The sequence below is a fragment of the Mesorhizobium sp. C432A genome, from assembly GCF_030323145.1.
Lineage (GTDB): Bacteria > Pseudomonadota > Alphaproteobacteria > Rhizobiales > Rhizobiaceae > Mesorhizobium.
Map to the genome: position 1 here is coordinate 3,034,529 of NZ_CP100470.1, position 112,989 is coordinate 3,147,517.

General features: G+C 63.2%; 104 protein-coding genes and 5 pseudogenes (2 of these 109 only partly in view). 64 read left to right on the forward strand and 45 right to left on the reverse strand.

The genetic code is table 11. The features are described 5' to 3' along the window. Positions 1–205, forward strand: the 3' end of a protein-coding gene (locus NLY33_RS14700; protein WP_023681185.1) for a DUF930 domain-containing protein. Its footprint begins 866 nt before the window's first position; only the last 205 of its 1,071 coding nucleotides appear in the window; the start codon falls outside the window, past its left edge; it ends in the stop codon at positions 203–205. Between the two features lie 87 nt (positions 206–292). On the opposite strand, the pseudogene NLY33_RS14705 reads toward NLY33_RS14700, so the two are convergent. The 6 genes and pseudogenes from NLY33_RS14705 to NLY33_RS14730 form a co-directional block, all read right to left on the reverse strand. After that, positions 293–1,035: pseudogene (locus NLY33_RS14705) on the reverse strand (ribonuclease activity regulator RraA). Between the two features lie 23 nt (positions 1,036–1,058). Then, positions 1,059–2,222, reverse strand: a complete 1,164-nt coding sequence (locus NLY33_RS14710; RefSeq protein ID WP_023704646.1) for a mandelate racemase/muconate lactonizing enzyme family protein — start codon at positions 2,220–2,222, stop codon at positions 1,059–1,061. Positions 2,223–2,253: 31 nt separating this feature from the next. After that, on the reverse strand, positions 2,254–3,351 hold the full coding sequence (locus NLY33_RS14715; protein WP_023704647.1) for an ABC transporter ATP-binding protein: 1,098 nt from the start codon (positions 3,349–3,351) through the stop codon (positions 2,254–2,256). Positions 3,352–3,475: 124 nt separating this feature from the next. After that, entirely contained in the window at positions 3,476–4,366 is an 891-nt protein-coding gene (locus NLY33_RS14720; RefSeq protein ID WP_023681190.1) for a carbohydrate ABC transporter permease, read from the reverse strand. Next, positions 4,363–5,322 carry a carbohydrate ABC transporter permease gene (locus NLY33_RS14725; protein ID WP_023704648.1) on the reverse strand — a complete coding sequence of 320 codons (960 nt, stop codon included), beginning with the start codon at positions 5,320–5,322 and terminating at the stop codon, positions 4,363–4,365. Before NLY33_RS14725 ends, NLY33_RS14720 begins: the two co-directional genes overlap by 4 nt. An 81-nt stretch (positions 5,323–5,403) precedes the next feature. Beyond that, the gene (locus tag NLY33_RS14730) at positions 5,404–6,882 is read right to left on the reverse strand and encodes an ABC transporter substrate-binding protein (RefSeq protein ID WP_023712166.1); all 1,479 of its coding nucleotides are present in this window, start codon (positions 6,880–6,882) and stop codon (positions 5,404–5,406) included. 204 nt (positions 6,883–7,086) lie between these two features. Between NLY33_RS14730 and NLY33_RS14735 the strand changes: the two genes are divergently transcribed. From NLY33_RS14735 to NLY33_RS14755, 5 genes are read left to right on the forward strand one after another with little or no spacing between them, the layout of a single operon-like run. Next, on the forward strand, positions 7,087–7,797 hold the full coding sequence (locus tag NLY33_RS14735) for a GntR family transcriptional regulator (protein WP_023681193.1): 711 nt from the start codon (positions 7,087–7,089) through the stop codon (positions 7,795–7,797). A 54-nt stretch (positions 7,798–7,851) separates the two neighbouring features. After that, entirely contained in the window at positions 7,852–9,018 is a 1,167-nt protein-coding gene (locus tag NLY33_RS14740) for a mandelate racemase/muconate lactonizing enzyme family protein (RefSeq protein WP_023681194.1), read from the forward strand. Between the two features lie 56 nt (positions 9,019–9,074). Beyond that, positions 9,075–10,433 (forward strand): mandelate racemase/muconate lactonizing enzyme family protein, encoded by a 1,359-nt coding sequence (locus NLY33_RS14745; protein ID WP_023704649.1) that lies wholly within the window; start codon positions 9,075–9,077, stop codon positions 10,431–10,433. 47 nt (positions 10,434–10,480) lie between these two features. Continuing rightward, on the forward strand, positions 10,481–10,807 hold the full coding sequence (locus NLY33_RS14750) for an NIPSNAP family protein (protein WP_023704650.1): 327 nt from the start codon (positions 10,481–10,483) through the stop codon (positions 10,805–10,807). An 8-nt stretch (positions 10,808–10,815) separates the two neighbouring features. Then, positions 10,816–12,018, forward strand: coding sequence for a mandelate racemase/muconate lactonizing enzyme family protein (locus NLY33_RS14755; RefSeq protein WP_023704651.1), 1,203 nt, complete (start codon positions 10,816–10,818; stop codon positions 12,016–12,018). A 74-nt stretch (positions 12,019–12,092) separates the two neighbouring features. Here the strand turns inward: NLY33_RS14755 and NLY33_RS14760 are convergent, their stop codons facing one another. After that, complete coding sequence (locus NLY33_RS14760; RefSeq protein WP_023704652.1) at positions 12,093–12,731, reverse strand: MarR family winged helix-turn-helix transcriptional regulator; 639 nt, start codon at positions 12,729–12,731, stop codon at positions 12,093–12,095. Positions 12,732–12,848: 117 nt separating this feature from the next. On the opposite strand from NLY33_RS14760, the gene NLY33_RS14765 reads away from it, so the two are divergent. Continuing rightward, complete coding sequence (locus NLY33_RS14765; RefSeq protein ID WP_050587667.1) at positions 12,849–14,378, forward strand: MDR family MFS transporter; 1,530 nt, start codon at positions 12,849–12,851, stop codon at positions 14,376–14,378. A gap of 68 nt (positions 14,379–14,446) precedes the next feature. Continuing rightward, complete coding sequence (locus tag NLY33_RS14770; protein ID WP_023681200.1) at positions 14,447–15,283, forward strand: amidohydrolase family protein; 837 nt, start codon at positions 14,447–14,449, stop codon at positions 15,281–15,283. A gap of 49 nt (positions 15,284–15,332) precedes the next feature. On the opposite strand, the gene NLY33_RS14775 is transcribed toward NLY33_RS14770, so the two are convergent. Further along, positions 15,333–16,118 (reverse strand): SDR family NAD(P)-dependent oxidoreductase, encoded by a 786-nt coding sequence (locus tag NLY33_RS14775; RefSeq protein ID WP_023681201.1) that lies wholly within the window; start codon positions 16,116–16,118, stop codon positions 15,333–15,335. An 83-nt stretch (positions 16,119–16,201) separates the two neighbouring features. Between NLY33_RS14775 and uxuA the strand changes: the two genes are divergently transcribed. From uxuA to NLY33_RS14800, 5 genes are all read left to right on the forward strand, one after another. Beyond that, on the forward strand, positions 16,202–17,386 hold the full coding sequence (gene uxuA / locus NLY33_RS14780) for a mannonate dehydratase (protein WP_023704654.1): 1,185 nt from the start codon (positions 16,202–16,204) through the stop codon (positions 17,384–17,386). Positions 17,387–17,587: 201 nt separating this feature from the next. After that, positions 17,588–18,877 (forward strand): D-arabinono-1,4-lactone oxidase, encoded by a 1,290-nt coding sequence (locus NLY33_RS14785; protein WP_023704655.1) that lies wholly within the window; start codon positions 17,588–17,590, stop codon positions 18,875–18,877. Then, positions 18,874–20,046: an alanine racemase gene (locus NLY33_RS14790; protein ID WP_031195786.1), complete on the forward strand. Its 1,173-nt coding sequence runs from the start codon at positions 18,874–18,876 to the stop codon at positions 20,044–20,046. Before NLY33_RS14785 ends, NLY33_RS14790 begins: the two co-directional genes overlap by 4 nt. Before the next feature lie 79 nt (positions 20,047–20,125). Continuing rightward, positions 20,126–21,838, forward strand: a complete 1,713-nt coding sequence (locus tag NLY33_RS14795; protein WP_023707703.1) for an aldehyde dehydrogenase family protein — start codon at positions 20,126–20,128, stop codon at positions 21,836–21,838. 48 nt (positions 21,839–21,886) lie between these two features. Continuing rightward, on the forward strand, positions 21,887–23,539 hold the full coding sequence (locus NLY33_RS14800) for an FAD-binding dehydrogenase (protein ID WP_023691361.1): 1,653 nt from the start codon (positions 21,887–21,889) through the stop codon (positions 23,537–23,539). Between the two features lie 239 nt (positions 23,540–23,778). On the opposite strand, the gene dgoD is transcribed toward NLY33_RS14800, so the two are convergent. Both dgoD and NLY33_RS14810 read right to left on the reverse strand, forming a co-directional pair. Further along, complete coding sequence (gene dgoD, locus NLY33_RS14805; RefSeq protein ID WP_023685304.1) at positions 23,779–24,927, reverse strand: galactonate dehydratase; 1,149 nt, start codon at positions 24,925–24,927, stop codon at positions 23,779–23,781. 7 nt (positions 24,928–24,934) lie between these two features. Beyond that, positions 24,935–25,675 carry a FadR/GntR family transcriptional regulator gene (locus NLY33_RS14810; RefSeq protein WP_023687899.1) on the reverse strand — a complete coding sequence of 247 codons (741 nt, stop codon included), beginning with the start codon at positions 25,673–25,675 and terminating at the stop codon, positions 24,935–24,937. A gap of 194 nt (positions 25,676–25,869) precedes the next feature. Here NLY33_RS14810 and NLY33_RS14815 point away from each other — a divergent pair, with 194 nt between their 5' ends. From NLY33_RS14815 to NLY33_RS14830, 4 genes are all read left to right on the forward strand, one after another. After that, positions 25,870–26,859: an arabinose ABC transporter substrate-binding protein gene (locus NLY33_RS14815; protein ID WP_023668118.1), complete on the forward strand. Its 990-nt coding sequence runs from the start codon at positions 25,870–25,872 to the stop codon at positions 26,857–26,859. A gap of 70 nt (positions 26,860–26,929) precedes the next feature. Continuing rightward, the gene (gene araG / locus NLY33_RS14820; protein ID WP_023704659.1) at positions 26,930–28,441 is read left to right on the forward strand and encodes an L-arabinose ABC transporter ATP-binding protein AraG; all 1,512 of its coding nucleotides are present in this window, start codon (positions 26,930–26,932) and stop codon (positions 28,439–28,441) included. An 11-nt stretch (positions 28,442–28,452) separates the two neighbouring features. Continuing rightward, positions 28,453–29,403, forward strand: a complete 951-nt coding sequence (gene araH / locus NLY33_RS14825) for an L-arabinose ABC transporter permease AraH (protein WP_023687901.1) — start codon at positions 28,453–28,455, stop codon at positions 29,401–29,403. Between the two features lie 24 nt (positions 29,404–29,427). Next, the gene (locus tag NLY33_RS14830) at positions 29,428–30,207 is read left to right on the forward strand and encodes an SDR family oxidoreductase (protein ID WP_023704660.1); all 780 of its coding nucleotides are present in this window, start codon (positions 29,428–29,430) and stop codon (positions 30,205–30,207) included. A 62-nt stretch (positions 30,208–30,269) separates the two neighbouring features. Here the strand turns inward: NLY33_RS14830 and NLY33_RS14835 are convergent, their stop codons facing one another. After that, complete coding sequence (locus NLY33_RS14835) at positions 30,270–31,217, reverse strand: GlxA family transcriptional regulator (protein WP_023685300.1); 948 nt, start codon at positions 31,215–31,217, stop codon at positions 30,270–30,272. Between the two features lie 86 nt (positions 31,218–31,303). Here NLY33_RS14835 and NLY33_RS14840 point away from each other — a divergent pair, with 86 nt between their 5' ends. From NLY33_RS14840 to NLY33_RS14870, 7 genes are all read left to right on the forward strand, one after another. Continuing rightward, positions 31,304–32,011: a DJ-1/PfpI family protein gene (locus tag NLY33_RS14840; RefSeq protein WP_023691357.1), complete on the forward strand. Its 708-nt coding sequence runs from the start codon at positions 31,304–31,306 to the stop codon at positions 32,009–32,011. 121 nt (positions 32,012–32,132) lie between these two features. After that, positions 32,133–32,867 carry a FadR/GntR family transcriptional regulator gene (locus tag NLY33_RS14845; RefSeq protein ID WP_023691356.1) on the forward strand — a complete coding sequence of 245 codons (735 nt, stop codon included), beginning with the start codon at positions 32,133–32,135 and terminating at the stop codon, positions 32,865–32,867. After that, on the forward strand, positions 32,864–34,060 hold the full coding sequence (locus NLY33_RS14850; RefSeq protein ID WP_023691355.1) for a PLP-dependent transferase: 1,197 nt from the start codon (positions 32,864–32,866) through the stop codon (positions 34,058–34,060). The genes NLY33_RS14845 and NLY33_RS14850 overlap by 4 nt, the downstream gene beginning before the upstream one ends. A gap of 26 nt (positions 34,061–34,086) precedes the next feature. Continuing rightward, complete coding sequence (locus NLY33_RS14855) at positions 34,087–35,364, forward strand: ABC transporter substrate-binding protein (RefSeq protein WP_023687906.1); 1,278 nt, start codon at positions 34,087–34,089, stop codon at positions 35,362–35,364. A 268-nt stretch (positions 35,365–35,632) separates the two neighbouring features. After that, positions 35,633–36,556, forward strand: coding sequence for a carbohydrate ABC transporter permease (locus NLY33_RS14860; protein ID WP_023687907.1), 924 nt, complete (start codon positions 35,633–35,635; stop codon positions 36,554–36,556). Next, a complete protein-coding gene (locus NLY33_RS14865; protein ID WP_023687908.1) occupies positions 36,556–37,404 on the forward strand; it encodes a carbohydrate ABC transporter permease in 849 nt (282 codons plus the stop codon). Before NLY33_RS14860 ends, NLY33_RS14865 begins: the two co-directional genes overlap by 1 nt. A gap of 3 nt (positions 37,405–37,407) precedes the next feature. After that, positions 37,408–38,475 carry an ABC transporter ATP-binding protein gene (locus tag NLY33_RS14870; RefSeq protein ID WP_023687909.1) on the forward strand — a complete coding sequence of 356 codons (1,068 nt, stop codon included), beginning with the start codon at positions 37,408–37,410 and terminating at the stop codon, positions 38,473–38,475. Positions 38,476–38,477: 2 nt separating this feature from the next. Here NLY33_RS14870 and NLY33_RS14875 read toward each other — a convergent pair whose 3' ends face one another. Further along, positions 38,478–39,320, reverse strand: a complete 843-nt coding sequence (locus NLY33_RS14875; RefSeq protein WP_081725414.1) for an AraC family ligand binding domain-containing protein — start codon at positions 39,318–39,320, stop codon at positions 38,478–38,480. A gap of 247 nt (positions 39,321–39,567) precedes the next feature. On the opposite strand from NLY33_RS14875, the gene NLY33_RS14880 reads away from it, so the two are divergent. From NLY33_RS14880 to NLY33_RS14905, 6 genes are all read left to right on the forward strand, one after another. Then, on the forward strand, positions 39,568–41,034 hold the full coding sequence (locus NLY33_RS14880) for an alpha-glucosidase/alpha-galactosidase (RefSeq protein ID WP_023687911.1): 1,467 nt from the start codon (positions 39,568–39,570) through the stop codon (positions 41,032–41,034). 97 nt (positions 41,035–41,131) lie between these two features. Further along, the gene (locus NLY33_RS14885; RefSeq protein ID WP_050587669.1) at positions 41,132–43,267 is read left to right on the forward strand and encodes an ABC transporter substrate-binding protein; all 2,136 of its coding nucleotides are present in this window, start codon (positions 41,132–41,134) and stop codon (positions 43,265–43,267) included. Between the two features lie 99 nt (positions 43,268–43,366). Then, on the forward strand, positions 43,367–44,374 hold the full coding sequence (locus tag NLY33_RS14890) for an ABC transporter permease (RefSeq protein ID WP_023668135.1): 1,008 nt from the start codon (positions 43,367–43,369) through the stop codon (positions 44,372–44,374). Beyond that, positions 44,375–45,511, forward strand: a complete 1,137-nt coding sequence (locus NLY33_RS14895) for an ABC transporter permease (RefSeq protein ID WP_023687914.1) — start codon at positions 44,375–44,377, stop codon at positions 45,509–45,511. A 10-nt stretch (positions 45,512–45,521) separates the two neighbouring features. After that, positions 45,522–47,189, forward strand: a complete 1,668-nt coding sequence (locus NLY33_RS14900) for an ABC transporter ATP-binding protein (protein ID WP_023704663.1) — start codon at positions 45,522–45,524, stop codon at positions 47,187–47,189. Positions 47,190–47,210: 21 nt separating this feature from the next. Then, positions 47,211–48,581, forward strand: coding sequence for an alpha-glucosidase/alpha-galactosidase (locus NLY33_RS14905; RefSeq protein WP_023704664.1), 1,371 nt, complete (start codon positions 47,211–47,213; stop codon positions 48,579–48,581). 29 nt (positions 48,582–48,610) lie between these two features. Here the strand turns inward: NLY33_RS14905 and NLY33_RS14910 are convergent, their stop codons facing one another. Next, positions 48,611–50,257: an acetolactate synthase large subunit gene (locus tag NLY33_RS14910; protein ID WP_023704665.1), complete on the reverse strand. Its 1,647-nt coding sequence runs from the start codon at positions 50,255–50,257 to the stop codon at positions 48,611–48,613. A 107-nt stretch (positions 50,258–50,364) separates the two neighbouring features. Beyond that, positions 50,365–51,273: an AraC family transcriptional regulator gene (locus NLY33_RS14915; RefSeq protein ID WP_196813859.1), complete on the reverse strand. Its 909-nt coding sequence runs from the start codon at positions 51,271–51,273 to the stop codon at positions 50,365–50,367. Between the two features lie 127 nt (positions 51,274–51,400). On the opposite strand from NLY33_RS14915, the gene NLY33_RS14920 reads away from it, so the two are divergent. After that, the gene (locus NLY33_RS14920) at positions 51,401–52,057 is read left to right on the forward strand and encodes a glutathione S-transferase family protein (RefSeq protein WP_023704667.1); all 657 of its coding nucleotides are present in this window, start codon (positions 51,401–51,403) and stop codon (positions 52,055–52,057) included. Positions 52,058–52,189: 132 nt separating this feature from the next. Beyond that, positions 52,190–52,749, forward strand: a pseudogene (gene msuE, locus NLY33_RS14925) (FMN reductase). Positions 52,750–52,909: 160 nt separating this feature from the next. Here the strand turns inward: msuE and NLY33_RS14930 are convergent. The 9 genes from NLY33_RS14930 to pcaQ form a co-directional block, all read right to left on the reverse strand. Beyond that, positions 52,910–53,941 (reverse strand): hydroxyacid dehydrogenase, encoded by a 1,032-nt coding sequence (locus tag NLY33_RS14930; protein ID WP_023707704.1) that lies wholly within the window; start codon positions 53,939–53,941, stop codon positions 52,910–52,912. 253 nt (positions 53,942–54,194) lie between these two features. After that, positions 54,195–55,640 (reverse strand): aldehyde dehydrogenase, encoded by a 1,446-nt coding sequence (locus NLY33_RS14935; protein WP_023704670.1) that lies wholly within the window; start codon positions 55,638–55,640, stop codon positions 54,195–54,197. Between the two features lie 89 nt (positions 55,641–55,729). Next, entirely contained in the window at positions 55,730–56,515 is a 786-nt protein-coding gene (locus NLY33_RS14940; RefSeq protein ID WP_023704671.1) for a coniferyl-alcohol dehydrogenase, read from the reverse strand. A 2-nt stretch (positions 56,516–56,517) separates the two neighbouring features. Continuing rightward, complete coding sequence (locus NLY33_RS14945; protein ID WP_023704672.1) at positions 56,518–57,582, reverse strand: branched-chain amino acid ABC transporter permease; 1,065 nt, start codon at positions 57,580–57,582, stop codon at positions 56,518–56,520. Further along, positions 57,579–58,475 carry a branched-chain amino acid ABC transporter permease gene (locus NLY33_RS14950; protein ID WP_023685279.1) on the reverse strand — a complete coding sequence of 299 codons (897 nt, stop codon included), beginning with the start codon at positions 58,473–58,475 and terminating at the stop codon, positions 57,579–57,581. The genes NLY33_RS14945 and NLY33_RS14950 overlap by 4 nt, the downstream gene beginning before the upstream one ends. Continuing rightward, entirely contained in the window at positions 58,472–59,200 is a 729-nt protein-coding gene (locus tag NLY33_RS14955; RefSeq protein WP_023704673.1) for an ABC transporter ATP-binding protein, read from the reverse strand. Before NLY33_RS14955 ends, NLY33_RS14950 begins: the two co-directional genes overlap by 4 nt. Then, the gene (locus tag NLY33_RS14960; protein ID WP_023691339.1) at positions 59,197–59,937 is read right to left on the reverse strand and encodes an ABC transporter ATP-binding protein; all 741 of its coding nucleotides are present in this window, start codon (positions 59,935–59,937) and stop codon (positions 59,197–59,199) included. Before NLY33_RS14960 ends, NLY33_RS14955 begins: the two co-directional genes overlap by 4 nt. A gap of 23 nt (positions 59,938–59,960) precedes the next feature. Next, positions 59,961–61,259, reverse strand: a complete 1,299-nt coding sequence (locus NLY33_RS14965) for an ABC transporter substrate-binding protein (protein ID WP_023704674.1) — start codon at positions 61,257–61,259, stop codon at positions 59,961–59,963. A gap of 276 nt (positions 61,260–61,535) precedes the next feature. Continuing rightward, positions 61,536–62,453, reverse strand: a complete 918-nt coding sequence (gene pcaQ, locus NLY33_RS14970; RefSeq protein WP_023685275.1) for a pca operon transcription factor PcaQ — start codon at positions 62,451–62,453, stop codon at positions 61,536–61,538. A gap of 92 nt (positions 62,454–62,545) precedes the next feature. Here pcaQ and pcaD point away from each other — a divergent pair, with 92 nt between their 5' ends. The 6 genes from pcaD to pobA are packed head-to-tail and all read left to right on the forward strand — an operon-like array spanning position 62,546 to position 67,361. Further along, on the forward strand, positions 62,546–63,355 hold the full coding sequence (gene pcaD, locus NLY33_RS14975; RefSeq protein ID WP_023704675.1) for a 3-oxoadipate enol-lactonase: 810 nt from the start codon (positions 62,546–62,548) through the stop codon (positions 63,353–63,355). Then, the gene (gene pcaC, locus NLY33_RS14980) at positions 63,348–63,761 is read left to right on the forward strand and encodes a 4-carboxymuconolactone decarboxylase (RefSeq protein ID WP_023668153.1); all 414 of its coding nucleotides are present in this window, start codon (positions 63,348–63,350) and stop codon (positions 63,759–63,761) included. The genes pcaD and pcaC overlap by 8 nt, the downstream gene beginning before the upstream one ends. Next, positions 63,751–64,506, forward strand: a complete 756-nt coding sequence (pcaH, locus tag NLY33_RS14985; protein ID WP_023704676.1) for a protocatechuate 3,4-dioxygenase subunit beta — start codon at positions 63,751–63,753, stop codon at positions 64,504–64,506. The genes pcaC and pcaH overlap by 11 nt, the downstream gene beginning before the upstream one ends. Continuing rightward, entirely contained in the window at positions 64,506–65,120 is a 615-nt protein-coding gene (pcaG, locus tag NLY33_RS14990) for a protocatechuate 3,4-dioxygenase subunit alpha (RefSeq protein ID WP_023668155.1), read from the forward strand. Before pcaH ends, pcaG begins: the two co-directional genes overlap by 1 nt. A 16-nt stretch (positions 65,121–65,136) precedes the next feature. After that, a complete protein-coding gene (locus tag NLY33_RS14995; RefSeq protein WP_023704677.1) occupies positions 65,137–66,189 on the forward strand; it encodes a 3-carboxy-cis,cis-muconate cycloisomerase in 1,053 nt (350 codons plus the stop codon). Next, positions 66,189–67,361, forward strand: coding sequence for a 4-hydroxybenzoate 3-monooxygenase (gene pobA / locus NLY33_RS15000; RefSeq protein WP_023704678.1), 1,173 nt, complete (start codon positions 66,189–66,191; stop codon positions 67,359–67,361). The genes NLY33_RS14995 and pobA overlap by 1 nt, the downstream gene beginning before the upstream one ends. Before the next feature lie 13 nt (positions 67,362–67,374). On the opposite strand, the gene pcaF is transcribed toward pobA, so the two are convergent. The 3 genes and pseudogenes from pcaF to NLY33_RS15015 form a co-directional block, all read right to left on the reverse strand. Further along, on the reverse strand, positions 67,375–68,580 hold the full coding sequence (gene pcaF, locus NLY33_RS15005; RefSeq protein ID WP_023704679.1) for a 3-oxoadipyl-CoA thiolase: 1,206 nt from the start codon (positions 68,578–68,580) through the stop codon (positions 67,375–67,377). A gap of 1 nt (position 68,581) precedes the next feature. Then, complete coding sequence (locus tag NLY33_RS15010) at positions 68,582–69,370, reverse strand: CoA-transferase subunit beta (RefSeq protein WP_023690761.1); 789 nt, start codon at positions 69,368–69,370, stop codon at positions 68,582–68,584. After that, positions 69,367–70,223 (reverse strand): annotated as a pseudogene (locus tag NLY33_RS15015) (CoA transferase subunit A). The gene NLY33_RS15010 and the pseudogene NLY33_RS15015 overlap by 4 nt, the downstream one beginning before the upstream one ends. Before the next feature lie 108 nt (positions 70,224–70,331). Between NLY33_RS15015 and NLY33_RS15020 the strand changes: the two are divergent. The 12 genes from NLY33_RS15020 to NLY33_RS15075 all read left to right on the forward strand — a co-directional run bounded on the left by NLY33_RS15020 (position 70,332) and on the right by NLY33_RS15075 (position 82,090). Further along, positions 70,332–71,102 carry an IclR family transcriptional regulator domain-containing protein gene (locus tag NLY33_RS15020; RefSeq protein WP_023704681.1) on the forward strand — a complete coding sequence of 257 codons (771 nt, stop codon included), beginning with the start codon at positions 70,332–70,334 and terminating at the stop codon, positions 71,100–71,102. Between the two features lie 209 nt (positions 71,103–71,311). Next, a complete protein-coding gene (locus tag NLY33_RS15025; protein ID WP_023687928.1) occupies positions 71,312–72,037 on the forward strand; it encodes a GntR family transcriptional regulator in 726 nt (241 codons plus the stop codon). Positions 72,038–72,040: 3 nt separating this feature from the next. Then, positions 72,041–73,075: an ADP-ribosylglycohydrolase family protein gene (locus NLY33_RS15030; protein WP_023696232.1), complete on the forward strand. Its 1,035-nt coding sequence runs from the start codon at positions 72,041–72,043 to the stop codon at positions 73,073–73,075. Further along, complete coding sequence (locus tag NLY33_RS15035) at positions 73,072–74,046, forward strand: PfkB family carbohydrate kinase (protein ID WP_023704682.1); 975 nt, start codon at positions 73,072–73,074, stop codon at positions 74,044–74,046. The genes NLY33_RS15030 and NLY33_RS15035 overlap by 4 nt, the downstream gene beginning before the upstream one ends. Before the next feature lie 33 nt (positions 74,047–74,079). After that, positions 74,080–75,141 carry an ABC transporter substrate-binding protein gene (locus NLY33_RS15040; protein WP_023687931.1) on the forward strand — a complete coding sequence of 354 codons (1,062 nt, stop codon included), beginning with the start codon at positions 74,080–74,082 and terminating at the stop codon, positions 75,139–75,141. A 66-nt stretch (positions 75,142–75,207) separates the two neighbouring features. Next, a complete protein-coding gene (locus NLY33_RS15045; protein WP_023685260.1) occupies positions 75,208–76,077 on the forward strand; it encodes an ABC transporter permease in 870 nt (289 codons plus the stop codon). Next, complete coding sequence (locus tag NLY33_RS15050; protein WP_031194901.1) at positions 76,077–76,865, forward strand: ABC transporter permease; 789 nt, start codon at positions 76,077–76,079, stop codon at positions 76,863–76,865. Before NLY33_RS15045 ends, NLY33_RS15050 begins: the two co-directional genes overlap by 1 nt. After that, positions 76,865–77,929 carry an ABC transporter ATP-binding protein gene (locus tag NLY33_RS15055; protein WP_023707705.1) on the forward strand — a complete coding sequence of 355 codons (1,065 nt, stop codon included), beginning with the start codon at positions 76,865–76,867 and terminating at the stop codon, positions 77,927–77,929. The genes NLY33_RS15050 and NLY33_RS15055 overlap by 1 nt, the downstream gene beginning before the upstream one ends. Positions 77,930–78,032: 103 nt before the next feature. Continuing rightward, positions 78,033–79,121, forward strand: a complete 1,089-nt coding sequence (locus tag NLY33_RS15060) for a Gfo/Idh/MocA family protein (protein WP_023709598.1) — start codon at positions 78,033–78,035, stop codon at positions 79,119–79,121. Positions 79,122–79,175: 54 nt separating this feature from the next. Continuing rightward, positions 79,176–80,090, forward strand: coding sequence for a sugar phosphate isomerase/epimerase family protein (locus tag NLY33_RS15065; RefSeq protein ID WP_023705643.1), 915 nt, complete (start codon positions 79,176–79,178; stop codon positions 80,088–80,090). Positions 80,091–80,106: 16 nt separating this feature from the next. Beyond that, positions 80,107–81,201 (forward strand): fatty acid desaturase family protein, encoded by a 1,095-nt coding sequence (locus tag NLY33_RS15070; protein WP_023753589.1) that lies wholly within the window; start codon positions 80,107–80,109, stop codon positions 81,199–81,201. Between the two features lie 85 nt (positions 81,202–81,286). Continuing rightward, positions 81,287–82,090 (forward strand): 3-methyl-2-oxobutanoate hydroxymethyltransferase, encoded by an 804-nt coding sequence (locus NLY33_RS15075; RefSeq protein WP_023705642.1) that lies wholly within the window; start codon positions 81,287–81,289, stop codon positions 82,088–82,090. On the opposite strand, the gene NLY33_RS15080 is transcribed toward NLY33_RS15075, so the two are convergent. Both NLY33_RS15080 and NLY33_RS15085 read right to left on the reverse strand, forming a co-directional pair. Then, complete coding sequence (locus NLY33_RS15080; protein ID WP_023687937.1) at positions 82,091–83,599, reverse strand: HAL/PAL/TAL family ammonia-lyase; 1,509 nt, start codon at positions 83,597–83,599, stop codon at positions 82,091–82,093. Beyond that, positions 83,596–84,597: an ornithine cyclodeaminase family protein gene (locus NLY33_RS15085; protein ID WP_023687938.1), complete on the reverse strand. Its 1,002-nt coding sequence runs from the start codon at positions 84,595–84,597 to the stop codon at positions 83,596–83,598. Before NLY33_RS15085 ends, NLY33_RS15080 begins: the two co-directional genes overlap by 4 nt. 109 nt (positions 84,598–84,706) lie before the next feature. On the opposite strand from NLY33_RS15085, the pseudogene NLY33_RS15090 reads away from it, so the two are divergent. The 3 genes and pseudogenes from NLY33_RS15090 to NLY33_RS15100 form a co-directional block, all read left to right on the forward strand. Further along, positions 84,707–85,234 (forward strand): annotated as a pseudogene (locus tag NLY33_RS15090) (MFS transporter); the annotation flags it as partial. A 105-nt stretch (positions 85,235–85,339) separates the two neighbouring features. Further along, the gene (locus tag NLY33_RS15095; RefSeq protein WP_245260977.1) at positions 85,340–85,774 is read left to right on the forward strand and encodes a hypothetical protein; all 435 of its coding nucleotides are present in this window, start codon (positions 85,340–85,342) and stop codon (positions 85,772–85,774) included. A gap of 618 nt (positions 85,775–86,392) precedes the next feature. Beyond that, positions 86,393–87,142, forward strand: a complete 750-nt coding sequence (locus tag NLY33_RS15100; protein ID WP_023705639.1) for a hypothetical protein — start codon at positions 86,393–86,395, stop codon at positions 87,140–87,142. Here the strand turns inward: NLY33_RS15100 and NLY33_RS15105 are convergent. Beyond that, on the reverse strand, positions 87,139–88,101 hold the full coding sequence (locus NLY33_RS15105; protein WP_023705638.1) for an IS1595 family transposase: 963 nt from the start codon (positions 88,099–88,101) through the stop codon (positions 87,139–87,141). The two genes, NLY33_RS15100 and NLY33_RS15105, sit on opposite strands and share 4 nt — an antisense overlap. A 99-nt stretch (positions 88,102–88,200) precedes the next feature. On the opposite strand from NLY33_RS15105, the gene NLY33_RS15110 reads away from it, so the two are divergent. Beyond that, positions 88,201–88,437: a DUF6471 domain-containing protein gene (locus tag NLY33_RS15110; protein ID WP_023705637.1), complete on the forward strand. Its 237-nt coding sequence runs from the start codon at positions 88,201–88,203 to the stop codon at positions 88,435–88,437. Between the two features lies 1 nt (position 88,438). Here NLY33_RS15110 and NLY33_RS15115 read toward each other — a convergent pair whose 3' ends face one another. After that, positions 88,439–88,612 (reverse strand): hypothetical protein, encoded by a 174-nt coding sequence (locus NLY33_RS15115; RefSeq protein ID WP_023705636.1) that lies wholly within the window; start codon positions 88,610–88,612, stop codon positions 88,439–88,441. Next, positions 88,605–88,850 (reverse strand): hypothetical protein, encoded by a 246-nt coding sequence (locus NLY33_RS15120; protein WP_156932535.1) that lies wholly within the window; start codon positions 88,848–88,850, stop codon positions 88,605–88,607. The genes NLY33_RS15115 and NLY33_RS15120 overlap by 8 nt, the downstream gene beginning before the upstream one ends. Before the next feature lie 122 nt (positions 88,851–88,972). On the opposite strand from NLY33_RS15120, the gene NLY33_RS15125 reads away from it, so the two are divergent. From NLY33_RS15125 to NLY33_RS15155, 7 genes are all read left to right on the forward strand, one after another. Then, a complete protein-coding gene (locus NLY33_RS15125) occupies positions 88,973–89,911 on the forward strand; it encodes an MFS transporter (RefSeq protein WP_280790634.1) in 939 nt (312 codons plus the stop codon). Positions 89,912–90,182: 271 nt separating this feature from the next. Then, complete coding sequence (locus NLY33_RS15130) at positions 90,183–91,169, forward strand: ABC transporter permease (RefSeq protein ID WP_023668176.1); 987 nt, start codon at positions 90,183–90,185, stop codon at positions 91,167–91,169. A gap of 59 nt (positions 91,170–91,228) precedes the next feature. Continuing rightward, positions 91,229–92,254 (forward strand): sugar ABC transporter substrate-binding protein, encoded by a 1,026-nt coding sequence (locus tag NLY33_RS15135; RefSeq protein ID WP_023668177.1) that lies wholly within the window; start codon positions 91,229–91,231, stop codon positions 92,252–92,254. 78 nt (positions 92,255–92,332) lie between these two features. Next, positions 92,333–94,456: an ABC transporter permease gene (locus tag NLY33_RS15140; RefSeq protein ID WP_023705633.1), complete on the forward strand. Its 2,124-nt coding sequence runs from the start codon at positions 92,333–92,335 to the stop codon at positions 94,454–94,456. Then, the gene (locus NLY33_RS15145) at positions 94,453–95,502 is read left to right on the forward strand and encodes an NHL repeat-containing protein (RefSeq protein ID WP_023705632.1); all 1,050 of its coding nucleotides are present in this window, start codon (positions 94,453–94,455) and stop codon (positions 95,500–95,502) included. Before NLY33_RS15140 ends, NLY33_RS15145 begins: the two co-directional genes overlap by 4 nt. Continuing rightward, a complete protein-coding gene (locus NLY33_RS15150; protein ID WP_023705631.1) occupies positions 95,502–96,998 on the forward strand; it encodes a sugar ABC transporter ATP-binding protein in 1,497 nt (498 codons plus the stop codon). The genes NLY33_RS15145 and NLY33_RS15150 overlap by 1 nt, the downstream gene beginning before the upstream one ends. Before the next feature lie 248 nt (positions 96,999–97,246). Next, positions 97,247–97,654: a carboxymuconolactone decarboxylase family protein gene (locus NLY33_RS15155; protein ID WP_023705630.1), complete on the forward strand. Its 408-nt coding sequence runs from the start codon at positions 97,247–97,249 to the stop codon at positions 97,652–97,654. A 45-nt stretch (positions 97,655–97,699) separates the two neighbouring features. Here the strand turns inward: NLY33_RS15155 and NLY33_RS15160 are convergent, their stop codons facing one another. From NLY33_RS15160 to NLY33_RS15215, 13 genes and pseudogenes are all read right to left on the reverse strand, one after another. After that, a complete protein-coding gene (locus NLY33_RS15160; protein WP_023705629.1) occupies positions 97,700–98,587 on the reverse strand; it encodes an amidohydrolase family protein in 888 nt (295 codons plus the stop codon). Beyond that, positions 98,587–99,723 (reverse strand): vWA domain-containing protein, encoded by a 1,137-nt coding sequence (locus NLY33_RS15165; RefSeq protein WP_023707706.1) that lies wholly within the window; start codon positions 99,721–99,723, stop codon positions 98,587–98,589. The genes NLY33_RS15160 and NLY33_RS15165 overlap by 1 nt, the downstream gene beginning before the upstream one ends. A gap of 2 nt (positions 99,724–99,725) precedes the next feature. Further along, positions 99,726–99,895 (reverse strand): annotated as a pseudogene (locus NLY33_RS29660) (ABC transporter ATP-binding protein); the annotation flags it as partial. 63 nt (positions 99,896–99,958) lie between these two features. Continuing rightward, positions 99,959–100,840 carry an AAA family ATPase gene (locus NLY33_RS15170; protein WP_023705627.1) on the reverse strand — a complete coding sequence of 294 codons (882 nt, stop codon included), beginning with the start codon at positions 100,838–100,840 and terminating at the stop codon, positions 99,959–99,961. A 7-nt stretch (positions 100,841–100,847) separates the two neighbouring features. Continuing rightward, a complete protein-coding gene (locus tag NLY33_RS15175; protein ID WP_023699673.1) occupies positions 100,848–101,852 on the reverse strand; it encodes a xanthine dehydrogenase family protein molybdopterin-binding subunit in 1,005 nt (334 codons plus the stop codon). A gap of 1 nt (position 101,853) precedes the next feature. Further along, positions 101,854–103,221, reverse strand: coding sequence for a xanthine dehydrogenase family protein molybdopterin-binding subunit (locus tag NLY33_RS15180; RefSeq protein WP_023707707.1), 1,368 nt, complete (start codon positions 103,219–103,221; stop codon positions 101,854–101,856). An 11-nt stretch (positions 103,222–103,232) separates the two neighbouring features. Next, positions 103,233–103,715, reverse strand: coding sequence for a (2Fe-2S)-binding protein (locus NLY33_RS15185; RefSeq protein WP_023707708.1), 483 nt, complete (start codon positions 103,713–103,715; stop codon positions 103,233–103,235). Between the two features lie 60 nt (positions 103,716–103,775). Beyond that, positions 103,776–104,570 (reverse strand): FAD binding domain-containing protein, encoded by a 795-nt coding sequence (locus tag NLY33_RS15190; protein WP_023705625.1) that lies wholly within the window; start codon positions 104,568–104,570, stop codon positions 103,776–103,778. 16 nt (positions 104,571–104,586) lie between these two features. Continuing rightward, positions 104,587–105,030 carry an SRPBCC family protein gene (locus NLY33_RS15195; protein ID WP_023696209.1) on the reverse strand — a complete coding sequence of 148 codons (444 nt, stop codon included), beginning with the start codon at positions 105,028–105,030 and terminating at the stop codon, positions 104,587–104,589. A gap of 113 nt (positions 105,031–105,143) precedes the next feature. Continuing rightward, entirely contained in the window at positions 105,144–105,971 is an 828-nt protein-coding gene (locus NLY33_RS15200) for an AraC family transcriptional regulator (RefSeq protein WP_023690785.1), read from the reverse strand. Positions 105,972–106,120: 149 nt separating this feature from the next. Beyond that, a complete protein-coding gene (locus tag NLY33_RS15205) occupies positions 106,121–106,891 on the reverse strand; it encodes an SDR family oxidoreductase (protein WP_031194897.1) in 771 nt (256 codons plus the stop codon). Between the two features lie 38 nt (positions 106,892–106,929). Continuing rightward, positions 106,930–107,928 (reverse strand): ABC transporter permease, encoded by a 999-nt coding sequence (locus NLY33_RS15210; RefSeq protein WP_023673048.1) that lies wholly within the window; start codon positions 107,926–107,928, stop codon positions 106,930–106,932. 41 nt (positions 107,929–107,969) lie between these two features. Then, positions 107,970–108,710, reverse strand: a complete 741-nt coding sequence (locus NLY33_RS15215) for an ATP-binding cassette domain-containing protein (protein ID WP_023682237.1) — start codon at positions 108,708–108,710, stop codon at positions 107,970–107,972. Positions 108,711–109,176: 466 nt separating this feature from the next. On the opposite strand from NLY33_RS15215, the gene NLY33_RS15220 reads away from it, so the two are divergent. Next, positions 109,177–110,166 (forward strand): sugar-binding protein, encoded by a 990-nt coding sequence (locus NLY33_RS15220; protein WP_023673050.1) that lies wholly within the window; start codon positions 109,177–109,179, stop codon positions 110,164–110,166. Positions 110,167–110,346: 180 nt separating this feature from the next. Next, positions 110,347–111,129, forward strand: a complete 783-nt coding sequence (locus tag NLY33_RS15225) for a FadR/GntR family transcriptional regulator (protein ID WP_023690787.1) — start codon at positions 110,347–110,349, stop codon at positions 111,127–111,129. Positions 111,130–111,148: 19 nt separating this feature from the next. On the opposite strand, the gene NLY33_RS15230 is transcribed toward NLY33_RS15225, so the two are convergent. Further along, positions 111,149–112,087 (reverse strand): NAD(P)-dependent oxidoreductase, encoded by a 939-nt coding sequence (locus NLY33_RS15230; RefSeq protein WP_023705623.1) that lies wholly within the window; start codon positions 112,085–112,087, stop codon positions 111,149–111,151. A 117-nt stretch (positions 112,088–112,204) separates the two neighbouring features. Between NLY33_RS15230 and NLY33_RS15235 the strand changes: the two genes are divergently transcribed. After that, on the forward strand, positions 112,205–112,989 hold the 5' portion of the coding sequence (locus tag NLY33_RS15235; protein ID WP_023705622.1) for an NAD-dependent epimerase/dehydratase family protein. Its footprint extends 106 nt past the window's final position; 785 of the gene's 891 nt are visible here — the first part of the coding sequence; it begins with the start codon at positions 112,205–112,207; its stop codon lies off the right edge, out of view.

Consider the following 112,989-nt stretch of genomic DNA (forward strand, 5'->3'; position numbering starts at 1 on the left):
CGGCAATCTTCTGGACGCCCCGGATACCGCTTTTCGTACCGCGACGACTTGGTATCATGTGCGCTTTCACTGTGGGATCGACACCAATGCGACGCATGTGACGTCCTTCACCTTCCGTATCGGAGCCGCCGCTTCACCCGAGGAAAGCGTTTTTCTGGATCGGGAGGCCCGTCGGCAGGGTTTTCGAGTGGGACCAGGCATGTAGCCGAAGGCAAGGGTCTCAAAACCCACGTATTGCGGGCAACAATCACCTCTTGAACGGCTGCATGCCGAATGCCGTTGCTGCCGGGCCTCAGCCCTTCACTGGATTGGCTTTGCGCCACTCCTCATATTCGCCGCGAGCATCGTCGTGCAGCGGATAGTAGCGCTGCAGCGGGGCGCCCTGCATGAGCTTCTCGCGCGAGAACTCCTCCCAATCGTGATGTTTTTTCGATTCTTCAATTACCTTTGCCGCCATTGCGACGGGAAGCACAACCGCCCCGTCGTCGTCTGCGATGATAATGTCGCCCGGGATCACCGTGACACCACCACAGGCTATCGGAACGTTGACGGCGTTCGGATAGATGCTGGTTTGCACATGGTAGTTGGGCGTCCAGCCGCGCAGCCATAGGGGCAGATCGAGCTTCTCGACATTGGGCCGGTCGCGCATGCAGCCGTCGATTACGATGCCCGCGCCGCCTCTGCCCTTGAAATAGGTCGACATCATATCGCCGAAGACGCCCGAGCTCATGTCACCGCGCGCGTCGACGACGACCACATCGCCTTCCTGCGCGTGATAGAGCACGTGCCGGTGCAGTTGCGTTTCCGGGTCGGCGTATTCTCCCTCGCTGAAGAGGTCCGGCCGCTGCGGCAGGAACTGCAGCGTCAGCGCCGGCCCGACGATCGACTTCCATGGTTCTGCGCCACCGGACCGACCATGTGAGGATTGCGGAAACCCATGTGGCCCAGCGTGCCGGCAACCGTCGCGGCGCCGATTTCCCTCAGGGCGTCAATGAGGTCTTTGGACGGTCGCGTGATGTCAGGGATATGCGTCATTGTGGACTCCGGTTGAGATGGAACTACCAGTTCGTAACAGACCCGTCCCGGCGCCTGAGGTGAGGCGCTTCCCAGAAACGAAAAGCCTCCGCCTGGACCGCCGCTTCGTTGACCTCGACGCCGAGGCCCGGCAGGTCGCTGACCGGATAGTCGGCACCGTCGAGCCGTGGCTGCACGGGGAAGAAGTCGGAATTGTCGAAGCCCAGCTTCGTCTCGGGTTCCCTGGTCTCGAGCCACGCGAAGTTGGGTACGGCGGCGGCGAGATGCAGGGTCGCGGCCGTGCACACCGGACCAAGCGGATTGTGCGGCATCAGGTCGACATAGTGCGCCTCGCTCCAGCCGGCGACTTTCATCGCCTCGGTGAGCCCGCCGACATTGCAGACATCGAGACGGTTGAACTGATGGATGCCGCGCTCGATGTAGGGCAGGAACTGCCACTTGCTGGCAAATTCCTCGCCGATGGCAAACGGGATGTCGGTCATCCTGCGCAGGGATTCGTAGGCTTCAGGTGTCTCGTCTCGTATCGGCTCCTCGAGGAAATCCAGCACGCCGCGGCCGAGCTTGTTGCAGAAGCTCGCCGCCTCTGCCACCGACAGCCGATGATGATAGTCGATGCCGAGAACGACGTCGTCGCCAAGCGCCTCGCGCGCCTTGTTCAGCATGCTCGCGGTAGCGCCGATCGACTCGCGGGGTTCGAAGATGTCCCTGCTGCTTTGCCCTGCGGGGAAGAAGCGGATCGCCTGCCACCCCCGTGCGCGCAGCTCCCGGGCTCGTTCGATGGCGACGTCGCCCTCGGCCTCGTCTCCGGTCGAGGCGAAGGTGGGGATGCGGTCGCGCTGCTTGCCGCCCAGCAGTTCGTAGACAGGCACCCCCAGCGCCTTGCCCTTGATGTCGTGCAGGGCGATGTCGATGGCGGAAATCGCCGCCTGCAGAACGCGCCCGCCCTCGAAGTACTGGCTGCGATATGCCTCCTGCCAGATCCGCCCGATCTGCATCGGGTCGCGGCCGATGAGAAACTCGCGATAATGCTCGACCGCGCCGGCAACGGCCTTTTCGCGCCCGCTCAAGCCGCTCTCGCCCCAGCCGAAGACGCCTTGGTCGGTCTCGATCTTGACGAGCATCTGATTACGCGTTCCAACCCATACAGGATAGGGTTTGATCGCGGTGATCTTAAGCTTTTCAGTCATCCCCAACGTTCCCAATGAACCCCGTCTTGTCTCAGCCGGCCTTGAGGGCCAGTTCAGTTTCGCCATCGAACAGATGCAGCCGCTCCTGGTCGAACTCGAGCCAGATCTGCTCGTCAGGTGCGACGACGATGTTGGGGGACACGCTGATGTTGACGATGGCGCCTGACAGCAACGCCTGCACGAAGGTGACGTCTCCGGTCGGCTCCACTGTATAGGCCTTGGCCGGGACGCTGCCTGGCACCGCGCTCTTGTGGAGCCTGATGGTCGAGTGACGTGCGCCGAGCACGACTTTCCTCGACGTTGCCCCCGCAACCTTCCGGGCGTTGAGCGGCGAGAGCTCAAGGCTCCAGCCCTCCGCGCCGGTCAACGCAGTGTTGCCGTTTGCTGTCGATGCCTCCAGTGGAACAAGGCTCATCGCCGGGCTGCCGATGAAGCTGGCGACGAACATGTTCACCGGATGGGCAAAGACCTGCGCCGGAGAATCGTATTGCAACAGGTAGCCGCCGTTCATCACCGCCATCTTGTCGGCCATGGTCACGGCTTCGAGCTGGTCGTGCGTGACATAGATGATGGTCGCCTTGAGGTCCTGGTGGAAGCGCTTGATCTCCGAGCGCATCTGGACGCGCAGTTTGGCGTCGAGGTTGGAGAGCGGCTCGTCCATGAGGAAAACGGCAGGGTCGCGGACGAGGGCGCGCCCCAAGGCGACACGTTGCTGCTGCCCGCCTGAAAGTTCGCGCGGCTTGCGCTCGAGAAGGTGCGTCATGTCGAGCACGCGCGCCGCTTCCTTGACCTTCCTGTCGATCTCGTCCCTGGGCAGCTTGCGCATCTGCAGCGGGAACGCCAGGTTCTTGTAGACCGATTTCTGCGGGTAGAGCGCGTAGTTCTGGAACACCATCGCGATGTCCCGGTCCTTGGGGTCGAGGTCGTTGACCACGCGGTCGCCGATGACGATGTCGCCCGATGTGACCGGGATCAATCCCGCGACAAGATTGAGCGTGGTTGTCTTGCCGCAGCCCGAAGGGCCGACGAGCGCAACGAACTCGCCGTCATTGACCGTCAGCGAAACGTCGTTGACAGCTTTGAAGCCGCCATAGGTCTTGACGAGATCTCTCAGGACCACGTGGGCCATCGGCAACTCCCTACGGCATGATGCCGAAAAGTGTGAAGCGGTTTTCGGACGACATCATGCTCTATCTCTTTGATTTAGAGGCGGATTCAGATTTCAGGTCGAACAGACCTGAAATCATCCGGCTCTAGTGTTTGACCGCGCCTTCTGTAAGGGCGCGTACGAAGTATCGTTGCAGGAGGAGGAACAGCACCACGACGGGCACGCTCATCATGAAGCTGGCCGCCATCAGGCCCGGAAAGTCCGTCGTATTCTCCGAGAAGAAACGCTGTATGCCGACCGGCAGGGTCAACTGCTCGTTCTTGGAAAGGAAGGTGTAGGCATAGATGTACTCGTTCCAGGCGCCAATGAAGGAATAGATCGCGGTGGCGATGATTCCGGGCGTCGAGAGAGGCATCACGATCAGGATGAAGGCCTGGAACCGGGTCGCCCCATCGATCCGCGCCGCCTGCTCGAGCTGCACCGGAATGTTGTCGTAAAAGCCCTTGAGCAGCCAGATCGCCAGCGGCAGGCCGAAGGTGAGATAGGTGAGAATGAGCGAGCCATGCGTGTTCACCAAACCGATCGCGCGCATCAGGATGAAGAGGGGCACGAGAAAGATCACCGCCGGGAACATGTTGCGCAAAAGCACGGTGAAGAACAGGAAGTTTCGACCGGGGAAACGAAAGCGCGAAAACGCGTAGGCAGCAGGAACGGCCACGATCACCGAAAGGATTGTGGTGACCGTCGACACGTAGAGGCTATTCCAGAAAAAACGCAGGAAGTCCTGACCGACGCTGTTTTGCGGATCGAGCAGCTTCTGGTAGCTGGCCAGGGTAGGCTCTTCCGGCCACCATTGCGGCGGGAACTGCATCGCCGCGAACCCGGACTTGATCGATGTGATCAGCATCCAGATCATCGGCAACGCGGTGTAAAGCAGCATGAACACGAGGAAGATGCGCCCGGCCCACCGCCATCCGTCGATGCGCATGCGGCGCCGGGCCGGACCTCGAGGGGCTGTCTCGACGATCGTGCTCATGCGCTCCCCTCTTTGCGCTCGTTGCCGGCCAGCGCACGAACGTAGAAGTAGCCCAGCACCATCAGCATGAGGAACAGGAGTACCGAATAGGCCGATGCGACACCCCATCGCTGCCGGCCGAAGGCGAGCTCATAGATGTGGGTGATCCAGATATGCGACGCGTTCGACGGCCCGCCACCGGTCATGATCCACGGGATGATGAAGGAATTGAAATTGGCCACCGCGAGCAACAGGATCGTCACCGTCGAGACGTTGCGCAGATGCGGGAAGGTGACGTGCCAGAAACGCTGCCATGCATTGGCCCCGTCGACTTCCGCGGCGCGCAGCAACTGGTCGGGGACCGTCTGCAAACCGGCCATCATCATGATCATGGCAAACGGAAACTCGCGCCAGATATTGACGACGATCAAGGAGGGCAGCACCGTGCTGACGTTGTCGATGAAGTTCGGCGGCCGGTCAGCCAATCCGAGGCCGACCAGCACCGCGCCGATGATGCCGAAGTCCGAATGGTAAATCCACTTCCAGATATAGGAGGCGGCAACCGCGCTGATGACCCAGGGAATGATCAGGATAGCGCGCAGGACACCCCGGCCGATAAACTCGCGGTGGAGGGCCAGCGCAGCGGCAAATCCCAAGGCAAAGGCAACGAAGGTGGATGCGATCGTCCAGATCAGGGTGTTCAAGGTGACTTTCCAGAACACCTGACTGGTGAGGATGGCCGTGTAGTTGTCCAATCCGATGAAGGTCTTGTCGCGGAGCTGCAGGCCAGGCGGCGTCTTAAAGAACGACAGCTCGACCGTGTAGTAGATCGGATAGGCGATGACGATGAGCATCACGGCGATCGCTGGAAGCACGTATGCGTAGTCGGCGCGATGCTCCCAGATATTCCGCAGCATGCCGGAGCTACCGGGTTGCAATCTTCGGCGAGCCTCGGCCTTGCCGGTCACGATCGTCACGATGGCGTGCCCTTGTTGTTAGGAGCAAACCGGCTGCACGCACTGTCGGCACAGCCGGTCGGATCGCAGGTCAGGCCCGGACTAGAGTCCGTCCATCAGGTTTTTCACCTTCTCGGCCGCATCGTCGGCAGCCTGGTCGACGGTCATCGCTCCGGTCAGGGCGTTCTGCAGCATGTCCGGGACGATGATATTCATGATCTCGGGCGACTGCGGCAGCGCCGGGAACGGAATGCCGTATGGCAACATCGAGGTGGTGACATCGAGGAACTTGATGTTGTCCAGACGTTCCTTCATCCATTTGGTCTTGAAGCCGTTGAGGTTGCCTGGGTTCGAGCCGGCATACGCCATCTTCAACGACCATTCAGGGCTCGTCCACATGCAGATGATGGCCTTTGCGGCCGGCTCGTCCACCTTGCCGCCCTCGACATATTCGGGCTTCAGGATGTGAATGTTCGAGCCGCCAAACACGACGGCGCGCTTGCCGTCGGGGCCGGTCGGGATCAGGCCGTAGCGCATGTTGTCGATGACGGTCTGCGCCTTCTCCTTGTCGGCGCCCGTTGCCTTCTTCTGCAGGTCGAGCATGACGTTATAGTCGGACGGGTGCGAGACCATCATGCCGAGTTGGCCGGCGACGAACAGGGGCTGGTTATCGGCCTGCTGGTTGGTGAGCGCCGAAACCGGAACCGACTTGTCGCGAACATACATGTCGTAGGAGGCTTGCAACGCCGCCTTGCTTTGCGGGCTATTGAGTTCGACCTCCTTATAGGTCGGGTTCGCGGAGGCTTCGTCGAAGACACCGCCGCCATAGGCCCATAGTTGCGGCATGAAGCGGTACGGCGTGTTGCCGGCGTTCTTTCGCGCCACGAGGCCGTAGCCGGCAATGCCGAGCTTGTCATGGATCTGCTTGGAATATTTGACGACGTCGTCCCAGGTCGCCGGAGCCTTGTCCGGATCGAGGCCCGCACGCTTGAAGATGTCGGCGTTCCAGATGAACGCCATCGTCTCATTGTTGGTGGGAATGCCGTAGGTCACGCCATCCCAGGTTACCGCCTTCATGGCGCCGGGCCAGAAATCCTCCGTGGGATAGCCCACATCTTCCGGCTTGAGCGGCTGCAGATAACCCTTCGAGGCGAACTCGGTTCCACCCAGGATTTGCAGGCGGACCGCCATCGGCGCGGCATTGCCCAGCAGCGCCGTGCGGAACTTGTCGAGAAGGTCGTTGTAGGTGAGGGCCTGATCCTCGAGCTGGATGTTCGGATAGGTCTTGCGGAAGGTCTCGAAGAAATCCTTGTAGTACTGACGCAGCAGGTCGGGGTCGCCCTCGAACACGCCCTGATACCAGAACGTCAGTCGCCCCTTGTAGTCGAGCGGAGTGACCTTGCCGCAATCGGCGGCCGTGTCGAAATCCTGTGTGCCGGCGATGGAGCGCACATATTCCGGCGACCACTTGCTCAAATCGACCGGCGGCGAACCCAGCGCCGATCCCGACATGAGCGACGCCATCAAAGCAGTGGCGACTGTGCCGCGCAGGACGGCACCGCCGAGTGTAATCCTCGTCATAGTATCCTCCCAGATTCTCCCATGCCGCCGTGCGCCAAGGGCTCGTCCGACCGTGCGGGATGTGTCCTTCTGCTCAATGTATCCCTTCGATCATCTGGTACGTTTTCAGATCGTGGATTGCCTGTCAACGCACCCGATCGTACATTGTTTGCAAAACGCGTGTATGATATCGAGCATGTGATGTACTAATCGGGGGAGCCGGCTTTGGCCGAAACAAGCGATTTCAAAGCAGAGCCACCCGTGGGGATTGATCCCATCGGGGCGTCCAGCGAGGGCGCCTCGCTTTATGAGCTGATCCGGGAAGACATCATCGAGGGACGGCTCGCCGCCAACGAACGGCTTGTGGTCACCGATCTCGCCCGGCGTCACGGCACCTCGACCAACCCCGTACGCGAGGCGCTGCAGCTGTTGCGAGGGGAGGGCTTCGTCACCTTTGTCGCCAACCGTGGCGCGCGCGTCCGGCCCATAGACCAGGATTTTGTCCGGGATATCTACGAGATCGGAGTCCTGATCGAGCCGGCCCTGACGCGATGGTTCGTGAACATGGCGACCGGCGAGGACATCGCCGAACTCGAACGCATCCAGGCTCTGATCGAAGAGAACAACTTCACCGACACATTGCGGCACAGTGAACTGGATACCGCCTTCCACACCGTAATGTACCAGCGCCACTACAACCGCCATGCCGCCGAGCTTTGGTGGAAGCATCGCGAAGTGCTGCGAGCCGTGAGCCGGCGTTTCAATTTCACGCTCGCGCGGCGGGCCGCCATCATGCGTGAACACCGCGAGCTCATCGCGCATATCAAAGCCGGAAATGCCGACGAGGCGGCCGAGCTCATTGCCCGCCATGTCGAGGGTTCCGGCCGGCACGTTCTCGAACAGATGCGTGCGCGCAACGCCGCTCGGGCCGGATAGAATTTCCAGCCCAGAAAATCATTGGTCCGGCCATCAGACAGAGGTAGTTGAGAGATGAAAATCACGAGCGTTCGGCCGTGGCTGATCAAGTCCGATGCTTCCTATTGGGGAGAGTTCCTGTTCGTCGAGGTGACGACCGACGAAGGGGTGAGTGGCTGGGGGGAAATCACCACCACCACAAGGCTCGCCAACCGCGCGCTGTGCACGATCCTGCGGCAGATCGGTGTTGCCGTCACAGGTGAGGATCCGGCGCGCATCGAGCATCTCTGGCACAAGATTTTCCGCAGCTTCACCTATATGGGCAGCCGCGGCGCCGCGGTCGAATGCGTGAGCGCTATCGACATAGCGCTCTGGGACATTCGCGGCAAAGTTCTAGGCAAGCCGATCTACGAGCTGCTGGGCGGACCGGTGCGCGATGAAATCGCGCTCTATACCCATCCCAACCAGGCCAAGTTTACCAGCAAGGAGGCTGTGGTCCGCGAAATTCGAGACATCGTCGAATCCGGACACACCGGGCTGAAGTTCGATCCTTTCCCCCACCAGGGCCGCATCGCCGATGGCTTGGCGCGCGAACAGCGGGACGGCTACCTCGATGGCAGCATGACCCGCAAGGACGAGCGCGAGGCTGCCGAACTAACGGCTTTGATCCGTGAAACGGCGGGGCCCGATGTCGACATTCTCATCGACGCGCATGGCCGCTTCGACGTCCCCACCGCCATTCGCCTCTGCCGAAGCCTCGAGGAAGCCGGCCAGATCGACTGGTTCGAGGAGCCATGCCCGCCAGAAAGCCTCAATGCTCTCAAGCAAGTGCGTGAGAAGGTCAGTGCCGCCATCTCGTGGGGCGAGCGCGGCCACACCAAATGGGATTTCGTGCCGGTGCTCGAGAACAGGCTTGCGGACTACATCATGCCGGACGTTACCTGGACCGGCGGCATTACCGAACTGAAGAAGATTTCCGCCCTGTGCGAAGCCTACTACATCCCGGTCTCGCCCCATGACGCCGCGGGACCGATCAATGTGGTTGCGGGAGCGCAGGTGATGATGACGGTTCCCAACTTCTACAAGCTCGAAACGTCGGAGTGGAACCTGGACAAATATAATCACCTCATCGACGAGCCACTCGATGTCTCGAACGGCAGCCTCAAGCTGGCGTCGAAGCCGGGTCTCGGTGTCGAGATGAACCGAGACTACCTGCAGGCCCACGAGATAGAGCTTGGCTAGCAACGCTTATGCAGGCCGGAGGTGCGGGGCGCCACCAATCAGAACGAGGATAAGCCATGGCAAAGACGGGTAGCGCCGGCGAGGCGCTCAATCGGGTAAATACGAACTCCAGGCCGAGCGACCTGCGCATCACCGACCTGCGCGTTGCCGAGATCGTCGGCGCGCCGTTCACCTCCGCCCTGGTCAAGATCTACACCAACCAGGGCATTGTCGGCCTGGGCGAAGTGCGCGACGGCGCCAGCGCGACCTATGCGCTGATGCTGAAGAGCCGGTTGCTGGGCGAGAACCCTTGCGACGTCGACCGGCTGTTCCGCCGCATCAAACAATTTGGCGGCCATGGGCGGCAAGGTGGCGGTGTCTCGGCAATCGAGATCGCGCTTTGGGACCTCGCCGGCAAGGCGTATGGCGTGCCGATCTACCAGATGCTGGGAGGACGGTTTCGCGACAAGGTGCGTGTCTATTGCGACACCGACGCGGACAAGCCCAGCGGCACCGAGACCGGAAAGCGGCTCAAGGCGCGGATGGATCTCGGTTTCACCTTCCTCAAGATGGATCTCGGTCTGGCGCAGATTTCGCACATATCGGGCGCAGTGGTGGCGCCGGCCGGCGTGCTCGACGGTTTCCGCAGCCATGCCGCGCGCGGTCCGGCACGCACGCTGGACGAGCGCCGGGCGCGTAATGCCGCCTATGACGCGCAAAACGTGCCGCATCCCTTCACCGGCCTCCACTTCACCGAAAAGGGCATCGACCTGCTCGACCAATATATCCACGAGGTCCGCGAGGTGATCGGCTACGAGGTTCCGCTCGCCATCGATCATGTCGGCCACATCTCGCTGCAGGACGGCATCCGTCTGGCCCGGCGGATCGAGAAATACGCACCGGCCTGGCTCGAGGACGTGATCCCCTGGCAGTACACCGAGCAGTATCGGCAGTTGCAGCAGGCGACCTCGGTGCCGATCTGCACGGGTGAGGACATCTACCTCAAGGAAGGCTTCGAGCCGCTGCTCAACGCCGGCATCTCGGTCATCCATCCGGATCTGCTGACCACCGGCGGCATTCTCGAGACCAAGAAGATCGGCGACGCGGCGCAGGAGCATGGCGTCGCCATGGCCATTCACATGGCGGAAAGCCCGATCGCGGCAATGGCCGCCGCGCATGTCGCGGTGGCGACGGAAAACTTCATGGCGCTCGAATATCACAGCGTCGAAGTCGACTGGTGGGACGATATCGTCACCGGCCTGCCCAAGCCGCTGGTCAAGGACGGCTTCATCACCGTGCCCGACAAGCCTGGTCTGGGCATCGACGACATCGTCGACGAAGTGATCAGCCAGCACCTGCAGCCCGGCGTCACCGGCATCTGGCAACCGACCGATCACTGGGACGACGAATACTCCTGGGACCGCACCTGGAGCTGACTCTACACTTCTCTCCTCGGAGGGAGAGGTGAACAGAAGGATGGACCATGATCTACGAACTTCGCATTTACGACTGCGTGCCGGGCCGGCTGCCGGCGCTGCTCAAGCGTTTCAACGACCATACCTTGGCGCTGTGGGATAGACACGGCATCCGCCAGGCCGGGTTCTTCACCACGGTGGTCGGCGAAAACAGCAATCGACTGATCTATTTCGTCGCCTGGGAATCCCTTGCCGAGCGCGAAGTGAGATGGAAGGCCTTCACCACCGATCCGGCATGGCTCAAGGCCCGCGACGAGTCCGAGCGCGATGGCCCGATCCTAGCCAATATTTCCAGCCAGTTTCTCGCGCCAACCGCCTTCTCGTCGGTGAAATAGAGGACATCATGAAGATCACCGATCTCAGGTGCGCCGTCATCGGCAGGCACCCCATCGTGCGCATCGTCACCGACGAAGGCCTCCATGGCCTCGGCGAGGTCGAGTACACCAAGCCTTATCTGAAACCCTGGGTGCTGCATTTCCGCGACGCGCTGATCGGCGAGGACCCGACCGATGTCGAACGCGTGATGTTGAAAATCCGCCAGCGCGGCTCGTTCAAGCCCTACGGCGCCGCCGTCAGCGCTATCGAGCATGCTCTGTGGGACATCGCCGGCAAGGCGGCAGGCGTTCCGGTCTACAAGCTGCTCGGCGGCAAGGTGCGCGACAAGGTGCGGGTCTATAACGGTTCCATCCGCAAGAAGCGCACCGGCGACAGGCCGGAGGATTACGCGGCCGACGTCAAATGGATGATGGAGCGGCCGGAAGGTTTCTTCATGGTCAAGCAAGGCATCAGCTTTCATTCCAACATGAAGACCAGCGTCCCCGACTTCCACTACGGCGTGCGTCAGCCGCCGACCTATCACGGCGCGATGGACCAGGGGCAGATCAGCGAGCGCGGCATGGCGCATATGATCGAATGCGTCATCGCCATGAAGGATGTGCTCGGCGACAAGGTCTCGCTGGCGTTGGATTGCGGCCCCGGGTGGTTCCTGCCGGACGCCATCCGCTTCGCTCAGGCGGTGGAAAAATACAATCTGATGTGGCTGGAGGACATGCTGACCGGCGACTACGTGCCATGGGTCAATCCGCAGGCCTACCGCGAACTCACGACATCGACGTCCACCCCCATCCACACCGGCGAGCAGATCTACCTGCGCCATAACTTCAAGGAACTGATCGAGACCCAGGCGGTCCGTGTCATCGGTCCGGACCCCGCCGATATCGGCGGCATCGCCGAGCTCAAATGGGTGGCCGAGCATGCCTATATGCACTCCATCATGATGGCGCCGCACGGCACGGCGAACGGTCTGCTGGGCCTCGGCGCGCTGATCAATGTCTGCGCCACGCTGCCGGCCAACTACATCGCCTTCGAATATCCCAGCGCCTCCGACCCGTGGTGGGAGGACATCGTCATCGGCCTGCCCAAGGGGCAGATCGTGAAGGACTCCATGATCGACCTGCTCGAAGCGCCGGGACTGGGTGTCGACATCGATGCCGAAGCAGCGAAGAAGTACCTTGCGGAAGAGGACGCCGGTTTCTTCGACCGATAACGATCCGACGCGACCTGAGCGGCAAGGGCTATCGAAGGGCTCGCATACATGGGTTAGCGTCCACGCGGTGCCGCCTATTTCGTTTCGGGCAGCATCTCGTCCATCAACTGCTTGACGGCGTCGGCAGATCTTTTCATCCCGGTTTCGTCCATGGTCCAACCGGCGAAGCGTTCCAGCAAGGTGGCGAACGTTACCAGGTCCTGCTCATCCCATTGTGCCAGTGAGCCGGCGAAAATCCGCCATTTGGTCTGGCGCACCGCCGCCACCAAGCGCTCGCCCTTGGCGGTGAGTTTGAGGCAGATGCGCCGGGCATCGCGTTGCGATGCGACACGGCACGCATAGCCGCGCTCGACGAGGTCGGCAGAGATGCGGCTGGCGCGCGACGGGTCGATCTCGAGGCGCTCGGCGATGACGCCAACCGTCACCTCGTCCTGCTGGTTATCGCTGAAAACCGGATTGTTCGCGATGGCGCCGATCGCATCGAGATGGCTCACTTCCAGCGAAGGGTCTACGCGCGCCAGGATCATGCGGCCGAAGTTGCGGCGCTGGATAGAGCGACGCACCTTGCTCATTACCGCATCGATGGCGGCCACGGCCTCGGCCGCCGGTTCGGACAGGCCGCTGCCGCGCGCCAGATCGGCGAGATCCCGGTCGCCGCGCGTCTGGAACAGGGCTGGAAATCGGTCCGGACTGCCGGATGCGTTGCTGCTCATCCCATAGCGCGTTAGCAAGATTATATGTAGATGTCAATTATATGCTACGCGCACATATCTGGTTGACACCTCCTGGTTGCGGGCACATAAATCGCGCCCCAAGTTACGGAGACACCGATGACTGTCGAGCAGACGCTGCCGGATGCGCGGCCCGTGGAGGCCCAAGCCAGGCCCGACCTTACGACCTTGATCGTCTATTTCGGCGCGTTGGTCGCCATGTTCATGGCCACCATCGACATGCAGATCGTCGTCACCGCCTTGCCCACCATTGCCGGCGAACTCGGCAATCTGCATTTGTTTGGCTGGGTCGGTGCCGCCTACCTGCTCTCGACCGCCGCGGTCTCGCCATTCTACGGCAAGCTTGGCGACATGTATGGCCGCAAGAATGTCGTGCTGACGGCGATCGGCTTGTTCCTGGTGGGCTCGCTGGTCTGCGGCATGGCTTGGTCGATGGAGAGCCTGATCGCCGCGCGCGTGCTGCAGGGCATCGGCGGTGGCGGCTTGATGGTCTCGGCCTTCGCCATGATCGGCGAACTGTTTTCGCCGCGCGACCGCGCGAAATACCAGGGCTACAGTTCGGCGGTGTTCGCGCTGTCATCAGTGCTCGGCCCGTTGGCCGGCGGCTACATCACCGGCCTGTTCGGCTGGCGCTGGGTGTTCCTGGTCAATCTGCCGATAGGGATCATCGTGCTGGCTGTGCTGGCCTTCGCCATGCGCAGCCGGTTCAACGAAAAACGGCACCGCATCGACTATCTCGGCGGCGCGCTGCTCGCCACCGGCACGACGGCGATTGTTTATTGGGGCTACCACGTGCTCGACCCCAGCGGACCGGACCTCATCACCTTCGCGCTGCCGCTGCTGGCACTAGGCGCCATCACCTTGTTCGTCATGGTCGAGCGGCGGGCCGAAGAGCCGATCGTACCTCTGCGGCTGTTCGGCAATTCGACGGTCAGCATCGTCTCGGGCGTGTCGCTGGTCGCCGGAACGGTGACGCTGGGCATGTTCTTCTATTTCGCCCTCTACATGCAGACGCTGACGGGTCTCAGCCCGGCCGAAGTCGGCTTCCTGTTCCTGCCGGCGTCGCTGACATCGATGGTCATCTCGATCGTGGCCGGGCGGGTGATCGCGGCAACCGGCCGCTACAAATGGATGCCGGTGGTCGCCATGGGTATTGGCGGGTTTCTGATGCTGGGCTTCGTCCTCACCAACCAGCACACGTCGATCTGGGTGCTGGCGACGATGATGGCAGTGTTCGGCATCAGCATGGGTCTGCAGTTCCAGGTGCTGATCGTGGCGATCCAGGCGGCAGCACCGCTGCAGGATATCGGCGCGGTGACATCGCTGATCACCCAGGCGCGGACGCTCGGAGCATCGCTCGGACTGGCGCTGAACGGCGCGGTGATGATCTGGGCGCTGAACCGGCAGACAGCCGAGCTTCCTGCAGACGCCGCCGCCCTGCTGCCGGGTGGCCTGAACGGGTTGACGCCGCACCTCGCATCGAGCCTGCCGGGCGCGATCCGCGAAGTGGTGCTCGACCATTACTCCAGTGGCTTCAACGTGATGTTCATCTGGGTGGCGGCGCTCTATTTCGTGGCCATGGGGCTGACGCTGCTGCTCGAGGACAAAGAGATCCCGAAGCGGGGCTGAGCCAGAGTATGTCCATGCGCTGGGTTTAGGCATTTGGCGATGATCTGAAATCACCGAGGAGGACAGCCATGATCATCGACACTCATCTGCACCTGATCGACCTGTCGGCGCTGCGCTATCCCTGGCTCAGCCGCGAGCCGGCGCTCAACCGCGATTTCCCGCACGCAGAATATGCGATCCAGGCCCGCCGCGCCGGCATCGAGGCCGCGCTGCATATGGAGGTCGACGTCGATGAAGCCGACATCCAGGCCGAGACCAGCCATGTGAAGGCGCAGTCGCTGGAAAAGGGCACGCTGTTGCGCGGGGCGATCGCCTCCTGCCGTCCGGAGGAGGCCGGCTTCGCCGCCTATCTCGAGCGCCAGCAAGCCGATCCCTTCGTCAAGGGGTTCCGCCGCGTGCTGCATGTCATGCCGGACGAGCTTTCGGACAGCGCGCTGTTTCGCGAAAACATCAAGCGGCTTGCCGGCACAGGCCTGACCTTCGACTTCGTCGTCCTGCCGCATCAGATTCCAAGGGCGGTTGCGCTCGCCGATCTGGCGCCGGATGTGCAGTTCGTGCTCGACCATTGCGGCGTGCCCGACATCAAGGCCAGTGCGGAACATCCGTGGCGCGAGCATATGAGTGAGATCGCGCGGCGTCCCAATGTCATCGGCAAGATCTCCGGCGTCGTCGCCTATGCCGATGCCGGCTCATGGACAGTCGAGACCTTGCGCCCCTATGTCGAGCACACGATCGGCTGCTTCGGCTGGGACCGCGTCGTGTGGGGCAGCGACTGGCCGGTGTGCACGCTTGGCGGTGGCCTTGCGACCTGGGTGGCGGCGACGCATGCGTTGATCGCTGGAGCAAGTCCTGAGGAGAGAACGAAACTGCTGTCGGGCAATGCCAAGCGGATGTGGAAGCTGTAGCGCGGTCGGACACCGATTGCCTGCAAGCGCGCAGAACGCCATGATAGCGCTACTTCACGCCAATACCTGCCGTCAGGCCGCCATCGATCCTGTAGTCCGCGCCGGTGCAGAAACCGGCCTTCGACGAGCACAGGAAGGCGATGAGTTCCGCCACTTCCTCCGGTTCACCGATACGGCCGAGCGGATGCGCCGCGCCGAAGCGCTTGTAGGCCTCTTCGACATCGGCATCGCTGCCGCCGTCACCGCGCGCAGCCTTCTCCAGGATCGGCGTGCGGATCGAGCCCGGGCTGACCGAATTGACGCGGATGCCTGATGCCGCGTAGTCGAGCGCCAGCGAGCGCGTCAGCGTGTGGATGGCGCCCTTGGTCGTGGCATAGGCGGCGACGTTCTGCTGGCAGGCAAAGCCCTGCACCGAGGCGACGTTGACGATGGCGCCGCCTCCGCGCTTGATCATTTCCGGAATGCCGAAATGCGCGGTCAGGTAGATCGAGCCGACATTGACCGTCATCGTTCGGTTCCAGGTTTCCCAGTCGGTGGTCGTCGCCGTGCCATAGGGATGGACGGCGGCTGAATTGACGATGACATCAAGGCCGCCGAACCTTGCGACGCCAGCCGCCACCGCGTCGCGCACCTGGTCGGAGATGGACACATCGGTTTCGATGACCAGCACCGCAGCTCCAGCGCTTTCCAGTTGCGCTTTCATCGCCGCATTGGCGCTGCGGTCGATGCCGCAGGCGATGATTGCGGCGCCACCGGCCGCAAGGCGTCTGGCGGTTGCCAGGCCAATGCCGGTCGTCCCCGTCACCAGGGCGACCTTGCCGTCGAAATCCATCATTTCTAAAAACTCTTCCATTTTCTATCGACTCCCATCGAGGTCCAACAATAAGTTGCCAACCTCTCGCAGAAGGAAAGCCGAAAATGGAACAATGCTGGCGCTGGTATGGGCCCGATGATCCGGTGACGCTCGATCATGTCAAGCAGGCGGGCGCCACCGGCGTGGTCTCGGCGCTCCACCATATCTATGACGGCCGGGCGTGGCCTGAGGCCGAAGTGCTGGAGCGCAAGCGCATTATCCAGGAAGCAGGACTGACCTGGTCGGTCGTCGAGAGCATTCCGGTCCACAATTCCTTCAAGATCGGCGCGCAGGAACGCGAGCGCTATGCCGGCTATTACCGCGATTCGATCCGCGCGCTGGCCAAGGCCGGCATCGCCACGATCTGCTACAATTTCATGCCGGTGGTGGACTGGACCCGCACCGATCTAGCCTGCCGTCTGCCGACGACAGGCTACGCCCTGCGTTTTGATGCCGTTGATTTCGCCGCCTACGATCTGTTCGTGCTGAAGCGCAAGAACGGAGCTGACAGCTACACGCCGGCGCGTATTGCGCAGGCGGAAGCGCGGCTGAAGGAATTGCCGCCCGAGAAGATCGACCAGATCGAGCGCAATCTGATCGCCGGCCTGCCGGCTACAGAGCGCAAGTATGACCGCGACAGTTTTCGCGAGGCGCTTGCGGACTATGACGGGATCGGGCCGAAGGAGTTGCGCGACAACCTCGCGTGGTTCCTGCGCGAGATCATTCCGGTGGCGGAAGAGGAGGGGGTGCGCATGTGTATCCACCCCGACGATCCGCCGTTTTCGCTCTACGGCCTGCCGCGAGTCGTTTCGACCGCCGAGGATGCGCGTTTCATTCTCAATGCCGTCGACAGCCAGGCCAATGGGCTGACGTTCTGCACCGGGTCCTACGGCACGCGCGCCGACAACGACATCGTCGCCATGGTCAAGGAATTCGCCGACCGCATCCACTTCGCCCATTTGCGCAACATCACCATCGAGGATGACGGCTCGTTCTACGAGGCCGAGCATCTCGAAGGCGGCACCGACATGGCGCATGTCATCCTGGCGCTGATGCAGGAGGAGGCGCGCCGCCGCAAGGAGGGCCGCGCCGACTGGCAAATCCCGATGCGGCCGGACCATGGCCACCTGCTCGCCGACGATATCGGCAAGACAAGGATCAATCCCGGCTACTCGCTGATCGGCCGCCTGAAGGGCTTGGCCGAATTGCGCGGCATCATGCGGGCCGTGGAAACGTTTGGGCTGGCTTGAAGGGGCAACGACTGCGTTCAATGCCGACGCCGGCTCAGCGTGCGTCGCTGTAGATAATGCGGCCGGCGCGGACGCAAGACACCTCCGATTGCCAGGTTGACAGAAAGCTGACAATGTATCATATCCGGAAAAGCTGACTATGTATCATATTATCTAGCGCTAGGAGAAAGACCGGCAAAGCCGGCGCCCCAGGGAGGCATCGTGGGAGAGGCTATCAGCCAGTGGAGCAATTGGTCGGGCTATGTCACGGCCACGCCGCAGGCTTTTGCCGAACCGCAGAGTCTCGATGAGCTGAGTGGTGCCATTCGCAACGCGCCGGGACCAGTTCGATTTGTCGGCACGGGCCATTCCTTTACGCCGCTGGTCAAGAATGACGGCACCATCCTGTCGCTCGACCGCTTCGAGGGCCTGAGGTCGCACGATCCCGAAAAACTGACGGCGCGGGTCGGCGCCGGCACCAAGATCGGCGCGCTGGCAAAGCTGTTGCACGGCGTCGGCCAGGCGCTGCCGAACATGGGCGACATCGACAAGCAGGCGTTCGGCGGGGCGCTGGGCACCGCCACCCACGGCTCGGGCATCACGCTCGGCGCTTACCATACCCAGCTCGAGGCGATGCAGATCGTCGACGGGCGTGGCGCCGTGAAAGAGTTCGACCGTGCCAAGAGCCCCGACATGATCGAAGCCATGGGCGCTTCGCTCGGCGCTTTCGGCGCCGTCACCGAAGTGACGATCCGCAACGTGGCGAGTTACCGGATGCGGCACCGCCGCTGGACGGCGCCGATTGCCGATGTGCTTGCGCAATTCGAAAGCACCATGACGGCGCATCGTTCGGCCGAGTTCTACTATGTGCCGTTTTCCGGCCAGGCGCTGCTGATTGCCAGCGACATCACCGAGGCGCCGGCGACGGTGCGTCCGCCGACGGAAGACGACGATGCGGTGACGACGCTGAGAAAACTGCGCGACTATCTCAGCTGGCTCCCTTGGCTGCGCCGCCGTCTCATCGGCTCGGCCTTCGCCAAGGTGCCGGCCGAGGATTATATCGAGGAGTGGCTGAAGGTCTTCACCTCCGAGCGCAACGTCAAGTTCAACGAGATGGAATACCACCTGCCGTTCGAGGAAGGGGCGGCCGCACTCAGCGAAATCATTGCGCTGCTCGAGACGCGGTTTCCAGAGGTCTATTTTCCGATGGAGGTGCGCGTCGTCGCGCCCGACAATGTCTGGCTCAGCCCCTTCTACAAGCGCCCAACCTGTTCCATCGCCATCCATCACGGCGTCGAGCGCGATCCGATGGCGTTCTTCAACGCCGCCGAGCCGATCTTCAGGAGGCGCGGCGGCCGCCCGCATTGGGGCAAGATGCACAGCCTGACATCAAGGGAATTGAGCGCGCTCTATCCGCGCTGGAACGATGCGATGGCGGTCCGCCGCGAGATGGACCCGGACAACCGCTTCGTGTCGCCCTATATTGCCAGGCTGCTCGGCGTCGCGGCATGAGCCTGACCGACACCTATTTCGCGGAAATGTCGGGCGCGCTCAGGGCAGCCGGGATCTTTCAGCCTTGCCTGGTGCTCGATCTCGACCGGCTCGATCACAACATCGCTGCGATCAAGGCGAAGTTCGCCACGGGCCTCGATCTGCGCCTCGTCGACAAGTCGCTGCCATGCCTGCCGCTGATCGACCATATCCGCGCGGCGTTTGCGACCGACAGGCTGATGACCTTTCATCTGCCGATCAGCGCCGAGATGCTGAAAGTGTTTCCCCAAGTCGATCTCCTGTTGGGCAAGCCGATGCCGGTTGCCGGCGCCAGGCACGCGCTGACGAAGGGCGTTCTCGCCGGGCTCGGCGAAGCTACGTCGCGCATCGTCTGGCTGATCGATACCGAGGAGCGGCTGGCCGCCTATGGCTCGCTTGCCGCCGAGCTCGACCGCGAGCTGCGCGTCTGCTTCGAGGTCGATGTCGGCCTTCATCGCGGCGGTATCAGCGATCCCGACTCACTGGCCCGGGCAGTTTCCGCGTTGGCGAATTACCCGCGGCTGAAATGCGAAGGCGTCATGGCCTACGAGGCGCATATCGGCCATATCCCCAAACTGCTGGGAGGACCGGCCAAGGCGCGCGTCAAGGCGATCAGCCTGTTTCGCCAGTATGTCGCTTGCCTTGCCGCCGACCAGCGCAAGATCCTCAATCTTGGCGGCAGCAGCACCGCATTGCTCTATGACAGCTGGGTCGGCGCCAATGAATTGTCCATCGGATCGGCTTTTATGCTGCCGACCGATTTCGATGTGCCGAGCCTCAGCCAATTGCGGCCTGCCGCATTCATCGCGACGCCGATCCTGAAAGTGGTCGATGTCCAGGCGCCGGGCCTCGACCAGCGCTCCTGGCTGCTGCAGAAGCTCGGGCTGTTGCCGCGGCGCGGCTGTTTTCTCTATGGCGGAAAATGGATGGCGAAGCCCGTCCATCCCGTGGGGATGAAGACCGACAAGACGTTCGGCTTTTCGACCAATCAGCAATTCATGGCGCTGCCCGACAACGTCAATGTCGGGCCTGACGACTACGCCTTCCTGCGTCCGACGCAGAGCGAATTCGTGCTACAGCAGTTCGGTTCGATCCAGGTCTATTCCGGCGGGAAATTCGTCGAGCAATGGGCCGCACTGCCGTTTTCGTAGAGCAATTCCAGGAAAAGTGTGAAGCGGTTTTCCCACAGGAATTGCGTCAAACAAAGAGATCGAAGTGGAGGAGGATAGGATGGTTGCCAAGGCAGTCAAAACCCAGCCCGTGCAGCCTGAATGGGCAGCCGAACTCGACCTCGCGCTCACCGATCTCGACGCCAGGAAGGACGACTGGGCGCAGACCTCGAATGGCGAGCGGATCGCCTTGCTGCGGCAGGTCAAGGATCACATCCGCGAGGTCGCCGAGGCGTGGGTCAAAACCGCGACGCGCAAGAAGGGCATCCCGACCGGCTCGCCGCTGGAAGGTGAGGAATGGCTGGCTGGCCCGGCGGCGCTGATGGATGGCTGCAACCAGTTCATCCACACGCTCAGCCTGATGGAGGGCAAGAAGTTCCTCGACAGACTGCCGGTCCGCACCTTGCCTAGCGGACAGGTGGCGGTGACGGTGGTTCCGAATTCGCTCTGGGACAAGGTGTTGTTCACCGGGCTGAAGGCCGAGATCTGGATGCAGCCCGGCGTGACCAAGGCGAACCTGGCCGCAAACACCGCATCGGCCTATGACGCGCCGCGCACCAGCCGCAAGGGCAAGATCGGCCTCGTGCTCGGCGCCGGCAATGTCGCCTCGATCGCGCCGCTCGACTGCCTGCACAAGCTTTTGGTCGAGCACCAGGTGGTTCTGCTCAAGATGAACCCGGTCAACGACTATCTGATCGATTTCCTGCGGCCGGCGCTGCGGCCGCTGATCGAATTCGGTGCGCTGCGCATCGTGCGCGGCGGCGCCGATGTCGGCGCGTATCTGTGCAACCACGATCTCGTCGACGACATCCACATCACCGGTGCCGCCGCTTCGCATGACGCGATCGTCTGGGGGCCTGGCGAGGAGGGCCGCAAGAACAAGGCGGCAGGCACGCCGCGCAACAGCCGGCGTATCACCTCTGAGCTTGGCGGCGTGGCACCGACCATTGTGGTGCCCGGTCCGTGGTCGGATGCCGATATCGCCTACCACGCCGAACTGATCGCCACCCAGAAGCTCAACAATTCCGGCTTCAACTGCATCGCCTGCCAGATGCTGGTTCTGCCCGAAGGCTGGGACAAATCCGACGCGCTTCTGGCGGCCCTCGAAAAGGTGATGCAGAAAGCCCCGTCGCGCCCGGCCTATTATCCCGGCGCGACCGAGCGCCTCGCCGCCTTCGAGGCGCATGCCGACAGCGTACAGAAATTCGAGCGGCCCGGCGGGCCGGCCTGCGTGGTGGTGCCGTTCCGGCCGGGCACGGATACCTATCTCGAAAATGCCGAGGTGTTCGCGCCGGCGCTCAGCGTCATGCGGCTGCCGGCGGGCAATGCGGAATCCTATCTGCGCGCCGCTGTCGCCTACGCCAATGAAAAGCTGCACGGCACGCTTGCCGCCAACATCCTCATCCATCCCAGGACGATCGCCGAGATCGGCCGGCAGCGCTTCGAGGAAATCATTGCCGAACTGCGCTATGGCGGCATCGGCATCAATTCCTGGAGCGGCGTTCTGTTCGCGCTGCTGCGCCCGACCTGGGGTGCTTTCCCTGGCCACACGCTCGACGATGTGCAGAGCGGCATCGGCGTCGTCCATAACACCTATTTGTTCGACAAACCGGAACGCAGCGTGCTCGAAGCGCCGTTCCGCATCATGCCGAAGCCGGCCTGGTTCCTGACCCACAAAAGGGCACACATGGTCGGCCGCCTGATCACCGACTTCAACTACCGGCCGAGCCTCATGAAGCTGCCGCGCATCATCTGGAACGCGCTGCGCGGCTAGCAATGAGCATCCGATATCAAAAACAAAGCCGGGGCAGGAGTTACGACAATGGCTGACGCGGACGCAATCATCGTTGGCGGCGGGCTGGCCGGCCTGGCCGCAGCTGCGGAACTCGGCGATGCCGGCAAGCGCGTCATCATCGTCGAGCAAGAGGGTGGCGGTTTTCTCGGCGGCCAGGCATTCTGGTCGCTCGGCGGCCTGTTTTTGGTCAACACGCCCGAGCAACGCCGCCTGCGCATCAAGGACAGCCGCGACCTCGCCTGGCAGGATTGGCTGGGCTCTGCCCAGTTCGACCGGCCCGAGGACCATTGGCCAAGGAAAGTGGCGGAAGCCTATGTCGATTTCGCCGCCGGCGAGATGCGGCCGTGGCTCTACGCCATGGGCATGCGCTGGTGGCCGGTGGTCGGCTGGGCCGAGCGCGGCGGCGCGCTGGCCAATGGCCACGGCAATTCAGTGCCGCGCTTCCACCTGACATGGGGCACTGGGCCGGGGGTGGTCGCGCCGTTCGAAAGGCGCGTGCGCGAGCACGTCGCCAAAGGGCTGATCACTTTGAAATTCCGTCATCAGGTCAGCCGGCTGATCAAGACCAATGGTGCGGTCACCGGCGTCGCGGGCGAAATCCTGGAGGCATCCGATGTCGAGCGCGGCAAGCAGTCGAGCCGCACGGCCGTCGGCGATTTCGACCTTTCGGCCGGTGTCGTGATCGTCACCTCCGGCGGCATCGGCGGCAATCATGAGTTGGTTCGCAAGGTCTGGCCGGTCCGGCGGCTGGGGCCAGCGCCGAAGCGTATGGTTGCCGGCGTGCCGCACCATGTCGACGGCCGCATGGTGGCGATCACCCAGGACGCCGGCGGGGCCGTCATCAACGCCGACCGCATGTGGCACTATGTCGAGGGGATCAAGAACTGGAATCCGATCTGGCCGAACCACGGCATCCGCATCCTGTCGGCGCCGTCGCCGCTATGGTTCGATGCTCTGGGACAACGCATGGAGGCGCCGTTCTTCCCGAGCTTCGATTCGCTCGGCACCTTGAAGCGTATCCTGTCGACGGGACACGATTATTCCTGGTTCGTGCTGAGCAAGACGATCGCTTCGAAGGAGTTCGTGCTGTCGGGTTCGGAGCAAAACCTAGACTTTACGGCCAAGGATTGGCGGGCCGTGCTGAAGAACCGGCGCGGCGGCAAGGCGCCACCATCGGTGGCAGCGTTCCTGGAAAAGGGCGAGGACTTCGTCGTCCGCGACAACCTGGCCGACTTGGTCGCCGGCATGAACGCGCTGTCAGGCGACAATCTGCTCGACTACGACCGGCTCAAGGCGCAGATCGTGGCGCGCGATCGCGAGGTCGACCATGCCTATACCAAGGATGCGCAGGTCACAGCCGTCCGCGGCGCCCGCAACTACATTGGCGACAAGATCTTCCGGGTGACCAAGCCGCACAAGATACTCGATCCCAGGCACGGGCCGCTGATCGCGGTGCGCCTCAACATCCTGACGCGCAAAACGCTTGGCGGCCTGCACACCAATCTCAATTCGCAGGTTCTCGACGGCAATGGCGAACCCATTGCCGGGCTCTATGCGGCAGGCGAGGTGGCCGGCGGCGGTGGCGGCGGCTATCACGGCTACAATGCGCTGGAAGGGACATTTCTCGGCAGCTGCATCTTCTCCGGCAGGAACGCAGGCCGGCACGCCGCGGGCAGGTGACGCGGCTGGCGGGCCAAGAAAAGGTCGATGAGAACAGGACATCCGCCATGTTCCATGGATAGCGACTGCTTTCGATCGCTTGCGGCAACCCAGGCGGTCAGCGAGTTGCGGCTTGCCGGCGCCGACGGTTCCCATGCGCTGGTGCTCGGCGCTACGGCCCATCAGAGGCCTGCGTTACGCTGGCGCCACCGCGAAATCGAACCCGAGGTCCTGAAGGCCTGGCCGCAAGGTCGGCCGGGCTACCACTCGGCGAAGGAGCCGTCCTTGTGACGCCAGACCGGGTTGCGCCAGCGGTGGCCTTCCTTGGCGCGTTCCTTGACGTAGTCCTCGTCGATTTCGACGCCGAGGCCGGGACCATCGGGGATTGCGACATAGCCATCCTCGTAGCGGAAGACGTCCTTGTTGGCGGCATAGTCGAGCAAATCGTTTGCGGCGTTGTAGTGGATGCCGAGGCTCTGTTCCTGGATGAAGCAGTTGTAGCTGACGGCATCGAGCTGCAGGCAGGCGGCGAGCGCGATCGGGCCGAGCGGGCAGTGCGGCGCGACCGCAATATCATAAGCCTCGGCCATCGCCGCGATCTTGCGGCATTCGGTGATGCCACCGGCATGCGACAGGTCTGGTTGGATGATGTCGACGGCGCCTTGTTCGAACACCGATTTGAAATCCCAGCGGCTGTAGAGCCTCTCGCCGAGTGCGATCGGCGTCGAGCCCAGCGCTGCGATCTCCTTCAGCGCCTCGCGATTTTCGCTCAGCACCGGCTCCTCGATGAACATCAGCCGGTAGGGTTCCAACTCCTTGACCAGCATGCGCGCCATCGGCCGGTGGACGCGGCCGTGGAAATCGACGGCGATGCCAATGTTGGACCCAACGGCCTCGCGCACCATGGCGACCCGTTCGACAGCCGCATCTATTCTGTCATGGTTGTCGACGATCTGCAGTTCCTCGGTGCCATTCATCTTCAGCGCCTGAAAACCGCGCGCCACCACTTCCCTGGCGCCATCAGCCACTTCCGCCGGCCGGTCGCCGCCGATCCAGGAATAGACCTTGATGCTGTCGCGCAGCTTGCCGCCGAGCAGTTCGTGCACAGGCACGCCGAGCGCCTTGCCCTTGATGTCCCACAGCGCCTGGTCGATGCCGGCAATGGCGCTCATCAGGATCGGCCCGCCGCGGTAGAAGCCGCCGCGATGCATCACCGTCCAATGGTCCTCGATCAGGCGCGGGTCCTTGCCGATCAGATAATCGCCAAGTTCCTTGACCGCTGCCTCGACCGTCAGCGCACGGCCTTCGACCACAGGCTCGCCCCAGCCGGTAACGCCGGCATCAGTCTCGATCTTCAGGAACAGCCAGCGCGGCGGGACGATGTAGGTGGTGAGCGAGATGATTTTCATGCTGGTCTCAGTTGTTCTTGAGTTTCTTGGCGCTGACCAGGTCGCGCGCCGCAAGGTCGAGGATCCGGCCTGCCGCCGCACGCGCCGCCGCGGCATCGCGCATGCGCAGTGCCTCCACCACCTCACGGTGCGCCGCCACTGCTTCCATGCGCCGGGCGAGCGAAATGGTCGCCGTTGCTTCAAGCGAGAATTTCAGCCCGGTGTCGATCAGATTGCCGATCTGGCGGAAGATCGGGTTGTGGCTCGCGGCATAGACGATCTGGTGGAAGGTGATGTCCGAGCGCGAGAAGGCGGCGAGATCCTCGCCGGCATTGGCCATGCCGCGCCAGGCGGCTTCGAGATCGGCGATCTCCTGCAGCGTCGCACGAGTCGCCGCCAGTTCAGCTACCAGAGGTTCGATGGCGCGGCGCGTTTCGAGGATGGCGTCGAACAATTTGTCGTCCAGCGCATGCGGCGCGTGCCAGGCCAGCACCTGCGGGTCGATGATGTTCCAGTTGTCCTGTTCACATACAACCGTGCCGATGCGGGGCCGCGACAGCACCAGCCCCTTGGCGGCCAGCACCTTCAAGGCCTCGCGGATGACGGTGCGGCTGACGCCATATTCGACGCCGAGTTCGTTTTCGGTCGGCAGGGACGAGCCGGCGGGATAGCGTCCGGAAAAGATGTCTGAGGCAAGCGCCTTGGTCACATCGGGCATGACGCGCGGGCGGCGGGTGTCGCCTGATGCCTTCTTCGAAGTGTCGGTCACCTCAGCCCTCCTCCAAGGCGGCGAAACCACTGATCTCGCGTCCCCGGCCTTACCGGATGCGGATGATTTGCGCCAGCGATCCCTGGTCAGAGCATGTAGCTCAATTATCATACCAGATCAATTGACGAGTATGATAAAAAGAATTAGAGACTCTGCATCCGGGCTGAGCGCCCGGCCATCGCTGGGAGGTAATCATGCGACTTCTGAAGACCGCGCTCGTCGCGGGCGCCCTTGCCGTGCTGTCCGTCACGACCATCGCTGCATATGCTCAGGACACCAAGATAGGTTTTATCGTCAAACAGCCCGAGGAGCCGTGGTTCCAGGACGAATGGAAGTTCGCCGACCAGGCCGCCAAGGAGAAGGGTTTTACCCTGGTCAAGATCGGCGCCGAGGACGGTGAGAAGCTGATGTCGGCGATCGACAATCTCGGCGCGCAGGGCGCGCAAGGCTTCATCGTCTGCACGCCTGATGTGAAGCTCGGCCCCGGCATCGTCGCCAAGGCCGCCGCCAACAATCTCAAGCTGATGACGGTTGATGACCGTCTGGTCGGCGCAGACGGGAAGGCGCTGGAAGACGTGCCGCATATGGGCATTTCGGCGACCAAGATCGGCGAGGCCGTCGGCCAGGCGATCGTCGACGAAATGAAGGCGCGCGGCTGGAAGGCCGACGAGGTTGGCGCCATCCGCGTCTCCTATGATCAGTTGCCGACCGCCGTCGACCGGGTCGAAGGCGCCATTTCGGTGCTCAAGGCCAACGGCTTCAAGGCCGAAAACATCTTTGACGCGCCGCAGGCCAAGACCGATACCGAGGCTGCGCTCAATGCGGCGACGGTGGTACTCAACGCCCATGCCGACATCAAGAAGTGGGTCTCCTTCGGCCTCAACGACGAAGCCGTTCTCGGCGCCGTGCGCGCTTCCGAAAGCGTCGGCATCCCGGCCGAAAACGTGATCGGCGTCGGCATTGGCGGCGCGGATTCGGCGATCAACGAGTTCAAGAAGCCGACCGCCACCGGCTTCGTCGGCACGGTGATCATCTCGCCGAAGCGTCACGGCTACGAGACTGCGCTCAACATGTATGACTGGGTCGCCAACAACAAGGAACCCGAGAAGCTCATCCTGACCGCCGGTGCGCTGGCCAAGCGCGACGACTACCAGACGGTCCGCAAGGGTCTCGGCATCGAATAATCCTCCCTGTACAAACAGGCGGCGGCTCACAGTCGCCGCCTGTTTGGCATGGCAAAAGGATAGGCGCCCCATGTCCTTTCTCGACTTCTCGGAAATCACCAAGACCTATCCGGGCGTCAAGGCGCTGTCCGGCGTCTCGTTCAGCGTCGACAAGGGCGCCGTGCATGGCTTGATGGGCGAGAACGGCGCCGGCAAATCCACGCTGATCAAGATCCTGTCGGGCGACCAGCATGCCGATGACGGCGAGATCCTCATCGACGGCAAGATGCAAGCCTATGCAACGACGCGAGATGCCTTCGACAATGGCGTCATCGTCATCCACCAGGAGCTACAGCTGGTTCCTGAGCTCACTGTTGCCGAAAACCTCAGCCTTGGCCGCTTCCCCACCAACGCCGGCATCATCGCCCGCGCCAGAATGCTGGAAGACGTCGGCGCCAAGCTGAAATCGGCGGGCATCGACATCGATATCAGCCGCAAGGTCAAGACGCTGTCCATCGGCGAACGGCAGATGGTCGAGATCGCCAAGGCGATCATGCTCGACGCGCGCGTCATCGCTCTGGATGAGCCGACCTCGTCATTGTCGTCGCGCGAAAGCGAAATTCTGTTTGCCCTGATCGACCGCCTGCGCGGCGAGGGCAAGGTCATCATCTATGTCTCGCACCGGCTGGACGAAGTGTTCCGCCTCTGCGACAGCCTGACCGTGCTGCGCGACGGCAAGCTCGCGGCGCACCATGCGTCGCTGAAAAACGTCACACGCGACCAGGTCGTCGCCGAAATGGTCGGCCGCGAAATCTCCGATATCTGGGGGTTTCGCCCACGCCCGGCCGGCGATGTCCGGCTGAAGGTCGACGCTGTTTCCGGAGTAAAACTGACGACGCCTGCCAGCTTCGAGGCGAGGGCCGGCGAGATCGTCGGCTTCTTCGGCCTGATCGGCGCGGGGCGCTCGGAACTGATGCGGCTGGTCTTCGGCGCCGACCGGCGCTCAGGCGGCACCATCAGCGTCGACGGCAAGGTCGTTCATGCCACCGATCCCCATGACGCGATCCGCGCCGGCATCGTTTTGTGCTCGGAAGACCGCAAGCATGACGGCATCATCCAGGGCCGCTCGATCGAGGAGAACATCAACATCTCGTCGCGGCGTCATCACACGCGCTTCGGGATCCTGAACCGCGCCAGCGAGATCGCCACCGCCGAGACCTTCATCAAGAAGCTCAAGGTGCGCACGCCGTCGCGCAAGCAGGACATCATCAACCTCTCCGGTGGCAACCAGCAGAAGGTCATTCTCGGCCGCTGGCTGTCGGAGCAGGGCGTGCGCGTGCTTATCGTCGACGAGCCGACACGCGGTATCGATGTTGGCGCCAAAGCGGAAATCTACGAGTTGCTCTACCAGCTTGCCGAAGACGGCATGGCGATCGTCGTCGTCTCGTCCGAACTGCCGGAAGCGATGGGCATTTGCGACCGCATCCTGGTGATGTGCGGCGGGCGCATCAGCGCCGAACTCGCCCGCGACCAGTTCGCCGAAAAAGCGATCCTGGCCGCTGCTCTTCCCGATCAGAAAACCCCCGACGCGATCGCATCCTGAGGATCTTTACCATGACCGATCAGTTGAAGAAGATCCTGCTCGGCGAACAGGGCCTCGTCGTCATCTTCATCGTCGCCTTCGTGCTGGTGTCGCTGCTGGTGCCGAACTTCCTCACCGACCGCAACATGCTCGGCCTGCTGCAGTCGGTGGTCACCGTCGGCATTGTCGCCTGTACGATGATGTTCTGCCTTGCCGCGCGTGACTTCGACCTCTCGGTCGGCTCCATCGTCGCCTTTGCCGGCATGGTCGCGGTAATGGCGTCGAACTATACCGGTTCGATCCTGCTCGGGCTTCTCGCGGCAATCGCCTGCGGCGCCTTCGTCGGCTTCATCAATGGCGTCGTCATCGCCAAATTCCGCATCAACGCGCTGATCACGACGCTTGCCACCATGCAGATCGTGCGCGGCCTTGCGCTGATCGCATCCGATGGCCGCGCCGTCGGCATCAACAGCCCGGATTTCTACCAGCTGGCGCTATCCAAGCTGTTCGGCATTCCGACGCCGGTCTGGGTCCTGGCCGTGCTGTTCTGCATCTTCGGTTTTGTCCTCAATCGTACCGTCTTCGGCAAGAACACGCTGGCCATCGGCGGCAACCCGGAGGCCTCGCGCCTGGCCGGCGTCAATGTCGACTGGACGCGCATCTGGATCTTTGCTCTGCAAGGCGTGGTCTGTGGCATCGCCGGCATCCTTTTGGCCTCGCGCATCACGTCGGGCCAGCCCAATGCGGCGGTCGGGCTTGAACTCTCGGTCATCTCGGCCTGCGTGCTCGGCGGCGTCTCGCTTGCCGGCGGCCGCGCCACCATGTCGGGCGTCATCGTCGGCGTGCTGATCATGGGCATTGCCGAAAACGCCATGAACCTGCTCAACATCCCAGCCTTCTACCAGTACATTGTGCGCGGCGTGATCCTGCTGCTTGCCGTTTTGCTCGACAATCTGCGTTCGTCGGCACTGGGCCGGCGCTGACCATCTTGCAGTGGAGTGACAGCCATGGCTGAGCGCCTGTCCGGCAAACGCATCTTCCTCACCGGCGCCGCGCAAGGCATCGGGCTTGCCATCGCCGGGGCCTGCCTGGCCGAAGGGGCAAAACTGTTCCTGGTCGATCGCGACGGCGCGCTGCTGGACAAAACGGTCGCCGGCCTTGCCGCACCGCAGGGCCATGTCGGACATACCGCAGCCGACATCAGCGACGGGGCCGCGATTGCCGCTGCCGTCAGCCGGGCGACCGACGCGATCGGGCCGATCAACGCGCTGATCAACAATGCGGGGATGAATGTGTTCTCGACGCCGCTCGAGGCGACCGAGGAGGAGTGGAACCGCAATTTCGACGTCAACGTCAAGGGCGCCTGGAATTGCAGCAAGGCGGTGCTGCCAGGAATGATCGCAAATGGTGGTGGCGCGATCCTCAACATCGCCTCGACGCACAGCTTCACCATCATCCCTCATACCTTCCCCTATCCCGTGGCCAAGCACGCGCTGCTTGGGCTGACCAAATCGCTGGCGCTGGAATATGCCGGGCAGGGCGTGCGCGTGAACGCGCTGGCGCCCGGTTATGTCGAGACGCAGAAGGCGACCGACTATTGGAACAGTTTTGCCGATCCGGTTGCGGCGCGCGCCAGGACGCTGGCGCTGCATCCCGGCGGCCGCATCGCCTCGGCGCGCGAGATCGCGCTGGCCGCTGTGTTCATGATTTCTGAGGAGTGCCCGTTCATGAACGCGGCGACCCTCGTCGTCGATGGCGGGCTCAGCCAGCTACAGCATCCCGCCTGAACGCTAGAGAGGCTCTATTTCTACCGCATCGACCGCCGGCCTAATGGAGCAAGCAGTCGCGATCAGAAACGCTCGCGATAGGCGCGCGGATTGGTGCCCAGCACGCGCAGAAAGCCGCGCCGCATGGTTTCTTCCGAGCCGAAACCGCAGCGGCGGGCCGTCTGGTTGACGGGCTGGCCCCGCTCCAGCATCCGCCGCGCCGCCTCGATCCGGATCTCCTCGATCGCGCGGGCAGGTGTCCGGCCGGTGGCCTCGCGATAGCGCCGCGAGAAGCTGCGCGGGCTCATATTGGCGTGGTCGGCCAACTGCGTGAGCGACAGGTCACCGGCCAGATTTTCGAGGATCCAGCCATGCAGCCGGTCGAAGCGCCCGTCGCCTTGCTGCAGCTTGAGGGTCTGGCTGAATTGCGCCTGGCCACCGGGACGTTTCAGGAAGACCACCAACTCGCGCGCCACGCCGAGCGCCGTGTGCCGGCCAAGGTCGGCCTCGACGAGGGAGAGGGCGAGATCGATCCCCGCCGTTACGCCGGCGGATGTCCAGACATTGCCGTCGCGGATGAAGATCGGATCGGGTTCGAGCCGGACCGCGGGAAAGCGCCGGGCGAACTCCGCGCAGCGTCCCCAATGGGTCACCGCGCGGCGGCCGTCGAGCAGGCCAGCCGTCGCCAGCAGCATGGCGCCGCTGCAGACGGAAGCGGTTCGGGTGGCATCGCGCGAGCGACCGGCGATCCACTGGACCAGCACGGGATCGTCGCAGGCCGCGTTGACGCCCCATCCTCCGGGGACAAGCAGCGTGTCGATCTTACCTCCGTGGGTTGGCAGCACTGCTGCCTCCAGCACGAGACCGGCCGATGTCCGGATGCGCGGTGAGGCGGCGACGACCACGACCTCGTAAGGAGCCGGTTCGCCGGCCTGCCTTTTGAAATCATTGGCGCTGGCAAAGACCTGCAGCGGTCCGCTGACGTCGAGGAGCTGGATGTCGGGATAGGCAAGTACTTCGATACGGCGCATTGGTTTGGCCCGAAGCGAGGGATGAATGGCAATCGTGCCAAACCATGATGCCGTAGATTGCCGGAAGTCAACCCACGGAGATTTCCATGCCCCTTCGTTTCGGCATCCTCGTATTCCCCGACGTCCAACAACTCGACCTCACCGGCCCATACGAAGTCCTGGCATCGGCCAAGGATGCCGAGGTGGAACTGATCTGGAAGGATCGCAACCCGGTGACGTCATCGACGCGCCTCTCGCTGACGCCAACCGCGACCTTTGACGATTGCCGGCCCCTCGACGTGCTGTGCATTCCTGGCGGGGGCGGGGTCAACGCGCTGCTGGAGGACCAGACAGTCCTCGATTTCGTGTGGGAGCGCGCGGGGCAGGTGCGCTACATCACCTCCGTTTGCAGCGGTGCCCTGGTGCTTGGGGCGGCCGGACTGCTGAGGGGCAAGCGCGCGACCACGCACTGGTATGCGCATGATTTCCTTGAGGAGTTCGGAGCGATCCCGGTCGACGAGCGTATCGTCGAAGACGGCAAGCTCATCACCGCCGGCGGCGTCACTTCGGGGATCGACTTCGGCCTGGCGCTGGTTGCGAGGCTGCTTGGACAGGAGGAGGCCGAGATCGTGCAGCTCTCGCTCGAATACGCCCCGGCTCCTCCCTTTCGGTCCGGCACGCCCGCCGAGGCGTCGCCTGCGGTGCTGGCGCAGGCAAAAAAGCGCCTCTCTGGTTCGAGGCGGGTTCGCGAGGCAATCTTCGCTCGCTGGCGCGAGGCTCGCGCCGCCGCTGCGCCGGCGCGCATCCACGGCTGAAGCAGCAAGGCCGAAGGTGCATCCCCTGGCCCTTCGGCCTTGCTGCGTTTCCACTGTTGACAGGTCCCTTCGTCTGTGCAGAAATTGGTTGGACCATTGAACCACTTCGGTAATAGCCCCGGTGACCCAATTCAGCCTTCCGCCGATCCAGACGACGGCCCGCGACGACGCGGTGCTGAAGGCGTTGGCCGGCTTCGTCATGCGCGAGAAGCTGGAACCCGGTGAGAGGCTGCCGACCGAACGCATCCTCGCTGAGCGTCTGAAGGTCAGCCGCAATACGGTGCGCGAGGCGCTGACGCGCTGGGAAGGGCTTGGCCTGGTCGAGCGCCGGCAGGGCTCGGGCACCTATCTCAAGGCCGCCGTCTCGCTCGACATGCTGCACATGCCGCTGACGCTTGCCGGCGGCAATGATTTCACCGGCCTGATGCGCACGCTGGAAATCCGCCGCGCGCTGGAAGCGGAAGCCGCCGCCCTTTGCGCCATTCGTGCCGACAGGGACGACCTCGCCGAGATCGAGCGCAAGCTCGACATCATGGAGGAAGAGTTTCTCAGCCGCGCCGGCATGTCGTCGGAAGAGGACTGGGAATTCCATCAGGCGATCTACCGCGCCTGCGGCAATCCGCTGTTCGAGCAGATTATCGCCGCCATGCACGAACTGTTCCACCGCTTCTGGGAACATCCGCTCGGCGTGCGCGATTTCGGCCACGCAAGCTTTCCCTACCACCGCACCATGTTCGACTGCATCGCCGCGCACGATCCGGAAGGCGCCCGGGCCGAAGCGCTGAAACTGATCGCCACGGTCGAGGACGATTTGAAGCGCGGCGCCGCCAACCTCAAACTTTCGGTCCGCACATGAACGAGCACAGCTTCGACCCAGGCATTTCCGGCAGCGACTATCTCGCCGAGGCGGCGACGCTTCTGGCGCATGACGACCCGTTCCCTGGCAATGCGGTGGTGCCGCCGATCTACCAGACCTCGCTGTTCACCTTCGCCAGCTATGCCGACATGGCCGACACCTTTGCCGGGCGCAGGAAGCAGCCGATCTATTCGCGCGGCGACAACCCGACGGTGATGGAATTCGAGTCACGCGTCGCAGCGCTCGAAGGTGCGGAAGCCGCGCGCGGATTCTCCAGCGGCATGGCGGCGATCAGCGCGACATTGCTTGCCTTTGTCGGCGCCGGCGAGCGCATCGTTGCGGTGCGCAACTGCTATGGTGACGCCTACCGACTGTTCGAGCGGTTGTTCCCGCGCCTGCACATCAAGGTCGACTATGTCGACGGCTCCGATCCGGATGCGGTGGCCGCGGCTCTTCCCGGCGCCAAACTGCTCTACCTGGAAAGCCCGACCTCGATGACGTTCGAGCTGCAGGATCTCGAACATCTGACGCGGCTGGCGAAAGAGCAGGGCATCGTCACCACCATCGACAATTCCTGGGCGACGCCGGTGTTCCAGAAGCCGATCCTGCACGGCGTCGATCTGGTGCTGCATTCCGCCTCGAAATATCTCGGCGGTCACAGCGACACCGTCGCCGGCGTGGTGGCCGGCTCGGCCGCTCACATCAAGCATATCAACGACCAGACCTATTCGCAGCTCGGCGCAAAGCTGTCGCCCTTCGAGGGCTGGCTGCTGTTGCGCGGCCTGCGCACGCTGCCGCTGAGACTGCCGCATCACATGAAGAGTGGGCTCATCATCGCCGAGCGCTTGAAGGCGCATGACAAGGTCGAGCGGGTCAATCATCCCGCCTATTCCAACCATCCCGGCAAGAAGACGCTTGCCGGCTATGCCGGGCTGTTCTCCTTCGAGGTGACGGAGGATGTCGACATTCCCGCTTTCGTCGATGCGCTGAAATTTTTCCGCATCGGCGTCAGCTGGGGCGGTCATGAAAGCCTGGTCGTGCCGGCAAAGGCCTCGCTCGAGCAGACACCGGGTCTCAATTCGATGGCGCGCTTCGGCGTCAGCCCCCGAACCATCCGCTTCAATGTCGGATTGGAAAGCGTCGAAGACCTCTGGGCCGACATCGGCCAGGCCTTCGACAAAGCAAAAAAATGACTGGGTTCAAAATGGGAGTTCTGAACATGAAACGACTGAGCATCATGCTTGCCACCGCTGCCGGCCTGGCGATGTCCGCCAGCGGCGCGCTGGCCGATACCACCCTCAAGCTGGTCGAGGTCATCACCAGCCCGCAGCGCACCGAATTCCTGAAGAAGCAGATCGCCGAGTTCGAGGCCGCCAATGCCGGCGTCAAGGTCGAGGTGGTCTCGCTGCCCTGGGGGCAGGCTTTCGAGAAATTCCTCACCATGGTGCAGGCCGGCGATACGCCCGACATCGTCGAGATGCCGGAGCGCTGGATGGGCCTGTACGCCACCAACGGCCAGCTCGAGGATCTCGGCCCTTACATGGCCAAATGGGACGACGCCAAGACGCTGGGCGACCGCGCCAAGCAATTCGGCTCGACCGTCAACAACACCCAGTTCATGATCCCGTACGGCTACTATGTGAATGCGCTGTTCTGGAACAAGAAGTTGTTCAAGGAGGCCGGTCTCGACGGCCCGCCGGCGACACTCGACGACTTCATCGCCGACTCCAAGAAGATCTCCGCCATTCCAGGCAAGTACGGCTATTGCCTGCGCGGTGGGCCGGGCGCCTTCAACGGCATGCACATGTTCATGAACATCGCCGCTGGCAAGGGCGGCTACTTCAACGAGGACGGCACCTCGACCATCAACGAGGAGGGCTCGGTCAAGGGCCTGCAGATGCTGGCCGACATGTACAAGGACGGGCTGGCGCCCAAGGATGCGGTGAGCTGGGGCTTTAACGAGACCGTCACCGGCTTCTATTCCGGCACCTGCGCCATGCTCAACCAGGATCCGGATGCGCTGATCGGCATTGCCGACAAGATGAGTGCCGACGATTTTGCAGTGGCGCCGCTGCCTGTGGGGCCAAGCGGCAAATCCTATCCGACGCTGGGCTATGCCGGCTGGGCGATGTTCGCCAACTCGCAGCACAAGGACGATGCCTGGAAGCTGATGGCGACGCTGTTGTCGCCCAAGGACAATCTCGAATGGGCCAAGGAAGTCGGCGTCGTGCCGATCCACAATGGCGCCGACCAGGATGCCCACTTCAAGACCGAGCAGTTCAAAGGCTGGTTCACCGAACTCAGCGACGCTTCCAAATATGAAATGGTGACGCCGCCGACACATCTGGAGAACCTCGGCAATTTCGTCGACCAGGTGGCGATCAAGAATTTCCAGGAAGTGCTGCTCGGCCAGAAGTCGGCCAAGGACGTTGCCGATCAATGGGCCGCGTTCCTGACCAAGGAACAGCAGGACTGGCTGGCCAAGAACAAGAAGTAGTTCTTCCACCTTCTCCCCGTTTACGGGGAGAAGGTGGCCCGAATGCATGTCGCCCAAAAGTGCGTAGCGGTTTTGGGACAACGACATGCACAGACAGGCCCGGATGAGGGGCAGCTCGAGCACCCCAAGGCTGGCGCCGCCCCTCATCTGCCTGCCCGTCCTCCGCAGCAGCTGTGCTGCAGCTACGGAGGGTGGACCGGCATCTGTTCCCCAATGAACGGCGACGCTTGTTGCCAATCCGCTCCTCCAGGAGACGATCCAGAAGCCAATGACCTACGCCGTACCCGAAATACGATCCGCAGGCCGACCGCGAAAGAAGCGGCTGACGCATGCAGCAATCGAGCCCTGGCTTTATCTCAGCCCGGCGATCGTTCTGCTGGTCGTGGTGCTGCTGGTGCCGCTGATCATCGGCATCAGCTATTCGTTCCGGAAGTTCTCCGCCTTCAAATCCGAATATGTCGGCCTCGGCCAGTATCAGGCGATGCTGACCGACCAGGTGCTGGGGCAGGCGCTGGTCAACACGCTCTGGTGGACCGTCGCCAGCCTGTTCTTCCAGTTCTTCCTCGGCCTGGGTCTGGCGTTGCTGCTCGACAAACCGTTTGTCGGGCGCAAGTTCGTGCAGGCGGTGGTGTTCCTGCCCTGGGCGGTGCCATCTTTTCTGTCGGGCCTGACCTGGGCGTGGCTGTTCAATCCGATCATCGGACCACTGCCGCATTGGCTCTTCACGCTCGGGCTGAAGGCCGAGCCGACCAATGTGCTGTCCGATCCGGCGACCGCCATGTGGGGGCCGATCATCGCCAACATCTGGTTCGGCATTCCGTTCTTCGCCATCACGCTGCTGGCGGCGCTGAAGTCGATCCCGTCGGAACTGCATGAGGCGGCCGCAATCGACGGCGCTTCGCCTTGGCAGCGCTTCACCAAGGTGACGCTGCCGTTCCTGGCGCCGACCATCGTCATCACCGTCATGCTGCGCACGATCTGGATCGCGACCTTCGCCGATCTGATCTTCGTCATGACCGAGGGCGGGCCGGCAGGCTCGACCAGCACGGTGCCGGTCTACATCTATGTCAGTGCCTTCAAGTCGCTGGACAAGGGCTATGCCTCCGCGGTGGCGGTGCTGCTCTTGATCTTGCTGATCGCCTATGCGATCGCGCTGATCGCCATCCGCCGCTTGCTGGTGAGGCACGTCTGATGATTGCCGGACGCTCCACCTCCTCGCGCATCTTCAGCGGCATCGGCCTCTACGCGGCGATTGCCGCCTATATGATCTTTGCGCTGTTTCCGATCTTCTGGACGCTGAAGATTTCGGTAACGCCGGAGCGGCTGCTCTATTCCGAGGGCATCACGCTGTGGCCGTCGCAGACCTCCTTCCGCAACTTCATCACTGTCCTGGAAGCCTCTGACTTCCCCCGCTATTTCCTCAACAGCGTTATCGTCTCGGTGTCGACGGCGGCCCTGGTGACAGTCATCGCCACGCTCGCCGGCTACGCCATGTCGCGCTTCACCTTTCGCGGCAAGGCAACGCTGGCGATCATGCTTTTGCTGACGCAAACCTTCCCGCTGGTGATGGTCATTCCGCCGATCTACCGCGTCATGGGCGAGCTTGGCCTGACCAACAGTCTGGTTGGTCTGATCATCATCTACACCGCCTTCAACACCGCCTTCGCCACCTTTCTAATGCAGTCCTTCTTCGACGGCATTCCGAAGGATCTGGAGGAAGCGGCGATGATCGACGGCTGCACGCGGGCGCAGGCGATGCGCAAGGTGATCGTGCCGCTGACCTTGCCCGGCATGGGCGCCACGCTCGGCTTCGTCTTCACCGCCGCCTGGAGCGAATTGCTGTTCGCGCTGATGCTGATCTCCAGCGACGACCAGAAGACCTTTGCCGTCGGCCTGCTCACCTATATCGGCAAGTTCGCCGTGGACTGGGGGCAGATGATGGCGGCGTCGATCCTGGCGCTGATCCCGGTCTGCATCTTCTTCGCCTTCCTGCAACGCTATCTCGTCACCGGCCTCACCGCCGGCGCGGTCAAAGGATAATCGATGGCTTCCGTCACGCTGCAAAACGTCGAGAAGGATTACGGTTCGCTGCGCATCCTGCACGGCGTCGACCTCGAGATCGCCGATGGCGAGTTCGTCGTGCTGGTCGGCCCGTCCGGCTGCGGCAAGTCGACCCTTTTGCGCATGATTGCCGGGCTGGAGGAGGTGTCGGGCGGCGAGATCCATATCGGCGATCGGCTGGTCAACGATGTCGCGCCGAAGGACCGCGATATTGCCATGGTGTTCCAGTCCTACGCGCTCTATCCGCACATGGATGTGTCGTCGAATATGGGTTTCAGCCTGCTTTTGAAGAAGGCGGAGAAGACGACGATCGACGGCAGGGTAGGGGCGGCGGCCAAGCGCCTCGGCCTCGACAGTTTCCTCGGCCGTCTGCCCAGGCAACTGTCCGGCGGCCAGCGCCAGCGCGTCGCCATGGGCCGCGCCATCGTGCGCGATCCCAAAGTGTTTCTGTTCGACGAGCCGCTCAGCAATCTCGACGCCAAATTGCGCGTGCATATGCGCGCCGAGATCAAGGCGCTGCACCAGCAGCTCAAGACCACATCGGTCTATGTCACCCACGACCAGATCGAAGCCATGACTATGGCCGACCGCATCGTCGTCATGCATGACGGCTATGTGCAGCAGGTCGGCCATCCGCTCGAACTCTACGATCGGCCGATCAACACCTTCGTCGCCGGCTTCATCGGCTCGCCCGGCATGAACTTTTTTCCGGCGACAGTGGCCAAGGGCGGCAAGGTGGACGCGGTGCTGGCCGACGGCCAGAAGCTGCGGTTGCCTGATGGCTTGCCGTTGAAGGATGGCGATGTGCTTACTGTCGGGCTACGGCCGGAGCACATCCAGCTTGCCGACGATGGTCCGCTCAGGGCAGAGGTCGAGGTGGTCGAGCCGCTCGGCCTGTCGACGCAGTTCTATGTCCGGCTCGCCAACCAGCTGGTTTGTGTCTTCGTCATGGGACGCAGCACTATCCGGCCTGGCGATAAGGTGCGGCTGTCTGCCGATCCGGCGGCGCTGCATCTGTTCGATCCCGCAAGCGGCAACCGCATCGGGTGATCCTATCGAAGGCTGCCCAGGCTGGCATACATGCCGGTGGTGCGGAACTGCGTCGGGTTGATGCCGTAGAGCCGGCGGAAGACTTTCGAGAAATAGTTGGCGTCCTCGAAGCCGCACAGGATGGCGACCTCCTTGACTGGCAGGAAATCGGCTTTGGTTAGCAGCTTCGCCGCCCGCTGCAGCCGCTGCTGCAGCACGAACTCGGCCGGCGGAACGCCTTCGCTCTCGGCGAAGCAGCGCGAGAAATGGGCGCGGCTGAGGCCGCTGATCTGGACGAGCTCGGCCACGGGCAAGGGCTTGTCGAGATTGGCGTTGATATGATCGATGACCGGCTGCATGACGCTCTGTTTCTCAGTGAAGGCGTGCGAGCCGAAGACATCGTCGTAAAGCGCCATCGCCGCCTCATAGGCGATTGCCGAAGCAGCGCCAGGCGAAGCGCCACCCTTGATCAGGCGCAGGCTGCAATCGGCGAGATGATCGATCGTCTCCGGCTGCAGCCGAAACACCGGGCCGGAGACGCTGAGTATGGATTTGTGGACGCGCAGCGCCTCCTCGCCATTCATCGAGATCCAGAAATATTCCCAGCGGTCGCCCTTCTCCAGCCAGTAGCGATGGTTGTGTGGCACCAGCACCAGCAGCGTGTCGTTGGCCTGCAGGCGGTAGTTGCGGTTCTCGTAGCGCAGCTGGCCGGTGCCGCTGATCGTGTGCTGCAGCACGGTGAACGGTGTCTGGCCGCGCTTGCGCCCATCCCAGTCATAGGTCACGCCCTCGCGTACTTCATAGCCGGTGCTGGTTGGCATGGCATGCAGGCGCTGGCGGCCGCGCGGCAGCGAGATGGTGCGCATCAACTGTCCGTTGGCGATCAGATCATGCAGCACAAAATTACCCTCGAAAGCATAATCGTTCTCTGGCCGCGCCCTGGAATAACGGCATAATCCAAATCCTGAGAACGCGAAAGACCCGCGGTCGAGGAGCGGGCGGGGAGGAGAACGAGCCGGAATTCCGGCTCGAATGGCATGCGCGCCGAGGCGAGCCGCCATTCCCTTTCCTGTTGCTCCTTACCCGGCATTTCGAATGCATCGAGGTGAGGTGATGAGTTTCAAAATCGCTATTATCGGCGCCGGCAGCGTCGGCTTCACCAAGAAGCTGTTCACCGATATTTTGTGCGTCCCGGAATTCAGCGACATCGAATTCGCGCTGACCGATCTCAGCGAACACAATCTGCAAATGATCAAGGCGATCCTCGACCGCATCGTCGAGGCCAACAAGCTGCCGACCAGGGTGACGGCGACGACCGACCGCCGCAAGGCGCTGGAAGGCGCGCGCTACGTCATCAGCTGCGTCCGGGTGGGCGGGCTCGAAGCCTATGCCGACGATATCCGCATTCCCTTGAAATACGGCATCGACCAGTGCGTCGGTGACACGATTTGCGCCGGGGGCATCCTCTACGGCCAGCGCAACATCCCGGTCATCCTCGACTTCTGCAAGGATATATTGGAGGTCGCCGAGCCAGGCGCCAAATTCCTCAACTATGCCAACCCGATGGCGATGAACACCTGGGCGGCGATCGAATATGGCAAGGTCGATACGGTCGGCCTCTGCCACGGTGTCCAGCACGGCGCCGAACAGATCGCCGAAGTGCTCGGCGCCAAGTCGCACAGCGAACTCGATTATGTCTGCTCCGGTATCAACCACCAGACCTGGTTCATCGATTTGCGGCTCAACGGCCGCAAGATCGGCAAGGACGAACTGGTGGCTGCCTTCGAGGCGCATCCGGTCTATTCGCAGCAGGAAAAGCTGCGCATCGACGTGCTGAAGCGCTTCGGCGTCTACTCCACCGAAAGCAACGGTCATCTCTCCGAATATCTGCCCTGGTATCGCAAGCGGCCGGACGAAATCACCCGCTGGATCGACATGTCCGATTGGATCCATGGCGAGACCGGCGGCTATCTTCGCTACTCCACGGAAACCCGCAACTGGTTCGAGACGGAATATCCGCAATTCCTCGAAGCGGCGTCGAAGCCGCTCGACGTATCGAAGCGCTCGAACGAGCATGCCAGCCATATTCTCGAAGCGCTGGAGACGAACCGCGTCTATCGCGGCCACTTCAACGTCAAGAACACCGGCATCATCACCAATCTGCCGCAGGACGCGATCATCGAATCGCCCGGTTTCGTCGATCGCTTCGGCATCAACATGGCGTCAGGCATCACGCTGCCGGAAGCCTGCGCGGCCACCTGCATGGCTTCGATCAACGTTCAGCGCATGTCGGTGCATGCGGCTGTTACGGGCGACATTGACCTGCTCAAGCTCGCGGTGCTGCACGATCCGCTGGTGGGTGCGGTGTCGACGCCGGAAGAGGTCTGGCAGATGGTCGACGAGATGGTCGTCGCCCAGGCGCGTTGGCTGCCGCAATACGCCGATGCCGTGCCGGCCGCCAAGGAGCGGCTTTCGAAATCGATGGTGAAAACCCGCGACTGGGCGGGTGCGGCGCGGCGCAAAGTGCGCTCGATCGAGGAACTGCGCGCCGAAAAAACGGCCCTGAAACAGGCCGGCTGAGAATGCTGGCAGGCGGACAGCGGGAGGCCGGTTCGCCAATCAGCCGTCATGAATAGATGCGGCAGCAGCAGACGTCGAAACATCTGGGAGGAACACAATGAGGAACTTTCGTGGAATTGGCATTCTCGCCGGTCGAAGAATTGGCATTCTCGCCGGGCGAAGAATTGGCATTCTCGCCGGGCTGGCGCTGAGCGTCTCGGCATCGGCGCTTGGCAGTGCATACGCGTCCGAGCCGACCACGCCGCCGGCGCCGGCGGCGTTTCCCGCCGAGGGCAAGATCAAATACGTCGCCCGCGATTCCATCCTGGAGTTCAAGGCGCTGCCCGAATATCACGAGCCCGAGTGGGTCACCGAGAAATACGTCAAGACTGGCAAGCTGCCGCCGGTCAAGGATCGCCTGCCGAAGGAGCCGCTGGTGTTCAAGACCGGCAACATGCCGGACGGCATCGGCGTTTATGGCGACACCATGCGCCACGTCATTGGCGGCCGGCCGGAAGGCTGGAATTATGGCGCCGGCCAGACCCAAGGATGGGGCGGCATCGACATCGGCCTTTCGGAATGCCTGACGCGCACCGCGCCTTTGTTCCAGGTCGAGGCCAAGGACACCGAGCCGCTGCCCAACCTCGCCAGGAGCTGGGACTGGTCGAAGGATGGCCACACGCTGACCATGCACCTGGTCGAAGGCGCCAAATGGTCTGACGGCGTTGCCTTCAATGCCGACGATGTCATGTTCTACTGGGACGATGAGGTCGTCGACCCCAATGTCTCGCCGTTGAACGGCGCCACAGCGGAAACCTTCGGTGTCGGCACGACGCTGAAGAAGGTCGACGACTACACCGTCGAGTGGACCTTCAAGGACGCCTTCCCCAAACAGTATCTCTACGCCATGGCCTATGGCACCTTCTGCCCCGGCCCGGCGCATGTCCTCAAGCCGCAGCATCCGAAGTACTCGAAGAATACCTACGAGCAGTTCAAGAACGCGTTCCCGCCGGAATATATGAACATTCCGGTGATGGGCGCCTGGGTGCCGGTGGAATATAGGCCCGACGACATCATCGTCTTGCGTCGCAATCCCTACTACTGGAAGGTCGACGAGAAGGGCAACCAGCTGCCCTATCTCAACGAACTGCACTACAAGCTGTCGACCTGGGCCGACCGCGACGTGCAGGCGGTGGCAGGGGCCGCCGACTTCTCCAACCTCGAGCAGCCGGAGAATTTCGTCGCTTCGCTGAAGCGAGCGGCGGACAAGGACGCGCCGGCCCGGCTCGCCTTTGGCCCGCGCCTGATCGGCTACAATCTGCGCATGAACTTTTCCGCCAATGGCTGGGGCAATCCCGACGAACGCGGCCAGGCGATCCGCGAGCTCAACCGCAATGAGGACTTCCGCAAGGGCATCACCATGGCGCTCGACCGCAAGGCGCTCGGCGACTCGCTGGTCAAGGGGCCGTTCACCGCCATCTACCCCGGTGGCTTTTCCTCGGGCACCAGCTTCTATGACCGCAACTCGACCGTCTACTATCCCTTCGACATCGAGGGCGCCAAGGCGGAACTGGCCAAGGCTGGTCTCAAGGATACGGATGGCGACGGCTTCGTGAACTTCCCGGCCGGGACCGCCGGCGGCAAGAATGTCGAGATCGTGATGCTGGTCAACAATGACTACGGCACCGACAAGAGCCTCGCCGAAGGCGTCGTCGGCCAGATGGAAAAGCTTGGCATCAGGGTCGTGCTCAACGGCCTCAACGGCACCCAGCGTGATGCCTCGCAATATTCCGGCCGCTTCGACTGGCTGATCAGGCGCAACGAGCAGGAGCTGACTTCCGTCGTGCAGAATACCGTGCAACTCGCGCCCGTCGGACCCAAGACCAGCTGGGATCACCGCGCGCCCGAAAGCGGCGTGGTCGACCTGATGCCGTTCGAAAAGGAGCTTGTCGACATCGTCAACAAGTTCGTCTCCTCGTCAGACAATGACGAGCGCGCCAGCCTGATGAAGACGTTCCAGAAGATCTCGACGGAGCATGTCTACAATATTGGACTGACCGAATATCCCGGCGCCCTGATCATCAACAAGCGCTTCTCCAACATCCCGCAGGGAACGCCGATCTTCATGTTCAACTGGGCCGAGGATTCGATCGTGCGCGAACGCGTCTTCGTCGCCGCCGACAAGCAGCAGAAATACGAACTCTTTCCCGACCAGCTTCCCGGCAAGCCCGGCGACAAGGGTCCGACGAACTGAGTTTCCTCCCCTGGCTGACGCCCGGCCGCGCTGCGCGCGCGGCCGGGACGGAGTAAGGTCAGCGGCAACAGATTAGATCCAAGGAGGAGAAACGGTCCGATGCTGCGATTCCTGGCCATGCGCATAGCATCGGCGGTGCCGGTCATGGTCATCCTGAGCCTGGTCACCTTTGCCATCATCCAGGCGCCGCCGGGCGACTATGCCGACTATATCCGTTCGCAGCTCATCAACCAGGGCGGGGCGTCTTTTGCCGAAGCCGACGCGCAGGCGCAGGCCTATCGGGTCGAGCACGGCCTCGATAAACCGCTGCCCGTCCAGTACCTGAACTGGGTCGCCGGCATCATCACCCGCGGCGATTTCGGCTACAGCCTCTATTACAACAAGCCGGTCGCCGCAGTGGTCGGCGAGCGGCTGCCGCGCACGCTGCTGCTGGCATTGGTCTGCCATCTGCTGGCGTCGGTGCTCGGCATCACCTTCGGCATCTGGGCGGCGACCAGGCAATACACATGGATCGACTCGGTGCTGTCGGCCATCTCCTTCCTCGGCATGACGGTGCCGCGCTTCCTGATGGCGCTGATCATCGTCTATCTCCTGGTCTTCCAGTTCAACGTGTCGGAGATCGGCAGCTTCTTCTCGCCGCAATATGGCGGCGCGCCGTGGTCGTGGGCGAAATTCGCCGACCTCGTCAAGCATGTCTGGCCGGTGGTGGCGATCGCCACCTTCGGCGGGCTCGCCTACAATATGCGCGTCATGCGCGGCAATCTGCTCGATACGCTGAACGCGCAATATGTCGAGACGGCCAAGGCCAAGGGCCTGACCGGCAGCGCCGTCGTCATGCGCCATGCCGTGCCCAACGCACTGCACCCGCTCATCATGTATCAGGGCGTGGTGCTGCCCTACATGCTGACCGGCGAGATCGAGACGGCGATCATCTTTGCGCTGCCGACGGTCGGGCCCGCCATCGTCGGCTCGATGGCGGTCGGCGACGTTTATGTCACGGCGACCTTCATGATGGTGCTGTCGGCAACGCTGATCGTCGGCAACATCATCGCCGACATGCTGCTCGCGCTGCTCGATCCGCGCGTACGCCAGTTCAGGGAGAGCTAGATGCTGGCGCGTGACCCATCCCCGCCGCCGCCCCCGGCTGAAGCAACCGCGATTGCGACCCCACGCGGCAATGAGAGCTATATGGCGCTGGTCTGGCGCCGGCTGAGGCGCTCCTGGACCGGCATGGCCGGGCTGATCCTTGTCGTGCTTCTGGTGCTGATGGCGCTGTTTGCCGATTTCTTCGCGCCGATGGACCCCAAGGTGACCGATGTCGCTTTCGCCCCGCCGCAAGTGATGAGTTTTCACGACAGAGACGGGAATTTCGTGCTCCAGCCGCGGGTCTATGCGCTGGCGGATTCTGCAGACCTCGACCCGGTCACCTTCCAGCCGGTCGTCGGGCCGGATTACGAGCATCCGCGCCTGCTCGGCTTCTTCGTCAAGGGCGCCGACTACCGGCTGCTTGGCCTGATCCCCGCCAACCGGCATTTCTTCGCTTCGGCCGACGGCCAGCCGGTGCATTTTCTCGGCACCGACAAATTCGGCCGCGATGTGTTGTCGCGCGCCATCCAGGGCTCGCGCGTCTCGCTGATGATCGCGCTGACGGTGGTGTTCATCATCACCGTCATCGGCACCACAGTCGGCATGGTCTCGGGCTATTTCGGCGGCCGCTTCGACGTCTGGATGCAGCGCTTTGTCGAGCTGGTGCTCGCCTTCCCGCAATTGCCGCTCTATCTTGCGCTGACGACGCTGATCCCGGTGACCGCGCCGACCAACGTCTTCCTCGCCTTCGTCATCATCGTCATGTCGGCGCTGGGCTGGGCGCAGATGTCGCGCGAGGTGCGCGGCAAGACGCTGGCGCTGGCGCGGATCGACTATGTGCGCGCTGCCATGGCGGTTGGCGCCACCGACATGCGTATCATCATGCAGCACATTTTCCCCAATGTGATGAGCCACGTCATCGTCGCCGTGACGATCGCGATCCCGACGGTGGTACTGCTCGAAGCCTTTCTCGGCTTCCTCGGCTTCGCCGTGAAACCGCCGCTGATCTCATGGGGGCTGATGCTGCAGGACACGGCTACCTATTCGGTCATCGGCACCTATCCGTGGATCCTGTCGCCGGTCGGCTTCGTGCTGATCACCGTCTTTGCCTTCAACGCGCTGGGCGACGGCCTGCGCGATGCCGTCGATCCCTATTGAGGTGGCCGGGATGACCGTAGCGCTCGCAGCCACCTTCGCACCAGCCGTCCGGCTCGACCATGCCGGCCGCCACGACCAACCCATCATCGATGCCCGCAACATCGAGGTCGCCTTCAAGGTCGAGCACGGCGTCGTCGACGCGGTGAAGGATGTCTCGTTCCAGCTCTATCGCGGGGAGACGATCGCCATCGTCGGCGAGTCCGGTTCCGGCAAGTCGGTGACGGCGCGCGCCGTCATGGGGCTCTTGTCAAAGCGGGCCACCGTGTCGCCGAAATCCACCATCGACTATTGCGGGCAGGACATACTGAAATTCCCCGAGAGCGCCCGGCGCAAGTTGCGCGGCAATCGCATCTCGATGATCTTCCAGGAGCCGATGAGCTCGCTCAACCCGATCTATACGGTCGGCAGTCAGATCGTCGAGGCGATCAGAGTGCATCGAAAGGTCAGCCGCAAGCAAGCCTGGGCGCGGGCGCTCGAGCTTTTGCGGCATGTCCAGATCCCCGAGCCGGAAGCGCGCATCAAGCAGTATCCGCACCAGATGTCGGGCGGGCAGCGCCAGCGCGTGATGATCGCCATGGCGCTCGCCAACGACCCCGATGTGCTGATCGCCGACGAGCCGACGACAGCGCTCGACGTCACGGTCCAGGCGCAGATCCTCAATTTGATCCGCAATCTGCAAAAAGAACTCAGGATGGCGGTCATCCTGATCACCCACGACCTCACCGTGGTGCGGAAATTCTCGGACTATGTCTATGTCATGCAGCATGGCGAGATGTGCGAGCACAACGTTACCGAGCGGCTGTTCGCCGACCCGCAGCATGCCTATACCAAGCGGCTGCTCGCTTCAGAGCCGCACGGCAAGCCGCAGCCGCTGCCGGAAAACAGCGGCACCATCCTCGAGGCCCGCAATATGCGCGTCTGCTTCATGCTGCGCCATGGCAGCTTCCTGAAGCCGGACTGGCGCGAGCTGGTCGCCGTCGACGATCTCGGCCTGAAGCTTTGCCGCCACGAGACACTGGGGCTGGTCGGCGAATCCGGCTCCGGCAAGACCACGTTCGGTCTCGCCTTGCTCAAGCTCACCGAGGCCAAGCGCGGCGAGGTCAGCTTCGACGGCCAGCCGATCCACGGCCTGTCGCGCGCCGGGATGCGGCCGCTGCGCTCGCGCATGCAGGTCGTTTTTCAGGATCCGTTCTCGTCGCTTAACCCGCGTATGACGATCGGCCAGATCATCGAGGAAGGGCTGGTCGTCAACAGGATCGGCGCGACACGGCGCGAGAGGGTCGGTCGGGTGCGCGACGCCCTGGTCAGCGCCGGCATGCCCGGCGATATCCTGTCGCGGTTCCCGCACGAATTTTCCGGCGGCCAGCGGCAGCGCATCGCCATTGCCCGAGCCATCGCGCTGGAGCCCGAATTCATCCTGCTCGACGAACCGACATCGGCGCTCGACCTTTCGGTGCAGGCGCAGATCATCGACCTGTTGCGCAAGCTGCAGGACGAACGCGGCCTTAGCTATCTCTTCATTTCGCACGACCTCAAGGTCGTGCGCGCGCTCTGCCACCGTGTCATCGTCATGCAGAACGGCAAGATCGTCGAACAGGGGACTGTCGACGAGGTCCTCACCCATCCCAAGACCGCCTACACCGAACGGCTCGTCAGGGCCGCCTTCGACGTGGCGTAGCAAAGTGCCGGAGGTTTAATAGTGGCAAGACATCCCAGGATCACCTTCATTGGCGCGGGTTCGACCGTGTTCATGAAGAACATTGTCGGCGACGTGCTGCAGCGCCCATCGCTGTCAGGCGCGACGATCGCGCTGATGGACATCAATCCGCAGCGGCTGGAAGAGAGCGCCATCGTCGTCAACAAGCTGATCGCGACGCTGGGCGTGAAGGCGAAGGCCGAGACCTATTCCGACCAGCGCAAGGCGCTCGCCGGTGCCGACTTCGTGGTCGTCGCCTTCCAGATCGGCGGCTTTGAGCCCTGCACCGTCACCGATTTCGAGGTGCCGAAGAAATACGGCCTGCGCCAGACCATTGCCGACACGCTCGGCGTCGGCGGCATCATGCGCGGCCTCCGGACCGTGCCGCATCTGTGGAAGATCTGCGAGGACATGCTGGCCGTCTGCCCCGACGCGATCATGCTGCAATACGTCAACCCGATGGCGATCAACACCTGGGCGATCTCAGAGAAATACCCTGAGATCAAACAGGTAGGCCTCTGCCACTCGGTGCAGGGCACGGCGATGGAACTGGCGCACGATCTCGACATTCCCTACGACGAGATACGCTACCGCTCGGCCGGCATCAACCACATGGCCTTCTACCTGAAGTTCGAGCACCGGCAGCCGGATGGCTCTTACCGCAACCTCTATCCGGACCTGGTCCGCGCCTATCGCGAAGGCAGGGCGCCGAAGCCGGGCTGGAACCCGCGCTGCCCCAACAAGGTGCGCTACGAGATGCTCACGCGGCTCGGCTATTTCGTCACCGAAAGCTCCGAGCATTTCGCCGAATACACGCCCTATTTCATCAAGGAAGGCCGCCCCGACCTGATCGACAAGTTCGGCATTCCGCTCGACGAATATCCCAAGCGCTGCATCGAACAGATCGAGCGCTGGAAGGGCCAGGCCGAGGCCTATCGCTCGGCCGACCGCATCGAGGTCGAGCAATCGAAGGAATACGCGTCCTCGATCATGAACTCGGTGTGGACCGGGGAGCCTTCGGTGATCTACGGCAATGTCCGCAACAATGGCTGCATCACCTCGCTGCCGGACAATTGCGCCGCCGAGGTGCCGTGCCTGGTCGACGGCTCCGGCATCCAGCCGACCTATATTGGCGAGCTGCCGCCGCAACTCACCGCGTTGATACGCACCAACATCAATGTGCAGGAATTGACGGTGCAGGCGCTGATGACCGAAAACCGCGAGCACATCTACCACGCGGCGATGATGGATCCGCATACGGCCGCCGAACTCGATCTCGACCAGATCTGGGCGCTGGTCGATGAGTTGCTGGCGACACATGGCGACTGGCTGCCGGCCTGGGCGCGTGGGAGCGCCAAGGTCCGGGCCGCCTGAGCGCTGCTGCGGCGGTATCTACTCCACCGTCAGGCCTCCGGTGGCGCCGGCAACCGGTGGCGCAGTTCCTCGACCAGCACGCGCTCGTTCTCCGAATAGTCGATCGGAACGACGACGAGATGGACGCCACCGCCGGCGAAAGCCTGTTCAAGCGTCGATTGTATTTCTGAGACGGCGCCGACCCTGGTTCCCTTGGCGCCATAGGCCTCGGCATATCTGACGAAATCGGGATTGCCGAAGGTCATGCCGAAATCGGGGAACTGGTCGACCGCCTGCTTCCAGCGGATCATGCCGAAAGCATTGTCCTCGATGATCAGCACGACGAGGTTAAGTTTCAGCCTGACGGCGGTTTCCAGTTCCTGGCTGTTCATCATGAAGCCGCCATCGCCGCAGATCGCCATGACGCGGCGTGCGGGATAGAGCATCGCGGCCGTCATCGCCGACGGCAGGCCGGCGCCCATCGTGGCCAGGGCGTTGTCGAGCAGCAAAGTGTTGGCGACGCGCGTGCGGTAATTGCGCGCGAACCAGATCTTGTACATGCCGTTGTCGAGCGCCAGGATGCCGTCGGCCGGCATCACCGCGCGCACGTCATGCACCAGACGCTGCGGCGTGAAACGGTCTTCGGTGGCGCGGGCGGCAATGCGGCTCAAAATCCCTTCGCGCAGCGGCAGTAGCGCCTGCGCGTTGGGGATCTTGCCCTCGATCCGGTCGGCAAGCAGCCTGAGCGAAGCGCCGATGTCGCCGACCACTTCGGTCTGCGGGAAATAGACCTGCTCGACATTGGCCGGCTGGTAGCCGACATGGATCACCTTCGGTCCCTTGTCGCCCATAATGAAGGGCGGCTTCTCGATCGTGTCGTGGCCGATAGTGATGATGAGGTCGGCCTGTTCGATGGCCTCATGCACATAGTCGCGCTCGGAGAGCGCGGCGGTGCCCATGTAGAGTTCGGTGCCGCCGGGCACCGTGCCCTTGCCCATCTGCGTGGTGAAATAGGGGATGCCGGTCCTGATCACGAACTGGGCGAGGTCGGAGGTCGAGCGCGGCCGCGATGCGGCGGCGCCCAGCATCGCCAGCGGACGTTTCGCCTTGATGATCATCTCAGCGGCACGGTCGAGCGCCAGCGGGCTGGCCAGCGGAAGCTCGACCGGATGCGGCGGGATCAGCGCGACATCGTCGCACTCCTCGGCCGCGATGTCTTCGGGCAGTTCCAGATGCACCGGCCCCGGACGCTCCTCCTCGGCAATCCGAAACGCTTCGCGCACCACGGCGGGAATGGTCTTCGCCGAGATGATCTGGCGTGACAGCTTGGTCAGCGGCTTCATCGCGGCGACGATGTCGACGATCTGGAAGCGGGCCTGGCGCGACGACCGGATGCCCTTCTGCCCGGTGATCATGATCATCGGCATGGCGCCGAGCAGCGCATAGGCGGCACCCGTCGTCAGGTTCAGGGCGCCGGGTCCCAGCGTGGTGATGCACACACCTGGCTTGCCGGTGAGCCTGCCATGGGTGGCGGCCATGAACGCCGCCGCCTGCTCATGACGGGTGAGGATGAGCTGGATCGAGGATTTGCGGATGGATTCGACGACGTCCAGGTTTTCTTCGCCGGGAATGCCGAAGATGCGATCGACGCCCTCATTCTCGAGGGCGGCAACAAGCAGGTCAGAACCTTTGGGCACGAAGCATCTCCTGGGCAAAGCGGCGGCGAACCGCGTCGGGATATGATCAGACATAGTGCTGGCAAAGCCCTAGCGCGAGGCGCGGCCGCCGCCAATATCGCTCTGCCTTACAGATCCTTCCGTTTCCTGAATTGGCCGGGCGAGACGCCGGCGTGGCGCCTGAAGGCGGTGGAGAAGGCGGCTTCCGAGCTGTAGCCGACCGCCTCGGCGACTTGGCCCAGGCTCTTGCCCTCGTGCAGCAGCCGGCTAGCCTGCCGCATGCGGCAGCCGAAGAGATAGGCCATGGGCGCTTCGCCGACGAGATCGCGAAAGCGGGCGGCAAAGGTTGCCCTGGAGAGCCCGACCGCGCGTGCCAGGGTCTCGATCGTCCAGCCGTGGCCATAGGCTTCATGCAGGGTCGCGAGCGCTCTGGCGATCGCGGGGTCCTGCAATCCCCTCAGCCAACCTGGATTGTCCATGCTTTCCAGACCGGAGCGCAAGGCGCGCGTGACGATGGCCCCAGACAGGCGAGCCATTACTACGTCGCTGCCGGGACCTTCGTCGGTCGCTTCCACCAGCAAGGCCTCGACATAGCCACGCAGCCATTTGGGCAGACGGCCATTCGATCCCCGGATGTGAACGATGCGCGGCAGGCCGGCAAGTGCCGGATGGTCGGCGTCGCGAAAGGCGAAGGCGCCGCACAGGATGACGGTCTTTTCGCCTTCGCCGCCGCTGCGAATACGCCCGGCTGCGGTTTGGGTCGCCAGTTCGGCGGCGGGGACGTTCGCGCTTTTGAGCGCGCCGGGCGACCGCAGCACATGCGGATCGGCGCGCGGTGCAATGATCAGGTCGCCGGCATCGAGAGGCTCGACATCTTCCTCACCGAACACCGCCTCGCATCGCCCCTTGATGACGACGTGAATGCCGCGAAGTCCAGCCTGGCTGAACGAGATCGCCCAGGGCGCGGCCAGTTCGAGGCGCCGGTACCCGGCGGCTGCGAAGTGCAATTCGCGCATGAGGGTAGCCAGGAGATCCACGCTTCGCTCCAGAAACAGACGATCGATAAATCAATCCAGACGCTGTCGAATAGCGCGCCGGCCTTACTGGACCTAGCTATGCCCCGACAGGCCGCTTGTCGGCGATAACGAAACTCAGGAGTTATTCATGCCGCCAATCGAGCTTTTTGTCGCGCAGCTTTGTCCCTATGCGCACCGTGTCAGGCTCGCCCTTGCCGAGAAAGGCCTGCAGGCGACGGAAATCGAAATCGATCTGCGCAACAAGCCGGCGTGGTTCCTGAAACTCACGCCGACGGGAAAGGTGCCGCTGCTGCGCCATCAGGGGCAATATGTCAGGGAGTCGGCGATCATCTGCGAATATCTCGATGATGCATTCCCCGAACGGCCGATTTTCCCCAGGGATGCTCATGCCCGCGCTGAGGCGCGCATCTGGATCAGCTTCGCCGACACGCAGCTTTACGCCAGGACGGCAACCATGATGCACAGTTCCGACGCTATGGTTCATGAGCGGATCAAGGCCCAGCTTGCCGACGATCTGCGCTTTGTGGAACAGCATGCCTTCGCCCTGCGAGGGGCGGACGAACGGTTTTTGCTGGGCTCGGAATTCAGCGCCGCCGACATCGCCTTCTATCCCTGGTTCGAACAGCTGTGCGTGCTTGAGAAATATCTGGGCTTCGTCATGCCGACCGAATGCGAGCGCCTGCTGCGGTGGCAGGAAACGGTTGCCGCCAGGGAGGCGGTGCGGACCTGCGCAAGGTCGCCCGGCTTCTACCTGGAATCCTATGGCCCGCTTCTCGCGGCCTGAGACGAGCGGGCAACGGAAAAAAATTCCTCACTATGGTGCTGCAAGGTCAGTCATTTGCTTCTTGCGGCAGGCGCAAGCCTGTAAACATGCGGTATGAAGCGGGCCTGCCCGCCGCGCAAGAGGTGCCAGAATATGCCCAATCCAACCGTCGTCGGGTTTTCCGGCAATTTCACCCGGCCGTCCAAGACGCGCGGCTTCGTCGACCAGGTCGTCAGGGACATTGCGCGCCAGCATGGATTGTCGGCGAGTACCTACGACATCGAAGACCTCGGCCCTCACTTGGCGCTGCCAAATGGGCGCGCGATCTCGACGGTCAGGCGCGGGCAATCTTCGACAGCGTCGTCAATGCCGATGTGCTGGTGGTGGGGTCGCCGACCTACAAGGGCAGCTACACCGGCCTGTTCAAGCACTTCTTCGATCTGTTCGATCCCGCTTCCTTGCGCGGCAAGCCGATGGTGCTGCTTGCCACCGGCGGCAACGATCGCCACGCGTTGATCGTCGAGCACCAGCTGCGGCCGTTGTTCGGCTTCTTCGAGGCGCTGACGCTGCCGACAGGGGTCTATGCCACGGACAAGGACTTTTCCGACGGCGTGCTGCGGGCCGAACCCATCCTGAAGCGCGTCGAGCAGGTTGTCGGCGAGGTCGGGCTGGTGCTGGCCAATCGCGCAGCTGCCGGCGTCGCGGCCGGATAGCACGCAGATTTTTACGTCATCCGCAAATCAATACCCCGCCGGCCAGGCCTGGCGGGGTATCGCCGTGCAAAGGTTCCCGCGCTTGCGGTCATCCTGAGCGACGATGACAACGCGGCTTGGCCAACTCCGAAATCCATTTCAGACGGATTTATCGCGATAACTAGTTCCTGTCCGCCGGCTTCGAACGCATCCTTGACACGGTCTCGCGCTCGGCGCGCTTGGAGCGCAGCGGCGGCAGGCCGCGGTCGATCAGGTCCATGTCTTCCAGAACCATGTCGCCCATGCGCTTGAAGGCGATGTCGAGCGCGCCGGCGCGGTGGGCGGAGCGCAGGAAGCCGGGGATCGCACGGACCGGATGGTCCGCCGCCAGCGGCTCTTCGGGGAAGACATCGCTGGCGGCAAGGATGTGACCACTCTTCACCGCCGCCATCAAGGCCGGAAAATCGACGACGCCGGCGCGGCTGAGCAGGATGAAGGCGGCGCCCTTGCGCATGCTGGTAAAAGCATCGGTGCCGAGAAAACCCTGGTTCTCCGAGGTCACCGAAGCGACGACGAAGACGAAGTCACTGGTCGACAGCACCTCGTCGAGCGAGGCCGGTTCGACGCCATTGTCGATCAGGATCGATGGCGGCAGCCAGGGATCGAAGACCTTGGTGCGGGTACGAAAGCCCGACAGCAGCCGGTTCAGCGCACGGCCCAGATCGCCGAAGCCGATGATGCCGACATCGGCGCCGGACAGAAGCCGCGCCGTCAAATTGCCATCGCCGCCCCACAGCTCCTCGCCTTTGCGGAAAGCGAGGTCGGCATCGACAATATTTCGGGCAAGGTTGAGCGCCATGGCGAGGCCAAGCTCGGCCACCGGCTCGGCGAAGACGAGGCCGGTGGTGACGACATGGATGCCGCGCGCAAACAGCGTCTCATAGGGCATGTTGTTGATGAGGTTGGTCTCGACATTGAAGACGCAACGCAGCGCCTGCATCTGGTCCAAAGTCTCGGGCGAGATCGGCGGCTGGCCGATAATATAGCGGGCTTCGGCCAGCACGTCGGCGGGCAAGTTCGCCACGCCCTCGGCCGTCGTCTCGACGACGCGGTAATGCGCCTTGAGGCGCGCCAGCTGCGGTGGGGTGAAGATCAGGTCGAGCGTGCGTGGTTCCGGCGCGCTGATGACCAGCGGCAAGGCCTTGTTTGGCATGACGATTCCTCCCCGGCGCGATCCGCATCGCGTATTTTGCTTTGCACTTGTGGTAGTCCCAAAACCACTTGCCGCTTTCCGGCGGCATGTGCTTGAGGGGTAAAATACCCACCATCAAACGATTTACAACTCCGGGAGGGGCCGCCGATCGCGCGGCTCGAGCCTTGCCGGGTTTTGATGCGGGAATCCGTTGGCTCGCCAGGCAACGGCCCTGAGGGCTCCTTTCCTTCTCCCCCTGTGGGAGAAGGTGCAGTCAAAACGGATAGTGCTGCCCCGGATCCTCGATGGTTAGCCAGCGCAGGTCGGTGAACTCGGCGATCGAGGCCTTGCCGCCGAAGCGGCCGTAGCCTGAACCCTTGACGCCGCCGAACGGCATTTGCGCCTCATCGCCGACGGTCGGGCCGTTGATGTGGCAGATACCGGCTTCGATGCGCGCGGCGACCGCCATGGCACGGCGGATGTCGCGGCTGAACACGGCTGAAGACAGGCCGTATTCGGTATCGTTGGCGACACGTACCGCTTCGTCCTCGCCCTTGACGCGGATCACCGGCTTGACCGGGCCGAAGGATTCTTCCGAATAGACGCGCATCGCCGGCGTCACGTGGTCGAGCAATGTCGCCTCGACCACGGTTCCGGTGCGCTTGCCGCCGGCCACAAGCCTGGCGCCCTTGGCGACGGCGTCGGCAACCAGTTCTTCCATCTTGTCGGCGGCTTGGTCGCTGATCAGCGAACCGAGCACGACATGGCCGCGCGGGTCGCCGGCAGGCAGCTGCGCGGCGCGGGCGGCGAGCTTGGCGACGAATTCGTCGGCGACCTTTTCATCGACGACCAGACGCTCGGTCGACATGCAGATCTGGCCCTGATGCATGTAGGCGCCGAAGGTCGCGGCATTGACCGCGGCGTCGATGTCGGCATCGTCGAGCACGACCAGCGGCGCCTTGCCGCCGAGTTCGAGCAGCGCCGGCTTCAAGTGACGGCCGGCGAGTTCGGCAATGATCCTGCCGACCTTGGTCGAGCCGGTGAAGTTGACACGCCTGACTGCAGGGTGCGCGACCAGTGCCTCGACGATTGTCGCTGCGTCCTTGGGATCATTGGTGACGACATTGATGACGCCCTTGGGCAGGCCGGCCTCGACCAGCACCTGGCCGATCAGCCGGTGTGTGCCTGGGCACATTTCGGAGGCTTTCAGCACAACCGTGTTGCCGCAGGCGATCGGCATGGCGATGGCACGGGTTCCGAGGATGACCGGTGCATTCCACGGCGCGATGCCGAGGCAGACGCCGGCCGGCTGGCGGATCGCCATGGCCAGCGTGCCGGGCTTGTCGGAGGGAATGACCTCGCCCGAAATCTGCGTCGTCATGGCGGCTGCCTCGCGCAGCATTTTGGCGGCGAGCATGACGTTGAAGCCGGCCCAGGGGCCGGTCGCGCCGGTTTCTTCCATCATCAATTTGGTGAATTCGCCGACCTTGGAGTCCATGACATCGGCCGCCTTGGACAGCAAAGCGCGGCGCTCGCCCGGACCGGTCTTCGACCACGTCTTGAAAGCGGCAGCAGCGGCTTCGACCGCGGCATTGGCGTCGGCGATGCTGGCTGCGGCAGCGCGGGTCGCCAGCTTGCCGGTGAACGGGTCCATGCGCTCGTAAGAGGCTGAGCCGGAGGCATCCCTTTTATCGCCGTCGATCAGAAGTCCGATGTCCATTGTTCTCTCCCTCGCTCGCCGTGGAGCGTCTTTTCTATATTGACCACGATCTTATCCGAACATCGGCTCCCACTTTTCGGGATGATGGTCTAGAAGCCGAGCACCTCGGCATTGATCGATGCTTCAAGCCCACCGTCAACCGGCACATTGGCGCCGTTGACCCAGCGTGCGCCGTCCGAGCACAGGAACAGCACGACAGGCGCGATGTCGCCCGATGTGCCGGCGCGGCCGACACGGGCGATGTCGCTATCGACGCGGGCGTCGCCCAGCACATTGCGGAACTGTTTGAGGATCGGCGTCTCGACCGGGCCGGGGCTCACTGCATTGACGCGGATGCCGCGGCTCCTGAACAGGTCCTGATGCGCGGCGCTCTGCGTCCACAACAGCAGCAGCTCCTTGGAAACGGAATAGCCTTCCTCGTTCTTCACCTGATGGTCGGCGACCACCTCCGCCACATCGGGAAAGCCTTCGATGCCGACCATCGATGCCGCGCGGTTGAGATTGGCGCGCCAGCCATAGCCGGCGATCGAGGCGACGTTGACCACGGCGCCGCCTTCACGAAGTCTGGGTGCGAGGCCTTCCGAGAGCGCGCGCAGGCCGTAGAAGTTGACGGCCAGTGTCGACACCGCACCGGTGTTGCCGGGGAGGCCGGCGACATTGCAGAGCGCATCGATGCGCTGCGGCAGGCGCCCGAGGAGATCGTCGACGCCGGCCTTGGATGAGATGTCAGCCTTGACGAAACTGCCGGCCGATGCTGCCGGTTCACGCACGTCGACGCCGATCACGTCAGCGCCCAGTTGGCCGGCAAGTTCGGCCGTGCGAGCGCCGATACCAGAGGCGACACCGGTGATGAGGATGGTCTTGCCGAACAGCATGGTCACGCCTTTTCACTATGTGTTGCGGTCTGTTGCGGCGAAGGCGTGGCGTCGCTATCGCCGGCGTTTGCCGGCAGCCTGACGCGATAGCCGACCGGTAGCAGGCGCAGGCCAAAGCGCTCCTCCAGCGTTCCCCACAGGCCGCGCGGCAGGAAGAGCGAGAACAGCACCGCCGTGGCGCCGAGACCGATCAGATACCAGACGCCGGTGCCGCCGAACCAGGTCTCGATGAGGAAGAACAGCAGCGCACCCAGAATGGCGCCCTCGAAGGTGCCGATGCCGCCGACCAGGACCATGAAGATCATGTAGGCGGTCCACTGGACGTTGAAGTAGGTTTTCGGCTGGAAGGTGATCGACGTGGCCAACCACAGCGCGCCGGCCATGCCGATGCCGAAGGCGGCGAGCACGAAGAGCAGCCGCTTGGTTCCGGTGACGCGCACGCCGACCGATGCCGCGGCCTCCTCATTGTCCCTGATGGCGCGGATGGCCGCACCCGTGCTGCCACGCAGCAGGCTAAACAGGGTGGCGAGCAGCGCCGTCATCGCGGCCATCGCCAGCCAGTAGATCGTCGCCCGCCTGACGCCGGCGTCATAGACGTTGAGCGAGATCAGCGACGTCCCGGTCTCGCCTTGCACCAGCCGGTCGAGATTGACCAGGAGATGGGTGAGCGCCGCGATCACCCACATGCCGATGGCGAACTCGCCGTTCTTCAGCTTCAGCATGAACAGCGACATTGGCCAGGAGATCGCGCCGACGATGATCGCCGAGACAAACAGAGAAGCGAACGGGTTGAGGCCTGCATCGGCCAGGCGGATAGTGAAATAGGCGCCGAGGCCGAAGAACACTTGCTGTCCCACCGAAACCAGCCCGCCGAAGCCGGCCAGCGCATTCCACATCGCCGCCAGCATCACATAGATGAACAAGGCGGTCATGCGGTCGACGGCGCCGGCCGACAGGAAATGCGGCGCAACAGCGAGCAGCGCGATGATGACGACGACCGCGATCGCCGAGATGCGCGAGGCGGAGGTGCCGCGCTCGATGACGGGGGCGTTTAAAACCGCACTCATGATGCTTTCCTCGCGGGCAGGCGCAGCAGGCCGCGCAGGCCGAGGCCGGAGGTGGAGAGCCGGATGAACAGCACGATCAGGAAGGCGACATGGCCGCCGATCAGAAAACCTTGCGGATGGATCTGCGCGCCGAGGGTCTGGGCGAGCGCCAGCACGATGCCGCCGACCAGCGTGCCCCATAGCGAACCGGCGCCGCCGATCACCGCCGCCTCGAAAGCGAACAGCAATTGAGGTGCGCCGGTATAGGGATCGAAGGTGGCGCGCATGGCGAGGAAGGCGCCGGCCAGCCCAACGGTGACCATGGCGATGGCGGCGGCGAGGGCATTGGCGCGGCGCGCATCGACGCCGACGAGACCGGCCGTGTCGGGATCTTCCGACGTGGCGCGGATCGAGCGGCCAAGCCTGGTGCGGGTGAGGAACAGCTGCAGTCCGCCAAGCAATATGACGGCGGCGGCGAACATGATCACGGCAAGCTTGCCGACATAGATGCTGCCCGGCCATTCCCAGGAATCGTAGGAGAGGCTGCCGATATAGGGCGCCAGCGAACGTGTGTCGGCGCCGAACTGCTCGAACAGCGCATTGTCGATGACGATGGCGAGGCCGAACGTGGTCAGGATCGGCAGGAGCGCGCCGCCGCGGGCGCTGCGCTCGAGCAGGAAGCGCTGCAGCGCCCAGCCGATGGCCGCCATCAGCGGCAGCACGATGAGCAGGCCGACGAAGGGCGAGATATGGAATTGCGAGGCGAGCCACCACAGCGCGTAGGCGGAAAACACGGCCAGGCTGCCATGCGCGAGGTTGATTATGCGCATCACCGAAAACATGAAGGAGAGGCCGCAGGCGATCAGCGCGTAGTAGCCGCCGAGCAGGATGCCCTGGACGATCTGGTTGCTCATGCCGGCACACTCCCGGCGCTTTTCCTGTGCAGGCCGAAATAGGCTTTCGTCACTTCATCGCGGGACATGCCCTTGCTCGGGCCTTCCAGCGCGACGCGTCCTTCGAGCATGCAGATGACCTTGTCCGAGACCGAGAGCGCGCGATTGAGGTCCTGTTCGACCAGGATGATCGTCGTGCCGGAGCTGATCAGCCCTTGCAGCGAAGCGTATACGCGATCGACCACCAGCGGCGACAGGCCGAGCGAGACCTCGTCGAGCAGCAGCAGCTCCGGATTGCTCATCAACGCGCGGCCGATGGCGGTGGCCTGCTGCTCGCCACCGGAGAGATGCCCGGTCTTGGCGTGGCGGCGCGGCTTCAGATTGGGGAACGTGTCGAGCACTCGTTCCACGCTCCAGTCGCCGGGACGGCCGGCGGCCTTGCCAAGCAGGAGGTTCTCCTCGACCGTCATCTGCACGAACAGTTTTCGCCCTTCCGGCACCAGCGCGACGCCCATGCCGACGCGCTTGTGCGAGGGAACGCCGGTGATATCGGCGCCATTCAGCAGCACGCGGCCGGCCGTCGGCTCATGGGCGCCGGCGATCGCCCGCAGCAGCGTCGTCTTGCCGGCGCCGTTGGCGCCGACCAGCGCCAGCGTTTCGCCGCGCTCGATCGAGAAGTTCACGCCGCGCACCGCCTGCAACAGGCCGTGGCGGACGACCAGATTCTCGATTGCGAGCAGGCTCATTTCGGGCCTCCGCCGAGATAGGCCCGCACGACTTCGGGGTCGGCCATCACCGCTTGCGGCTCGCCGTCGGCGATGATCTTGCCGGCGTCCATGCAGATCAGCCGCTCGGCCACCTGCAGCAGGATGTGGACGATGTGCTCGATCCAGACGATGCCGATCTTGCGGCGGCGCAATTCCTTGATGGTATCGACAAGTTCGCTCGCCTCGCCATCGGTCAGTCCGCCGCCGATCTCGTCGAGCAGAAGCAGCGTAGGCCTTGCCGCGAGCGCGCGGGCAAGTTCCAGCCGCTTGCGGTCGAGCAGGCCGAGCGTTTCGGCGCGCCGGTTGGCCACGCCCATCATGCCGCACAGTTTCAGCGACTCCAGCGCCTCTTCATAGGCCTCGTCGCGGGCGAGACCGGCGCCATGCGACGCGGCAACAAAAACGTTCTCGAACGTGGTCATGCCGCTGAACGGCTTGGGCACCTGGTGCGTGCGCACCAGGCCGAGACGACAGCGCGCTGTAGCCGGCATCGCGGTCACATCGCCACCCTTGAAGGCGACCGTGCCGGCGCTCGGCGGGAAGGCGCCTGATAAGATGCTGAGCAGCGTCGTCTTGCCGGCGCCGTTCGGACCGACGATGCCGACGGCCTCATCGGCATTCATGGCGAAGTCGACATCGTCGAGCACCACCAGCGCGCCGAAGCGTTTCTGGATGCCGGCAGCGCGGAGGATCGCGGCGTTTGCTGAACCGTTCACGATGCGATCCCCGTAACCGACCGTCAGCTGTTATACGGCTGGAGCTTGGCCTCGACCGGAACCTTCGGGTCGGTGGCGTTCTCGGTCACGACGTAGTCGAGCGGGAATTTGCCGCCTTCCTTGGCCGCCACCCATTGGGTGCCGATGATCGGGCCGGGAGAGACATTGGCGACCGGGCCGCTGGTGAAGTCGACCTTGCCGATCATGGTCTCGGTGTTGAGCGTGCTCAGCGCCTTGGCGACGGCCGCCTTGTCCTTGGCGTCGGTGCTTGCCTTCAGCGCCTCGAAGCCGGCGTCGAGCAGCGACATCGAGGCGCCGAGCTGCTGCGTCCACTGCTTGCCGCTGGCGGCCTCATAACCGTCGGCCAGTTCGGTCCCCGAAACGCCGGTCAGCGGCGACTTGTAGGGAAAGGCCTTGTGCCAGTAAGCGGCGCTCGAAATCTTGTTGCCGAGATCGCCCAGCGCCTCGATGTCGGACGGGAACAATCCGGTCTTGGCGACCTGGCAGATCTTGATCTGCTTGATCAGGCCTTGCTGTGCAGCCTGACGCCAGAAGGCGGCGAAGTCCGGCGGGATCGGGAAGGAGTTGAAGATCTCGACGCCTTCCTGCTTGAACAGCGCGATCTGCGAGGAATAGTCGGTGGTGCCGGTCTCGTAGGCGCCGGGATCGACGATGGTGAAACCCTGCTTTGCCAGCAACGGCGCCAGATGGGTGCGGATGGCATTGCCGTCGGCGTCGTTGGGATACATGACGCCGACCTTCTTGTTGGTCTCGATCAGGCTCCATTGCGAGATGTAGGTCCGGAAGAACTCGTCGACGCCGAAGCCGAAATGATAGGTCCATTTGAACGGCGAGGGTTCGCCGGGCTTGGCGCCGCGGCCGAAATACCAGGCCTCCCACGGCATGACGGTGGAGAGGCAAGGCACGCCGGCGGCTTCGCAGGCGTCGGCGACCGGGTTGATCACCTCCGGCGTCGACACCGCCAGCATCAGGTCGACGGCCTGGTTGTTGATGAGGTCCTTGGCGAGCTGGCCGGCGCGCGACGGGTCGGATTGCGTGTCCTGGTCGATGATCTCGACACTGTATTTCTTGCCGCCGATGTCGAGGCCGTTGGCGAGCGCCTTGCGGGCGAGATCGAGCACATAGCCGTCGGTCTGGCCGAAGCCGGCGAGCGGCCCGGTGCGCGGGCTGACAAAGCCGACCTTCAGCGTGTCGGCGGCCTGCGCGAATGCCTGGCCGCGGCTGAGCGCAAGTGCCGCGCCGCCGGCGAGCGATGTGGCGATGAACTGGCGCCGCGAGACGCCGGATTTGCTTGAGGTCATGCTGGTATTCCTCCCTTTCCTGACGGCACCTGGAGGTCACCGCCGGCCTGCTCAAAATCGATGCCGCCCGTTCTTAAGATCGGAGATCGCCCCGGCATGCCTTGAGGCGGCAGCGGAACGCCGCCAATGCCGATAACGGCACGATTTCGATCCTCCCATCGTCACAGTGCCCTAGGTGTTTGGTTTGGTAAAATGATATTTTGCGGTGTTTCGTTAACCAACAGGTTATGGAAATACGGCTGAAGGCCCGCTCTGCGCCAGATTGGCGAAAGGTGCTCAGGCGTTCTGGCTGGCCGCCTCGCGAATGGTCTGCAGCAGGATGGTGAAGGCCGGCGAAGGCGCAGTGTCGGTCCGCATCGTCAGGCCGACGGGCCCTTTGGTTTCCTCGGTGTTGACGGGCAAGGCGACGAAGGCGCCGCTGGAGAGTTCGTTGGCGACGACGCCTGTCGATATGATCCAGACCGCATTGCTTTGGCGCAGGAAGGCACGGCCGAAGGAATCCGAGACGGTCTCGATCTCGGTCGCAGGCGCCGTCATGCCGTTGGTGATGAACAGGCGGTCGACGAACGGGCGGATGACCGACTCCCGCGTCGGCATCAGCACCGGGAATTCATCGAGCCGGGCGAAGATGTCCTGGCCCGGCTGCAGCAGCGGATGGCCGGCCCTCACCACGAACAGCACCGGTTCGGAATAGAGATGCTCGAAGAAGAAGCCGGTCATGTTTTCCGGCGCCGCAAGCCGGCCGACGACGAGATCGAGCGCACCGACGCGCAACTGTTCCAGCAGGACCGCGTTCTCGCCGGTGACGATCTTGATCGCAGCACCGGTATTTTCACTCAGGAACAGGCTTATGGCGCGTGGCATCACCTTGGCCGACACTGTCGGGAGCGCGCCGATGCGGATCGGATGCCGGTTGATGGCGCCGTCCTGGCGGACGGAATCGACGCCGCGCTTCAGTGCCGTGATCGCCGTGCCGGCATGGCCGAGAAAGATTTCGCCAAGCCGCGTCACCCTGATGCCGCGGCCGTCGCGTTCGACGACAGCGATGCCAAGCGCCTCCTCCAATTCGCGCAACGTCTTGGTCACGGCCGGTGGGCTGACATGGAGAAAGTCGGCCGCCCTCGCCACGCTGCCTTGCCGCGCTACCTCAAGGAATGCCTGCAGGTGACGGAACCTTATGCGGCTTTCGGACATGTTCTCATAACCTAGCAGTTAATGAAACGGCGTAAAATATCATTTTACCAAACCAAATGCCTTGTGCAATGTGAACACGGAGGATCGAAATCGTGCCATTCGTCAACATTGGCGGCATCACGCTGCACCATCGCCATATCAAGGCGAAGGGAAATGCGCGGCCGATCGTGTTCATCAATTCGCTGGGCACCGACTTCCGCATCTGGGACGAGGTGTTGTCCGAACTGGGTGGCGAAATGCCTGTGTTGGTCTACGACAAGCGCGGCCATGGCCTGTCCGACATTGGTGGCGTCAGCTCGATCGACGAGCATGTCGATGATCTGTCGGGCCTGATCGATCATTTCGAACTGAACAATGCGGTGCTGTGCGGCCTGTCGGTGGGCGGCCTGATTGCGCAAGGGTTTTATGCCCGGCGCCCCGAAATCGTCGACGGCCTCATCCTGTGCGACACCGCCCACAAGATCGGCACGGCCGACAGCTGGAACACCCGCATCGAAACGGTCGAAAGCAAAGGCATCCAGGCCATCGCCGATGCCGTGCTCAAAATGTGGTTTACGCCTGCCTTCCACGCGGACCGTGTCGCCGAGCTCGACGGCTACTGGAACATGATGACCCGGCAAGCCGTCGCCGGCTATGTCGGCACCTGCGCCGCGGTGCGCGATGCCGATTTTACCGAGGCTGCGCAGGCGATCGCGGTGCCCACGCTTTGCGTCGTTGGCGACCAGGACGGCTCGACGCCGCCGGATCTCGTCCGCTGGCTGGCCGATCTGATCCCAGGCGCACATTTCGAAATCATTCGTGACGCCGCGCACATCCCTTGCGTCGAACAGCCCGAGGCGCTGACCACCCTGATCCGCGATTTCGTCGCGGCGCTTCCCATGAGAAAGCAGACCCATGGATGAACTGCCCAAAAACGAAACCAGATACCGAACCGGGCTGACCGTCAGGCGCTCGGTGCTCGGCGACCCTCATGTCGATCGCAGCGAGGATGCCGTCACCGATTTCGACCGGCCGTTCCAGGAGCTGATCACCGAGGCAGCATGGGGCACTGTGTGGGCGCGTCCGGGCTTCAGCAGGCGCGAACGCTCGATCGTGACGCTGGCACTGCTGGCCGCCCTTGGCCATGATGAAGAGGTCGCCATGCATGTGCGCGCCACCGCCAACACCGGTGCGTCGCGCGACGATATCTGCGAAGCGTTCCTGCATGTCGCGATCTATGCCGGCGTGCCGGCGGCCAACCGCGCCTTCAGGATCGCCAAGGAGGTGTTTTCGGAAATGGACGGAAGCAGGGCTGGCCATGCCAGCTGATGCCGGCTCGAACCGCAGGCCCGAGACCGGCGCCTTCTTCCAGCGCGACCGCGGCTGGCACCCGCCGGCGCTGACGCCCGACTACAAGACTTCGGTGCTGCGCTCGCCGCAAAAGGCGCTGCTGGCCTTCGACAACACGGCGTCGGAGATCACCGGTCCGGTGTTCGGCCACGCCGTGCTGGGCGAACTCGACAATGACCTGATCCACAATTTTGCAAAGTCCGGCGAGAGCGCCATCGGCGAGCGTATCATCGTCTATGGCCGCGTGCTCGACGAGCGCGGCCAGGGCGTCTCCGGCGCGCTGCTCGAATTCTGGCAGGCCAATGCGGGCGGCCGCTACCGCCACAAGAAGGACGGCTATCTGGCGCCGCTCGATCCGAATTTCGGCGGCTGCGGCCGCACCATCACCGATGCCGACGGCGGCTATGCCTTTCGCACGGTGAAGCCAGGTCCCTATCCCTGGCCGAACGGGCCCAATGACTGGCGGCCGTCGCACATCCATTTCTCGGTGTTCGGCCACGGCTTCGCACAGCGGCTGATCACCCAGATGTATTTCGAGGGCGACCCGCTGATCTGGCGGTGCCCGATCGTGCGCGGTATCCGCGACAAGGCGGCGATTGAGACGCTGGTTGCCGCGCTCGACATGCAGGCGACGATCCCGTTCGACGCGCGCGCCTACAAGTTCGACATCGTGTTGCGCGGACGCCGCGCCTCGCTGTTCGAAAACCGTCCGGAGGGCAATTGATGGCGCAATCGCTGACCCGGCTGAAGGAGAGCCCGTCGCAGACCGCCGGGCCCTACGTGCATATCGGGCTGACGCCGAATTTCGGCGGTATCGGCGGCGTCTACCCGACAGACCTGGGCGCCACGATGCTCAACGACAACGCCAAGGGCGACCGCATCGGTTTGCGCATTCGCGTGCTCGACGGCACCGGCACGCCGCTCAGGGATGCGTTGATCGAGATCTGGCAGGCGGATGCCAATGGCTTCTACAATTCGCCGGCCGAATTGCGCGGCGATGCCGATCCGGATTTTCAGGGCTGGGGCCGTCAGCCGACCGACATGGAAACCGGCCTGTGCAGTTTTCAGACGATCAAGCCGGGACGCGTGCCGTATGGCGACGGCCGGCTGATGGCGCCGCATATCAGCCTGTGGATCGTCGCCCGCGGCATCAATATCGGCCTCCACACGCGGCTCTATTTCTCCGACGAGGCCAAGGCCAATGCCGAGGATCCGATCCTGGCCCGCATCGAGCACAAGGTGCGCGTGCCGACGCTGATCGCCGAGCGGCAAGGCGACGACTATATTTTCGACGTCCATCTCCAGGGGGAGAAGGAAACGGTCTTCTTCGACAGCTGACGGAGGAAACCAGCACATGACCGTATCGCCCTTCGACCATCCGCTGCTTTCCGGCCTGCTCGGCGACGAGGAGGCGGCTCGGCATTTTTCGGTGGATGGGGAAATCGCCGCCATGCTCGATTTCGAGCGCGCGCTGGCGCAAGCGGAAGCCGAAAGCGGGATTATCGGCACGGATGCCGCCGCGGCGATTATACCTGTCCTGTTGTCATACAAGCCGGACACCGCGCGGCTGCGGGCCGGTGTGGCGAAGGATGGCGTGATCGTGCCCGAACTGGTGCGCCAGTTGAAGGCAGCGGTCGGGGCGCCGCACGACGCCGGCGTGCATTTCGGCGCAACCAGCCAGGACGTCATCGACACTGGCCTGGTGCTTCGGCTGCGCCGGCTCATTGAACATCTCGACCTGCTGCTGACTGAAAACATTCTGCGGCTGGTGGGGCTGGAAGAACGTTTTGGCAGCCGTGCATTGACAGCGATGACGCGCATGCAGCCGGCGATCCCAATTCAGGCGTCGGATCGCGTGGCGGTGTGGCGCACGCCGCTGCAACGGCATCAGCAGAGACTGTCGGAGCAATCCAAGCGTCTGCTCGTGGTGCAGTTTGGCGGCGCCGCCGGCACGCTGGAGAAGCTGGGCGACAAAGGACCTGCGGTGCGCGCGGCCCTTGCCGCAAAGCTCGGCCTTGGCGACGCGCCGCAATGGCACAGCCAGCGGGATGCGCTGGCCGAATTCGCCGGGCTGCTATCGCTCATCACCGGCAGTCTCGGCAAGTTCGGCCAGGACGTTGCGCTGATGGCGCAAGGTGGAACCGACATCAAGCTGTCCGGCGGCGGCGGCTCGTCGGCCATGCCGCACAAGCAGAACCCGGTGAAGGCGGAAGTGCTGGTGACGCTGGCGCGCTTCAACGCCACCCAGCTTTCCGGCATGCACCAGGCGCTGGTGCATGAGCAGGAGCGCTCCGGTGCTGCCTGGACGCTGGAATGGCTGCTCTTGCCGCAAATGGCGATAGCGACCGCGGCTGCGCTACGGCTCGCCGCCGAACTCGCCGGACAGATCGAAAGCCTGGGACACTGATGCGCACAAAGATCGTCATTGTCGGCTCCGGACCGTCCGGGCTGCTGCTTGGCCAGCTTCTCGGCACCATTGGCGTCGAGACGGTGATCCTCGAACGTTCGAGCCGGGAGCATGTGCTTGGCCGGGTGCGGGCAGGGGTGCTCGAACAAGGCACCGTCGAGTTGCTTGAAGAGGCGGGCGCAGCTGTAAGGCTGCATGCCGAAGGCCTGCTGCATGCCGGCATCTCGCTTGCGTTCGGCGGCGGCCTGCACCGGCTCGACCTCACGGCACTGACCGGCGGCAAGCATGTCACCGTCTATGGTCAGACCGAAGTGACGCACGATCTGATGGACAAGCGCGAGGCGGCCGGGCTGACCACCGTCTATGAGGCGGCCAACGTCGCGCTGCATGGTTTCGATGGCGAAGCGCCTTACGTCACCTACGGGAAGGACGGCGTCGGCCATCGCATCGACTGCGACTTCATCGCCGGCTGCGATGGCTATCACGGCGTCAGCCGCAAATCGGCGCCTGGGCAGGCGCTGAAAACCTTCGAGCGGACCTATCCCTTCGGCTGGCTCGGCGTGCTGGCCGAAGTGCCGCCGGCCGATCACGATCTGGTCTACGCCAACCATGAGCGGGGCTTTGCGCTGTGCTCGATGCGTTCGACGCATCGCAGCCGCTACTATGTGCAGGTCGCGGCTGACGAACAGGTCGACGCCTGGAGCGACGGTCGCTTCTGGGACGAGTTGCGCAGTCGCCTGCCGGAACAGACCGCAGCCGCCGTCGTTACCGGCCCGTCCTTCGAAAAATCGATCGCGCCGCTGCGCTCCTTCGTCGCCGAACCGATGCGCTTCGGCCGGCTGTTCCTGGTCGGCGACGCCGCCCATATCGTGCCGCCGACGGGCGCCAAGGGGCTCAACCTCGCCGCCAGCGACGTGCGCTATCTCTTTGCCGGGCTTCGCGAATTCTATCTGGACAAGTCGCCGGCCGGGCTCGACGCCTATTCAGCCAAAGCGCTGGCTCGGGTGTGGAAGGCGGTGCGCTTCTCCTGGTGGATGACGACGATGCTGCACCGCTTTCCCGATACGGGCGAGTTCGGCCAGCGCATCCAGGAAGCCGAGCTCGACTATCTCGTGCATTCGCAGGCGGCGTCGACCGCGCTGGCGGAGAACTATGTCGGTTTGCCCTATTAAGGGCAGTGCGATCTCAAACCCGTTCGAGCGCCACTGCGATGCCCTGGCCGACGCCGATGCACATGGTGGCGAGCGCATAGCGGGCGCCGCGCTCGCGCAGTTCCAGTGCCGCGGTGCCAGTGATACGCGCGCCCGACATGCCCAAGGGATGACCAAGCGCGATGGCGCCGCCATTCGGATTAACGTGCTCCGCGTCCTCGGAGATGCCGAGTTGGCGGAGCACGGCGATGCCTTGGGAGGCGAAAGCTTCGTTGAGCTCGATGACATCGAATTGCTGCGGTGTCAGGCCGAGGCGGGCGCAGAGCTTTTGTGTCGCCGGGGCAGGGCCGATGCCCATGATGCGTGGCGCCACGCCGGCAGCAGCGCCGCCGAGGACGCGGGCGATCGGCGTCAGGCCGTATTTTTTCACAGCCGCTTCGGAGGCGATGATCAGCGCTGCCGCGCCGTCATTGACGCCGGACGCGTTGCCGGCGGTGACGGTGCCGCCCTGGCGGAACGGCGTCGGCAATTTGGCTAGCGACTCGACCGTGGTGCCGGCGCGGGGATGCTCATCCTTCGATACGATAATCGCATCGCCCTTTTTCTGTGGGATCGTCACCGGGGTAATCTCCTTCGCCAGCCGGCCATTGGCCTGTGCCGCGACGGCCTTGTCCTGGCTGCGCACGGCAAAGGCGTCCTGGTCGGCGCGCGACACTGAAAAATCCTCGGCGACGTTCTCGCCGGTCTCCGGCATGGAATCGACGCCATACTGTTTCTTCATCAGCGGGTTGATGAAACGCCAGCCGATGGTGGTGTCGTGGATCTCGGCATGGCGCGAAAAGGCGGTCTCGGCCTTGGGCATGACGAAGGGGGCGCGGCTCATCGATTCGACGCCGCCGGCGATCATCAACTCGGCTTCGCCCGCCTTGATGGCGCGGGCGGCGATGGTGAGCGCGTCCATGCCGGACCCGCAGAGGCGATTGACGGTCGAGCCTGACACTTCCTGCGGCAATCCGGCGAGCAGGAGCGACATGCGCGCGACATTGCGATTGTCCTCGCCGGCCTGGTTGGCGCAGCCATAGACGACGTCGTCGATGGCCTGCCAGTCGATGCCGGAATTGCGCTCGACCAGCGCCTTCAGCGGAATGGCGCCGAGATCGTCGGCCCGCACCGACGACAGCGAGCCGCCGAAACGGCCGATCGGGGTGCGGATGTAATCGCAGATGAATGCCTCGGTCATGTCATGCAGCCTTTTCTTTTCCGCTTCCCTCATGCGCCGCCTTGGTGCGGGCCTGCAGGTCACGCAATGTCGTCAGCTCGAGTTCCGTCGGCGCCGGCGTTTCGTCAAGCGCCTCGGCGAACTTTACGATCCAGCCGCAGCTGTCCTGCACCTGCTGCCGCGTCACGCCGGGATGCAGCGACACCACGGTGAATTCCTTGCTCATCGGGTCGGGCTTCCAGATGGCGAGGTCGGTGATCAGCAGCGTCGGTCCAGCGGTGTCGATGCCTAGGCGCTGGCGGTGATCGCCCCCATCGCCATGGCCGAAGGAGGTGAAGAAGTCGATCTTCTCGACCATGCCGCGCTTGGACTGCGCCATGGTGATGTAGATCTCCTTCGACGAGGTGGCGATCTCCGGCGCGCCGCCGCCGCCGGGCAGGCGGGTCTTGGGATGCGCATAGTCGCCGATGATGGTGGTGTTGATGTTGCCGAACTTGTCGAGCTGGGCGGCACCGAGGAAACCGATCGAAATGCGGCCGCCCTGCAGCCAGTAACGAAACATCTCCGGCACCGAGACGGTCGTGACGGCGGTGTCGCAAAGTTCGCCGTCACCGATCGACAGCGGCAAAACATCGGGCGCGGTGCCGATGGTGCCGCTTTCATAGATCAGCGTGATGTCGGGCGCATGCGTCAGCCGCGCGACGTTGCAGGCGGCTGACGGCGCGCCAATGCCGACGAAGCAGACATCGTCGTTTTTCAGGGCTCGGCTGGCGGCAATCGTCATCATCTCATTGGGAGTAAAGCCGCTCATCCCGCGCTCCTCAGATGCTTTACGCGGCCGGCGAAATCGTCCGCCGTGCGATCGAGGACATTGGCCTGCATCCAGGTCTGGAATTTTTCACGGTCGGCGGCGATGTCGTCCCATTCGAGATAGGCGGCGTTGTCCCTGGCATAGTAGCCGTGCGTGTAGGAGGGATGCGAACCGCCTGATACCACCGAGATCGCAGCGATGGTCCAGCGCGGCAGCACGGTGAGGTTGGGATGCAGGTCGTCGAAATTGTCGACGACTTCCTCTACCGTCACCACGGCGCGCTTGGCCGCGAGCACCGCTTCCTTCTGGATGCCGATAATGCCTTCGACCAGAACATTGCCTTTTTGTCGGCCTTCTGAGCGTGGATGAAGGTCACGTCCGGTCGGATGGAAGGAACGGCGGCAAGCACCTCGCCGGTGAACGGGCAGGTGACCGAGCGGATGTTGGGATTGACTGCCGCCAGCCCGGCGCCGCGATAGCCGCGGAAAACCGCGCAGGGCAGGCCGGCCGCGCCCGCCTCATAGGCGTTGGCCATGCCGGCATGGCTGTGCTCCTCGATCTCGATCGCCCGGGGAAAGCCGTTCTCGATGGCATCGCGGGCGCGGCGCAGCAGGCCGACGCCGGGATTGCCGACATAGGAGAAGATGATCTTCTTCGCCATGCCCATGCCGATCATCTGGTCGTAGATCAGGTCGGGGGTCATTCGGATGAGGGTGAGGTCGCGAAAGCCCTGGCGGATCGCCTCATGCGCCGCCGCCGTCGGGATCAGATGGGTGAAGCCTTCGAAGGCGACCGTGTCGCCATCGTGCAGGTTCTCCGCCACGGCCTGTTTGAGGCGCAGGAATTTGACCATCGCAGAAAACTCCAAAAGTTCGTATTGCGAACATTTGTTTTGTATGAGATATTTTTACATCGCGCCGCCGAGACGAGTCAAGGCGGCGCATTGTCTTGCGGAGGCCGCATGGAGGACGAGGCAACGACGCGCGACCATGTCGGCTCGCTGGAGCGCGGCCTTGCAGTCATGGAGATACTGGCCAGGCATCCGGCGGGCTTGACACTGACCGAAATGGCGGAGGAGGCGGGGCTGACCCGCGCCGGCGCGCGTCGCTTCCTGCTGACGCTGACCGCCACCGGCTATGCCACGCAATCCGGCCGGCAGTTTTCGCTATCGCCGCGCCTGCTCACCATCGTGCGCTCTTGGCTCGGCGGCGCCTCGCTGTGGACATTCGCGGCATCCATCATGCGCGACGTCGCGGGCCAGTTCGACGAGGCCTGTAACGCGGCGGTGCTGTCGGGCGAGGAAGTCGTCTATGTCGCGCGCATTCCTGGCCGCCGCATCCTCAGCGTTTCGCTCGATGTCGGCACCAGGCTGCCGGCGCATTGCACCTCGATGGGGCGCGTCCTGCTTGCGGGGCTGGGCGCGGATGAGCTGAAGGCCTTCCTTGCAGAAGCCAAGATCGAACGGCGGACGCCGAAGACGATCACCAGCCGCGCCGCGCTGGCCAAGGCCATCGACGCGGCGAGGGCGGATGGCTTTGCCGTCGTCGATGAAGAGCTGGAGCTCGGCCTGCGCTCGATCGCCGTGCCGATCTGTGACCGCGCGGGCAAGACCGTCGCGGCGATCAACGTCTCGACCCAGTCGGCGCGGTTCTCCGTCGAGGCGATGGAGCGGGATATCCTGCCGGCGCTGGGGAAGGCCAAGCGACGGATCGAGGAATTTTTCTTCGTGTGAGCGCAAGGCTAATCGCCTGAGGGAAGCGCTGCCCCCGCTCTGTCTCGGAGACGGGACGCCCTGCGCGGTTCGCGTCGCCATGCGAACAAACGATGCCCGGGGCACCTCCTGAGCACAACGCATATGCGTGAATCCAAATATATCGTTGACGTCGCCCTTCAACTCCAATATCGAACAGGACTATACAGGTTTACTGAACAGGTACCCATATGAAGCGGCGCGCGGTTCAACTGTCTCCCGGCACGGGCAAGCCCGAGCAGATCGCCACCGTTCTCGAACATGAGATCCGCTCCGGCGTGCTTGGCTTCGGCGACCGCCTGCAAAGCGAGAACGAACTCGTCCAGCGCTTTTCCGTCAGCCGCAACACGGTCCGCAAGGGCCTCGAGGAGTTGTCCAGCCGTGGGCTGATCACGACCAAGGTCGGCATCGGCTCCTTCGTCACTTTCGACGGCAAGCCGGTCGATGACAGCATTGGCTGGTCGCGGGCGCTGGCCAATGCCGGCGCCAATGCCGAGACGCGGACGCTGCGGCTTGAAGTGATCGAGGATGCCGATCTTGCCGCGCTGCTTGGCATCGAAAGCCCGTTCTTCATCGCCGTCGACCGGGTGCGCACCAATGCTAGCGACGGCCATGCGATCTCCATCGAACGCAGCCGCCTGCCGCTGTCGCCCGAACTGGAGGACGTGCCGCTGCGCGGTCTGCGCGAAGGCTCGCTGCACCAGACGCTGCGCGGCGCCGGCCTCATCCCAGACCATGGCGAGGAATGGGTCGGCATCGAGATGCTGAATGCCGAAGACGCCGCCATTCTCGGCTGCCCGCAAGGCACGCCGTTCCTGCGCGGACGCCGGCTGACGCGTGCGGCCGACGACCGGCCGATCGAATATGTAACCAGCCTGCTCAACCCGGCGCATTTCGCGCTGCATATGAGGTTTTGAGCGATGCCGGACAGAACCAACGACACGCTCGATCGCGCCATGGGCGCGCTTGTCGGTGGGGCGCTCGGTGATGCGCTGGGCATGCCGACGCAGCTTCTGTCGCCAGCGCGGATCGCCGAGCTATACGGCCATGTCGAGGATTTCGTGGCGCCGTTTGCCGATCATCCGGTGTCGAAGGGGCTCGTTGCCGGCACCATCACCGACGATACCGAACAGGCGCTGCTGCTTGGTCGCATTCTGGTCCAGTCCGGCGACCGCTTCGATCATGCGCGCTGGGTGAACGCACTGCTCGACTGGGAGCGCGAGGTCAAGGCGCGCGGTAGCTATGACCTGCTGGGACCATCGACCAAGCGCGCCATCGACGCCATCAATGACGGCGTGCCGGCGGAAGAGGCGGGAAGCCGGGGCGACACCAATGGCGCGGCCATGCGCATCGCGCCGGTCGGCATCATGATGCCGCTGGAACCGCTCGACGCTTTCGTCGCCAAGGTGGCCGAAACTTGCCGTGCCACGCACAACACCTCGATCGCCATCGCTTCGGCCGCAGCAGTTGCCGCCGCCGCCAGCCACGGCGTCGCCGGTGGCGACTGGCGTGCCGCTTCCGACAGCGCGGTAGCAGCCGCGCGGCGAGGCGCCCGGCTCGGACATTGGGTGACTGGTGGCGATATCGCCGCGCGTATCGCCTGGGCGCAGGAGCTCGTGCGCGGCAAGACCATGCGGGATGCGATCGGGCTCATCACCGATCTCGTCGGCACCGGTGTGGCCAGCCAGGAGTCCGTGCCGGCAGCTTTCGCCGTGCTTGAAGTCGCGCAGGGCGATCCCTGGCAAGCGGCAATCATCAGCGCCAATCTCGGCGGCGACACCGACACGATCGGCGCGATTGCCTCAGGCATGGCCGGCGCCTGCGTCGGCTTTTCGCAACTGCCGCAACAACACATTGCCGGGCTCGTCGGCATAGATATGGGGGAGGTGCGCTCGCTTGCCGAAGACCTCGTCGCGGCGCGCACGGCAAAGGCCAGCAAGGATGCCGCGGCATGAGTGGGCGTCTGGTCCATATCGGCAGCGCCGTCGTCGACTATGTCTACCGCATCGACGCCTTGCCGGCGCCGGGCTGCGAGAAGACCGCGTCGAGCTTTGCGCAGGTCGCCGGCGGTGGCTTCAACATGATGGTCGCGGCCAGCCGCACCGGCATGATGGTGGTGTTCGGCGGCCAGCTCGGCAGCGGACCGAATGGCGATTTTTTGCGCGCCGCGTTTGCGGCCGAAGGCATCATAACGCTGACGTCGCCATCGCCGGTCATGGACAGCGGCAATTGCGTCGCCATGATCTCCGGGGATGCCGAGCGCACCTTCGTGTCGTGGCCCGGTGCGGAGAGCATTCTCAGCCTCGAGATGATGAGGCCCGTGGTGGTCGCGCCTGATGATTGGGTGTTCACGTCGGGCTATACGCTGAGCTATTCCGGCAGCCGCGACGCGCTGACCGACTGGATCGAGGCGCTGCCAGAAAACATTCCCTTCGTTTTCGATCCAACGCCGGTCATCGCGGATATCCCACGTCCCATCCTGTCGCGGGTGCTTGCCCGTACGACATGGCTGAGCTGCAACATGACGGAAGCGGTCGAGATCGCTGGGCAAGGCGATGTCGAGGCACTCGCCGCCCGGCTGCTCGCCGACCACTGCCCAAAGGCCGAAGGCGTCGTTATCCGCGCCGGCGCCAAGGGCTGTTTCGTGAGGTTGGTCAATGGCGAGACGCAGACCATTGCCAGCTTCAAGGTCGATGCCATCGACACCAATGGCGCCGGCGACACCCATATCGGCGGTTTCGTCAGTGCACTCTCGCGCGGCGTGCATCCCTTCGAGGCGGCGCGCTATGCCAATGCGGCGGCAGCACTTTCCGTCACCCGCCATGGCGGCTCATCGGCGCCGACCGACAGCGAGATCCAGATTTTCCTGAGCCAGGCCGCCACGGGCGAGCCGGGCCAGAACCAGAAGGCCCATCAGACAGCCTGACCCGCCAAGCGGGCAAACAAGAGAGGAACGAACATGCGCATGCCAAGACTGACTGCCCTGCTGACGGCGACCGCCGTCATCACCTCCGCGCTCACGCTGGCCGCCAGTGCCGCCGAAGTGCATGTGCTCAACTGGAAGGGCTACGGCGCCGACGAGCCGTGGGCGATCGAAGCCTTCGAAAAGGCGACCGGCAACAAGGTCGTCAACGACTTCTTCAATTCCGAACAGGAAATGCTGACCAAGATCCGCACCAATCCGGGCCTCTATGACGTGGTCATGATCAACGCCGCCTTCAACGATCAGGCGATGGCGGAAAAGCTGATCCAGCCGATCGATGTCTCGAAGCTGCCGAACTATGCCGACATCAGCAAGGACAAGGCGCAATCGCCGATGCTCGACCATGACGGCAAGGTCTATGGCGTGCCGTGGGTGTGGGGCCTGACGGCGCTGGCAATCAACGAAAAGTCCTTCGACAAGCCACCGACCTCGATCGCCGAAATGTGGGACCCAGCGCATAAGGGCCGGGTCGTCATTCGCGACGACGCTGTCGAAGCGGTGCAGTTCGGCGCCATCGCCACCGGTCAGAATATCAACGACATCAAGGATATGGAAGCGGTCAAGGCGAAGCTGACCTCGCTGATGCCGCAGATCAAGACGTTCTGGAGCTCGGAGAACGACTGGAACCAGATGGTCGCCTCCAACCAGATCGACATCGGCACCTATTGGAGCGGCTCGGCCGACCGTGCCAAGACGCATTTCAAGCTGCCGGTCTCGCTGGTCGTTCCGCAGGAAGGCGCCGTCGCCTGGCTCGACGCGTTCTCTATTCCCGTGGGCTCGAAGAATGTCGAGGGTGCGCAGGCCTTCATCAACTGGATGATCGATCCGAAATTCTATGTCGAATGGGTCACCAAGGTCGGCGCGCCGGTGTCGGCCAACACCAAGGCGGTGGAAGCGCTGCCTGAAGACTCCTTCAACCGCAAGGTGATGGGCGATCCCGAGGTGGCCAAGCGCATCCAGTTCCAGGCGCCGATCACCGACGCGCAGCGCGAGGCCTATCTGGCGCTGTGGCAGCAGCTCAAAGTCGACGTGAAGTAACGCTCACGTCCGGACCAGCCGGCGGTTGGCGCCGGCTGGCCCTTCAATCCTGGGGAGGAGGGTATCATGGCAGTACAGGGTGCGGTCGCGTCGCGCAGCGGGCTGAGATCGGCCCTGCCGCTGCTGGCGCCGGCCTATCTCTGGCTGACGGTGGCGATCTTCCTGCCGCTCTCGGCCATGGTATTCTTCTCCTTCATGACCGACCTGCCGCTGTCGGGAAAGCCATGGGCGTTCACCCTTGGCAATTACGCCGCCTTCTTCTCGCAGAGCCTGTACCTGACGCTGCTGCTCGCTTCGCTGCGGCTCGGCCTCGAAGTGACTTTGTGGTGCGTCGTCATCGGCTACCCCGCCGCCTATGTGCTGGCCAAGGTGCTGAAGGGGCGCAGCCGCGAGGCGATCTTCCTGCTGGTCATCCTGCCGTTCTGGTCGAACGGGCTGGTGCGCATCTTCTCCTGGGCGATGGTGCTGCGCGAGGGCGGCATCCTCGACACGGCGCTCAACGCCGTGCTGCCGTTCAAGATCAACATCGACCTGATGTATTCCTATCCCGCAATCATCATCGGCCTGGTGCACTCCTACGTGCCCTATATGGTGCTGACCTGCTATCTCACGCTGCAGGCAATCGACGACTCGCTGATCGAGGCCGGGCGCTCGCTCGGCGCCTCGCGGCTGCAGGTGCTGAAGCGGGTGATCATCCCGCTGTCTATGCCCGGCCTGGTGGCAGGTGCGGCACTGATCTTCGTGCCGGTCGTCGGCTCGTTCATGGAGCCGCGCATTCTCGGCGGTCGCACCGGCACCTTCTACGGCACGGTGATCGAAGACCAGTTCGTCGCCGTGTTCAACTGGCCGCTTGGTGCGGCATTGTCGTTCATCCTGCTCGCCGTCGTGCTGGTCATCCTCGCAGTTGCCTCGCCGGTGCTGCGGAGGGCTGCTTGATGATGACGACCCGCATCCTCGAAGGACTAGGCCGCTTCTACATCGGACTGCTGCTCGTCTTCCTCTATCTGCCGATCATCATCATGGCGCTGATGTCGTTCAACGTCTCGCCCTTCTACCAATTGCCGTTCGAATGGACGACGGAATGGTATGCCTCGCTCTGGCAGAACGACCAGCTGATCGCGGCGACCTGGAACAGCCTCGAGATCGCGGTCATCACCACGCTCATCTCAGTGGTGCTTGGCTCGGCCGCTTCGCTGGCGCTCTTCCGCTACGACTTCCGCGGCAAGAAAGTGCTGCAGGCGTTGCTGTTCCCGCCAATCGCCATACCATGGCTGATCACCGGCACGGCGATGCTGATCTTCTTCTTCGGCGTCGGCATCGGCCGCGGCCTGTCCGCCATCCTGCTCGGCCATGTCGCGCTGGCGCTGCCCTATGTCATCGTCGTCGTCTCGGCCCGGCTGCAGACTTTTGCACCGGAGCTGGAAGAGGCGGCGCGCTCGCTCGGCGCCAACCAGTGGCAAGTGACGAGGCGTGTGACGCTGCCGTGGATCATGCCCGGCGTCATTGCCGGCGGCTTGTTCGCATTTGCCGTGTCGTTCGACCAGTTTGTCGTCTCCTACTTCCTGGCGACGCCGGGGCAGACGACGCTGCCGGTGGAAATCTACGCCGCGATCCGCAAGGGGTTCACGCCCGAGATCAACGCGGTCTCGACCATCATCATCGTCGTGTCGATGGCGCTGATGCTGCTCACGGCGCGCTTCTTCAAATTCGGCGGAGAGAAATAATGGCCGGCGTGCAGGTATCGAACGTCTCGCGCAGTTTTGGCGCGCACAAGGCGCTGGACGACGTCTCCATCGATTTTGCCGATGGCGGCTTTTATGGGCTGCTTGGCCCCTCGGGCAGCGGCAAGACCACGCTGCTGCGCCAGATCGCCGGCTTCGACTTTCCCGACTCCGGGCGCATCGCCATTGGCGGCGAGAGCGTCGAACGGGTGCCGGTCGAAAAGCGGCGCATCGGCATGGTGTTCCAGAACTATGCGCTGTTTCCCAATATGAGCGTTGCCGACAATGTCGCCTTCGGCCTGTCGGTGCGCGGCGAAACGAAAGCGACGATCGCCACCGAAGTGCAGCGCGCGCTCGATCTCGTCCAACTCGGGAAGCTCGGCGAGCGCCGGCCGCACCAGCTCTCCGGCGGTCAACGCCAGCGTGTGGCGCTGGCGCGCGCCATCGTCACCAAGCCGCGCGTGCTGCTGCTCGACGAGCCGCTCGGCGCGCTCGACAAGGCGCTGCGTGTCGACATGCAGATCGAGCTGAAGCGCATCCAGCGCGAGATCGGCATCACCACCATCTTCGTCACCCACGACCAGGAAGAGGCGCTGACGATGAGCGACCGCATCGGAATCTTGCGGGACGGCAGGCTCGTGCAGGAAGGGCCGCCGGAGGAGATCTACGACCGGCCGAAGAGCGAGTTCGCCGCCACCTTCCTCGGTGACGCCAACATTTTTCGCGGCGATGCGACCGGCAACGGCATCCGCCTGCCGGACGGCACGGCGATTGCCGCCGGGGTGGGTGATCGGCTTGCCGCCGGTACGAAGGCCAGCTGCGCGGTGCGTCCCGAACGCATTCGCATCGCCACCGATGCCGGGGCATCGAGCGGCAATGCCAACACGCTGAAGGGGCAAGTCTCCAAGCGCATCTTCGCCGGCAACAACAGCACCTATTTCGTCGAGCGCGCCGGCCAGACGTTGAAAGTCATCGTCCAGAATACCGGCAGTGACCGGCTGGCCGAGGGCCAGAATGTAATGCTCAGCTGGTCGCCGGAAAGCACTGTGCTGATTGCCGCAAACTAGTTCGCACCGTCACCCCGGCATGGTTCTGATGGGAATTGATGGAGCGGACCTTGGCTGATGGGCCGGCCATGGCGTTATATCCTGTCGTCCAAGGGAGGAATGGATGGCAGGCCAGGGTTTCGAGCCGGATGTAAGGGTTCGCGCCAGCGAATACCGGATCGGCTGCATCGGCGCCGGCATGATCATGGCCGAATGCCATCTTGCCGCCTATGGGCAGGCCGGTTTCCCAGTCGTTGCCATCGCTTCGCGCACCAAGGCCAGCGCCGAGAAGGTAGCTGCACGCTGGAGCATTCCGACCGTCCACGACACGCCGGAACAACTGATCGAGAATCCCGAGATCGAGATCGTCGACCTTGCCTTTCCACCCGACCAGCAGCCGGCATTGATCCGCCATGCGCTGAAGCAGCCTCACATCAAGGCGATCCTGGCGCAGAAGCCGCTGGCGCTGTCGGTCGATGAAGCCGTGAAACTGCGCGACGAAGCCGCAAAGTCCGGCAAGATCCTCTCGGTCAACCAGAACATGCGCTACGACCAGTCGATGCGCGTCCTGAAGCAGATCATCGACAGCGGCGCACTGGGCGACATCGTCTTTGCGCAGATCGACATGCATGCGATCCCGCACTGGCAGACTTTCCTTCAGGACTACGACCGGCTGACGCTCGCCAATATGAGCGTGCATCATCTCGACGTGCTGCGCTTCCTGTTCGGCGATCCCTCGGAAATCGCCACGCTGACACGCAAGGACCCGCGCACTACATTCGAGCATAGCGACGGCATCACCGTCTCGACGCTGCGCTTTCCCTCCGGCGTGCTCGCCGTGTCGCTGGAGGATGTCTGGTCCGGCCCACGTCAGGAGGGCTATCTGGACGACCAGCACATCAACTGGCGCGTCGACGGCACCAACGGTGTCGCCAAAGGCACGATCGGCTGGCCGAAAGGCGTGGCCTCGACGCTGACCTATGCCTCGACCGAGACGACGGATGGCAAGTGGGTCAGCCCGAGCTGGGACACGATGTGGTTCCCGCATGCCTTCATCGGCGTGATGGAGCAATTGCAGCATGCGGTAAAGACAGGCGCGCCGCCGGCATTATCGGTTGCCGACAACGTCAAGACGATGGCGCTGGTCGAGGCCGGCTACCGCTCGATGGCGCAAGGCCGCACCGTCAAGCTGTCCGAGATATCGATCGACTGAACATGCCGCCGAATAGCGTGGCGGCTGAATCGCTCACAGGGAGGAGTTCACATCATGATGCAGGCAGGTATATTCACCGGCTATTTCCCCTACGAGCTCGCGGAGGCCGCCCGCCGCATCCGCGCACTCGGCTTCAACACAGTGCAGCTCGACATGCATTTCAGGGATGTCGATCTCACAGCCGGGCAGATCACCGGGGACAAGGCGAGGACAGTGCGCGACACGTTTCGCGACCACAATCTGCCGGTCTGCTGCATCTCCGGCTACACCAACATCATTCATCCCGACAAATCCGAGCGCGAGAAGCGCGTCGGCTATCTCAAGGAAATCATCCGCAATGCGCGCGACTTCGGCTCGCCCTACGTGATCTCGGAGACCGGCACCTACAACACCGAATCCGACTGGGTGCATCATCCCAAAAACAAGACCGAGGAAGGCTTCGAGGAATGCCGCAAGGTGATCTCGGACCTTGCCCAGACGGCTTACGACCACGGCGCGGTGTTCCTGCTCGAAACCTATGTCAACAATGTCGTCGGCTCGGTCGAGGAGACGGTCAAAATGTTCGCGCAGGTCGACCATCCAGGCCTCGGCCTGCTGATGGATCCGACCAACTATTTCGAGGCGCACAATATCGACCGCATGGACCAGGTGCTGAACCAGGTGTTCGACACGCTGGCCGACAAGATCCGGATCGCGCATGCCAAGGATGTGAAACGCTCCGGCAGCGACAAGACGGAAAAGCATGCCGATATCGGCGATGCGGATGCGCATGAGGGGCTGACCTTCCGCGGCGTCGGCGAGATCGAATTGCCGGCGCCCGGGCTGGGATCGCTGAATTACGATCTCTATCTGCAGCGGCTCAGTGAGAAGCACCCGAACATCCCTGTTATCATCGAGCATCTGACCGAGGACGACGTGCCGCGGGCGAAAACATTTCTCGACGGGAAGTTCCGCGCCAACGGGCTTTGAGGTAGGCGAGACGGTGATGGCGACGGCGGCCAAGACAAAGCGCGATTACGGCCTGGTCGGCGAAAGCACCCGCCGGGCGATCGAGACCGGGATGGCCTCGGCCGAGTGGTATCACACCGACGTGCCGCGCAAGGCAATGAAGGAAATGATGCAGCGCTCCGACGGGCCGGCGATCCGCGATACAGTGATCTGGATCGCAGCCATCCTGGGCTCGGCCGCCGGCATCGTGTGGTTCTGGGGCACGTGGTGGGTGGTGCCGTTCCTGCTCGTCTATGGCGTGCTCTATGGATCGTCGAGCGATTCGCGCTGGCACGAATGCGGCCATGGCACCGCCTTCCGCACACGCTGGATGAACGATGCGATCTACGAAATCGCCAGCTTCATGGTGGTGCGCAATCCGGTGCAATGGCGCTGGAGCCATGCGCGGCATCACACCGACACGATCATCGTCGGCCGTGACGCCGAGATCGCGGTAATGCGGCCGCCAAATCTGGTCAAGGCGGCGCTTGCCTTCACCGGCATTCTCGATTTCCGTTATTCGCTGCCGATCCTGGCGCGCCAGGCGTTGGGCAAGCTGTCGGACGACGAAAAGAGCTACATTCCTGAGACCGAACAGGGCAAGGCCATCACGGCGGCGCGCTGGCATGTCGCCGTGTACGTTGCGACGATCGCCCTCGCGATCGCGCTGGGTTCATGGCTGCCGCTAGTGCTGATCGGCCTGCCGCGTTTTTATGGCAGCTGGCACATGGTTCTGACCGGCCTGCTGCAGCATATCGGGTTGGCCGACAATGTCGTCGACCACCGGCTGAACACGCGCACCGTCTACATGAACCCGGTCAGCCGCTTCATCTACTGGAACATGAATTACCACGTCGAGCATCACATGTTTCCGATGGTGCCCTACCATGCGCTGCCGAGGCTGCACGAGCTGGTCAAGCACGACCTGCCGGCGGCGAACCCGTCCATGTGGCATGCCTATCGCGAGGTCTGGCCGGTGCTGCTGAAGCAGCTGCGGTACGAGGATTATTTCCTCAAGCGCGAATTGCCGCCGACGGCGCGGCCCTATCGCGGTGAATTTCACGAGCTCGATATGTCGGCGGCGGCCGAGTAGCGAATAAACCACCCGCCTTCTATCCGGCCTGTTACGGGGCCGGTAAGGTGACCGGGAAAAGCAACCAGCCAACAGGGACATCCCGATGAGCCGAAAGAGACCGACCGTCGCCGATCTGCGCGCCATGAAGGGCAAGCGCCAGCTGACCATGCTGCGCGTCCTGACCATGGACGAGGCCGAGGCTGCCGAGCGGGCAGGGGTCGATATCGTCTCGGTGCCGCCCGAGCTGGTGCTCAACCCTGAGTATCGCGATGCGGCGCCCAGCCTGTTCACCATGCCGGGCGAGAATTTTTATGAGATCGGCACGGCGGACGATTTCCTGCACTGGGCGTTCCGGCTCTACAAGGCCGGCGCCGACGCCGTTTATTGCAGCGCCGGTTTCGCCACCGTGAAGCGGCTCGCCGACGACGCGATCCCCGTCATCGGCCATGTCGGCCTCATTCCGTCCCGCGCCACCTGGACCGGCGGCTTCAAGGCCGTCGGCAAGACCGCCGACACCGCCATGCAGATTTTTGAGGCGGTCAAGCAGTATGAGGCCGTTGGAGCGCTTGGCGCCGAGATCGAAGTGGTGCCGGTCGAGGTGGCGAAGGCGATCTCAGAACGGACCTCGCTGATCATGCTGTCGATGGGTGCCGGCACCGGCTGCGACGCGCAGTATCTGTTCGCCGACGATATTCTTGGCCAGAACCGGGGCCACATGCCGCGCCATTCCAAGGTCTACCGCAACTTCGCCGCCGAGTACGATCGCCTGCAGGCGGAACGCGTCGCGGCGTTTTCCGAGTACGTTGCCGACGTCGATAGCGGCGCCTATCCGGAAGACAGGCATGTCGTGCGCATGGATCCGGCCGAGCTCAGCCTGTTCATGAAACGGGTGGACGCAAAGGGCTAACTACTCGGCCTCCTTGCCGATCATCGCTGCACCTTGCCATGTTCCGTCAGCGAGCATGGCATGGAGCACCTCGGCATCCGTTCCCAGCGGCCGGTCCTCCCTGAGCATCGCTACATGCGCGCGCACCGCGGTATGGACCGCTGCTGTGCCGGGCGCCAGCTTGAGACCGTCGCGCAGGTCCACGGCCTGTGCGGCGGCCATCAGTTCGAAGGCGATCAGCCGTCGCCACAGCGCGATCATCCCGGCGCATTTCGACACGGCAAGCGGCGTCTGCGTGGCGTGGTCCTCTACGCCTTCGGACACGGCCAGGAAATCCAGCATCACCGGATTGGCCTTGTGGCGGATGCCGGCCAGGATTGCCGTTGCGGTCTTTTGCAGCGGCACGAAACCGGCCGATGCGCCGCCGACCGGTGACAAATATTTTGGCAGGCCGTTGCGGCCGGAGCCGGCGAGCTGGATGAAGCGGGCAACGCTTGCCGCGGCACATTGCGCGATCGCCAGGCCGAGCGTTTCGAAGGCAAGCGCCAGCGATGCGGTGTGGAAATTGCCGGTCGACAGAACCAGCCCGTCATCGCCCAGCACCAGCGGATTGTCGGCGGCGGCATTGAGTTCGATCTCCAGCGCCAGCCGCGCCTGATCGATCGCCTGGATCAATGCACCATGGATCGACGGCATGCAGCGGATCGACAACGGGTCCTGCAAGGTGGTCGGCGCCGGCTCCTCGTCACGGGCAAGCAGGTCGCGCAGGCCCTTGGCCGCGAGTTGCTGGCAGGCTGCCGGCCGCGCCAGATGCAGGCGCGGATCGAGGATGGTGCGGTTGGCGCCAAACCCTTCCATGGTCAGCGCGCCGGCCTGCTGCTGTTGCGCAAAGGCCGACAGCGCGTCGGCCAGTACCAACGCGCCAGTGCCGGCTGATACCGCCGAGGCGTTGATCAGCGACAGGCCGTCTTTCGGCGCCAGGCTGATCGGAGCCAACCGCGCCATCATCAACGCCTTGGCCGCCGGCATGCGCCGACCCTGATAGTCAGCTTCGCCGTCGCCGGTCAGCAGACGGGCGAGCGCCGTCATCAGCACGAGATCGCCGGCGCCGATCGAGCCCAGCTGCGGCATTACCGGATGCACGCCGGCATTGAGCGCATCGACAAGGGCGGTGAAAGCCGCCGGCGAAATGCCGGAACCGCCAACAGAGAACATCGCGGCACGGGCAAACATGGTCGCCCGCACCGCTTCTTGCGGCAGCGGCTCGCCGACAGCGCCGCTTCGCCCTTCCAGCAACTGGCGCTGGAAGGCGCTGGCATCGCCCTCGACCGACGTGCCGAGATTGGCGCCGAGCCCGGTGTTGAGGCCGTAAATCTGCTGGCCGGACGCGGCGACCTGATCGAGCACTTTTCGCGCTTTGTCGAGCCTCTCGATGACTGTCGGTTCAACCTCGACCTTGCGGCCGCCGCGGGCGACCTGCGCAACGTCCTCGACGCTGACGCCGGCGCCGGTGAGGACGAGCGCGCTCATGCGAAGCGCAGCCTCTGGCCGATGCCTTTATCAGCAGCCTTGGCCAGCATCGCCTTGCCCAGCGCAATGTCGGACAGCGACAGGCCGCGATGCCAGAACAGGATCGTCTCGTCGTCGCTCTGGCGTCCCGGCTTGAGACCGGCAGCGATCTGGCCGAGCTCGGCGTGCAGCGTCGCTTCGCTCAGCCGCCCGGTCTCGACATGGGCGCGCAGCGAGCCGAACTTGCCGCCTTTGCACTGGCCCCAGTCGTCGACGACCATTTTCTGCATGATGTCGGTCAATGACAGCTCCACCGCGCTCATCGTACCATAGGGCACGACCAGCGCACCGGGCTTGATCCATTCGGTCTTGAGCAGCGGCTGCGGCTCCGGCAGCCGCGAGGCCTCGACGACGATGTCGGCGCCCTTGATGCAGCTTTCCCAGTCGGCAACCGCGGTAACTTTCTTGCCGAGATCGGCCGAGAGTTTGGCGGCGAAGCCGTCGCGGCTTTCCGGGCGGCGCGAATGGACGCGGATCTCGTCGAAGTCGAAGAGATGGTCGAGCAGGCGCACATTCCAATAGGCGGTGCCGCGCGCGCCGATATGGGCCAGCACCTTGGAGTTCTTGCGCGCCAGATGTTTGGCGCCAATGGCGGTGACGGCGCCGGTGCGCATGTCGGTGATGACGGTGGCGTCGAGAATGGCGCGCGGCGTGCCGGTGCGCGGATCGAACAGGTTCAAAATGCCAAATTCTGAAGGGAGCCCGTGCAGATAGTTGTCGACATAGTCGCCGACGATTTTCACGCCCGCCGTATCGAGCGGCGCAACGTAGCCGCGCAGAACGTTGAAATGGCCATGGAAGGAAGGGGCGGGTTCAAGATGGACGCGCGGCTCGATCACCGTCTGGCCATTGCCTTGCGCGATAAGCCCGGCTTCGACAGCGGCAATGATTTCGCCGTCGGTCATCTCCAGGGCTTCGATATCGAGGCCATTGAGGTAGTCGATATAGATAGGCTTCATGCAATGTCCTTGGCCGCCCGCCCATCCATAACAGGCTGCGAGCCGACACGGAAGTTTGTTGGATAAGCTCTGGACGGGGCCAGCCATATGCTGTTCAACGCGGTTCGCCATGACTGCCGTTCCCGACACCGAGGCCTCCGCCGTAACCGCCAGCAATGCGCGGCGCGTGGCGTTGATCGTTGCCATCGCCTTTTTCATGCAGCTGCTGGATTCGACGATCATCTCGACCTCGCTGCCGCAGATGGGACAATCCTTCGGCGTGCCGGCGGTGGCGATGAGCATCGGCATCACCGCCTATATGCTGACCATGGCAGTGTTCGTGCCGCTGTCGGGCTGGCTTGCCGACCGCTTCGGCGCGCGCAACATCTTCCTGCTGGCGATCGTACTGTTCACGCTGGCCTCGCTGGCCTGCGGCTTCTCGCAAAGTCTGCCTCAGTTCGTTGCCGCTCGCGTCGTGCAAGGCCTTGGCAGCGCGCTGATGACGCCGGTCGGGCGAATTCTGGTGCTGCGCAATGCGTCGAAATCGGAGCTGCTCAACGCCACGGCGCTGATCACCTGGCCGGCGTTGTTTGCGCCCGTGGTCGGGCCGGTGCTTGGCGGCTTCATCACAACCTATCTCTCCTGGCACTGGAATTTCCGGTATTATGGAGCAAACTCACCAAATACGAGGTTTACATAATCGTATTCGATATGTTACCCATCATGCATGGAGAACCGTCAGGAATACGATAGACCTAATACCGTGGCTGGCCTTGTCGGCAAGCATCGGGAGCTTATGGCGCTGCGTGAGAAGTACCGCGCCGAGATCAAGAAGCTGACCATCGACATAGACCATCTGGACGCGGCCATCCGGCTCTTTGATCCCAGCGCCGACACGTCTCCTCTGAAAGAGTACGTCACCAAGCACCGGGCCGTGAAAGGCTCTGTGAAGCGCTTTGTACTCAACACCATGCGGGAAGCTACCGCGCCTCTCACGTCGCGCCAGATCACCGAGCTATGGGTTGCCGACCGTGGCCTAGCCGCCGACGAAGCGACCGTCACCACGATAAGGAAGCGCATCGGCGCCTGCATAAAGGTTTGCGTGATCCAAGGGCTGATTGAGGAATGCGGCTGGACCGACGATCACGACGCATTCGGGCCTTACAAGCTATGGAAACTGAAAAGGGGCGACCAATAGGCCGCCCCTGGCATTGCTTACGCCGAAGGGAAGTCGGCGGGGAGATCGCTTGCTGGAGGGATTTCGGGGAACCTACGTCCCGACATCACGTCAGCAATCCGGCCAAAGTTGAGGCCGGGGTAGTAACCCGAAATCCACGAATACGGAATCCGCTTCTGTCGGGCCAGTTTGATAACCGGAACCATGTCCGGGGTGAGGTCTCGGTCGTGCATTGCCTTTTCCTTTCACGAAAAGGGTGCGACCGAATATCGGTTGACGCCGATTCGAAGATGAATCATTGTCGTTGCGTTCATGTGTGCCGATATTCGGCCACGGTTTATGATCCGGGCTTATTCCCGGATCAGTGTGGCACCGGGCATTCGCGCCCGGCACCTACCGCCCAGCGGCGGCTGCTGAAACTGACCAAGGTCGGCAAACCTCGTCAGATCAGGAAGCGGTCATATGGGTTCCATCGCATCTCCAATGCTCGAATCGCCGGGGGACAAATCCCCCGGCGGCTTGAACCTTATTGAAAACCGATCGCTTGGCAAGAGCCTTGTGAGTTAACCGCTGGATTTCTTCTCCCATTTGTTCTATTTGGTAATAGATTAAATAGACCAATCGAGTTGGAGAAGCCTCATGGCTAACGTCCGCAGCCCCAATTACCCTGTCACTGATTTGGCCGGCGCTCTGGCCATGGCCAGGAAGCTCTACGAGAAAGATGGGCGGAACAAAGTGTCCAAGGCCGCGCTGGCGGGGCACCTAGGGCACGATAGCCTGAGCGGGCCGGCTCTCGGGAAGATCGGGGCTTTGCGGGCCTACGGGCTTATTGACGCCAATGGCGACGATTACAGAATCACCGATGACGGCCTTACTGCGCTGATGGCTCCGGAGGACTCATTGGACAGAGTGGAGGCGCTGCGTCGATTGGCATTCCAGCCGAGCCTTTTCAGTGCAATTGCAAAGGACTTTCCAACAGCGCCGAGCGATAGCAACCTTCGCTACTGGCTCGCTAAACGGGGCTTTTCTGCAGACGGCGCGGCGAAGGCGGCAAAGACCTATCTGGCTACTCTCGCGCTTGCGACCAGTATGGAGAAGGGGTACCCTCATTCTCCAAACCCTATGGAGGATGAGATGATGGAGGCCACGGAACTGGCACGTCCGATTCAGCGACGGTCAACAGAGATGGTTGACGTGTCGCCGCTCAAGCCGGGGGTGCGTCAGGAAGTTATCGCGTTGGACGAAGGGGACGTGACCATCACATTCCCCGAAAACCTTTCGTCGGAAAGCTTCGAGGATCTAGAGGATCACTTGAAGATTTTTGTTCGTAGGATGCAGCGGCGCGCGAACGCAAAGATTCTCGGCTTTGACGAGGGCGACCAGCACTAGGCGTTGCGGCGCTGCCAGTATCCGCACCACTGATTCGACTTCGGCGCAACGCCTACTGCACCGACGACCATAGCGTACTGAGTGCCGTTGGCTTCGCGACGGTTATCTTCGCGCCATGCCATCTCGGCGGCATAGGAGCCGAGATAGTCGCCAGCGATGCGATGGTGAATGCCGATCTCGGCGCGGCGGATACGCGAGAAGAACGATTCGGCGGCATTCGTGCAAGCGCCGTCCTTGGAATACGCTTCCTGATGGTTGATGCGCTTTATCGGGAAATAGGCCGCCAGCTTGTCCCAGTGTGACGCCTCGTCGGCGTGGACGGTCGAACCGTGCTTCACGTTGGCAGCGACGAATGCAACGCCATCGGCTTCTGTGCGAGCCACGTGGGTGACGGTGCGGCCATCAGCTTCGCGGGCAACAATTACCGACTGGCGCTTGCCGGATTGGTTAGCGGTCAGGCGGCGGTCCTTGCGGTCGCTCTTGTTGTTTGCAGGCTTCACGTAGCCGCCGAAGTAAGCACCATCGACAGCGACGTTGCCGGCAAGCGCGCCTTCGTTGCGAGCAAGCTTTATGGCTTCGCGGACCTTGTGGAGCATCACGAATGCCGTCTTGTAGTCAACAGAAAGGTCGCGGGAGAGTTGAAGGGCGCTATAGCCCTTGGCGCCGTTTATGAAGACGGCAATGGCGGCAAGAATGTCGCGGACGGCCAGCTTGCGGCTGGCGAAGATCGTGCCGGACGTGATGCTGAATTGCTTGTAGCAAGCGCGGCACTTGTAAACCTGGCGCGTCTTGAGGTCATAGGCATCAACGCCGCCGCATTCCGGGCAAACCGGCTCACCATCCGTTTCCGACCAGCGGATTTTGCGGAATGCCGTCCGGGCTTCCGTGTCCGACATGCGCATGACCTTGACCAGCGATAGGGTCTTAGCGGCGGGGGAGAGGAGGAAATGCTGAGACATATCAAATCCGATGATGTTCTGCATCGGATATAGGACATTGAATCAGCACATGCAAGGGTATATATCATCATCCGTGATGTTTTTTCTGGAGAAATGATGATGGCGGATAATACCCTAACCGCGCCCTATGAGGAGCAGGCAAAAAACATACTGAAAGGCGAGTTGAAGCGTCGAGGCATAACCTACGCGGCGCTGGCCGAGAGGCTGACCGAGAAGGGCGCCCACGAGAGCGAGCGCAATCTGGCCAACAAGATAAGCCGTGGCAGCTTCACCGCCGCGTTTTTCATGATGTGCATGGATGTGATCGGTGTGCGGTCAGTGAGTCTAGAGCACTGACCTAGCCGCGTCTGTGCGATTGGCGATCATAGGAATCGTCGTCCTTGTTCCTATCAATCGCATTCTGGAACTCGCGCACGACCGCTTTGATCGGAGCGAAATAAAGATCCACGGACTCGCGAACGTCCGACTTTAGGGTCTCTAAAAAGTCCCTGTTGTCCTTCTGCTCACTCATCTTGCAGCTCCCTTTTCCATGTCTTCCATACCGCGCGGACAAATTTCATACCTTCTACTAAAGCAAAAAATGACGCGCAAATCACGTCAATGACAAACAGTAGATAGGCTACCGCATCGCATATAACCAGAAGCCAGTAAGGGGCATTGTGTTCCCTCATCCATTCGGTGAATTCCCAAATGACAAATGCTGCACAGGCCAATGCGAGGAATATTCCCACGCCGACCATAATATGCACCAAAAAATTACCAGCAAGTTTTAGCGAATGCGGCAGAGGTCCCCTCCCTCTTGACGCATTGTTTTAGCCCAATGCTGTGCAGCCCACAAGAACCGCACATAAGGTGGTAACTATCATCATATTTGGTGAGTTTGCCCCATAATACCGGGAATTTCTTCATCAACGTCCCGCTTGGGCTCGTCGGGCTGGCGCTGGTCGCGCGCTTCATTCCGGGCGACCGCGCGGCCGATCCCAAGCCGCTGGATTGGCCGGGGTTTTTCCTCACGTCGCTGGGGCTCGCGCTGCTGCTCTACGGCCTTGAGCGCATCGCACATCCGGAAGACGGCGCCTTGCCCGCCGTGCTGCTGGTTGCCGCCGGCATCGTCATCGGCTGGCTGGCGGTGCGGCATCTCCGGCGCGCGCCGCATCCGCTGCTCGATCTCAGCGCGTTCAGGGTGCAGACCTTCGCCATCTCTACGCTTGCCGCCGGCACCATTTTTCGCGTGGCGATCAACGCCACGCCGTTCCTTTTGGCGCTGCTGTTTCAGGTCGGCTTTGGCCTTTCGCCGGTCGATGCCGGCTTGATGATCCTGGCCTATTTCCTCGGCAATCTCGGCATGAAGACGGTGACGACGCCGACGCTGCGGCGCTTTGGTTTTCGCACGGTCATGGTCGTCAACGGCCTGATCGCCTCGGCCTCGATCATGGCCTGCGCTGCGATCTCGCCGGAGACGCCGCAGGCGCTGGTGGTAGCGCTGATGCTGATCGCCGGCCTGACGCGCTCGATGCAGTTCACAGCGCTGAATACTCTGGCCTTCGCCGATATCGATGCGGCGCAGCGCAGCTCGGCGGCAACTTTGTCGTCCATGCTGCAGCAGATGTCGATGCTGTTCGGCGTAGCGGTGGCGGCTGCCATTCTGAACCTGTCGCAGATCGTCAGGCACCGGCCGGCGCTCGACCTCGTCGATTTTCGCATCGCCTTCCTGGTCATCGGCGCCATCGGGCTGGCGGCGGCGTTGCGGTTCCTCGTGCTGCCGCCCGGTGCAGGCGCCGAAGTTTCAGGCCACACGTCCAGGACCTGAATTCGCAATTTTCGCCGCTCAGGCGGCAATTAATTCCGCCTTGTGCTTTCGCCTCAGAACGGCACCTTCGCGCATACGCGCAATGGTGCAACCAAATGCCAAAAGCGCAGCCTTTTCCTAGGATTGCGCCAGTTCTAGCAATCGGTGCGTCCACTGGAAGATTATCACTGCCAACGGGTGTTCCGAGCGCGGATTCATTTGACGAAGCGGCGCCGAGCCGATTAGCTTTCTCGGAAGGGGTGGCAGAGCTGCCATCGGGGCGAATGCAGACATGAACACGATTGGCTGGCCAAATGTCAGGAGCCTGAATCAGGAAGGCATTGTCTTTGCCATCGCCGTGGTGCTGTTCGTCGCCGCTGCCATTGGGCTGCCTGGTTTCATCGCTGCCAACAATCTCGTTGCCATCGTCCGCTCGGTGTCGGTGCTGGGCATTTTGGCGCTCGGCATGGCGGTCGTCATAATCGGCAGGGGCATCGACCTGTCGGCGGTGGCGATCATGGCGATGTCGGTCGCCTGGTATCTACAATTGCTCAACGCCGGAACGCCTGATGGGCTCGCCTTCGCCTATGTGCTGGCAGGCGTGCTCGCCATCGGCCTGCTCAACGGTTTTCTCGTCGCTTATGCCGACGTGCCGGCGATCTTCGTGACGCTGGCGACCGGCTCCTTCGTCTTCGGCTATGTCCGCTCGCAACTGATCACACAGGATGCGGTGCCGGTGCCTCAGGGCCATTGGGTGGAGTTGCTCGGCGGCCTGCGTTTCCTCGACATTCCGATCGAAGTGTTCGTCTTCGCCGGGCTCGCCTTCCTGTTCTTCCTGTTCCTGCGCTACACCAAATGGGGCCGCTACATCTATTTCGCCGGCGACAATCCGGTCGCCGCGCGCAACATCGGCATTCCGGTGCGGCCAATGCTGGTGCTGCGTTATGTGGTTTCGGCCTTCGTCGCGCTGATCGCCGGCCTGCTGACGGCGTCGAGCCTGCACTCGATCAACACCCGCGTCGTCAACTCGACGCTGCTCTATGACATCGTGCTGGTGGCGGTGATCGGCGGCATCGGCCTGTCCGGCGGGCGGGGCGGAGTGCGCAATGTGCTGGTGGGCGCTGCACTTATCGGCATCCTGTCGAACGCGATGACCATCATCGACATTCCGCTGCTCTATCAAAACCTGATCAAGGCGGCGATCCTGCTCGGAGCCATCATCGTCGACGGCATCATCAATCCGCGCGACGAACAGACCGCGCAGCAGGGCGACATCTAAGGGGTACCCGACGGGTCATGCGGACCGGCCGGCAATAAGTGAAAAACAGAGGATGTGACATGAAACTGATCAGAACACTGATGGCGGCCGCCACGGCGCTTGCCGCTACCGCCTTCGTCGCGCCGACCTTCGCCGCCGACGATCCGGGCCCGGCCGCATACGCGCAGGCGCTCAAGGGCAAGCGCGTCATGCTGGTGCCGCTGGCGATGGGCTTCGACCTTGCGCAGGGCTGGTCGCACTATCTGAAGACGGAAGTCGAGGCCTGGGGCGGCACCTTCGAAACACGCGATCCGAACTGGGTCGTCGATGCCGGCGCACAGGCGATCACCGACGCGATCTCGTCCGACACAAGGCCGGACGTGCTGATCATCCATGCGCCGGATCTCAACTCCTATTCCAAGCTGATGAAGAAGGCGCAGGCTGCCGGAACCTACGTCATACTGGTCGACAATCCCGCCAACTTCCCGGCCGACGCCTTTGTCGGCAGTGACTGGGACCGGCTCGGCCAACTCGAGGCCGAAGCGGCGATCAAGGGCTGCGGCGAGAATTCGTCGAAGAAGATCGGCCTTGTGCAGGGTGATCAGGCCAACTCGTCCAGTCTCTACCAGTATGCCGGCATCATGAAGGTGCTGGAGAAGCACCCCGACTTCAAAGTCGTGGCCAAGCCCGACTCCAACTGGGATCCGACGACGTCGCGCAACGTGACGACGACAATGCTGCAGCAGAACCCGGACATCTGCTCTATCATCGACTTCTGGGATGGCGACGCCACCGGCGCATCCGCCGCCATCCGCGACGCTAAGCTCGACGGCAAGGTGTTTTTGGTCACCACCGGCGGCGGTGAAAAGGCGGCCGATTGCGACAAGCTGCAGGACGGCACCTATGGCGCCGTTGTCATGACAGACCTTGCCCGCCAGTCCGGCGACATGAACGCTATCATCAAGTTCCTGCTGCAGAGCGGCCAGCCGGCCGGCACGTCGCACACCTACATCTACACGCTGGAGAAGGCTACGACCAAGGCCGACCTCAAGCCCGACAGCTGCTGGGACCTGAAGGCGCTGCAGGCCGAAGCGGCGGCGAAGTAAGCCGCGCTTTTCGACTGAAATAAACGAGGTGACTGGACAATCCGGTCACCTCGTTCCCTCATGGAATAGCAGCCGCCGATGTCCTTTCGCGAACGCCTCCAGTCCTGGCGCTACAATCTCGTGCCCGACCATCTGGTCGGCGAGATCCTGACAAAACGCTGGACCGACAACGCCATTCCGTTCCTGGCGCTGGTGGCGACGCTCAGCGTGTTCGGCTCGATCATTCCCGGCTTCTTCAAGCTGACCTCGCTGCAGGAATCGAGCCGCCAGCTCGGCGAGTTCTCGATGGTGGTCACCGGCATGACGGTGGTGATGCTGGGCGGCGGCATCGATCTGTCCGTCGGTTCGATCTTCGCGCTGTCCTGCTTCTCCGCCGTCTATGTCTTCTTCATCCTCGAACAGTCTATCTGGCTGGCGCTGGCGGCATCGCTTGCCACCGGGCTCATCTTCGGCGCCGTCAACGGCTACCTCGTCGGCTATCTCAGGCTGCGCGCCTTCCTGACCACCCTGGTAACGTTCATCTTCGGCCGGGCGCTGTTCGATATTCTCGTCACCACCTATGCCGCCGACGTGCAGCTTTCCCAGGCGACATCGGATGTGCTCGACTTCATCGGCGACAGCACCTTCTGGGGGCTTTCGGTCTCGGTCTGGTTGGCGATCATTCTCGCCATCGTCACCCATATCGCGCTGACGCGCTCACGGCCGGGCTGGCATGTGCTGGCGGTCGGCGGCTCGCGGCGCTCGGCGCACAATGCCGGCATTCGCGTGCGCCGCACCGTGTTCATGACCTATGTCTTTTCCGGCTTCTGCGCCTCGATCGGCGGCTTCCTCATCGCTTGCCGCTTGAGTGGGGCAGGGCCGGGCACCGGCCTCAACCTGGAGATCATGGCGCTGACGGCGGCGGTGGTCGGCGGCGTCAGCCTGGGTGGCGGGCGCGGCTCGGTCATCAAGGGGCTGATGGGCGCCATCATCGTCTTGACCATGACCAACGGGCTGATCCGGCTGGGCTATGGCACCGGCACCAACCAGATGGTGCTGGGCATCATGCTGGCGGTGGCGGTTACCATCGACATCCGCTGGCTGAAGAACCGCCACAAGGTGCTCAACGAGGTCTATGTCGCGCCGGTCTATCTCAAGATGGGCGAGACACAGTCTGCCGTGCCGGGCTCAGGCACGCCCTACGCGCTCGACAACCGGCTGTCGGCGGCCGACCATATCGGGCTCGGCGAGTTGGAAGGGCCGGAAGACGTCATCCTCGACCGCGACGACCATCTCTATTGCGGCACGCGCCATGGCGAGATCGTCCGCTTTTTCGCACCGGACTATGTGAAGTCGGAGGTGTTTGCCCATATCGGCGGCTTTCCGCTGGGCCTGACCTTCGACAAATCGGGCAATCTGATCAGCTGCGTCGGCGCCATGGGGCTCTATTCCGTCTCGCCGGATCGGGATGTGAAGCGCTTGTCGGCGGAGACGTCGCGCTCCTGGACCTCGATCGTCGACGATGCGCGGCTGCGCGACCCGAACGACTGCGACATCGCGCCGGACGGTCGGATCTATTTTACCGACTCCACCAAGCGCTATGACGCCCACGATTGGGCGCTAGACTCGATCGAGAACCGCGCCACCGGCCGGCTGCTGGTCTATGACCCGAAGGACGGTTTGACGAAGACACTGCTCGACGGCTACCGCTACACCAACGGTGTGTGCATGGCGCACGACGGCAAGTCGCTGTTCTTCGCTGAGAGCTGGGCCTGCCGCGTGCATCGCTACTGGCTGGAAGGGCCGAAGGCGGGCGTCGCCGAATGCGTCATCCGCGACATGCCGGGCTATCCCGACAACATCAACCGCGCCTCCGACGGCAATTACTGGATGGCATGGCTCGGCATGCGCACGCCGAGCTTCGACCTGTCGCTGCGCCATCCCGATATGCGCAAGCGCATGACGCGCCGGCTGCCGCAGGACGAGTGGCTGTTCCCCAACATCAACACCGGCGGCGTGGTGAAATTCAACGACAAGGGCGGCATTATCGAGGCGATGGGCGACCTCACCGGCGGCGCGCATCCGATGGTCACCTCGATGCGCGAGCACAAGGGTTTCCTGTTCGTCGGCGGCATCCTTAACAACCGCATCGGCCGCTACAAGATTGCGGGCGCCGACCCGAACTGGACCAGTTCCGCTTCTTATTGGGGAGCGAAGCCATGATCCTCGATCCTGTGCTCGACCTGTTTCGTGGCAAGGCGGTGACCATCCCACCGCTCGACGGTGCCTTCCGTCCCAACACGCGGCTGGACGAGGCGCCAGTGTTCGCCGATTTGACGGAGCCCGACAATCTTCTGGTTGCCGATGGCCGGCTGCTCGTTTCCAGCGGCAATGCGGTATATTCGCTTGCCGCAGGGGTGGGGCCGAAGGTTGTCGGGACCTTTCTTTCCCCCATCACGGCGCTGGCTCTATCACTGTCGGGCGAACTGACGGTGGGGTTGGAAAGCGGCAAGCTGCTGGTTGCCGGCAAGGAGGTTTCGCTGCCGGCCGGCGTCAGCTGCATCACCGCGCTTGCCTATGCAGACGACGGCACGTTGTGGCTGGCCAATGGCTCGGCTGAGCACACGCCGTCGCTATGGGCCGCCGACCTGATGAAGAAGGGCGCGTCCGGATCGCTTTGGAGGCGGGACGCAGCCGGCGGCGGGTTCCGCAAAGTGGCCGGCGAGATCGCCTTTCCCTATGGGCTCCATCCCACGGGGCGGGATGTGCTGGTCAGCGAAAGCTGGCGTCACCAGCTCGTGCGCTTCGATGGTGCAACCGGTAGCCGCTCGACCGTGCTGACGCATCTGCCCGGCTATCCCGCGCGCCTCGCGCCGGCCGGCGATGGCGGCGCGTGGCTGGCTCTGTTCGCGCCACGCAACCGGCTGATCGAATTCGTTCTCCAGGAAACCCACTATCGGCGCGATATGCTAGACCAAGTGGCGCCGGCCTACTGGATCGCGCCGGCTTTGGCCTCCAATCGCAGCTTCCTCGAACCGCTGCAATGCGGCGGCATCCGCACCATGGGCATCCACAAGCCCTGGTCGCCGAGCCGCTCCTATGGGCTGGTGGTCAGGCTCGATCAGAACATGCAGCCGCAATTCAGCCTGCACAGCCGCGCCGACGGCACGCGCCATGGCATCTGCAGCGTGGCGGAAACGGACGGCCGCCTGTTCATCGCCTCCAGGGGCGGCGATTGCGTGCTGGCCATCGACGCAGGAGGTCTCTGATGGAACCGATCGTGCGCCTGGAAAATGTCACCAAGAACTATCGCGGCGTGCCCGCGGTCAGACAAGTCAGCTTCGAACTGCGCAAGGGCGAAATCCACGCGCTGCTCGGCGAGAACGGCGCCGGCAAATCCACGCTGACCAAGATCATCGCCGGCGTCGTCGACGCCACCTCAGGCAAGATGTTCCACAAAGGCCGCGAGATCGCTTATGCGTCGCCGCATGCGGCGCTCGAGGCCGGCATCGCCATGGTGTTCCAGGAGACCAGCCTGGTGCCGTCGATGACGGTGGCGCAAAACCTCTATCTCGGCACCGAAAAATTCCTCAACCGGCTGCGCGGCACCTACATTTCGGCGCAGCAGTTTTTGCAGTCGCTGAACTTTCCGGTCGACCCCAACGCCATGGTGGCGACGCTGGGCGCGGCCAAGCGTCAGATGGTCGAGATCGCGCGCGCCGTTCACCACAATGCCGAGATCATCATCTTCGACGAGCCGACGGCGACGCTGACGCCGGAGGAGAAGCGGCACTTCTTCGCGCTGATCCGGCGGCTGAAGGCGAACGGCGTCTCGATCGTCTTCATCAGCCATGCATTGGAAGAGGCGCTGATGATCGCCGACCGCATCACAATCCTGCGCGATGGCGAGCTGGTCATAACCGACGACACATCGGCCTTCGATCGCGACAAGATCGTCGCCGCCATGGTCGGGCGTACACTGTCGGGACAGATCTATCGCCAACGCGACGAGGCCAGGCTGCGCAAGGCCGGCAAGAAGGTGCTGTCGGTGCAGGACATTTCGATGAGCAATGTCGTGCGCAACACCTCCTTCTCGATCTTCGAGGGACAGATCACCGGCGTGTTCGGGCTGATCGGCTCCGGCCGCACCGAGACCTTCAAGATCGTCTCCGGCATCTACAAGCGCGATTTTTTGCGCGGTGGCGCGATTGAACTCGACGACAGGCCGGTGCGCTATCTCGTGCCCAGTGAGGCGGTCGCCGACGGCATCGTCTATGTTACCGAGGACCGCAAGAGCGAGGGCATTTTCGAGACGATGGGCATCGCCGAGAACCTGTTCGGCGGGCTGCTGGCGGCGGGCCGCGAAAAGGCCTGGGTGATCAACCAGCGGGAGATGCGCACGCTTTCCGCTGAATGGACGAAGACGCTGAACATCAAGGCGATCAACGACAATGCCCGCGTGGTCGAGCTTTCCGGCGGCAACCAGCAAAAGGTGGTGATCGGCAAGGGGCTGGTGCAGCAGCCGCGCATCATCATTTTCGACGAGCCGACGCGCGGCGTCGATGTCGGCGCCATCGCCGAGATCCACCAGATCATCAATCGGCTGGCCGACGAGGGGTTGGCGGTGGTGGTGATCTCGTCCTACCTGCCGGAAATCATGAACCTGTCGGATCGGATTCTGGTGTGCCGACAGGGGCGCATCGTGGAGGAGTTCTCGCCGGCGGAGGCGACGGAGGAGAAGATCATGTATGCGGCAGTGCACTAGGTTGCCGGTCGGTGTTTGACGGTGCGCATAGGTCACCAATTGGCGAAGGTTTCAGCGCCTTCGTCATGCTCGGGTCTCCGCGACGGCGCTTCGCGCCTGCTTCGCCCCTGAATGACGAAGCTGAGATGCTTCGGCCAATCGCCATGGTTCTGTCAGCATCAAAAACTGAATCGGAATAGCCGGTTAGCCGCCCTTGCTCGAGACCTGATTCAACCACCTGATCCACCGATTCAACGAAAGGAAACGCCATGGCCGCCACAAAACTCCTCAGCGATGCCGAGGTCGAAAAAATCCCGGTTGCGAAGGCTGTGTTCGACGACATCCGCGCGACGCGCAAGTCGGACTTCGTCAACAATTTCTGGCGCGGGCTGGCCAACGATCCGGCCTTGCTGAAACGGACATGGGACCAGGTGAAAGTGGTGATGGCTACGGAAAGCGCCATCGATCCGCTGACCAAGGAGATGATCTACATCGCTGTGTCGACCGCCAATGGCTGCTCCTATTGCGTCCATTCGCACACGGCTGCGGCGCGGGCCAAAGGCTTGACCGATGCGCAGCATGGCGATCTGGTGTCGATCATCGGGCTGGCCGGGCAGACCAACCATCTGGTGACTGCGATGCAGATTCCGGTCGATTCTGAGTTCGAAGTGAAGTGAGGGGCGGCTTTCCCTTCTCCCCTGTGGGAGAAGGGAAAGCGTGCGCTATGCCGGTCTGTAAACCTTCTCTGCTGTATTCCAAAAGATATCCGCTTCCGCCACCGGACCGTGCTTCGCCACGGCTGCACGATGCGCCTTGATCAGTTCGGCGTGGCTGGTCCAGAGCTTCTCTATCGGGAAGTTGGAGCCGAACATCAGGTGGTCAGCGCCCAGAATGTCGATGGCATTGTCGACGATGTAGGCAATCAACGCCGGATCGTTGCGGTGGGCGAAGGTGCCGAGGCCCGACAGCTTGGCGTAGAAGTTCGGCGCTGTTGATAGAGTACTCAGGCCGGCTTTCCAGGCCTCGGTGGTTTCCGGCTCCATGCCGGTCAGCATGCCGGCATGGGTGAGGATGAAATTGGTGTCGGGGTTCTCGCCGACGAGCGTCAGCCCGTTCTTCATCTGGGCGGGGAAAAGCTGCAGGTCGAAGGACAGGCCATAGTCTTTAAGCCGCGCGACATTGGCCCGCACCCTGGGGTCGATGACCTGATCGGCCGAGGCAGCGAAGCGGAAGGCCGGCGTCTCGTGCCAATGCAGCTGCATGCGCACGCCGCGCAGCAGCGGGTACTTTTTCAATCGATCGATCTGGGGCCGGACATCGTCGACAGTCATATCGGTATAGCCGACGATAGCGTGCGGCCAGCCGGTCTGGTCGGCAGTCTTCTGTAGGAAGGCGACTTCTTTTTCGAAATCCTCCTTGGCCCAGTTGGTCTGGACATAGACGGCCTTCTCGACACCTGCGCCTTGCTGATCGGCGAGAAATTCCTCGATCGGATAGTCGCGGCGGATCGGTTCGTAGGGGCCGAAAATGCGCGGCACCATCGGCCCGACCAGCCATGGCTGGTCCTGCTGGCGCCAGATGTGGAAATGCGCGTCGATGGCTTTCTGCATCACGATACCCTTTTCCAGATTGCCGACGCCGCCGGGGCGGGGCGGGCGAGCGACAGGACGAAATCGGTGAGGCTCCCGAGCGACGAGCCGTCGATGAGATCGTCGAGATCAGGCAGGATGGCGCGGAGTGCTGCCGTGGTGGGAAGGAAACGCGGGTCACCGGCCAGCGGTGTGGCCAGCGACAGGCGAAAGGCGCGGGCGCTCAGCCGGCGCATTGCGGTCTCGAGATCGGCATGGTCGCCGCGCTCCAGCGCGTCCGACAGGATGATCACAGCGGCACCGCGGGCGAAAGCTGAGAAACGCGGCACCGAGAGGAAGGCGAGCAAGGTCGGTCCCATGCGCGTGCCGCCGTCCCAGTCGTCGACGAGTGCCGCCGCGCGGGCGAGAGCCTGGTCGCGATCGCGGATACGCAGTGCGGACGTGATGCGGGTGAGCCGCGTGCCAAAGGTGAAGATTTCGGCACGGTCAGCACCTTGTACGGCGGCGTGCCCCAGTTTGAGGTAGTCCGCCGTGTGCAGCTTCATCGAGCCGGAGACGTCGATCAGGATCAGCAGTTTGCGCGCCACCGTCTGGCGGCGGCGCAGCTGCGGCGAGGGGATATCGCCATCGGCGCTGACGATTTCCCTGAGCGAGCGGCGCAGATCGAGCTTGCCGCGCGAATGGGTGCGCACGGTGCGGAATGAGCGGCGCGCGGGGAGGGCTGAAGCGAGCTTGCGGCGGAAGGGCCCAAGGCCATCGTCGTCGCGGAGGAAGTCGCGGCTGCTGAGCTGTTCGATTGCCGACGACAGCTCGCCGCCTTTCTCCTGGCGCATGGTCTCGCTCTCCTTCTCGCGCGTGCCGCCGTCGTCCTTGATGCGGGTCTCCTCGTCTTCCTCGCCTTCGACGGAAGGTTGGCCATCGCCATGGAAGTGATCGCGAAAATGCGCCTCGAATTCGCCGCGGCGATCGGGCGGGGGGGCAAGCGTTGCGAGCGCCGCCTCGCGGATGTCGGCCATCGAGCGGGGGCCGAGCAGGGTGACCGCCTGCATGAAGCTGCAGACCTGCTCGGGGGCGACGGCAAAGGCGTGGCGGCGCAGCAGCCGGGCGAAGTCGAGGAAGGGCGCGGAGGCGAGAGGAAGGGTTCCCTGACGCATCATTCCTTCGCGCCCCCCTCTGTCCTGCCGGACATCTCCCCCACAAGGGGGGAGATCAGCAGCTTTGGCGCTTCGGTTCTTTCTGCGCCGCTGGAGATTGGCGAAAACCAGGATGACGGCTGATCTCCCCCCTTGTGGGGGAGATGTCCGGCAGGACAGAGGGGGGCGCTGTCCCGCCAGCGTTGCAGAGTGCCCAGGTGAGGCCACCTCGCTATGAACGAGCTGTTGACCTCACACGTCACCCCAGCGCCTCCTCGACAATCTGGCCAAGCTCCGGCGCGATCGCGGACAAATCCTCCTCGTCCTTGATAAGCACACCGATGGCTCGGCGGAAGGCTTGCGGCCATGGGCTGCCGCCTTTCTCCAGTATGGTGGCGGCGTTGGCCCATTCTACGGCCTCGGAGATGCCGGGCGGCTTGGCCAGCGGGCGGACGCGGATCTCCTGCACAGCGGCCGCCACGGCGCGGGCGGTGGTCTCGGCGACATCGCCGGCGCGCAGCATGATGATGGCGGCTTCGCGCTCGGCGTCGGGATAGCCGATCCAGTGATAGACGCAACGCCGACGCAGCGCCTCCGCCAGTTCGCGGGTTCGGTTCGAGGTCAGGATGACGATCGGCTGCGCCTCGGCGCGGATCGTGCCGCGCTCAGGGATGCTGATTTGGAAATCGGAAAGGAATTCGAGAAGCAGCGCTTCGAATTCGTGGTCGGAGCGGTCGATCTCGTCGACCAGCAGCACGCGCTGCTCCGGCGCCCGCAGCACCTGCAGCAATGGCCGCGCGATCAGAAAGCGGTCGTCATAGATGTCGATCTCATGCTCGCCGGCATGGCGGATGGCGAGCAGCTGGCGCTGGTAGTTCCATTCGTAGAGCGCGTGTGCTGCGTCGATGCCTTCATAGCATTGCAGCCGCACCAGATCGCGGCCAAGCAGTTGCGCGATCGCCTTCGCAGCTTCGGTCTTGCCAACGCCGGGCGCGCCTTCCAGCAGCAGCGGCTTGCCGAGCCGTATGGCCAGGAAGATGGCGGTGGCCAGGCTGTCGTCGGCGAGGTAGCGCGATCCAGCGAGGTGGCGTGCCACCGCCTCCGGCGAGGTCGCGACAGTCTCGGCATTCGGCTCCTGCATGTCGTCCTCAGTTCGCCGCTTGCGCCTTCAGCGCGCGCAATATGCGCTCCGGCGTGATCGGCAGCGTGTCGATGCGCACGCCGACCGCGTCGAAGACGGCATTGGCAACCGCGGGGATCTGCGGGTTCGCGCACATTTCGCCTGGCCCTTTGGCACCGTAAGGACCATCCGCCGACGGCCGCTCCAGCACGATGATCTCGGTTTGGGCGAGATCGCCCGGTCCCGGCATCAGATACTGGTTGAAGTCGGTGCCGCCATGGTCGCGGTTGGGATAATAGGGCTCGGTCGTTTCGTAGAGCGCGTGGCTGATGCCCATCCAGGAACCGCCGACCAGTTGCTGCTCGACCATTTTCGGGTTCAGCGCGCGGCCGATCTCAAAGACGTTCTTCACGGTCAGCACCGTAACCTCGCCCGTCTCGTCATCGACCTCGACCTCGGCCACCGTGCAGGCATGGGCGTAGCAGGTCGACGGCTTCATCGCGCCGGTCTCTTTCTCCGGATAGGAGCGCGGGATCAAGAACATGCCGCGGCCTGAGATCGAGCGGCCACGCTTGAAATGAGCCGACAGCGCGACATCGAAGATCGAGATCGACTTTTGCGGCGCGCCCTTGACCAGAATATTGCCCTGGCCGTCAGTCTCAAGGTCGGAAGCGTTGACCTCCAGCTCTTCCGCCGCCACTTCCAACATCACCTGGCGCGCTTCCTTGGCCGCCTGGATGACGGCGTTGCCGGCGCGGTGGGTGCCGCGCGAGGCGAAGGTTCCCATGCAGTGCGGGCCGGTGTCGGTGTCGGCGGTGTCGATGGTGACGCGGTCGGTCGGCACGCCGATGGTCTCGGCGCAGATCTGCGCCATGATCTGCTTCAGGCCCTGGCCGAGATCGACCGACGAAAGTGTGACCATAAAATTGCCGGTCGGCGTCGAATGCACCAGCGCCTGCGTCGGGTCGCCGCCAAGGTTCATGCCCGTCGGGTAGTTGATCGCGGCGACGCCGCGTCCGCGCCTTATCGCCATCTCAAGCTCCCTTCGTGTAGGAGGACATCGCCATATACTTCTCCGCCACCGGCCAGTTGGCGGCCCGCGACGCCTCCTGCATGCACTCGATCAGCGCCGCTCCTTCGGTCGGCTGGCGATGCGCCTTCATGTCGCCATCGCGATAGGCGTTGATGAAGCGGAATTCGAGCGGGTCCATGCCGATCAGCCGCGCCAGCTTGTCCATCTGCACCTCAAGCGCGAAGTCGCCGATGGTGACGCCGAAGCCGCGCATGGCGGAGGAGGGGGTGCGGTTGGTGTAGACGCAATAAGTGTCGATCCAGACATTGGGAATGGTGTAGGGCCCGGGATAGTGCGCCGCTCCCTTCTGCGCGCCATAAGGCGAATGGCGCGAATAGGCGCCGGCATCGGTATAGCCGGTCACCTTGCGAGCCACGATGCGGCCATCGTTCATCACGCCATCCTTGATGATTATCTTTTCGGCGGCGCGCGGTGAGGAGATCTGCATCTCCTCTTCGCGGCTGTAGATGAAGGAGACGGGACGTCCTGTGAGCTTGGCGCCAAGAATGGCGATCGGCTCGACGATGACGTCGACCTTGCCGCCAAAGCCGCCGCCGACGGTGCCGCCGACGAAATGCAGTTTTGAGCCGGGCATCTGCAGGATGATCGAGGCGTTGTCGAGGGTGAAGAACATCGCCTGGGTGTTGGTGTAGCAGGTGAAGCGGTCATTGCCTTCGGGCACCACGACGCAGCCCGTGGTCTCGGTCGGCGCATGCTCGATCGGCGAGGACTGGTAGCTCTGTTCCAGGATGTGGTCGGCGCCGGCAAAGCCCGCCTCGACATCGCCGAAGCGCACCTTGCGGCATTCGCCGCTGTCATAGAGGTAATAATTCTGGCCGTGATATTCGTTGACCAAAGGCGCGCCGGGCTTCAGCGCTTCTTCCATGTCGAAGACGGCCGGCAGCACCTCATAATCGACCTTGACCTTGGCTGCCGCTTCCTGAGCCGCGCGCTCGGTCTCGGCCAGCACCGCCACCACGGCCTCGCCCTTCCAGCGTGGCTTGCCGTCGGCCAGCACCGTCTCGTCCTCCGGCCCGACCTGGATCAGGATCAGGATGGTGTAGACATTGTGCGGAACGTCCCTGGCAGTGAGGATTTTCACCACGCCGGGATGCTTCTCCGCTTCGGAAGTGTCGATCGAACGGATGCGGGCATGGTGGTGCGGACTGCGCACCATTTTCAGGTGAAGCATATTCGGGACGTTGCGGTCGGCGAAATAGGCGGTCTTGCCCGTCACATGACCCGGCGAATCCAGCCGCGGCCGCCCATGGCCGATCTCGTGCAGGCCGTCCTTGCGCTGATCGGCGAAATAGTTTTTGCGCAGTTCCATTCTTTTGGTCCTTAGGCCGCGTTCTGCGAATTGGCTCGGGCCGTCGTCAGCACCGCCTCGATGATCGGCTCGTAGCCGGTGCAGCGGCAGATGTTGCCGGACAGCGCCTCGATCACGTCCTCGCGGCTCGGATTGGGCGTGTGGTCGAGCAGCACCTTGGCGGCCATGATCATGCCCGGCGTGCAGAAGCCGCATTGCGTGGCGAAGGCGTCGAGGAAGGCACGCTGCAGCGGATGCAGGACGCCGGCCTCAGCGAGGCCCGATGTGGTGCGGATGTCGGCGCCGCTGCAGGTCTCGGCCACGGTCAGGCAAGAGAGCCGGAGTTCGCCGTCGATGATCACCGAGCAGGCGCCGCAGGTGCCCTGGTGGCAGCCGCCCTTGGGCGAGGTGTCGCCGATCTTGTCGCGCAGCGCGTGCAGCAGCGTCGTGCCGCTGTCGACAAATTCGGCCTTCTCCGAGCCGTTGAGCGTGAACTGAACCGGAACCTTTGCCATGTTTTCCTCCCAGCGCGCCTGCCCGATTGATCGGACAGACGCGCGCCCCCCAAGCGGTGGTTAAGTAAGCAGCAGCCGGCCGAGATGGACCGGGAGAACCTCGGCGCGATACCAGGCGCTGGCGATCGGATCGGTGATTGGCGAAGTGCCTTCACCGGCTGCAGCCAGCGCCGCTGCGACGCCGTCCTGGTCAAGCCTGCTGCCGATCAGTGCCTTTTCCGCAGCGCGGGCGCGCATCGGCCGGTCTGCCATGCAGCCGAGCGCGATCCGCGCCGAGGAGACAGTGCCGTCGCCGGCCTGTTCGAGAACGGCGGCGATGCTGAGCACCGAGACGCCCTTCGGCTTGACCCGCGACACTTTCAGGAAGCGGAAATTCTCGGCCCTTGGCAGTGCGAAGGCGACTGACGTGACGATGGCGCGGCTGCCGTCCCGCCTGGCCAGAAAATCCTCGATAGGCAATTCCCCATCATCGGTGCCAACCGTCGCATCCAGCGCCAGCAACACCACGGCGAAATCGCCATAGGGCGCCGGCGCAAACAAATTGCCGCCGACAGTCGCCATATTGCGGATCGCCGGGCCGCCGACGGCGCGCGCAGCCTTGGACAGCGCCGCAAGCTCGGGATGGCGGGCGATAGCCGCCATTGTCACCGAAGCGCCGATGCGGACCTTGCCGCCGGCAACGGTGATCCCGGAGAGGGTCGGATCGGTCGAGCGGACGAGGCCGGTGACGGAGACATCGCCTTCATTGGCGGCGCGCACGACCAGCGTGCCGCCGCCGAGATAGCGGGTGCCGGGCGCCTTCAGCGCCGCGTTGGCATCCCTGACGGCCGAAAAGGTCTGGAGGGCAAGCGCCATGGCAGTCTCCCCTGACTCAGCTCTGGCCAGAAAAGTGGCTCTTCAACGCATTGAAGCCACCCTGGAAGACATTGGCGGCCATGCCGGCGGCGATCTTGTCGGCCTCTTCGGGCGCCGCGTCGAAAGTTGCTGTCCATTCGGCATAGGTGCGGTCGCCGTCGGTAACGCGGCGCAATTGCAGCGTCGCCTTGTGATTGGTCAGCGGCTGCGGCGTCTCCAGGATGGAGTAGCTGACGCGGAAATTCGCGTCGGAGAAGTCGAGCAGTTTTTCGCGGATACGCGCGCCGCTGGCGAGCTCGAAATTACGCACGCAGCCGATGGTTTCGGCGCTCTTGCCGTCTTCGATATGGCTCTTGACCATGCGCGGATGCCAGCCCGGCAGGTCATTGAAGTCGCGTATGCGCGCCCAGACCTTTTCGACCGGCGCGTCGATGACGCTGGAGACGGTGACTTCAGCCATATGATCATTCCCCTACGAATTCGATACGCAGCAGGGTAGGGCGGCGGCCGGTGCTGCGCTTATCAATGGGTCTTGCGGCCCTATCAAGGAGTCTGAAAAACGAGCGGCTTGGCTCAGGCCATGGCCCGCGCCGCCTCGCGGTAAAGCGTCGGCGGCACGCCGACATGGTCGCGGAAGAAGCGCGAGAAATTGCCCTGGGTGGTGAAGCCGAGATTGCAGGCGACCGAGATCAGCGGCTCCTGCGACCACTGCAACTGCCGCACGGCTTCCTCCATGCGCAGCGTGTTCCAGTAGACATTGGGCGTGAGATTGGTCTGTTCCTTGAACAATGCGAAGAAATGCGGCCGCGACAAGCCAACGCTGCGGGCGACGTCGTCGAACGAGATGCGTTCGCAGACATTGGCCTTCATCAGCTGGATTGCCTTGCGGACGCGAAAGTCCTGCATTGTGTTGACCCGGATGCGCGCCTCCTGCGGCGCCGAGGCGTCGGCGGCGTCGAGCACGCTATCGATGAAGCGCTCGATCTCGTAATTGGCGACGTCGTCGATGCTTTCATTCTCGCTCAAATGGTCAAGCAGGTTGGCGGCGGCCCGGTGCAGCCATGGTTCGAGCGTGATTGCCGCCTGTGCAAACAGCGGCGCCGACGAAGGCAGGTCGCGGCGCCGGCGCGCCCAATCCGGATCGATGTAGAAGGCGAGGAACAGGCCGGGCCTGCCGTTCTGCGACAGAATGTGGCTGTGCGGCTGGTAGGAATTGATGCCGGCGGCGGTGCCGGGTCCCAGAAGCACCGTCTCGCGGCCGACGGTCATCTCGCCGGCCGTGCCCTCCAGCCAGATGATGATGTGGGCCTCGACATGCGCATGGGTGACGAAGTCGCTGGCGACATTCAGGACAGAAACATGTCCGAACCGGCCCCAATAGAGCCTGATCGCGTCCGTCATGGGTATACCTCCCGCAGACGACTGGCCTCCCTTCGCCTGCAACGGGATTGTGCGGCTGAGTTCGGGGTCGCGTCAAGGCTAGGAGGTGTGGTGAGCTTGGGGGGCCGCTTATGCCGACGGATTTTCAGACTGAGCGATAGGGTTTCTCGTCAAACCGAAGCCGTCATGCCGCCGTCGACATAAAGCGTATGGCCGTTGACGAACGATGAGGCGTCGGAGGCGAGGAACACGGCGGCGCCGATCAGTTCGTCGACATAACCCCAGCGGCCGGCCGGCGTGCGCTTTTCCAGCCAGGCGGAGAATTCCTGGTTGTCGACCAGCGCCTGGTTCATCTCGGTGCGGAAATAGCCGGGGGCGATGGCATTGATCTGCAAGCCGTATTTCGCCCAGTCGGTGCACATGCCCCTGGTCAAATTGCGGATTGCGCCCTTGGTCGCCGTATAGGGCGCGATGTTGGGCCGGGCGAGTTCGCTCTGCACCGAGCCGATGTTGATGATCTTGCCCTTGCCTCGCGCGATCATGTTGCGGGCGACCGCCTTGCCGGCATGGAAGGCGCCGGAGACATTGGTCTTGAACAGCCGCTCCCACTGCTCCTCGGGAAAGTCCTCGAGCGGGGCGCGGAACTGCACGCCGGCATTGTTGATCAGGATGTCGATGGCGCCGATCTCGGCCTCGATGCGGGCGACATCGGCATCGACCGCGCGAAAATCCGTCACGTCGAAGGTCGAGGGGTGCGCTTTGAAGCCGGCGTCGCGCAAGCCGGCGACGGCACCGGCAACCTTGCCGGCATCGCGGCCGTTGAGCACGACACTTGCGCCATGCTCGGCAAGGCCGCGCGCCAGCGCCAGGCCGATGCCCTGGCCGGAGCCGGTGATCAGCGCCAGCCGGCCGTTGAGCTCGAACAGGGATTTCGATGTCAAGGCAACGGTTCCAGCCGGAAGGTTCAGTCCAAAAACATTCAGTCATTGCGCCTGAAGTTGCGGATCCGGTCGAACAGCACCGCGAGCAGGATGGCGCCGCCGATGAACACGCCTTGCCAGAAAGCATTGATGCCGAGCAGACCAAGGCTGTTGCGGATCACTTCGATGAGCGCGGCACCGACAATGGCGCCGAAGGCGGTGCCGACGCCGCCGGCGAGATTGGCGCCGCCAATGACCGTGGCAGCGATGACCTGCAGTTCCATGCCGGTTCCGAGATTGGTGGTGACGGCACCCAGCCATCCGGTCTGGATGATGCCGGCAATTCCCGCCGCCAGCGCCGAGATCATATAGACGGCGACCTTGATCTGCTTGACGGGAACGCCGGTCAGCGTCGCCGCGTGCTCATTGCCGCCAATGGCGAAGATGTGGCGGCCAAACTTGGTCCAGCGCAGCGTGAATCCGGTGATCAGCGCCAGAAGGATCATGTAGAGGACCGGATTGGCGATGCCGAACACCCACGCGCCGCCGCCCAGCGCCAGAAGCTTGTCGTGATCCGGGCCGAACTGGAAGACGACGGTGTTGTTGGAGGCGACCATGGCCAGGCTGCGGGCAATCGACAGCATGCCGAGCGTCACCACGAAGGGTGGAAAGCCGAGATAGGCGATCATGATGCCGTTGAAGGCGCCTATGGCGAGCGCGGTGGCGATCGAGGCGAGGATGCCGACTTCTATGGAGTAGCCGGCATGCATGGTGACGGCCAGCACCATCGACGACAGGCAGAGCACCGAACCGACCGACAGGTCGATGCCGCCGGTGATGATGACGAAGGTCATGCCGAGCGCGATGATGGCGACGAAGGTGATGTTGCGGGTGATGTTGTAAAGGTTCTTCGACGTGGCGAAGGCGTCGGTGGCAAAAGACAGGAACAGGCAGGCCAGGATGACCGCGATCACCACCCAGAAGGTCTGGCTGGCAAACAGTCTTGCCGGCAAGGATTGCTGTTTTTGTTCGATCGGCTGGTCAATTGTCAGTGCCATCGTCGACCTTCATGTGCTGTGCGTGGTGAAATTCGCTGAGATCAAACCTGTTCGATGGCGCCGGTGATCAGCCCGGTGACTTCCTCGGGCGAACTTGACGCAATCGTCTTGTCGGCGACCTTGCGGCCGCGCCGCATGACGATGACGCGGTCGGCGACGGTGAACACGTCAGGCATGCGGTGGCTGATCAGCACCACTGCGATGCCTTGGTCGCGCAAATGGCGGATCAGGTTCAGCACTTCGGCGACCTGGCGCACCGAGATCGCGGCCGTCGGTTCGTCCATCAAAACGATCTTGGCCTGCGACAGCATGGTGCGGGCAATCGCTACTGCCTGGCGCTGGCCGCCCGACATCTGCTTGACGAGGTCGCGCGGACGGGTCTCGGACTTCAACTCGGCGAAGAGTTGGCCGGCGCGCTTGTACATGGCGGCATAGTCGAGGATGCGTAAAGGGCCGAGGCCGCGGCGCAATTCACGGCCGAGATAGACATTGGCGGCGGCGGTCAGATTGTTGCACAGCGCCAGGTCCTGGTGGACGATCTCGATGCCGTGCTGGCGAGCTTCCGCCGGCTTGTGCAGGATCAACTCCTTGCCGTCCATGCGCATGACGCCATGGCTGGGGCGGAAATTGCCGGCGATCATCTTGACCAGTGTCGACTTGCCGGCGCCGTTGTCGCCCATCAGGCCGACCACCTGTCCGGGCTCGATCGACAGCGATACGTCGTTGACCGCCTGGATGGCGCCGAAATGCCTCGAGATATTGGTGAGTTCGAGAACCGCCACCAGTCTTTGCCTCCCCGTGTTTTGCGACCCGCTGCTGTTCCCGGCGTGAATGCCGGCGCTGCTTTGGCCCCGCTCTCCCCATCTCCTCCCGGAAACAGCGTCAGCGTTCTTTTACGCAAAAGCCGGCGCTCGTCAATCAATTGTCGGACGAATTGAAGCCTTGGTTATCCAAAAATCCGTTTTGTAGGACAAATAGCATTGACGTTGGCCGCAAGCCGATATTAGCTAAGCGTCGGAGGAGATTATGCCGATGCCGCTGGCGGTTAGCCGGGCGGAATCGGCGGAGGTTTATCGGTCGAGGTTGCGGCGCCACCCATGTGTTGAGCCGGGCCAATGCCGCATCTGGAAATGCTTATCGATCTGTCTTGGCGACACGAGTGCTCGTGAAACGAACCTCGGTCATTAAGCATCCGGTCGATCTGTGTGGCGGGCACGCCGTGTCCGTCTGTTTCAAGGGAGGACTGACATGAGAAAAACACTTTTGCTCGCCGCCGTCGCCGCCATGGCGCTGGGCGCCGGGCCGGCTTTGGCCAAGAAACAGCTCGTCATCGTGGTGAAGGGTCTCGACAATCCATTCTTCGAAGCCATCCACCAGGGCTGCGAGAAATGGAACAAGGAAAATGCAAGCTCGGAATATGAATGCTTCTACACCGGCCCGGCATCGACCTCCGACGAGGCCGGCGAAGCGCAGATCGTTCAGGACATGCTGAGCAAGGCCGACACGGTGGCAATGGCGATTTCGCCATCCAACGCGCCGCTGATCGCTCAGACGATCAAGACCGCCAATCCGACGATCCCGATCATGACGCTCGACGCCGATCTCAGCAAGGAAGATGCCGCGCTGCGCAAGACCTATCTCGGCACCGACAACTATTTGATGGGTCACAAGATCGGCGAGTACATCAAGAAGGGCAAGCCGAACGGCGGCACGATCTGTACCATCGAAGGCAATCCCGCGGCCGACAACATCCTGCGCCGCGCGCAGGGCATGCGTGACGCGCTGTCGGGCAAGGAAGGCCTGGCGGCACTTGCCGGCGAAGGCGGCTGGACCGAAGTCGCCGGTTGCCCGGTGTTCACCAATGACGACGGCGCCAAGGGCGTGCAGGCGATGACCGACATCCTCGCCGCCAATCCCAAGCTCGACGCCTTCGGCATCATGGGCGGCTGGCCGCTGTTTGGCGCACCGCAGCCCTATCGCGACCTGTTCGGGCCGCTCAAGGACCGCATCGCCAGCAACGACTTCGTCATCGGCGCCGCCGATACGATCGGCGATGAAGTGGCGATCGCCCGTGACGGCCTTGTAACCGCTCTGGTTGGTCAGCGGCCGTTCGAAATGGGCTACAAGGCACCGTCGGTGATGATCGATCTGGTCGAAGGCAAGGCCGTCGCCGATCCGGTGTTCACCGGCCTCGACGAATGCACAAAGGACACGGTCGACACCTGCATCCAGAAGTAGGTTCTCGATTTCGGGGCGCCCTTTGACGGGCGCCCCGTCTCTTCCCGAACGGACGCAACGGTTGGGGCAGCAGGCTCCGGCTTTGACGCGCCTGTAGTTTGGATTTTTCGGCAACGAGATCGGCGCGCCGTGCAGGTTCGGACCAGTCCGGACGCAGACGGCCGACGCATTGGAACGTGAATGCCGGACGAGAAATCAAAGAAGCGAACCGAGCGGGCCAAGGCACAAGCCAGCCGCGGTCCGGCTGTCATGCGCAGGGCCGGTGCCGCGCATTTTCCGGGAGCGAGCGTCCATGTCTCGCTGGCCGGCGAGATCGGCCTCAGGATCGTGCGCGGCGATTATCCGCCCGGCACGATTCTGCCCAACGAGGCCAAATGGGCCGAGACCTTCGATGTCAGTCGTTCGGCGGTGCGCGAAGCCATCAAGATGCTGATGGCCAAAAGCCTGCTGGCTTCACGGCCCAAGATCGGCAGCTGGGTCGAGCCCAGGGAACGCTGGAACCTGCTCGACCGCGATGTGCTGGCCTGGTACGCGACCGGGCCGGACCGGGAGGCCTTCCTGCGCACGGTGCAGGAGTTCCGTCACATCATCGAGCCGGAAGCGTCGGCCTTTGCCGCCACGCGGCGCAGCGACGAGCAGATGGACGAGATCAGCCAGGCCTGTCGTGAGATGGGCGAGGCTTTGAACCTGCAGGAGCGTATCCGCGCCGATACGCGTTTTCACCTCGCCATATTGCGCGCCTCGGGCAACGATCTGCTGGTGCCGCTTGGCGTTCTGATCGAGTCGGCGCTCGATCATCTCTTTGTCTTCGTCACACGCGAGACCAGCGATCAGCGGCGGGCGCAGGCGCTGCATGAGGCGATCGAGAAGAACATCCGCCTGCAGCGTCCTGCGGCCGCGCGCAATGCGGTGCACAAACTGCTCGCCAACACCGACGATGTTATCGGCCGGTCGAGGCGCTGACACAGGCTTTTCGCCGCCTTCAAATCGTCTGCTTCTTGCCGTCCTTGCTGGGCATCAGGTCGACGCCGTTGACCTTGCCGATATATGTCGCCAGCATCGGCACGAATTGCTCGGCCGGGCCAGTGGCATAGGCACCGGCGAAGGAGTTCTTGGTGGCGTTGCCGAGCGGGTTGGCGATGCCGGCCGCACCCGCCATCGATTCCAGATAGGTCAGGTCCTTGAAGGCGTTGGCGATGGTGAATTTATGCGCGTCGCGGTCGCCCTCCAGCGTCCAGCGCATGAAGGTCTGGTAGAAGCCGCAATCCATGCGGCCGTTGCGGATGACGCTGTCGAAACGCGGTGGCGAGATGCCGACCTTTTCGGCCAGCGCCAGCGCCTCGGAATAGATCGCGGCATAGCCCAGCGAGATGAAGTTGTTGAGCAGCTTCATGCGGTGGCCGTCACCTGTATCGCCAATATGGACGATGCGGCCGGCCCAGGTTTCGATGACCGGCTTCACACGGGCAAACAGCGCGTCGGGCGCGCCGACCATGGCGTCGAGCGTGCCTTCCCAGGCTTCCTTCGGCGTGCGGCTGAGCGGTGCATCGACGAAGTCGACGCCGATCTCCTTCAGTTCCGCCGCCAGCGCCACGGTCGAGACCGGATCGGCGGTCGAGCAATCGACGACAACCGAGCCTCTTTTCAGGCCCTCCTTGAGGCCGCCGGGGCCACGGATGATGGCTTCGACCTCGCGCGAGCCGGTGACGCAGATGAAGACGATATCGGATGCCGCTGCCACCTCACGCGAGGTGGCCACTTCCTTCGCACCGCGGCCAGCCAAGTCTTCCGCCGGCTTGCGGTTCTTGCGGCCGAGGAAGGTCAGGCCATAGCCCTTGTCGACGATGTTCTTGGCAATGCCGTGCCCCATCAGGCCAAGGCCGATAAAGCCGATCTTTTCGCTCGCGGCGGTCGTGGTCATGTCTTGAAGTCCTGTTGCGATGATTGATATTGGGCGCCGCCGTCTTGCGGGCGAGGGTGGTTGCAGAATGCCATATTGTCTGACAATACACAGAAATCCTAGGCATTGGAGACGAAAATGACGAAGCGGATCATGTTCACCGGCGGCAGCGGCAAGGCCGGTCGCCATGTCGTGCAATATCTGATCGAACAGGGCTGCCAGGTGCTCAACATCGACACCAAGCCGCTCGACAATCCCAAGGTACGCACGCTGATCACCGACATCACCGACAGCGGCCAGGTGTTCAACGCGCTGTCGAGCTATATGGGTCTGCACGAATTCGACCCGTCGCTGCGCCCGCAGCCGGTCGATGCCGTGGTGCATTTCGCCGCCATACCGCGCATCATGATCACGACCGACAATGAGGTGTTCCGCATCAATGCGATGGGCACCTACAACGTCATCGAGGCGGCGGTGAAACTCGGCATCCCCAAGGTGGTGATCGCGTCCAGCGAGACCACCTATGGCGTGGTGTTCGCCAACGAACCGCGCGACCCCAAATATTTTCCCCTCGATGAAGAATACGACGTCGATCCGATGGACAGCTATGCTCTGTCCAAGGTCGTCAACGAGCACACGGCGCGCGCCTTTGCGCAGCGCAACGGCACCGATATCTATGCCTTGCGCATCGGCAACGTCATCGAGCCGCACGAATATTCGCTGTTTCCGAAGTGGTTTGCCGATCCGGGCTTTCGCAAGCGCATCGCCTGGAGCTATGTCGACGCGCGCGATCTCGGCCAGATCACGCTGCGCGCCGTTGAAACGGACGGGCTCGGCTTCCAGGTGTTCAACGCGGCCAATGACGATACCTCGTCCGACCTGCCGACAGCGGAACTTTTGAAGCGGTTTTACCCCGACGTGCC

Excerpts from the sequence above, each read along its gene's own strand:
- NLY33_RS15225 (WP_023690787.1), top strand. The coding sequence starts at position 110,347 with ATGCCGGACGAGAAATCAAAGAAGCGAACCGAGCGGGCCAAGGCACAA.
- NLY33_RS15160 (WP_023705629.1), bottom strand. The coding sequence starts at position 98,587 with ATGCAGAAAGCCATCGACGCGCATTTCCACATCTGGCGCCAGCAGGAC.
- araG (WP_023704659.1), top strand. The coding sequence starts at position 26,930 with ATGTCCTTTCTCGACTTCTCGGAAATCACCAAGACCTATCCGGGCGTC.
- NLY33_RS14740 (WP_023681194.1), top strand. The coding sequence starts at position 7,852 with ATGAAAATCACGAGCGTTCGGCCGTGGCTGATCAAGTCCGATGCTTCC.
- NLY33_RS15190 (WP_023705625.1), bottom strand. The coding sequence starts at position 104,570 with ATGGCGCTTGCCCTCCAGACCTTTTCGGCCGTCAGGGATGCCAACGCG.
- NLY33_RS14955 (WP_023704673.1), bottom strand. The coding sequence starts at position 59,200 with ATGAGCCTGCTCGCAATCGAGAATCTGGTCGTCCGCCACGGCCTGTTG.
- pobA (WP_023704678.1), top strand. The coding sequence starts at position 66,189 with ATGCGCACAAAGATCGTCATTGTCGGCTCCGGACCGTCCGGGCTGCTG.
- araH (WP_023687901.1), top strand. The coding sequence starts at position 28,453 with ATGACCGATCAGTTGAAGAAGATCCTGCTCGGCGAACAGGGCCTCGTC.
- pcaC (WP_023668153.1), top strand. The coding sequence starts at position 63,348 with ATGGATGAACTGCCCAAAAACGAAACCAGATACCGAACCGGGCTGACC.
- NLY33_RS14900 (WP_023704663.1), top strand. The coding sequence starts at position 45,522 with ATGACCGTAGCGCTCGCAGCCACCTTCGCACCAGCCGTCCGGCTCGAC.
- NLY33_RS15050 (WP_031194901.1), top strand. The coding sequence starts at position 76,077 with ATGATGACGACCCGCATCCTCGAAGGACTAGGCCGCTTCTACATCGGA.
- NLY33_RS15060 (WP_023709598.1), top strand. The coding sequence starts at position 78,033 with ATGGCAGGCCAGGGTTTCGAGCCGGATGTAAGGGTTCGCGCCAGCGAA.
- pcaQ (WP_023685275.1), bottom strand. The coding sequence starts at position 62,453 with ATGTCCGAAAGCCGCATAAGGTTCCGTCACCTGCAGGCATTCCTTGAG.
- NLY33_RS14770 (WP_023681200.1), top strand. The coding sequence starts at position 14,447 with ATGATCATCGACACTCATCTGCACCTGATCGACCTGTCGGCGCTGCGC.
- pcaG (WP_023668155.1), top strand. The coding sequence starts at position 64,506 with ATGGCGCAATCGCTGACCCGGCTGAAGGAGAGCCCGTCGCAGACCGCC.
- dgoD (WP_023685304.1), bottom strand. The coding sequence starts at position 24,927 with ATGAAAATCATCTCGCTCACCACCTACATCGTCCCGCCGCGCTGGCTG.
- NLY33_RS15035 (WP_023704682.1), top strand. The coding sequence starts at position 73,072 with ATGAGTGGGCGTCTGGTCCATATCGGCAGCGCCGTCGTCGACTATGTC.
- NLY33_RS14795 (WP_023707703.1), top strand. The coding sequence starts at position 20,126 with ATGGTTGCCAAGGCAGTCAAAACCCAGCCCGTGCAGCCTGAATGGGCA.
- NLY33_RS14965 (WP_023704674.1), bottom strand. The coding sequence starts at position 61,259 with ATGACCTCAAGCAAATCCGGCGTCTCGCGGCGCCAGTTCATCGCCACA.
- NLY33_RS14835 (WP_023685300.1), bottom strand. The coding sequence starts at position 31,217 with ATGCGCCGTATCGAAGTACTTGCCTATCCCGACATCCAGCTCCTCGAC.
- NLY33_RS15195 (WP_023696209.1), bottom strand. The coding sequence starts at position 105,030 with ATGGCTGAAGTCACCGTCTCCAGCGTCATCGACGCGCCGGTCGAAAAG.
- NLY33_RS15105 (WP_023705638.1), bottom strand. The coding sequence starts at position 88,101 with ATGTCTCAGCATTTCCTCCTCTCCCCCGCCGCTAAGACCCTATCGCTG.
- NLY33_RS15170 (WP_023705627.1), bottom strand. The coding sequence starts at position 100,840 with ATGCAGGAGCCGAATGCCGAGACTGTCGCGACCTCGCCGGAGGCGGTG.
- NLY33_RS14840 (WP_023691357.1), top strand. The coding sequence starts at position 31,304 with ATGCCCCTTCGTTTCGGCATCCTCGTATTCCCCGACGTCCAACAACTC.
- NLY33_RS14945 (WP_023704672.1), bottom strand. The coding sequence starts at position 57,582 with ATGAGTGCGGTTTTAAACGCCCCCGTCATCGAGCGCGGCACCTCCGCC.
- NLY33_RS14860 (WP_023687907.1), top strand. The coding sequence starts at position 35,633 with ATGACCTACGCCGTACCCGAAATACGATCCGCAGGCCGACCGCGAAAG.
- NLY33_RS14895 (WP_023687914.1), top strand. The coding sequence starts at position 44,375 with ATGCTGGCGCGTGACCCATCCCCGCCGCCGCCCCCGGCTGAAGCAACC.
- NLY33_RS15075 (WP_023705642.1), top strand. The coding sequence starts at position 81,287 with ATGAGCCGAAAGAGACCGACCGTCGCCGATCTGCGCGCCATGAAGGGC.
- NLY33_RS15010 (WP_023690761.1), bottom strand. The coding sequence starts at position 69,370 with ATGAGCGGCTTTACTCCCAATGAGATGATGACGATTGCCGCCAGCCGA.
- NLY33_RS15200 (WP_023690785.1), bottom strand. The coding sequence starts at position 105,971 with ATGACGGACGCGATCAGGCTCTATTGGGGCCGGTTCGGACATGTTTCT.
- NLY33_RS15220 (WP_023673050.1), top strand. The coding sequence starts at position 109,177 with ATGAGAAAAACACTTTTGCTCGCCGCCGTCGCCGCCATGGCGCTGGGC.
- NLY33_RS14930 (WP_023707704.1), bottom strand. The coding sequence starts at position 53,941 with ATGCCAAACAAGGCCTTGCCGCTGGTCATCAGCGCGCCGGAACCACGC.
- NLY33_RS14935 (WP_023704670.1), bottom strand. The coding sequence starts at position 55,640 with ATGGACATCGGACTTCTGATCGACGGCGATAAAAGGGATGCCTCCGGC.
- NLY33_RS15145 (WP_023705632.1), top strand. The coding sequence starts at position 94,453 with ATGATCCTCGATCCTGTGCTCGACCTGTTTCGTGGCAAGGCGGTGACC.
- NLY33_RS14815 (WP_023668118.1), top strand. The coding sequence starts at position 25,870 with ATGCGACTTCTGAAGACCGCGCTCGTCGCGGGCGCCCTTGCCGTGCTG.
- NLY33_RS14755 (WP_023704651.1), top strand. The coding sequence starts at position 10,816 with ATGAAGATCACCGATCTCAGGTGCGCCGTCATCGGCAGGCACCCCATC.
- NLY33_RS14765 (WP_050587667.1), top strand. The coding sequence starts at position 12,849 with ATGACTGTCGAGCAGACGCTGCCGGATGCGCGGCCCGTGGAGGCCCAA.
- NLY33_RS15085 (WP_023687938.1), bottom strand. The coding sequence starts at position 84,597 with ATGAAGCCTATCTATATCGACTACCTCAATGGCCTCGATATCGAAGCC.
- NLY33_RS15210 (WP_023673048.1), bottom strand. The coding sequence starts at position 107,928 with ATGGCACTGACAATTGACCAGCCGATCGAACAAAAACAGCAATCCTTG.
- NLY33_RS14830 (WP_023704660.1), top strand. The coding sequence starts at position 29,428 with ATGGCTGAGCGCCTGTCCGGCAAACGCATCTTCCTCACCGGCGCCGCG.
- NLY33_RS15130 (WP_023668176.1), top strand. The coding sequence starts at position 90,183 with ATGAACACGATTGGCTGGCCAAATGTCAGGAGCCTGAATCAGGAAGGC.
- NLY33_RS14995 (WP_023704677.1), top strand. The coding sequence starts at position 65,137 with ATGACCGTATCGCCCTTCGACCATCCGCTGCTTTCCGGCCTGCTCGGC.
- NLY33_RS14715 (WP_023704647.1), bottom strand. The coding sequence starts at position 3,351 with ATGGCCCACGTGGTCCTGAGAGATCTCGTCAAGACCTATGGCGGCTTC.
- NLY33_RS15080 (WP_023687937.1), bottom strand. The coding sequence starts at position 83,599 with ATGAGCGCGCTCGTCCTCACCGGCGCCGGCGTCAGCGTCGAGGACGTT.
- NLY33_RS14885 (WP_050587669.1), top strand. The coding sequence starts at position 41,132 with ATGAGGAACTTTCGTGGAATTGGCATTCTCGCCGGTCGAAGAATTGGC.
- NLY33_RS14710 (WP_023704646.1), bottom strand. The coding sequence starts at position 2,222 with ATGACTGAAAAGCTTAAGATCACCGCGATCAAACCCTATCCTGTATGG.
- NLY33_RS14875 (WP_081725414.1), bottom strand. The coding sequence starts at position 39,320 with ATGCGCACCATCTCGCTGCCGCGCGGCCGCCAGCGCCTGCATGCCATG.
- NLY33_RS15180 (WP_023707707.1), bottom strand. The coding sequence starts at position 103,221 with ATGGAACTGCGCAAAAACTATTTCGCCGATCAGCGCAAGGACGGCCTG.
- NLY33_RS15070 (WP_023753589.1), top strand. The coding sequence starts at position 80,107 with ATGGCGACGGCGGCCAAGACAAAGCGCGATTACGGCCTGGTCGGCGAA.
- NLY33_RS14790 (WP_031195786.1), top strand. The coding sequence starts at position 18,874 with ATGAGCCTGACCGACACCTATTTCGCGGAAATGTCGGGCGCGCTCAGG.
- pcaF (WP_023704679.1), bottom strand. The coding sequence starts at position 68,580 with ATGACCGAGGCATTCATCTGCGATTACATCCGCACCCCGATCGGCCGT.
- NLY33_RS14745 (WP_023704649.1), top strand. The coding sequence starts at position 9,075 with ATGGCAAAGACGGGTAGCGCCGGCGAGGCGCTCAATCGGGTAAATACG.
- NLY33_RS15065 (WP_023705643.1), top strand. The coding sequence starts at position 79,176 with ATGATGCAGGCAGGTATATTCACCGGCTATTTCCCCTACGAGCTCGCG.
- NLY33_RS14720 (WP_023681190.1), bottom strand. The coding sequence starts at position 4,366 with ATGAGCACGATCGTCGAGACAGCCCCTCGAGGTCCGGCCCGGCGCCGC.
- NLY33_RS15175 (WP_023699673.1), bottom strand. The coding sequence starts at position 101,852 with ATGGCGATAAGGCGCGGACGCGGCGTCGCCGCGATCAACTACCCGACG.
- NLY33_RS14950 (WP_023685279.1), bottom strand. The coding sequence starts at position 58,475 with ATGAGCAACCAGATCGTCCAGGGCATCCTGCTCGGCGGCTACTACGCG.
- NLY33_RS15030 (WP_023696232.1), top strand. The coding sequence starts at position 72,041 with ATGCCGGACAGAACCAACGACACGCTCGATCGCGCCATGGGCGCGCTT.
- NLY33_RS14760 (WP_023704652.1), bottom strand. The coding sequence starts at position 12,731 with ATGAGCAGCAACGCATCCGGCAGTCCGGACCGATTTCCAGCCCTGTTC.
- pcaH (WP_023704676.1), top strand. The coding sequence starts at position 63,751 with ATGCCAGCTGATGCCGGCTCGAACCGCAGGCCCGAGACCGGCGCCTTC.
- NLY33_RS15150 (WP_023705631.1), top strand. The coding sequence starts at position 95,502 with ATGGAACCGATCGTGCGCCTGGAAAATGTCACCAAGAACTATCGCGGC.
- NLY33_RS14890 (WP_023668135.1), top strand. The coding sequence starts at position 43,367 with ATGCTGCGATTCCTGGCCATGCGCATAGCATCGGCGGTGCCGGTCATG.
- NLY33_RS15185 (WP_023707708.1), bottom strand. The coding sequence starts at position 103,715 with ATGGCAAAGGTTCCGGTTCAGTTCACGCTCAACGGCTCGGAGAAGGCC.
- uxuA (WP_023704654.1), top strand. The coding sequence starts at position 16,202 with ATGGAACAATGCTGGCGCTGGTATGGGCCCGATGATCCGGTGACGCTC.
- NLY33_RS14775 (WP_023681201.1), bottom strand. The coding sequence starts at position 16,118 with ATGATGGATTTCGACGGCAAGGTCGCCCTGGTGACGGGGACGACCGGC.
- NLY33_RS15230 (WP_023705623.1), bottom strand. The coding sequence starts at position 112,087 with ATGACCACGACCGCCGCGAGCGAAAAGATCGGCTTTATCGGCCTTGGC.
- NLY33_RS15140 (WP_023705633.1), top strand. The coding sequence starts at position 92,333 with ATGTCCTTTCGCGAACGCCTCCAGTCCTGGCGCTACAATCTCGTGCCC.
- NLY33_RS14865 (WP_023687908.1), top strand. The coding sequence starts at position 36,556 with ATGATTGCCGGACGCTCCACCTCCTCGCGCATCTTCAGCGGCATCGGC.
- NLY33_RS15115 (WP_023705636.1), bottom strand. The coding sequence starts at position 88,612 with ATGAGTGAGCAGAAGGACAACAGGGACTTTTTAGAGACCCTAAAGTCG.
- NLY33_RS15165 (WP_023707706.1), bottom strand. The coding sequence starts at position 99,723 with ATGATGCGTCAGGGAACCCTTCCTCTCGCCTCCGCGCCCTTCCTCGAC.
- NLY33_RS14920 (WP_023704667.1), top strand. The coding sequence starts at position 51,401 with ATGCCGCCAATCGAGCTTTTTGTCGCGCAGCTTTGTCCCTATGCGCAC.
- NLY33_RS14730 (WP_023712166.1), bottom strand. The coding sequence starts at position 6,882 with ATGACGAGGATTACACTCGGCGGTGCCGTCCTGCGCGGCACAGTCGCC.
- NLY33_RS15155 (WP_023705630.1), top strand. The coding sequence starts at position 97,247 with ATGGCCGCCACAAAACTCCTCAGCGATGCCGAGGTCGAAAAAATCCCG.
- NLY33_RS14855 (WP_023687906.1), top strand. The coding sequence starts at position 34,087 with ATGAAACGACTGAGCATCATGCTTGCCACCGCTGCCGGCCTGGCGATG.
- NLY33_RS14940 (WP_023704671.1), bottom strand. The coding sequence starts at position 56,515 with ATGCTGTTCGGCAAGACCATCCTCATCACCGGTGTCGCCTCTGGTATC.
- NLY33_RS14870 (WP_023687909.1), top strand. The coding sequence starts at position 37,408 with ATGGCTTCCGTCACGCTGCAAAACGTCGAGAAGGATTACGGTTCGCTG.
- NLY33_RS15025 (WP_023687928.1), top strand. The coding sequence starts at position 71,312 with ATGAAGCGGCGCGCGGTTCAACTGTCTCCCGGCACGGGCAAGCCCGAG.
- NLY33_RS14850 (WP_023691355.1), top strand. The coding sequence starts at position 32,864 with ATGAACGAGCACAGCTTCGACCCAGGCATTTCCGGCAGCGACTATCTC.
- NLY33_RS15110 (WP_023705637.1), top strand. The coding sequence starts at position 88,201 with ATGGCGGATAATACCCTAACCGCGCCCTATGAGGAGCAGGCAAAAAAC.
- NLY33_RS14880 (WP_023687911.1), top strand. The coding sequence starts at position 39,568 with ATGAGTTTCAAAATCGCTATTATCGGCGCCGGCAGCGTCGGCTTCACC.
- NLY33_RS15100 (WP_023705639.1), top strand. The coding sequence starts at position 86,393 with ATGGCTAACGTCCGCAGCCCCAATTACCCTGTCACTGATTTGGCCGGC.
- NLY33_RS15020 (WP_023704681.1), top strand. The coding sequence starts at position 70,332 with ATGGAGGACGAGGCAACGACGCGCGACCATGTCGGCTCGCTGGAGCGC.
- NLY33_RS14800 (WP_023691361.1), top strand. The coding sequence starts at position 21,887 with ATGGCTGACGCGGACGCAATCATCGTTGGCGGCGGGCTGGCCGGCCTG.
- NLY33_RS15055 (WP_023707705.1), top strand. The coding sequence starts at position 76,865 with ATGGCCGGCGTGCAGGTATCGAACGTCTCGCGCAGTTTTGGCGCGCAC.
- NLY33_RS15135 (WP_023668177.1), top strand. The coding sequence starts at position 91,229 with ATGAAACTGATCAGAACACTGATGGCGGCCGCCACGGCGCTTGCCGCT.
- NLY33_RS15045 (WP_023685260.1), top strand. The coding sequence starts at position 75,208 with ATGGCAGTACAGGGTGCGGTCGCGTCGCGCAGCGGGCTGAGATCGGCC.
- NLY33_RS15040 (WP_023687931.1), top strand. The coding sequence starts at position 74,080 with ATGCGCATGCCAAGACTGACTGCCCTGCTGACGGCGACCGCCGTCATC.
- NLY33_RS14750 (WP_023704650.1), top strand. The coding sequence starts at position 10,481 with ATGATCTACGAACTTCGCATTTACGACTGCGTGCCGGGCCGGCTGCCG.